The sequence below is a fragment of the Roseobacter sp. CCS2 genome (assembly GCF_000169435.1).
GTDB lineage: Bacteria > Pseudomonadota > Alphaproteobacteria > Rhodobacterales > Rhodobacteraceae > Yoonia.
The window spans coordinates 1-115,343 of record NZ_AAYB01000007.1; the positions used below are offsets into that span (position 1 = coordinate 1).

Consider the following 115,343-nt stretch of genomic DNA (forward strand, 5'->3'; position numbering starts at 1 on the left):
GGGCCGTCGTGGCCAATCATGCGTCATGGCTGGATATCTTTGCGCTGAATGCACGCAAACGGATCTATTTTGTCTCCAAATCAGAGGTTGCAGGCTGGCCCGGTATCGGTTGGCTAGCGCGGGCAACCGGGACCATTTTTATTCAACGCAACCGCAGCGAGGTTCAAAACCAGATCACGATGTTCCGCGATCGATTGGCCGTCGGTCACAAGCTGTTATTCTTTCCCGAAGGCACATCGACAGACGGGCAGCAGGTCCTGCCGTTCAAACCAGCACTTTTTGCCGCCTTCTTTGATCCCGCGCTCAAAGACAGCCTCCAGATGCAAGCGGTGTCGGTTGTCTATCAGGCACCCAAGGGACAGGATCCACGATTTTACGGCTGGTGGGGCGACATGACATTCGGGCCACATTTGCTTTCCACCTTGGCGGCAAGACGGCAAGGGGCGGTCCACGTGGTTTATCACCCACCGGTCAGGGTAACAGATTATGCAAATCGCAAGGATTTGGCGCTAGCTATGGAAGATCAGGTGCGCACAGGTTTAACCCAGCATCGCGCGCCGTAAATCACCCAGTGCCGCGGCAGGGTTATCAGCAGACCAGATTTCATCGCCAATGCCGAAAAAGTCGGTATGCGGTGTCAGCGCGCGGATCAGATCAGCATCAAGTACACCTTCGGCAACGACGGGAACTTCGATCATCATCGACCACCACTCAAACAATTCCAGCTCAGCCCGGCGCCCGTCGCCCAATGGCGTTTCGCCCACGGGCCCAAAGCTGACATAGTCGGCACCCAATTCACCCGCCGTCATCCCATCGTGGCGCGAGTTGGTGCAATAGCTGCCGACAATCGCATCATCACCAAGGTCTTTGCGGGTTTGGCGCACAGAGCGGGCACCATCGTTCAGATGCACGCCATCCAAACCCAGCCTTTCGACCAATTGAATATGACTGTCGATCACCAGTGCCACATCACGTTCATGGGTCACCTCACGCAGGGCGTCAGCCGCTTTCGCAATCCGCCCTTCATCAGTTGACCCAAGGGCAAGGCGCACGCAGCCAACCTCGGTGCTATCAAGGCAGGCGGCCAATTGCGCCGGAAAGGTCGACAGGTCGAACTCAGACGGGCTGATCAGATAGATTTGCGGGTGATCCTGGGCGTCCGACATGGGGGCGTTCCGATTTCTTTCAACTGTCACGCGGTTTTAGCGGGGAAACTATGGAATGGCTATGGGTGTTCTTGTCTTGGCAATCGCAGCGGCGTATCAGACGGCACGCTTTAAAAAGGAAGCCGCATGCCCCGCGCCGAACACCAGCCCGCGTTTGTCCTGATCCGCCCCCAGATGGGTGAAAACATCGGGGCGGCCGCCCGTGGCATGTGGAACTTTGGCCTTGATCGGATGCGGATCATCGCGCCGCGCGATGGCTGGCCAAACCAAAAGGCAGTCGCGATGGCCAGCGGGGCCGGGCGGCTGTTGGATGAAGCGCAGATATTCGACGACACAGCAGGCGCGATTGCCGATTGCGACTATGTCTATGCAACCACGGCCCGTCCGCGCGGGCTGACAAAGCTGGTGCTGACACCAGAGGCCGCAATGCAGGATGCACGCGCGCGCGCGGCACAAGGGCAAAAGGTTGCGGTGATGTTTGGCCCCGAACGGTCCGGCATGGAGAATGATGACATCGCCCGGGCAAATGCCATCATCTCGGTCCCGGTGAACCCTGATTTTCCATCGCTTAATCTGGCGCAATGTGTGTTGCTGACAGGCTATGAATGGCAGCGAGAGGCGGTGGAGGTTGACGCGTCGCGGGTGGATGCGGCGGGCGATTGGGCCGAACAGATCGAGATTGAGAAATTAAGCGAGCACTATGAAGAACGGCTTGAGGCGGCTGGGTTCTTTTATCCTGAACACAAGGCGGAGAATATGAAGCTGAACCTGCGTAATATGTGGTCGCGGATGCCGATGACACGGGCTGATGTGCAGATGTTGCATGGCATGATGCGCCAGATGGTGCGCTGGAAAGAGCGGGGGTAAGGTGGATCATGATCAACCTTACATGTCCGGGCTGTGGCAACCTGACGCTTGCGGATCACTGCGCTGAGTTCTAGGTAATCACCAAGATCAACCGGAGGCCAAAGATGGCGACCAAACGCAGTATTTTCGAAGACGTGGGCGACACACCAAAACAAGTTGCAGCCCCCGGCGGCATTGACCGCGCAGGCCAGGGTGCGCGCGGATTGATCCGGGGCTGGCTAATGGTGCTATTCGGGCTGGTGGTTGTCATGATCGTCGTCGGTGGGCTGACGCGCCTGACAGACAGTGGCCTGTCAATTACTGAATGGAAGCCCGTCACAGGTGCGATGCCACCAATGTCAGAGGCTGCCTGGACCGAAGAGTTCGACAAATATCGCGCGATCCCCGAATACCAGTTGCAGAATCGCGGTATGACCATGGCCGAATTCAAGGTGATTTACTGGTGGGAATGGGGGCATCGTCAGTTGGGCCGGTTCATTGGCTTGGTGTGGGCCGCTGGTTTTGTGTTCTTCGCCGCGACCCGCAAAATTCCGACCGGATGGACCCCAAAACTGGTGTTCATCGGTGCCTTGGGTGGGCTGCAAGCATTTATCGGCTGGTGGATGGTATCATCCGGACTGGAAGAAGGGATGCTTGATGTTGCATCGTATCGTTTGGCGACCCACCTTGGGCTGGCTTTTGTGATCTTTGGCTTTATCGCTTGGTACATCTATCAACTGGGCCGCAGTCAGGCTGACCTGTTACAGGCACGGCGGGGCGGGGATGCTGGGCTTGCACGATTTGGCAGCATCCTTATCGGGTTCGCCTTCCTGCAAATTATCCTCGGTGCTTTGGTGGCTGGTATTGACGCCGGACGGGCCTTCCCGGATTGGCCGCTGATGGCTGGCGGGTTCCTACCACCCGAGCCTTTGTCGCTCAGCCCGATTTGGCGAAATTTCTTTGAAGATGCCGGACTGGTCCAATTTATGCACCGGATGGCAGGTTATGCGCTTTTTGCCTTTACGATCTTCGTTTGGTTGCGCGCCCGCCGGTCGGCCAATGAAAACACACGCTTTATCTTTAATGCTGTGATGGCCGTGATGGTCTTGCAGGTTGTCATTGGCATTGTCACGGTGATTTATTCCGCGCCATGGCAAATCGCGATTGTGCATCAGCTGATTGCCGTGATCCTTTGGGCGTTGATTTTGCGGGCGCGTTTTGTGGCGCAATACCCGCTTGCACAAACAATCAAAGGGGCCTGATGCCATGACTGCATACGCTGAGTTGATGCAATACCAACGCGAAACCGAAGCGTTGGGTCAGATTGCAGGCCGTTTAGGCTGGGATCAGGAAACGATGATGCCGCAGGGGGCCACCCCGCAACGCGCAGAAGAACATGGGGCGATGGCCAATATCCTGCATGCCCGCCGGATTGATCCGCGCGTGGGCGATTGGCTGGCCGCGGCAAAGCCTGCTGATGACGTGGCAGCGGCCAACCTGCGCCATATCAAGCGCGATTTTGAACGAACCGCGAAAGTGCCTGCGACGCTGGCTGCTGAACTGGCCAAAACCACGTCGCTGGCCCATCGTGTCTGGGCACAGGCGCGCGCGGATGAGGATGTCGCGGCCTTTCTGCCCATGCTGCAAAAGGTGGTTAATCTGCGCCGTGAAGAAGCGGCGGCGATCGCAGGCAATGCGGATCCCTATGACGCGCTGCTGGACGATTATGAACCGGGTGCGACGGGCGAAAGCCTGAGTGCGATGTTTGCCGCGCTGCGTCCGCGTTTGGTTGCCCTGCGCGCGGCGATCCTGGATCAACCGGCACCGCAATCTTTGTCAGGCACGTTTGATGAGGCGGCACAGCTGGCTATTTCGGAAAAGCTGGCGCTGGCCTTTGGGTATAACGTCGATCACGGGCGCATTGACAAGGCCGTGCATCCGTTTTCTTCAGGGTCCGGCCTTGATGTGCGGATCACGACACGGACGAACCCGGTTGATCCGTTCAACTGCTTTTATTCGACCATTCATGAGGTGGGCCATGCCGCCTATGAACAGGGCATCGATGACGCCCACCTTTTAACGCCATTGGGGCGCGGTGTGTCGATGGGTGTGCACGAAAGCCAAAGCCGGATTTATGAAAACCAACTGGGCCGAAGCCGCGCCTTTACCGGCTGGCTTTACGGTCAAATGCGTGATCAGTTTGGTGACTTCGGGATTGCAGATGAAGATGCATTCTATGCCACGGTAAACCGTGTACATGATGGCTTTATCCGGACAGAGGCTGACGAGGTGCAGTATAACCTGCATGTTCTTTTGCGTTTCGATCTGGAACGCGCGTTGATGTCCGGCGATCTGGCGGTGACTGATCTTGAAGCCGCGTGGAACGACCGCTTTGCCGCTGATTTTGGCTATGCCGTGGACAAGCCCTCGAACGGGGTCTTGCAGGACGTGCACTGGTCCGAAGGGCTGTTTGGATATTTCCCGACCTATACGCTGGGCAACGTCTATGCTGGATGTCTGCATGTGGCGCTGCGCAAGGCGGTGCCGGGGCTGGATGATGATCTGGCGCGCGGTGATACGTCGCGGGCTACGGGCTGGCTGCGTGAAAACGTGCAGCAATTTGGTGGGTTGCGGACGCCGGTTGAGACGATTGTACATGCAACGGGCGCGACCCCTGATGAAGGGCCGTTGTTGGATTATCTAGAAAGGAAATTTGGCGGTATCTACGGGTTGTGAAGTGAAACTCGTCCAACGGACGCTTTAAAACCTAGGACCAATTCGGGTCGCGTTTTTCCAGAAACGCATTAATGCCTTCGTTTGTATCGGCGACCAGCATGTTTTGGACCATGACATCGCCAGCATAGGCATAAGCCTCTGCCGTTGTCATCTGGGCTTGCGTATAGAACGCCTGCTTGCCGGTCTTGACGGCCGAAGCCAGCTTAGCTGCGATGCTTTGTGCGATTTCTGCCGTTTCCCGGGAAAGCGCATCGGAATGAACACTACGGTTGATCAACCCAAGGTCCTGTGCCTCGCGCGCGCTGATAAAACGACCGGTTGTAAGCATCTCAAAGGCGGCTTTCCGGTGGATGTTGCGGGTAAGCGCCACCATAGGGGTCGAACAAAACAGGCCGATATTGACGCCGTTTACCCCAAACCGCGTTTCATCATCAGCGATGGCCAGGTCGCACGTGGCCACCAACTGGCACCCGGCAGCGGTTGCGATTCCGTGCACTTGGGCGATGACAGGCTGTGGCATGGATTGAATGCGCTGCATCATGGCGGCACAGCGATCAAAGAGGTCTTTGAAATAGGCCGCACCGCCATCCTGCGATTGCCGCCCAGCCTGCATTTCTTTCAAATCATGACCCGCGCAAAAGGCTTTGCCAGTACCGCGCAAGACAACTGCGCGGACGCTTTCATTTTCGGCGATATCATCAAAGGCACCATGCAGCGCCGCTAACATGGCGTCGGATAAGGCGTTCAGCCGTTCTGGCGCGTTCATTGTCAGGGTGGCAACAGACGCTGCGTCTTCTCGGATAAGGATTGTCATGACCGGGCTCTCATGTTGATCTGTCAGCAGACTATGCCGGGGAGCGTAAAGATGGAACCAAAGATGGATATTCCTGCCATTCAAGCCTTTGTCGCCCGCGAATTCCCGCAGTTAGGCGATGATTTCGTGATCGAGAGCCTGAACGAACAAGGTGTCACCGTTCGTCTGCAGGTGGGGACGCGTCATTTGCGCCCCGGCGGCACAGTATCTGGGCCATCTATGTTTGCTTTGGCTGACGTGGGGATGTATCTGGCGATCCTTGCGCGGATCGGACCTGTGGCCTTGGCGGTGACGACCAGTTGCAGCATTGATTTCATGCGCAAACCTGCCGCCGGTGCGGATTTGATTTGCGAAACGCGGCTGCACAAGTTGGGGCGCGTTCTGGCTGTGGGGGATGCGATGATCCATAGCGCAGGTCAGGCGGCCCCGGTCGCGCGTGCATCACTGACGTATTCTATTCCACCCAAATAAAAAGGGGCCGGAACAGGTCCGGCCCAGTCAGGAAGAGGCAGGAGGGGATTAATCCTGCCAGAACGGTTTGGCCGCCTCTGCTTGGGCAGAAAGACGGTCCAAACCGATGTCGTTAAGCAGATGTGGCTCTAGCCCCATCAACGCACGGCGGGTTTTACGGCGCGTATCCCAAGACGTGACCGCCACCGCGAATTTGACTGCAAGACCAGCGACCAAAGGCAGCTTGGCTTGGGCGTTCAAAACATTGATCTGCGCGGTGTGGAGCGCGTGTGACATGGGACAACTCCTTAAATTGTATTGACACAATATAGCGAAATGCTATGTAATATTGATACAAAGTGTTTCGTAATGGGTCTACAAAATGATTGTATCGGATACAATTTGGCAGCCGAACCTCTCAAACGTCGGTAAATCAAAATACAAAGCCCTTGCTCAGGCAATACGTGATGGCATCGCATCGGGTGATCTGGCCGAAGGGTCCAAACTGCCCACAGTTCGCGATCTGGCATACCGTGTTGGCGTGACGCCGGGGACAGTGGCGCGGGCATACAGCCTGCTGACAGACGAGGGGCGTCTGCGCGCCGAGGTGGGGCGTGGGACATATGTGGCGGGTGCGACCCGTACAGAGCGGGCGCTTGAGGAGCCATCCTTGGTGCATCTTGTCGATGAAAGCACCGCTGACTTTCGCAGCAGCCGCGTGCCGGATGTGGGGCAGGGGTTGTTGATAGATGACGCATTGATCCGGCTGGGGCAATCGCACCGCCGGCGGCATATCAATTATCCCACACCAAACACAGATATTGAGGCCCGCGAAGCTGTGGTGGATTGGATCGGTCCAGTGCGCGCCGGTCATATTGATGCACAGCATGTGGTGCTGGGAAATGGGGCGCAGAACTGCGTGATCCTGACGTTGCAAGCTGAATTGCACGGCGCGCATCCAGTGATCTTGACCGATGAGCTGGCTTATCCCGGTGTTCGTCATGCAGCGCGTCTGGTGCGTGCGCAGCTGATCGGCGTTGCGATGGATGAAGACGGGATCATCCCCGCGGCGCTGGCCGACGCATACCGGACACATGGCGGGCAGGTGCTGTTAACCTCGGCAGAGGTGCATAGCCCAACGACGACCCAAACCAGTTATGCGCGCAAAAAGGAAATCGCGGCGCTTGCCGAACGCTTCGGCCTGACGATAATCGAAGACGACTGCCATAGCATCGCACCGACAGAGGTTCCCGCATATCGGGCCATCTTGCCCAAACAGTCTTACTTCATCTCGTCTTTAACAAAGGGCGTGAGTGGCGCGTTGCGCTTTGGCTATGCTGTCACACCAGTCAATCGGTTCAAGGATTTGCAGGTGGTGGCGCAAAGCTCTTTCCATGGGATCGCGCAGCCGATGTTGGATGTTTGCGCAGATCTGCTCACATCTGGGGATGCAGGGCGGATTAAGGACAAGGTGATCGCCCATACAGCTGAACGGGTGCGATTGGCGGTCAACCGTTTGGGTGGGTGGGATGTGCGCTGGCGCGAGGATGCCCCGTTTTTGTGGCTGCAATTGCCGCAAGGCTGGCGGGCCTCCAGCTTTGCTTTGGCTTGTGAGCGTAAGGGCATATCGGTGCGTCCAGCGGATGAGTTTGTGTTGTCTGACCAACGTGCGCCCAATGCTGTACGGCTGGCGGCGACCACATGCGTATCAGAGCCGCGTTATTTACAGGCGCTGGATGATATGAACACATTGCTGGCAAATCCTGCCGGAACGATGGAAAGTTAATGGGGTAAAATAATACCTAATTTATAACATACTGTTTTTGCTTATATTATACCCGTCTACAACGCTTGACTGCGATTGCGCCCCCTATATAACGCCCCAATCGAATGACACGTGGTGCAAACCACCCCAGATTTTTGGTGTAATATGAAAACCTTTACCGCAACTCCTGCGGATATTGACAAGAAATGGATCCTGATCGACGCTGAAGGCGTTGTTTTGGGTCGTCTTGCGTCGATTATCGCAACACGCTTGCGCGGCAAGCATAAACCTTCTTTCACGCCGCACATGGATATGGGCGACAACGTGATTGTCATCAACTGCGAAAAAATCCAGATGACCGGCAACAAGCGTGATGAAAAGTACTATTGGCACACAGGCCATCCCGGTGGCATCAAAGAAAAAACCAAGGCTGAGATCCTTGAGGGCAAAAACCCAGAGCGTGTCGTCATGAAAGCCGTTCAGCGCATGCTGCCCGGTGGCAAGCTGTCCCGCCAGCAAATGACCCACCTGCGCGTTTTCGCAGGCACAGAGCATGGCATGGACGCCCAAAAGCCCGAGGTTCTGGATGTTGCATCCATGAACAAAAAGAACACACGTACACAGCATAAAGCCGATACAACCGGCACACCGGGGAGTGCATAATGGCTGATCAAGTAAACTCGCTCGAAGAGCTGGGCCAGGTCGCTGAAGGTGTGGAAGCTACACCCGAAGCTGCGGTTGAAACGGCGATTACACGCGAACCTGTGCGCGACGATCTTGGTCGTTCTTACGCAACTGGTAAGCGAAAAGATGCGGTTGCCCGCGTTTGGATCAAGCCGGGTTCCGGTAAGGTCACAGTGAACGGCAAGGATATGGATACATATTTTGCACGTCCTGTTCTGCAAATGATCCTGCGCCAGCCGTTTCAGGTGGCCGGTGTTGTCGATCAGTTCGACGTCATGGCAACTGTTGCTGGTGGTGGCCTGTCTGGTCAGGCCGGTGCGGTCAAGCATGGTGTGTCAAAGGCACTGCAACTTTATGATCCAACACTGCGCGCAGCATTGAAAGCTGCTGGCTTCCTGACGCGCGACAGCCGTGTTGTTGAACGCAAGAAGTACGGTAAGCGCAAGGCGCGTCGTAGCTTCCAGTTCTCCAAGCGTTAATCGCTGGGTTCAGTCAGGTATTTGGAAAAGCGCAGTTTTTACTGCGCTTTTTCGTTTCTTGGATACGCGACGAAACACCCGCCAAGATAGACAAGTCTCCGGGCTGAAGTTGGCCTTGGAAATGGTTCGCGTGGATGGAATGGCGTCGCATGACAATCAAGCTTAGCAAGTATACGTCCTTAGCGGTTTTCCTCGCGATCTCGGTCGCCTTGGGCGTCGGCCTGACAAGTGCCCGGACATCACAAAGCACGGACACCCAAGCGCGCTTTTCACCCCACCATGTTGAGGAACGACGTACGCGGCTGCAATTGTTTGAACAGTTTGCAACGCAATCAGAATTCGTAATGATCGGCGATAGCATTACACATCGCGGTCTGTGGACCGAATTCCTGCCCAACTACAGCGTGGCCAACAGGGGCATCGGCGGTGACACAACGGATGATGTGCTTCGTCGCATGGACTCAGTTTTGAACCTACAACCAAAATTTGCTTTCACGATGATTGGGATCAATGACCTTAGCTACGGTGTCGAAACCCAAGAGGTTTTCGAAAACTACACCGCCGTTTTGGACATATTAATGGCAAACGATATCACGCCGATCATTCAAAGCACTCTGGCGTGTCGTGCGGCGACATGTGGCGATCGGATTAAGGATGTGGCGGAACTTAATCTTCTGCTTGCGCAGTATGCAGCGCAAAACGGTATCATTTTCGTCGATCTCAACGCCGTATTGGCCGACGCCGAAGGCAGTTTGCGTGCGGAGGTGACACAGGATGGATTGCACTTGAACGGGCTTGGCTACAAGCGTTGGGTGGATGTGATTGAACCTATATTTCGCGAATTGACGGTCTAAGCCTGAGCGCAAATAACCAATATCATCTCGCGACTGGCAATGCTGTCGCGTATTTATTGTAGTTGATAAGATAATCTGATGCTGACCGTCTCGATCCCCGGATTGACCTCTGTCGCATTGGCATTGGATCGATGGTCAAAAAATACCGATATACTGCCAGTATCACCAAAGTTAACCCCAGCACCAAGCGAGCCGCGCCACTGCAATGGAAAACCAAGGTCCGGACCGTCGCCATTAAAATAGACGCCTGGCATCAATGAAAGCTCAATAAAGATGGGGCTGTCGCTGATCCGTTCCGTTGACCATTTCCCACCAGCACCAACCCAGAAATCGTCATCGGTTGTCAGGCTGGCCCCAAATGTCGGTTGCACGGCGCCATAGCGTTTCGGCAGATCGTAGCTGACAAAAATCTCTTCGCCGATGTCGTCTTCCTGAAAATAGGTATCACCATATTGGATGTGAAACCGTTCGGGCGCTTGCGATTGCTGAAGGCAGTCGCTCGGGCAATCATTCAGGTAAGTATCGGTCCCACCAAGGATGAAAAAGAATACGGCAAATCGGCTATCCATTTGTTATCTTTCAGCTATCCGGTGCGATCAAACCAAGCCCACGCAGATAGATACCTATCCCTGATTCAAGCAAATCCTCTGGCGGGAACGGGCTTTGTGTGCCGGGGTTGGACCTGGCGAAAAGTTCAACAACACCATGTGACATGGCCCAAATATGCGCGCTGAACATCTGCGGCGGTGGACGTTTTTCGGCAGGAATATGTCGGGACAATTCTTCGGCCGCTTTTTCCAGAACACCCATGGCGCGGGTGGCGACAGCGTTCAGTTCAGGTGTGCGGTTGATCGAGATGCCGGATTCAAACATGGCGATGTAATAGCCGGGGTATTTACGCGCAAAGGCAAGGTAGGCACGCCCGGTTGCCTCAAATGCAGCCAGTGCCGACGGCTGGCCGTCGCCGTAGGCATGCTCCATCAGATCGCCAAACATCTCGTAGCCTTGGTGCGCCGCGGCAGCGATCAGGTCTTCACGCCCTTCGAAATGGCGATAAACAGCGGCGGGGGTCACACCTGCCTCGCGCGCGGCCTCTGATAGGGTAAAACCAGTCGGCCCGCGCTTTTCAATCAGCCTCAGACAGCCGTTAATCAGCGCCTCGCGCAAATTGCCATGATGATAACCACGTTTAGGCATGCCAGAGGTCGGGACCTCCTACGACTTTGTCGTCTATTGGGGTAAGCGCGTCGGGATCGTGGCGCGCGTAATCCAGTTGACGCAGCACATGGCGGATCACCTGCACCCGCGCGCGGCGTTTGTCATCGGACCGCACAATCGTCCACGGGGCCACATCGGTATGCGTCCGCTCCAGCGTTTCGCCAATCGCGGCAGTGTAGTCATCCCATTTGGCAAGGCCTGCAACGTCGATCCAGCTGAGTTTCCATTGCTTTAACGGATCCTTTTCACGATCCAGAAAGCGTTTCAGCTGTGTGGCGCGCCCAACATTCAGCCAGATCTTCACCAGCTTGATGCCTTCGTTGACCAACATATCCTCAAATTCAGGTGTCTGGGAAAACCAGCGTTCGCGCTGTTCGGGTGTGCAAAAGCCGAAAACATGTTCAACCACGCCGCGATTGTACCAACTGCGATCAAAAATCGTGATTTCACCCTTTGCAGGCAAATGCGCGATGTAGCGTTGAAAATACCATTGGTCCGCTTCAACGTCAGTAGGTTTAGACAGGGCGACAAGTTTCGCACCGCGTGGATTAAGGTTTTCCCGCAACCGCTTGATTGTTCCACCTTTTCCTGCTGCATCGCGGCCTTCAAAGACAATCGCGATACGCTGCCCGGTTTCGCGTGCCCAAGCCTGCATACGGACCAGTTCAATTTGCAATGCCGCCAATGCGTCATCATATTCGCGGCGCTTCCAGCGGCTGTCGTAGGGATAGTCGGGATTGATGATATCACCTTTGCTGGCCGCTTTCACCGCGGCGCGCACATCAACAGGAGCCTCTTCTTTGTAATAGCGGCTGATCCCGCCATCAAATGGTAAATCCATGAAAACTCTCCCGAACGTCTTGCACAACATATGGGGGCTATTGGCGAAAAGCGCAATTCATATGCGTGGTTGCTAAAGACCGGCCTTTTGCGCTGCGCGGTCAATGGCAGCCACTGCTGCGTCAGGATCGGCGTGATGGGGCATGTGGCCCACACCGGGCAGCCGAACGGTGTTCACCTGCGGTACGATCTTTTCGATTTCTTCGGCATGGATGTGAATAGGGACGGTTTTATCTTCTTCACCATGCACAATCTCGATCGGCAGGGTCAGTTCCGGGTAGCGTTGTGAAAGTTCTACAACATGCGGTCGCGATGTATTCACCTGACGCGCGTTCGCGCGCATGCTGTCCGGCCGCAGGGTCAAGCCCGCGCCGATATAGTCAGCATAGCCATCTGGTGGGCTTTGCGGGGCAAAGGTCGCGGCAATGCTGCTATCCACAACGGAGGGTGGCACAAAAGCAGAGATCGCCGGAATTGTGACAACACCCCCAAAAGCACTGCCGTTGACCTGATAGTATCGATCCAGATCGCCGGGCCATGGCATGGTCACGCCTGCAAATGAAACGACGGCTTTGGCATTCACAGGGCTGTCTTCATCCAGACCGGCGACCGCCCAAGCATAAGATACGATCCCACCAAAGCTGTGTCCGGCCACAATCGGGTCGGTGATCCCGATTTTCGCGGCGGCTTCGCGCAGCATTGCCGCTTGCGCTTGCGGGCTGTCGCCTTCGGTCGCGGTCAACCCTTTGGCAACACCGGGCACGCGGTCAGTATATCCCAGACCGGGGCGGTCAAAGGCGGTCACGGTGTAGCGATCAGACAAGCGCCCCATCAGATCAAAGGTGAACTCGCGCAGGTTTCCACCAGCGCCATGCAACAGGATCAGATGCGGTCCGCTACCTTGCTGCACATAATGCACTTGGCCGCCGGTCACGTCGACAAATTGACCAAGCGGAGGAAAGGCGGTTTCGGCCTGCGACGCGCGATACTGCGCGGTCAACCCAGTGGCCAAAGCGCCAAGCCCAATAACAACGGTGAGTGTTTTAAGTGCCAATTTTATCCAACTCAAAATGCGTGGTCTGATAAATCTCGTTTATCCAATTGCCATATAGGAGATGCGCATGACTTCGCCACCTATTCTGTGGTTGTTCCGCCGGGTCATTCCCCGGATAATAGTTCATTGGCACGTTAATCGGCGTCCCATTGCCGATATCGCGGTCATATTCCTGCTTGAGCGTGCCGCTGTCATATTCAAAGTGATTAAAGATATAGAGCGCGCGATGCGCCTTATCTTCCACCAGCGCGGGGCCTGCGTCATCACTCGTGATCAGTGTGGTTAGCCCGCCTGCTGCATCAATCTCGTCCTGCCGCATTTCGGTCCAGCGGCTCACGGGGATCACGCAATCGTCAGAGAATCCACGCAAATAGGGTGAGGCAGGGGCCGCATTATGGTGCCGGAAACAGCCGAAGGCCTTGTGATCCAGTATGTGTTTTTTGACGCCATGGAAGTAATTGATCATCGCCATGCCCCCCCAGCAGACGCCAAAGGTGGAATGCACATGGGTTTGCGTCCACGCGAAAACCTCTGTCAGTTCTTCCCAATAGGTCACATCCTTAAACGGCAGATGCTCAATCGGGGCGCCGGTGATGATAAGCCCATCAAATTTCTGGTCCTTCATGTCAGAGAATGGGCGATAGAATTCTTCCATATGCGCGGCGGCGGTATTCTTGGTCTGATGTTCGGACATCCGGATCAAGGACAGCTCGATCTGCAATGGTGTCGCCCCGATCAGACGCGCGAACTGGTTTTCGGTTTGGATTTTCTTGGGCATCAGGTTCAACAACGCAATCCGCAGCGGGCGAATATCCTGACGGGCGGCGGTATCTTCATCAAGCACCATGACGCCTTCGTCTCTTAGAACGTCATAGGCGGGCAGGGCAGAGGGCAGTTTAATGGGCATCGGTTGTATCCTGATAGGAGGGCAGAGATAGGCGGCTTAGCTGCACATCTCAAGGGCGTCGGCGATCATGCCAACAAAGCCCTCCGTATCTTTGACCTGTTCAACAGCGGATTGTTGCACAGTGATGCCCCACTTATCGGCCATCGCCTTATAACGCGGCTGGCGGTGCGCCAGCGCCTTGGCAAAGGCCCAGCGGATGAAATCATCAGGGTTCACCTTGTCCGGGGCCACACTGAATTCAGCCAGATAAGCGTGCCACGTTGCCAGCAGGAAGGCCGGATCGTACGACATGGGCTTTGGTTCTTTATCAAACCGCCGGATCAGTTCGGCGGTATGTGCATCCGTGCCTTCGATCCAGACCAGCAGGTTCTTTGACGCCAGATCGGTCAGAATGGGATCATGCGGATCGTCCGCATCTACCCATTCACAGATGGACCCGCCGGTGTCGCATACGAAATGCGGATATTGATAAAGCCGGCTGGACCGTTCAATGAAATGGCTTGTATCGTGCAGTGCTGCAATCTCGGCCTGCTGAAACTGGTCCTGACGGCGGGTATATTCATCCCATGGCAGCCCACCCAGATGAGGATCGCCGGGCTTGCCCAGATAAGACGACATCGGGCGCAGATCGTTGAACGAGATGTTTGAGCCGATATAGATGCTGTCAGAGCGCAGAAGATCACGCAGAAATGGCACTTTCATCGCTTCGCGCTTGGCGTTATCGGCGATCAGTTCACCCATATACCGCGTGCCGATCCGGTAATCGATGGAATAGTGAAACCAATCGCCAGTGCCGCGCAGCATATTCGACAGATAGGTCTTGCCCAGACCGGACATGGCAAACAGCAAAACACGTTTCTGCGGGGCGTTGCGCCAGTCTGATGCGGATGCGTAAATCATACTGCGTGGGTAGCCGCACAATTCTGCGTTTTCCAGTGGTTTTTGCGCAACTTACCCGATCAACCAGCGGAAGGTGCGTTTCAGCACCGCGTGCCCATCTTGGATGACAGGCGCACCGTGTTGGGCAGTAACCCCGACAACAGGTCTGCTAACGGACAAATCTTAGCTCAAAACGCTGGGCCAGTTGGCATTTGCTGCCATGATATGGCCGGGAATATCACGCTCCCACCGGCGGCGGACGCTGGTTGAAAAGTTTAGATACAGCTTGTCTTCCACAATTGTCCAAGCCTCTGGCACGGTGGAGGCGGTGTAGCCTTGGCTGACGGCATAGGCACAATACCCACCGTATTGCGGGGCGTAGGCGGCTGGGTCGGCGGCAAAAAGGTCGCGGTTTTCTTCAGACGAGAAACGCCATGTGACGCCAAGGTATTCATGGGTGATGGCCGCATCACCCGCAACAGGTTTGCTTTCGGTAAAGTAGGCAACAACATCAGACCCATCAACAGCTACGCCATCTTCGTTGTAAACCTCGGGGGATGCAGCCATTGCGCGCGGGGCGAGTGCCGCTGTTGCGGGAATGGCAAGGGCAAGGGTGAAAAGGCTACGGCGTGTCAGATGCATGGCGGTGGTCTCCGGGATTGAGTATTTGGGGTTGCGTTGATCCCAAATGAGGCAATCTTGCCTGCAAAAGCTAGAGCCCACACAGACATGTGACCTTTCGTTGCAAACAGGCTTACGCCCCGCGCCAGATCCACCCACCGCCCAAAACGCGTGTGCTGTCAGGGTCATAAAAGACACAAGCCTGCCCTGGTGACACTCCTTGTTCGGCAACCAGCAACTCGACTTCGGCTTCGGTTTCCGAGATCGGGCGCAGCACGGCATCCGTCGGCGGCCGGGTTGATCGAACCCGCACGGCGATCTGCCGCTCGCCCATATCCATTAAATTGCCGTCACCGATCCAATTAATTTCACGAATTGGCACGCGGCGGGTGGCAAGCAGGTCTTTGGGCCCCACAATGACCTCTTTACGATCGACATCCAATTTCACCACATAAAGCGGATCAGCCAAACCGCCGATGCCTAAACCCCGCCGTTGTCCGATAGTGTAGTGGATCACACCCTTGTGCGTGCCTAACACTTTCCCATCGGTATCGACGATATTGCCTGGCTCTGCGGCGCCGGGACGCAGTTTTTCGATCACTGCCGCATAGTCCCCGTTGGGCACAAAGCAGATATCTTGGCTATCAGGCTTGTCCGCCACGCTGAGCCCGTATTTGGCCGCCAGCGCGCGTGTTTCCTCTTTGGATGCATGGTGGCCCAATGGAAAACGCAGGTAATCCAGCTGATCTTGTGTGGTTGAGAACAGAAAATAACTTTGGTCTTTGGTCGGATCGGCTGCGGAATGCAGTTCAGCGCCGTTCGCCCCCATCATACGTTGGATATAGTGGCCGGTTGCCATGCAATCGGCATCAAGGTCTTTGGCGGTTTCCAGCAGGTCCTTGAATTTCACGCGTTCATTGCAGCGGATGCAGGGCACAGGTGTGGCGCCGCCCAGATAACTATCGGCGAATTCATCCATCACCGCTTCGCGGAAGGTGTTTTCGTAATCCAGCACATAGTGAGGAAAGCCCATTTCCTCGGCCACGCGGCGGGCGTCGTGAATATCACGCCCCGCACAGCAGGCCCCTTTTTTGGCCAAGGCCGCGCCATGATCATAAAGCTGCAACGTCACACCCACCACATCATAACCTTCTTCGGCCAGCTTTGCAGCCACGACAGAGCTATCGACGCCGCCAGACATGGCGACGACAACGCGCGTTTGCGCAGGTGATTTAGCAAAGCCGAGAGAATTCAGCGGCGAATCAAGTGACATTGGTTTTTCCCGGAAACGACGGTTTCGCCATGAAATATAGGAAAATGCGACATACTCTCAAGGGGCAGTTATACCACTCATTAAGTCCTTCACCCGATATTTACCGGCGGAGTGAAACAAAGGGGTGCAAATATGTACTTACGTAAAGTCGAAGGACCAAGATCGGTGACCTTGCAAGATGGAACAATTATGACACGGGCGGACCTGCCCAGCGAAAAAACAAGGCGCTGGGTGGCGTCGCGTAAAGCGGCGGTCGTGCGCGCGGTGACAGCAGGGCTGATTCTGCGCAAAGAAGCTTTGGAACGCTATGCGCTGTCGGATGAAGAGTTTTCTGAATGGGAAACAGCCGTTGATCAGCACGGTGAAGCAGCGCTGAAAGCGACATCATTGCAACGCTATAGACAACCATAGGTTGCTGCGTGCATAAGTACGTTGGGGGTAACGGCTAATTAACCTTTCATGTTTTAGGTTAATGCACCGAACTCAGAGCGGAGCACTGTAATGCGAGTCCTACTTGTTGAAGACGACCCAACGACATCTAAAAGCATCGAACTGATGCTGACCCATGCCAACCTGAACGTCTATGCAACGGATATGGGGGAAGAAGGGATCGATCTTGCGAAACTGTATGACTACGATCTCATTCTGCTCGACATTAACTTGCCCGACATGAACGGGCACGAGGTGCTGCGCCAGCTGCGCCTCAGCCGAATTGATACGCCTATATTGATCCTCTCAGGGGATGATGGGACAGAAAGCAAGCTAAAAGGCTTTGGTTTTGGCGCAGATGATTATCTGACAAAACCTTTCCACCGCGAAGAACTCGTGGCGCGTATCCATGCCATTATCCGCAGATCCAAAGGGCATGCACAATCGATCATCAAGACCGGTCAGATTGCCGTGAACCTTGACGCCAAAACGGTCGAGGTTGAAGGCAGCACGGTGCATTTAACAGGCAAAGAGTATCAAATGCTGGAATTGCTTAGCCTGCGCAAGGGAACAACTTTAACGAAAGAGATGTTCCTCAACCATCTTTATGGTGGGATGGATGAACCAGAGCTGAAAATCATCGACGTGTTTATCTGTAAACTACGCAAAAAACTCAGCGAGGCGACGATGGGTGAAAACTACATCGAAACGGTCTGGGGGCGTGGCTATGTGCTGCGTGATCCTGAGCCGAGTACCGCGCATGAACCTATCGCGATTGGTGCCTGATTAGCGCTGGCTCTGGGAAAGCGAAAGATAAACTCCACGCTGGACGCCGTAAGGCAGCCCGCCTAATTATGACGTGAATTTCCCCGAACGGGGCGTCAGAGGGCGGGGTGCCAACATGGTTCAAAACAGCGAAACACAGCATCCGCAAACCGGTGACGTTCCTGTGGCAAGCTTGTCGCCAGAGCAGGCAACCAAGGAACTGTCATGGTTGGCCACGCAACTGAATGCGGCCAACACTGCCTATCACCGTGATGATGCGCCGGATATCAGCGATGCGACCTATGATGCGCTGAAACGGCGCAATGCCGCGATTGAAGCGCAGTTTCCTGATCTCAAGCGGCAAGACAGCCCGAGTGAGACGGTCGGCGGCCAAATTGCTGAAGGTTTCGGTAAGGTTAAGCATGTCGTGCGCATGCTGTCATTGGGCAATGCCTTTGACGATGATGACGTGCACGAATTTGACCAGCGCATCCGCAAATACCTTGGATTGGCAGCGGATGCCCTGCTGACCTATACCGCAGAACCAAAGATCGACGGTCTGTCGCTGTCGTTGCGCTATGAAGATGGCAAACTGATTCAGGCGGCAACCCGTGGCGACGGTGAAACCGGCGAAAACGTGACCAACAATGCACGCACAATTGCCGATATTCCTGCTAAGGTGAACGGTGCGCCAGATGTGCTTGAGGTGCGTGGTGAGGTTTATATGAGCCACGATGATTTCACCGCGCTGAACGCACGGCAGGCCGAAGTTGGCGGTAAAACCTTTGCAAACCCGCGCAATGCGGCTGCCGGATCTTTGCGCCAACTGGATGCAGAGATTACCAAATCACGCCCCCTGCGTTTCTTTGCTTACGCGTGGGGTGATCTGAGCGCGCGCTTGGCCCAAACGCAATCGGGCGCAATCGCCAAATTAAAGACGCTTGGATTTTCAACCAACCCGTTGACCGAAGCCTGTGATGGCCCCGCGGCAATGATTGCACATTACAAAGGAATAGAGGCGCAACGCGCGAACCTTGGCTACGACATTGACGGTGTTGTCTACAAAGTGGACGATCTGACGCTGCAGCGCAGGCTTGGCTTTCGGTCTACCACACCGCGTTGGGCGATCGCGCATAAATTCCCGGCCGAACTTGCCTGGACGGTATTGGAGGCCATCGACATTCAGGTCGGGCGCACAGGGGCGCTATCGCCCGTGGCGCGGCTGCGGCCTGTCACTGTCGGTGGTGTGGTGGTGTCAAATGCAACGCTGCACAACGAAGATTACATCGCGGGCCGCGATGGCAATGGTGACCCAATTCGTGAAGGGCGCGATATCCGTGTGGGTGATTGGGTGCAGGTGTACCGCGCAGGCGATGTGATCCCGAAAGTCAAGGATATTGATCTGGCGCGGCGGCCAAAGGATGCAATGCCTTACCAAATGCCCGCGCGATGTCCTGAATGCGGGTCCGATGCGATCCGCGAGGAAGGGGATGCGGTGCGCCGCTGCACGGGCGGCATCATTTGCCCCGCGCAAGCCGTTGAAAAGCTAAAGCATTTCATCTCGCGCACAGCCTTTGATATTGAGGGGCTTGGTGCCAAGCAGGTTGAACAGTTTTACGCGGATGGCTGGATCGCGACGCCTGCGGATATTTTCACGCTGCGCGTGCGCTTTAGCGAAGGCCTGCAACAGCTTAAGAACCGTGAAGGATGGGGTGACAAGAGCGCGGCGAACCTCTTTGATGCGATTGATGAGAAACGCGAAATCTCGCTCGCGCGCGTGATTTATTCGCTGGGCATCCGGCATGTGGGCGAAAACAGTGCCGCCCTTTTGGCCAATCACTATACGTCCTGGACTGCCTTTGAGCAGGCCATGACCGCCGCACAAATTGGCGAAGGCCACGCCTGGGATGAACTAAACAATATTGATGGTGTCGGGGCCGTCATGGCGACGTCACTGATAACGACGATGCAGCAAGAGGCAGAGCGCGCTTCAATTGATCAATTGATCAAAGAGCTTGACGTACAAGACGCCGAGGCGCGCGCGACCGACAGCCCGGTTGCAGGCAAAACCGTGGTCTTCACCGGAACCTTGGAACGCATGACGCGCGCTGAGGCCAAAGCGCGGGCCGAAACCCTTGGGGCAAAGGTATCAGGATCGGTAAGCGCCAAGACAGATATCCTGATCGCTGGCCCCGGTGCCGGTTCGAAAGCAAAGAAAGCTGCGGATTTGGGCATTGAAACCATGGACGAAGACGCCTGGCTGTCCCTGATCGGCGACGCATGAGTGGACGCCCCGAAACCCTATTTCCGCTTTTTGGGGCGGTGACCAAGCTGGACGGCATCGGGCCTAAATCTGCCCAAACCCTGGACGGTGTCGGGGTGGTCAAACCACTGGATATCCTGATGACTTTGCCACTTTCGGGGGTGGACCGGCACAGGCGCGCCAGTATTCGCGAGGTGGTCGCACCCAGCGTTGCAACGGTTGAGGTGACGGTGGGTGATCATTATCCACCCAGCACACGTGGCCATCCTTACCGGGTGCATGTTGAAGACGCCGAGACATCTTTCCAGTTGGTATTCTTTCATGCACGCGGCGATTATTTGCAAAAACTGCTGCCCACCGGGCAAAGACGCGTTGTGTCGGGCAAGGTGGAAATCTTTGATGGCATCGCACAGATCGTGCATCCTGATCATGTGCTGCCCGTGGCCGAGGCAGAAGATATTCCCGCGTTTGAACCCGTTTATCCGCTACATGCCGGGATCACGCAAAAGGCGATGTGGAAAGCAACGCGATCGGCCTTGGGTCTGATGCCGAAACTTCCTGAATGGATTGATCCGGCTTTGAAAGCACGAGAGGATTGGCCCGATTGGGCCGATGCGATGCATAAGGCGCACGGCCCGCAGGCGACCTCTGATCTTTCGCCGCATTCGCCAGCGCGTGCACGTCTAGCTTATGATGAGTTGTTGGCGCATCAACTGACATTGGCCTTGGCGCGGGCTGCGACGCGCAAAGCCAAAGGGATTGCATCACAAGCGACAGGTGACTTGTCGGGCAGGGTGTTGGCGTCATTGCCGTATAAACCCACAGGCGCACAGCAACGCGCCTTTGCCGAGATTGCGGCAGATCTTGCCACGCCCTTGCGCATGAACCGGCTGTTACAGGGCGATGTTGGATCGGGCAAAACCTTGGTGGCGCTCATGGCGCTGTTGGATGTGGTCGAAGCGGGCGGGCAGGGCGTCATGATGGCCCCGACCGAGATTTTGGCGCGACAGCATCTGGACGGTTTGCGCCCCTTGGCGGAAAGCGCGGGCGTTGTTCTGGAAATCCTGACTGGCCGCGATAAGGGATCAGGGCGTGCGGCCAAGTTAAAGGCGCTGGCAGACGGCGAAATCAATATTCTTGTCGGCACCCATGCTGTTTTCCAAAAAGATATTGTGTTCAAAGACTTGCGGTTGGCCATCATTGATGAGCAGCACCGTTTTGGTGTGTCCCAACGCATGGAATTGGGCGCAAAGGGTCAGGCGGTGGATGTGTTGGTTATGACGGCCACACCTATTCCACGCTCACTTGCTCTTGCGCAATATGGCGACATGGATGTTTCGGTGCTTGATGAAAAACCGCCCGGTCGCACGCCGGTGCAGACCGCCTTGGTGTCAGCGGCGCGAATGGACGAGGTTATTGAAAAGCTGCGCCATGCGGTGGCCGAAGGGCGACAGGCCTATTGGGTCTGCCCATTGGTTGAAGAAAGCGAAATTGTTGACATGACGGCGGCGGAAGAGCGGTTCAAGCGGTTGCGTGCCACTTTGGGTGAAGGCGTGGTTGGTCTGGTCCACGGGCAAATGCCGCCCGCTGAAAAAGATGCGGCGATGGCGCGGTTTGTGGCGGGTGAAACCAAAGTGTTGGTCGCAACAACCGTGATTGAAGTCGGGGTCAATGTGCCCAATGCCTCGATCATGATGATTGAACATGCGGACCGGTTTGGTTTGGCCCAACTGCACCAACTACGGGGGCGGGTCGGGCGCGGTTCTGCGGCGTCATCTTGTTTGCTGATCTATCAGCCACCGCTTGGCGAAAGCGGGCGGCGGCGGTTGGAAATTTTGCGCGAGACAGAAGATGGTTTTCGGATTTCGGAAGAAGATCTTGCGATGCGTGGCGCGGGCGACGTGATTGGCACCGCCCAATCGGGCATTCCGCGGTTTCGCATCGCTGATCTGGAACGGCAGGCCGGGCAGATGGCTGTCGCGCAATCTGACGCACGTGCGCTGCTGAATGCCGACCCAAAACTGGAAACTGCACGCGGTAAAGCCGCCAGAACGCTGCTTTGGTTAATGGAGCAGGATAAAGCGATTCGTTTAATATCAGTGGGTTAAACCGTCTTGATCTGAAATGTTCGCAAATGTTCTATAAAAGTTCTTTACATAGCGTTAACGATGTGAGAACAAAGTGGCAACAGAACATTAAAGGAACATAAGCCATGGCAGAAGAGATCAAATCCGTAATCGCGCGTTCACGCGACACGATTATCGCTGATGCGTTGGGTGTGGTTGCTTTGATGGTCATGCTGATTGTTGGATTGGCTTTGCCCGGGCTGATCTAACGTGCCGGACGATCCTAGGTCCGGTCCATCACATTGCCCTGTCCCAAGAATGCAATGATTGATGACCTGCCTGTCTGACGTACCCTAGTGGGGGTTTTGCCTCTCCCCAAGGAACACTGGACCGGGCCTTGATCGTTTCAAACCTGCCGCCGCCATCTTTCCGGATGTGCGGCGGTTTTTTATGCGCTGGCCTGTTGTGTTTGCAGGGCGTCCAATGTGGCATCAAAGGCCAGCATGATAGATGCATGACGGTTTTTATAGTCTTTGGCAGGTTGCAGAACTTCCAGATCACTGAACGGGGCAGGCGGCACCGGACCATCAGATTTCAGCATCGCGTAAAGTGCGTCACGCGCCGCCTGCACCTGTTCCACGGTCAGCCCAACACTATTCGCACCTACAACAGCTGCCGCTGCTTGACCCAAGGCGCAGGCTTTTACGTCTTGCCCATAATCGGTGATCACGCCATCCACGACAGTCACATCAACCGTTACAGTTGATCCGCAAAGTGGCGCGCGCTTCTTGGCTGTCGCAGTTGGGTTTTGCAGCCTTGCGGTGCGCGGCATATCAGCGGCCAGCGCCAGAATGCGCCCCGAGTAGAGTTTGATCAGATCGTTTTCCGCCGACATCGCGTTGCCCTTTTGCTTACCACTTATTAGATAGTCCTGACCGCACCGCTTGCAAAGGTTTTTGATATGTCCTTCGACCCCGCGACACTTCGCTACAACGACGCAGGGCTGATCCCCGCAATTGCGCAGGATGCCGACAGCGGTGAGGTCCTGATGATGGCGTGGATGAATGCAGCAGCTGTGGCGCAGACGTTGGAGACAGGTCGCGTGACCTACTGGTCGCGCTCACGGCAAGCATTCTGGATCAAAGGGGAAACCAGCGGCAACACGCAAGAACTGGTTCATTTCCGTGTGGATTGCGACCGGGATTGCTTACTTGTGACTGTCAATCAAACAGGCCCCGCCTGTCATACGGGGCGCCGCAGCTGCTTTTATACGGAAGTGCAGAACGGCGAAGAGATCGAAATTCTCACCCCGATGGATGGTACTTAATCCTTAAACCCAATCATGTTCTTGATGTCCGCTGATGACAGGCCTTCAGCGCGAAATTTTGAAATTGCCTTCGCTTTGCTGATCTTTGCCAGTCGTTTTCCACTGTCATCTGTTATCAGGCGATGGTGGTCATAGATAGGCGTGGCGTAACCCAACAGCCGTTGGATCAAGACATGGATTGGTGTCAGATCACGCAGGTCCGCCCCGCGAACCACATGCGTGATGCCTTGCACTGCATCATCATGCACGCAGGCCAGATGATACGCCGGATCGCCGGTATCTTTACGTTTGAGAATGGGATCGCCGATATCGTCAAGCAACGTCTTATCGTTGATCTCAATGGTCTGCGGCTGACCTGACCTAATCTCAATATAAGACAGCTTGCCACTGACACGGTCCAGTGCCTTGCGGATGTTCAGCCTGATCCCATCACCTGCATTTGCATCAGACATTGCACGATGGCGACACGTGCCGGGATAAACCATGCCGTCCGCACCTGGCCGTGCGCCTGCATCAACAATATTACGACGCGTACATCCGCAAGGATAAATTAAACCATCCGCTGCCAATCGTTCAAGCACAGCATCATATTCGCCGTAATGCGCGGATTGACGACGTGCGGGGGTGGGCCATTCTAATCCTAACCATTTCAGATCTTCATAGATCCCAGCCTCATACGCAGGCCGCACCCGTGTGCTGTCGGTATCTTCGATCCGCAAAAGGGCTGTACCCCGCAAGTTCTGTGCAACTTTCCATACGGTCAATGCGGCATAGGCATGCCCCAGATGCAGCGGCCCTGTGGGCGATGGCGCGAACCGTGTGATCACAGGCGGCGCAGGATAATAACGTCAGAGCCCATGCCGACGTCTTCCAAATGTGGGCCATGGTCGCGGAATATGATTTCTACACGGCCTTTGCTAACCTCTGCATCAAGCGCGTCAATGTATGACTGATCGTTCAATGTCGGATCGTTGAATGACAGCGCCAGCAATCCATCGGTGTTCAGTTGGGCGACAAGGGGGGCCAGTGTTTGCGGCGGGGCCGCACCCAGACTGACCACGCCAACCGCAATGATCACAGGGTAGGCGCCAACATCGAACCCCATATTATCCGGGCTGCTGTGCCAGGTTTTGCGATAGATGCCGCGCTTTGTCGCTTTATCCAGCATCTCGACAGTTACGTCTGTCCCGTCGATGGTCTTGAATCCCGCACGCCGCAAGGCAGCCCCACCGATACCTGTACCGCATCCGAAATCCAGAATAGCCACATCCGGTGTCGTGTGGGCCTTTAGCGCAGTCGCAAGCCGATCTGGTGTTTTATATCCGCGCGCCGATACGTCGGCATCGTAATTGTCAGCCCAATCTGCATAAACCGCGATCGTTTCGTCAACCGGGCGCGGGGTCCAGAGGGATGGGCGCAGGACGTCTTTCTTATTTGTCATATGGGATAGTCTAAAAGCAGCGTTCAGGCCGCGTCCAGTGCGGTGTGACCAAGCCATGCTTGCCAATCCACCTTGGCGCGGTCGGTGTAGCCTTTGTAGCGATCTTTGCGGTTCCGGCGGCCACTTTTGACGCCTTCAAGCGGGGGAAATAAACCAAAGTTCACATTCATCGGTTGGAATGTCTTTGCTTCCGCGCCACCCGTGATATGCGTAACAAGGGCGCCCATCGCTGTTGTATTTGGCACCGGCGCAAGAGTTTGACCGGTCATTTCGGCCACAGCCATCCGGCCTGCAAGCAAACCCATGGCAGCACTTTCGACATAGCCTTCGACACCGGTGATCTGCCCGGCAAAGCGAATATTTGGGCGGCTGCGCAAGCGCATTTCATCATCAAGCAATGTTGGTGCGTTGATAAATGTATTGCGATGAATGCCGCCAAGACGTGCGAACTCTGCTTCTTCCAAACCGGGAATTGTTTTGAAAACAGCCTTTTGTGCTGCGTACTTCATCTTTGTCTGAAAGCCGACAATGTTATAAAGTGTCCCAAGTGCGTTGTCGCGCCGCAGCTGTACCACGGCATATGCTTTATTTTCAGGATCATGCGCATTCGTCAGGCCAACCGGTTTCATTGGGCCAAACCGCAGTGTTTCGCGACCGCGTTCGGCCATAACCTCAATTGGCAGACACCCATCAAAATAACCTGCGGTCTCACCCTCTTTAAAAGCGGTTTTATCCGCATCCAACAGCGCGTCGATGAACGCCTCATATTGGTCCTTGCCCATCGGGCAATTCAGATATGCTGTCCGCTCTGCCTCTGTGTCGCCCTTGTCATAGCGCGACTGCATCCATGCAACATCCATGTTGATGCTGTCGTGATAGACGATGGGGGCGATGGCATCAAAGAATGCAAGGGCCTCGGCTCCGGTCTCTTTTTGAATGGCCTCTGCCAAGCTGCCAGAGGTCAGGGGGCCGGTCGCAATAATCCAATTGCCGTCTTCAGGAAGGGTCGTAATCTCTTCATATGAAACGGAAATATTGGGGTGCGCGATCAAAGCGGCCGTGACGCTTTCGGCAAATGGGTCGCGGTCAACGGCCAACGCGCCACCAGCAGGCAGCCGATGTTTGTAAGCGGTTTGCATGATCAAACCATTGGCCTGCATCATTTCCCAATGCAGAAGGCCCACGGCGTTTTGTTCATGATCATCTGATCGGAAAGAGTTGGAACAGACCATTTCGCCCAGATTACCGGTGCGATGGGCGAAGGTTTCGACCTTGGGCCGCATTTCATGGATCACAACCTGCAAACCTGCGTTTGCGGCCTGCCAAGCGGCCTCTGATCCGGCCATGCCACCGCCGATAATATTGAGTGTTTGTACCATGGCGCTGATTTAATGCGGGCCGCGGCAAAAGAAAAGGCCCGCAGAAATCTGCGGGCCTATATCGTTTTGTGCTGAGGCTGCGTTAGCCGCCAAAGTTGAACAGTGACCGTGAACCGAATGTTGTTCCGGCACCAAAATCAAACTCAGCGCCAACTGTGACGTATTCTGTCGAATTGACACCCACCAAACGAAGATTGTCGTCCCGATCAGAACCAAAAAGCCGCTCACGCCCAGCCTTTGCATAGACTGACGCACCCTGCGCAAAGCTATATCTGGCAAACAATGCGGTGTCTGTCAGGCTCGCGTCTTCCCGCTCGCCTGTGTCTACGACGACACCGCCGTCTTCCAATCTAAAGGATTCATATTCAATCCCCAATGACACACCGCTGCCGACACCAAATTCAAGGCTGAGCCCTAACATCCGCAAAACATCTTGGTCACCAAAATAGTCACTGTCGACGGCACCAAGGTAGCCTTCAAACGTGCTATTGGCTGTGGTGAAAGCGCCCTCAATACCCAATATGTCGGTATCGAAATCGTCGAATGTCTCTGACGCGTAGAATACGCCGAAAGTGGTCCCGGGTGCTGCAGTGTACATGCCATGGACGGTCCCGATGAAGAAATCATCCTCAAAATCGTCGCTGCTAATGATTTCGGCATTTGCACCAATAGCAAAATCAGTTGATATTCCAAACTCTACGCCACCGGCAAAGCTGGTCACCTCATATTCGCCAACGGATTCATCATCCAAGCTTTGAAAGGCTCCGGATACGGTGGCGCCATTGAATTGCTGGGCCATAGCGGGTCCGGCTGCGATTGTCGAAGCGGCGAGGACTGCAAAAATTTGCGTTTTCATAGGTTCAATTCCTGTAAGATACTATTGGACATGCGATAATTGTCATTCGGCAGCGCAGCAATGCGTTACACACCAAATAGTTGCGCTGTCGCACATCGGACACACCGTATGTAGCAAAATCATCTGCGCCGGCACTTGCCACGCCGTTTACGCGATGTCGGCGTCTTCTTCAGCATCACCCTGATCAGCAATCCAAGCCACACTGACCACGGTTTCGCCTTTGCCGGTGTCAAACACCTTTACACCACCTGCACCGCGTGACCGGAAAGAAATCCCTTCAATCGGTACGCGGATGGATTGACCTGTCGATGTGACCAACATGATCTGATCAGAAATTTCCACAGGGAAGGACGTCACCAAAGCGCCACCGCGCATCGCTTTATCCATCGCCGCGACGCCCATGCCACCGCGACCCCGCACAGGATAGTCATGGCTAGAGGACAGTTTACCGGACCCTTGCGCCGTAATCGTCAGGATCAGATTTTCCGCCGCTGACATTTCGGCATACCGTTCTTGGCTGATCGCACCGGCGACAGCCTCTTCTTCGTCATCGGTTTCCGCATCATCAGCAAGCCCAGCCATTGCACGGCGCATTTTCAGATAAGCCGCGCGCTCTTCAGCTTCGGCTTTGAAGTGACGGATGATCGACATCGATACGACCTTATCGTCGCCCTGCAGCTTGATCCCGCGGACCCCAACAGAACTACGTGAATTGAACACACGCACGTCAGTCGCAGGGAAGCGGATCGCGCGGCCGCTATCTGTCACCAGCATCACATCGTCATCGTTGGATGCGATGCGTGCGTTGATCAGCGTGGTTTCTGCGTGATCATCCTCGAACTTCATTGCGATCTTGCCGTTGCGCATAACGTTGGTGAAATCCGATAGCTTGTTGCGGCGCACCGTACCAGCCGAGGTCGCAAAAACCACTTGCAGGTCGTCCCATTCTTCCTCTGGCCGGTCCACGGGCATGATGGCGGCGATGGACACACCCGGCGGGATTGGCAGGATATTCACGATAGCTTTGCCTTTGGCTGTCCGGCTGCCCAGCGGCAGACGCCACGTTTTCAGCTTGTAGACCATGCCATCGGTCGTAAAGAACAGCAGTTGTGTATGGGTATTGGCCACGAAAAGGGTGGTGACCACGTCCTCTTCCTTGGTCGCCATCGACGACAGCCCCTTACCACCGCGCCGCTGCGCGCGGAAATCGGCAAGGGCGGTGCGTTTGATGTACCCACCCGAGGTCACGGTCACGACCATGTCTTCTTTTTCGATCAGGTCTTCGTCTTCCATGTCGCCGGACCAGTCGACGATTTCTGTGCGACGGGGCACAGCGAACAGATCGCGAACTTCGGTCAACTCATCACGGATGATCTGCATGATGCGTTCACGCGAGCCGAGAATTTCAAGGTATTCACGTATCTTACCGGCCAGTTCTTGTAATTCATCGGTGACTTCTTTGACGCCGATCTGGGTCAAACGCTGCAAGCGCAACTCAAGGATCGCGCGGGCCTGTGTTTCAGACAGGTTATAGGTGCCGTCTTCGTTGGCCGTATGGGTCGGGTCATCAATCAGCTTGATGTATTCAAGGATATCTTGCGCAGGCCACTTGCGCGTCATCAGTTTTTCACGCGCTGTTGTCGCATCTGCAGATGACCGGATTGTTGCAACGATTTCGTCAATATTGGTGACGGCCACAGCCAAACCGCACAGCACATGGGCGCGTTCGCGGGCCTTGCGCAATTCAAATGCGGTTCGGCGGGCGACGACATCTTCGCGGAAATCAATGAAGTACGCCAAGAAAGCACGCAGTGTCAGTTGCTCGGGCTTGCCGCCGTTCAAGGCAAGCATATTGCAGCCAAAATAGGTTTGCATCGGCGTAAAGCGGAACAATTGGTTCAGCACGACCTCAGCCGTTGCATCGCGCTTAAGTTCGATCACGACACGCACACCGTTCCGGTCGGATTCGTCCTGGACGTGGGCGATGCCTTCGATTTTCTTTTCGCGCGCCGCCTCGGCGATCTTGTCGATCATCACCGCCTTGTTCACCTGATAGGGAATTTCGTTGATCACAATGGCATAGCGATCCTTTCGGATCTCTTCGACGTTTGTTTTCGCGCGTACAATCACCGATCCGCGGCCTTCGATATACGCTTTGCGCGCACCGGTGCGGCCCAGAATAATCCCGCCTGTCGGAAAGTCTGGGGCAGGGATGTATTCGATCATTTCCTCGATCGACATATCGGGGCTGTCGATCAAGGCAAGCGTTGCATCAATAACTTCGCCCAGATTATGCGGCGGGATGTTCGTGGCCATACCAACCGCGATACCACCGGCCCCATTGACCAGCATATTGGGATACCGTGCAGGCAGAACGCTGGGTTCGCGTTCTTTGCCGTCGTAGTTATCCATGAAATCGACGGTATCTTTCAGCAGATCATCCGTCAGGTATTTTGCAACCTTATCAAGGCGCGATTCAGTATAGCGCATCGCGGCAGCACCATCGCCGTCCATCGACCCAAAGTTACCCTGACCATCCACCAAAGGCAGCGACATGGAAAAGTCCTGCGCCATACGCACAAGTGCGTCGTAAATCGCGCTATCACCATGCGGGTGATATGACCCCATCACATCACCAACGGATTTCGCCGACTTACGATAGGATTTGTCAGCCGTGATCCCTTTTTCATACATCGAATAGATAATGCGGCGGTGCACCGGTTTCAGACCATCACGCAGGTCTGGAATAGCGCGCGACACGATCACGCTCATCGCGTAATCAAGGTAGCTGGTTTTCAGCTCGTGTTCGATTGTCACAGAAGGGCCATCATACGCAGGGCGCATGGGCGGCATTTCGTCTTCGTTTTCAGGTGTTTCTGGGGTGTCGTTCACGTGATCCGCCTGTTGGATTCTATACTGCTATATTTGGTTGTAATTACCCTATCAGACACTTGATATAGCGCGCAACGGCGGATGCCATGCAATATGCATTGCAGGCTTAGGAATAAGCTAACCTATTGATACTAAGTCACAAACATTTCACGGGACTATGCCGAAAAATACAGATCACATGATGTGATTAAAATTGCCCCGCAGCAGGCTGGGGGATCAAGGGAATATCACGCGGTGGCGGATTACAGGCCGCCAGCGTCATTAGGGCGAGGATAACGATCAGTCGTTTGTGCATTGGTGTCCCTTTATCTTCTGCAAATCAGATTAGCCTGACCCACAGAGTTGGCCAATAGGTTACCATCGCATTCGCTAGTTTCCGCTTAACGGGCGCGCTTGATCATCCCAAACAGGTCGCGCGGGTCATCGGGGTCGGCGATCAGGTCCAGATCAATATAAAATGGGGTTTCCTTGATCTTTTGATGCACGTATCGCAGCGCGCTGAAATCCTCGATGGCAAAACCAACACCATCAAACAGCGTCACTTCACTTGCAGATTGGCGCCCCGTTTGTGCGCCGGTGATGACCTGCCACAGCTCTTTCACTGGGTGATCGTCGGGCATCTGCTGAATTTCACCTTCAATCCGGGTTTGTGGCGGGTATTCAACGAAAACCGATGAACGGGCCACGATATCGCGGTGCAATTCTGTCTTGCCGGGGCAGTCGCCGCCGATGGCATTGATATGAACGCCTGCGCCAACCATGTTGTCGGTCAGAATCGTTTGCATATCCTTGTCTGCGGTCGCCACAGTGATGACATCAGCGCCTTCGATTGCCACTTCTGGTGTGGCGCAGGGTGTAATGTGAAAACCAAGACCAGCAAGGTTGTTCATGCATTTCTCGGTCGCGGCATCGTCGATGTCGTAAAGCCGGATGTTTTCGATCCCGCAGACAGCTTTGATTGCCAGACACTGGAATTCTGACTGTGCGCCATTGCCGATCATTGCCATGGTTTTCGCATCTGGGGCAGCGAGGTGTTTGGTCGCCACGGCAGACATTGCACCTGTGCGTAGGGCGGTCAGAATGGTCATTTCAGAAAACAACACGGGATAGCCACTATCCACGTCAGACAGCACACCAAAGGCCGTTACCGTTTGCAGACCTTCTTTCATGTTCTTGGGGTGGCCGTTGACGTATTTGAACCCATAAAGTTCACCATCCGATGTCGGCATCAATTCGATGACGCCCACATCCGAATGGCTGCCGACACGCGGGGTTTTGTCGAACAGCTCCCACCGGGTGAAATCTGCCTCAATCTCGCGTGCAAGATCGGCCAAAAACGTCTCGATCCCGATATTATGCACCAGACGCATCATGTTATCGACGCTCACGAATGGCACCATGGCCAGTTTGGATGCTTTCAAGCTCATTGTTTGTCCCTTGTTGGGCGGTCAAATACACGACGACCGAAGAGTGAGGCGGTCAAATCGACCATCAGGTTCGCGGTTTTGCCGCGGTCATCAAGGAAGGGGTTCAGCTCAACCAGATCAAGCGAGGTCACAAGATCACTGTCCGACAGGATCTCCATCACCAGATGCCCTTCGCGCACCGTGGCGCCACCAGGGACGGTTGTGCCGACGGCAGGCGCGATCGACGGATCAAGAAAATCCACATCAAGCGAGACGTGCAACATACCGTTCTCGGCCGCGACACGCTCAAGAAAGGTTTTCAAGGGCGCGCTGATCCCTTCTTCGTCAATGCGGCGCATATCGACCAGCATAACGTCTGCTTCTGCCAAAATGGCCTTTTCCGGCGCATCAACCGACCGCAGCCCGATCATACAGATGTTTTGTGTTTCAACCTTGGCAGGCAGGTCAGGGTAGGCATCAAACCCGTCGCGCCCGGTGACGTAACCAACAGGGGTGCCATGTAGATTGCCGCTGTCTGTGGTGATGGGGGTGTTGATATCACTGTGCGCGTCCAGCCACAGGACAAAGAATGGGCGGTCTTCCTTTTTGGCATGTGCCGCCATCCCGGCGACTGTGCCTGCAGCAAGCGCATGATCGCCACCCAAAAAGATGGGAAGGCCGCGCTGCGCCGTGTCTTGTGCGGCATCCATTAATGTATGTGTCCAGCCGACATTCTCGGCCAGTTTGTGCACCAGCGGGTTGGATGGGTCCGCTACGGTGATATCTTTGGGCGTCAGATTGCCAATATCCTCGACCGTGTGTCCCAGTTTGGTGATCGCCGCGGCGATCCCCGCGGTACGGTAGGCATCAGGCCCCATCAGGCAGCCTTGGCGGCGCTTACCGCAGTCGACAGGCGCGCCGACCAATATGCAGTGTTTTTGTGTCATGGACAAAGTGTTGTGCAAAACAAGGGGTGGGTTAAGCCCTCAAATTGTGCAAAATGGCATCGGATTGCACAAAACGGACAGTTGAAATGGACGAAATGGATGGACACCTGATTGCAGCGCTGAAAGGCAATGGGCGTGCATCACTTTCAGAACTTGCAGATCGCCTTGGTGTGACCCGCAGCACGATACGCGTGCGTCTTGATCGGTTGGTACAGGGTGGCGAAATTGCAGGGTTTACGGTGCTGACACGCTCTGACGTGCGGCCTGATCCGGTACGTGGCCTGATGATGCTGGAAATCGCAGGGCGCGGCGCTGAGAAATCCATGAAACAGTTGCAACGGATACCAGAGGTCCAGGCGGTGCATTCCACCAACGGCACATGGGATCTGATCGCAGAGATCGGGACCGATACGCTGGAACACTTCGATCAAGTGCTTTTTGCAATCCGCCGCCTGGATGGCGTCACACGGTCCGAGACGAACCTGTTGTTGTCGACCCGGCGCTAAGACGGACCGCGATGATCCAGCCGATCATCAGCGCAAAAGACGCAACCGCGTTCCAGCTTGCCATGGACAGCGAAAACAGCTCCCAACTGACCTGATCGCACATGACAAGGCGGGGCCCCTCAACAGCAAGCAGATCAGTACCGCTAAGCCCGTTCAGACTGCCGCCGCCAGTGCAGCTGCTGGGGCCTTCCCACCACCCGCGTTCGACGCCGGTGTGGAACACACCAATGCCAGCCGTGGTTGCAGCGGCCAATGCGCCAAGTATCGGGAATACCCGTCCGGGCATCTTTAGCTCGATCAATCCAATGACAATGGCCGCCGCATGCGGCCAACGTTGCCACAGGCACATCGCACAAGGGGGATACCCCAACGCTTGAAACAAAAAGGCCCCCGCCAAAAGTGCGGCAGAACCACCCGCAGACAATGTGATCATCAAGTTTCGGGTCATAGCAAACCAACCATAGCAAATCCGCCAATCAGCAGCACGCAAAACAGGATAAACATCAAGCCAAGGCGCTTTTCAATGAAATCGCGGATCGGCGCGCCGAATTTCCACAACAGGGCGGCAACCAGAAAAAACCGCAACGCACGGGCGAAGATGGACGACACGATAAACACACCCAACGGCAGGCCTGTCACACCCGATGCAATTGTGATCACTTTGAACGGCAGGAACGTTACACCCGCCACGACCACGGCCCAGGCACCATATTCGTTGAACACCGCTGACATTTCTTCGAAACTGTCGGCCTTGCCGTAAATCTCAAGAATTGGCTGGCCGACTGTCTCCATCAAGGCGGCGCCGATGTAATATCCCAAAAGCGCACCAGCGACTGATGCAACTGTTGCCACAGCCGCAATCAGAAAAGCGCGCGACGGCCGTGCGATGATCATCGGGATCATGAGCACATCAGGGGGGATCGGAAAAAACGACGATTCAATAAATGACACGATCGCCAACGCCCATAAGGCGTGCGGTGATTGTGCCAGCGAAATTGTCCAGTCGTATAGCCTGCGTAACATGCTTTGCTCTTTTGTTTGATCTGCTTAGGCCATGTGCGGCGGCATGCGTCAAGCTTGTGTCACGCCTGAATGCGCCTAAACTGGCCGTCAACCAAGGGGGGTTCGTCAAATGAAGTGGCAAGGACGGCGCGGCAGCAGCAATATTGAGGACCGCAGGCGGCGTGGTGGTGTGCGCCGGGCAGGGGGCATTGGCGGGATTGCAGGTGTGCTGGTCTTGCTTGCAGGCCTTTACTTTGGCGTGGACACAAGCGAATTCGTCGACCTTGGCGGCACAGGTGTGCAATCAAGCAGTCCGGCCGAGATTACACCTGCTGATGAACGCGCGGCACAGTTCGTCTCAGTCACGTTGGCCGACACAGAAGAGGTTTGGGCCGATATCTTTGTCCGCCAGGTCGGGCAGCCTTATGACGCCCCGACGCTTGTTTTATTCAAAGGGGAAACCCGATCGGCCTGTGGTGGTGCCAGTGCGGCAACGGGGCCATTTTACTGTCCGCCTGAAAGAAAGGCCTACTTGGATACGGCATTTTTTACAACGCTCGAAGACCGTCTTGGCGCGGGCGGTGATTTTGCGGCGGCCTATGTCGTCGCACATGAGGTCGCGCACCATGTGCAGAACGAATTGGGGATTTTGGATCAGGTCAATCAGCTACGCGCGCAGATGAGCGAAACGGATTCGAACGCGATGTCCGTGCGGGTCGAACTTCAAGCAGATTGCTTTTCAGGGATTTGGGCGCGCAGGGCCCAACAAAAATTTGGGAGCCTTGAGGAAGGTGATATCGCAGAGGCAATGAATGCCGCCGCCCAGATCGGTGATGACATGATACAGCGCAACGCAGGACAGCGCGTACAGCCACACACGTTCACCCATGGCACAAGCGCACAAAGACAGCGCTGGTTCCGCCGCGGACTGGAAAGCGGCAACCTGACGGCATGCGATACGTTTTCAACCAATCGTTTGTAGCAAAACCCGATTGACGCGCCCGTGCTGGCGGATTAGGACGACGGCGGTTGCCGATGTGGCGGAATGGTAGACGCAGGGGATTCAAAATCCCCCGATAGCAATATCGTGAGAGTTCGAGTCTCTCCATCGGCACCAACTACCCTTTAATAAGTAAATCCATCGCCCACTAATTGTGGTGGCGGTGTTTGATCTCGCTACAAAATAAGCGTAATTCGGCCATCTTTATCACAAAATAGGAAACTAGCCTTTCCTTTGGGAAATGCAGCGTAGGTTTCTGCTTGCAATGCCGACGATCAATTGACAGGCAGATGGGCAATATGTCGATCTGTCGTGTGATTGGGTAAACTGCGAGGGGGCTTTGGCCCAATCAAGAAACCTAAGATCAGCTGGGTGATCGATATGACCTGTTAAGGGGTCTGGTGTACAAGTGATAAAGCGACGGCCCGCAAAGGTCGGCGCGTGGATAAGACAGAGTAGTGAAGATGCCCCAGAAATCCCGGAACGGACAGGCAATGACACGTATTGCAGGTGGTCAGTTGATCGCCAGCATGAATGGTCATGCGTCTGCGGGCCTTCATGCTGATGATGCCGGTCTCGACATTCTTAAATTGATCGGGGCCGACGTCGATTTCATCACGTTTGATGCAGCACACCCTGATGCCGGGGTGGTCACCTTTACCAATGGCAACACAATGACGTTTGCCGAAATTGACCGCGTTGTCCCATGTTTTACGCCCGGCACCGCCATTGCAACGCCTAATGGTGAGGTTCTTGTCGAAAAGCTTAGATCAGGTGATCGTATCCTGACGCGCGACAACGGCATCCAAACCATCAGCTGGGTTGGGACAAAACGCCTTGATTTCGCTGACCTAAAGACCGCACCTCAACTACGCCCGATCAAGATATTGGCCGGTGCGCTGGGTGACAACATGCCCGAACGTGACATGCTGGTATCACCCAGTCACCGCATGTTGATCGTGTCGCACCAAGCCGAATTTTATTTCGGCCAGTCAGAAATTCTGGTCGCCGCCCGCCATATGCTTGGGATGGAGGGGGTGGATGTCTGCGACCAACCCTACATCACCTACATCCATATCATGTGCCAAAATCACGAGATCGTGCTGTCCGATGGCGCGTGGAGCGAAAGCTTTCAACCCGCTGATTTTACGCTCAAGGGTTTTGATACAGAGCAGCGGGAAGAGCTTTTTGCTTTGTTTCCAGAGCTTGAAACCTCGGACGGTATTGCCGCCTATGGTGCCGCGCGACGCACACTCAGCCGGCGCGAATCCAAACTGTTGTTCAAGGTTTAGACGCGCGCCAGGCCGCCCATTCCGCTGGCGTGTCGAGGTCAAAGCGCGCGCGGTTGCCCGGCAGTTTCACCAGATAGGTTTTGTCGCGTATCAATTTGACGATACTTTCGCCACCATTGTCGCCTTGCAGATCAGCAAAATCAGAACGCAAGGATGCATCGAGCACTATCGGATGCCCTGGTTTGCCATCTGCCGTCGCACCACGCCAAACCACAAAATCGGGATGCGTCGTGCGCGCCGCCATCACTGCGGTCAGATCGGATGTTTCCAAAGCGATCAGATCAGCCAGTGTGATCATAAAAGCCGACACCTCTGGCAGGGCTGCGACCGCGTCACGCATGGTCGCCGACATGCCGTCATTCGCTGATGGCGCAGTTATGATAGACACGTCGATATCGGCAATCGTCCGTTGCCTTTCTTCCGCATCCGGCGGCAAGGCAACATATACTGGCTGGCTGGTATTATGCGCCATCAGAACCTGTCGGCGCAGCAACGGTATGCCACCCACATCCTCAAGCAGTTTGTCGCGGCCTGCCATCCGCGCTGACTGCCCAGCGGCAAGGATCAGGATCGGGATCATCCGCGCATTGCCGTACAGTCAGGATCAAACAATGGTGTTGTGATCCGGCAGGCCGGGCGCAACTGGCCCATAATCTCAATCTCGACTTTCAGATCATCTGTGGCCAAGGCACGAGGCACCAAAGCCAGCGCAATGGATTTACCAGCATGATGCGAATACCCGCCTGATGTGCAAAAGCCCTGCACGGTACCGTCGATGAACACCGGTTCATAAGCCACGACATCGGCATCATCAGCGTCAACCTCAAAGGCGACAGATATGCGGGCAGGGGGATTGGCGCGCTCGGCCTCTGCCGCGGCACGACCAATGAAATTCACGTTCTTTTTGAAGCTGATAAAGCGGTCCATACCTGTTTCAGCCGCGGTGTAGTCGGGCGAGAATTCTGCCAACCAAGAGCCAAAGAACCGGTCCAGCCGCAGTGACATCATGGCGCGCATACCAAAGTGCGTGATCCCCATCGGTTGACCCGCTTGCCACAAAGCCCACCACAACTGGCGCTGGTCCATCGCGTCGCAGTAAATCTCATACCCCAGATCACCGGTATAGCTGACGCGCTGCACGATGCAGTCCACCTGGCCAACGGTCATGCGGCGCACATCCATGAATTTTATCGCTGATACATCATCGCGGGTACAGGCGGCCAGCAGATCACGCGCCTTTGGCCCTGCAATCTGAAACCCGGTGCGACGGTCAGAGATATTTTCGACATGTGCGTCTGAACTGGCATTTTGCATAAACCAGCGATGGTGGATATTTTGCGCGCCATAGCTAGCAGTGATTTGAAACGCTGTCTCGCTCAGACAAGACACTGTGAAATCACCCCAAAGCCTGCCTTTGGGTGACAGCATCGGCGTCAGTGACATCCGGCCCGGCTGTGGGATGCGGCCCGCCATGATCCGGTCTAGCCAAGCACGTGCGCCGCTGCCTGTGATCGCAAACTTTCCAAAGTTTTGCACTTCGTTGATGCCCACGCCACTGCGCACCGCCTTCACCTCTCGCTCGGTCGCGGCGAATGCATCCGAGCGGCGGAAAGTGGGCGTTTCATAACTGGGCTCACCATCTTGGGCAAAGTAATTGGCCACCTCCAGCCCAAACTGATGCCCCCAAACGGCACCCAGATCACTGAAGATATCGTACATCGGCGTCGTGCGGTGGGGGCGGGCGGCAGGCAGTTCTTCGTTCGGATAGCTGACAGAGAACCGGTTCTGGTAATTCTCAATCACCTTTGGTCGCGTGTATCCCGGTGTGATCCATTTACCGTAACGCCCCACGTCCATCGCGGTCACATCACGTTCGCATTCGCCCATCGTAATCCACTGCGCCAGCATCAATCCGACACCGCCGCCTTGACTGAACCCCGCCATGACACCGCAGGCGGACCAGTAGTTACGCAAACCGGGAACCGGCCCGACAAGTGGATTGCCATCCGGGGCAAAGGTGAAGGGGCCGTGGATCACTGATTTCACGCCAGCGCGTTCCAGCACAGGGAAGCGCTTGTAGGCAAAATCAATCGAATCCGCGATCTTATCTAGGTTATCGGGCAGCAATTCATGCCCAAAATCCCATGGCGTGCCATCCACAGCCCAAGGCACACACGTCTGCTCATAGAACCCGATACACAGCCCGCGCCCTTCCTGGCGTAGATAGCTTTCGCCGGCAGGGTCCATCACATGGGGGTGTTCGGCGTCTCGTTCGTAAATTTCTGGCAGATCATCGGTGACGATATACTGGTGTTCCATCGGGTGCAGCGGCACATACGATCCTGCCATCGCCGCGACCTCGCGCGCCCAAAGACCTGCGGCATTCACCACATGTTCTGCATGGATCGTCCCCTTGTCGGTCACCACGTCCCATGTGCCGTCTGCACGCTGGTTGGTGTCAATTACCTTGGTGTGCAGTTCAATGGTGGCCCCGCCCATGCGTGCCGCCTTGGCGTAGGCATGGGTGGTTCCCGAAGGGTCCAGATGCCCATCAAGCGGATCATATAAGCCGCCGACGATACCATCGAGGTTCGTGATCGGCGCAATCTTGGCAATTTCAGCGGGGCCAATAATCTCGGTCTCCAACCCCATATAACGGTGCTTGGCGCGCTCTGCGACCAGCATATCAAAACGGTCTTGGTTGTCGGCCAAGGTCACGCCACCGACGTGGTGCAAGCCGCAGGACATACCTGTGATTTCTTCCAGTTCACGATAAAGCTTGATGGTATAGCCCTGCAAAGCCGCCATGTTCGTGTCGCCATTGAGCGTATGAAACCCACCAGCGGCGTGCCATGTAGACCCTGACGTTAACTCCGATCGCTCCACCAGCATCACATCCGACCAGCCCAGTTTTGTCAGGTGATAAAGCACCGATGCACCTACCACGCCGCCTCCGATAATCACGGCTCTGCTTGTGGTTTTCATGATGCACACTCCTCTTCTTTGTCTCAGACAATATGCCGTTGAAAAAACCACAAGCGGTTCAGAAAGCGACATGAGGTGTCGGTGAATGGCTATCGCTTGCGCGCACCATTGCAGACGGTGAAGATGTCATCAAACGAAAGGTTTCTCCGATGCGCACACATGCCCAAGCCGTTGTCATCGGGGGCGGCGTGATCGGTTGTTCCATCCTCTACCATCTGGCAAAATTAGGCTGGACCGACGTTGTCTTGCTGGAACGCGATGAATTGACATCCGGGTCCACGTGGCACGCCGCCGCCAACATTCACGGGCTGCATGACAGCACAAATATCAGCCGCATTCAGCACTATACGATGAACCTGTACAACGCGCTGGAAGAGGAAACGGGACAGTCCTGCGGTGTCTTCCAGCCCGGATCGCTGTATCTGGCGCAAACAGAAGCGCGCGAACATCAGCTGCGTCTACAGGCAGCGAAAGCCAAATTTTATGGCATGAACTTTTATGAGGTCGACCGGGCCGAAGCTGAACGCCTGCACCCGCTGGTCGATTACGATGGTATTCGCTGCATTATGTTTGAACCTGATGGAGGCAATGTTGATCCGTCCGGCGTGACCAACGCCTACGCGATTGGCGCGCGGCAAAAAGGGGCAGAGATTTATCGCTTTACGCCCGTGACAGCGACTGTGCCGCAGCCGGATGGGTCTTGGGTGGTTGAAACACCCAAAGGCAATATCAAGACCGAATGGGTCATCAATTCAGCAGGCCTTTGGGGGCGCGAGGTCGCCAAGCTTGCAGGCATTGACCTGCCGCTGCTGCCGACGGAACACCAGTATTTTGTGACAGAAACCATTGCGGAAATCGCAGCGATGGACCGCCGTCTGCCGTCTGTTGCCGACCGTGACGGCGAATACTACCTGCGCCAAGAGGGGCAGGGGTTGCTGGTTGGCGCATATGAACAGGACGTGCGGTTCTGGGCTGAGGATGGCACCCCCCAAGGGTTCGGTCATGAGCTGTTCGCAGACGATCTGGAACGGATCGAAGACAACATGATGCGCGCGATTGACCGTGTGCCTGCGGTAGGTGAGGCCGGGATTAAGCGGGTGATCAATGGCCCCATGATCTGGTCGCCCGATAGCAACGTGCTTTACGGCCCGCATCCCGATTTGCGCAATTATTTCTGTTGTAACGGAATCATTCCGGGGTTCAGTCAATCTGGCGGTATGGGCCTGATGGCCGCGCAATGGATCATCAACGGCGAAAGCGACTATGATATGTTCGCTTGGGATGTCGCGCGGTTCGGGCCTTGGGCCGATGCGGCATTCACTAAGGCGCGTGTAGGCGACCAATATGCCAAACGCTTTGCCATTCATTTTCCCAACGAAGAACGCACGGCCGGCCGGCCTGTGCGCACGCGTCCGGCCTATGAGACGCAACAGGCGATGGGCGCTGTTTTTGGCCTGAACTATGGATGGGAGCATCCGTTGTGGTTTGCTGACACGCCCGGAACCGAAGACACCAATGGGTTCACACGCCAAAACTGGTTCGAACCTGTTGGCAATGAGGCACGCATGCTGCGCCAGGCGGCTGGTATCATTGATATTTCGAACTTTGCCAAATACATCGCCAAAGGGTCTGATGCCGAAAGTTGGTTGAACGCCGTCTTTGCCAACATCATGCCAAAAACGGTTGGGCGATCCTGTTTGACGCCCCTGATCGGGAAAAACGGCGGCATTGCGGGCGATTTTACTGTCACCCGACTTGCGGACGACGAATTTATGATCATCGGCGGTGGTGCCGCAGAACGCTATCATCAGCGGTTCTGGAAAGACGTGCCGCTACCGAAAGGTACACGTTTTGAAAGCCTCACAGATGGCATGTGCGGTTTCAATGTTGCTGGCCCGCTATCGCGCGCTTTGCTGTCGCCCATGACCGATGCAGACCTAAGCACCGATGCTTTTCCTTTCATGCGCTCGCAAAGAATGACTGTTGGGGGCATTGATGTGATCGCCTTGCGTGTCTCATTTACTGGCGATCTGGGATGGGAGTTGCATTGCGCCCAAAGCGATCAATTGCAGCTTTATCAGGCGTTGCTTGACGCGGGCAAAAATCTTAGCGCTGGCCCGGTCGGGTCGCGCGCGCTGATGTCGTTGCGTATTGAAAAGGGGTACGGCAGTTGGGGGCGCGAATATTCACCAGAGTACTGGCCACAAGAGGTTGGACTGGATCGTTTGATAAAGCTGGATAAAAATTTCCTCAATAAAGACAGCTATCTGAAGATCAAAGATAACGTACCGCGCGAAATGTTATCCTTGATCGAGGTGCAGGATATCACCAACGCTGACGCAACAGGAGGCGAGCCGATCTTTCTGCCCGATGGCACGCCGGTCGGGCGCGTCACCTCGGGGACCTATGGCTACAGCGTGAAAAAATCACTGGCGCTTGGATACCTCAAAGACGTCGCTGCGGGTACGGCCGTTGATGTGATGATCCTTGGCAAACCGCATCGCGGTGTGGTTCTGGCGGAGCCACCGTTTGACCCCGCCGGGAAACGATTGCGCGGTTAAGGAATGATGCGCGTGTACTTCGTACCTTCCAGCGTTGCACCAATGCGCAGGCCGGTCTGCGCAAATACAACGGCGATGACAGGGGCCAGCGATGTGGTCGTTTCTGCGCGCAGCATCTCGCTTTGATCGCGGAACGCGTATTCGATATCCGCACCCGCCGCCCAACCGGGACCACGGCGGAATTCCAGCAATGCTTCTGGTGTCATAAAGAATAACACATGGCTGAACTGCTGCGCGCCGATTTGCAGACCAGCGCTGCCAGACGTGGCTGAATAGTAGTCCACTGTCGATGATCCGACACGCAACGCACCACGCCCGAAGGATCCACCCAGTCCAAGGCCGATTTCGGTCACAAGTGGCATCACCAAGATGCCCGCTGCTTGCGAGGCTAAGTTTCGTGTTCCCGGGAATTCTGCAAACATGCCATTCAATGTGGTGTCGACACGTGCATCAATTGTCGCCGCACCGGGGCTGCCGATGCCATTGCTGCATGCTGCCAGCGTTGATGCCGCCAGAGTCCCCAACGCAAAACTGCGCCTTGATATATTTTTCATGATAGATCCGCCTATTTGCCTGTGATGAGGACGTTTTTCGCCCCTTATGCAAAGACTATAAGCCAGGCGCGTCGCGCTGTCACGCAAGAAGCCAAAAGGCGATACAACAGTGTAAGCCCCTGTCGGTTATGTTTTGCAAGCATCATCCAAGTGCGTTTGCCAGCCGTCTGGTTTCCGCGATCGCGTCATTGATGGTTTCAGAGCGCTCATCGTTCATGATCCCTTGGTCCGCGGCCCGTTGAAAGATGGCATGAATTGGCAAAGCATTGATTTCATTGATGACGGGGCCTTGGTCTGAAAGAACGATATCAAAGCCAAGCACGCCATGCTGCGGCATCAACGCGTGCACTGATTGGCATATATCGACGGCTGCCGGTACATCAGGCAAGCTATAGTCGTTTAATGGCAGATCGCCATGGGGTGACGTGTCCAGCGCATTAATGTTCATCCGTCCCATATTCTGGGCGCGCCTGATTGTGCCTGTGGTATGGTCGACCCAGCACATCGCGTTGGCCCCGTGGCTTGCAAAACCATCGGTCATTGCCCCCACGGGTGGCAGTTTTTGTACCGTATAAAGGCATGATATATCGGTGCTGGTTCTAAGGGTCACGACACGCAAAGTTGCCGCCGTTGGTCCGGTGATAGCGCGGAGTCGCTGATGCGGCTGCAAGCACTGCTGAAAAAGATAGCCGTCGGGAAACTGCGTGGCGATTTCAGTTGCAAGTTCATCCAATGGCACAACGCGGCCATCGGCAATTTCGACAGCATTATCGGACACATCCAACAAACTGACGGCCCCGATGCTTCGCGATAGATTAAGCGGTTTGCCAAAACACGGATAATTCTGTGCGTCGCCTAGAAATCTTTGAATGTCTTGCTTGCAAGATAGGCCAGTCGCATGCGGAAATGCTCTGGTTGGGTGATAAATCGCCAGATCAACCGACGTGGGAAAACCCAGACTGCGCAACAGTACTCCGGTCAACGCCTTGTCGTTAAACAAGCCATGTTGACCGTTAATCCCGAATGGGGACAGCGTTAGGGACAATCGCCGGGACGATCGGGTCGAAACATAGTTTTTGGCAGCTTCAACAGGCCTTTCTTTGGCAAAGAATGCATAAAGAAAATACTCATTGGCTCCGAAACCACGACGGCGGCCCAGTCGCACCAGATCAATCAGTTGCTTGACGCGGTCGCGATACCCGTGCTGCTGAACCCATGTCATGTATTTCGCGACATTCAAGTCTCGCTTGGGAAGTGTTAGTACTAAGATCGCCATTACGCTGTGTATCGCACCTGCAAGATAGATAAAGTGAAACTGGCGAAACCAAAAAGGGAAGCGACAATCCACTTCCCCTTCGGTAAAATAAAGTCGCTATATTCCGTTAGGAATTAGCATTCGGATCCACGTCCGCATAAAGGTTCCTCAGGTTCGTCGGATCCGCCTGAGTCATTATCGCTGGACACTGCCGCGCCGATTAGCAGCGCAGCGAGGATACCAACAACAATATACGCCGGATTGACAGATGATGCAGCGGCGGCTGGCGCGGGATCAACCGGTGACGACTCCACGATTTCAGGGGAAAGACCGCCTGCATGTGCAGTTGTAACACCACAGGTTGCAGCAATCATCGCGACGATATTATTGAATTTCATGTTTCATTTCCTTTTAACATAGAAGAGCACTGGCCTCATCACACAACTTTAAGACAATATTTTGCAGCCTTTGTGTCAATATGAAAAATTTGATTTAAATTATTATTCAGTGGTTTTTGCTGATCTGTCGCAATTTTGCATAAGGCGTGAACCCTGTGAAACAGACAGCGTGATTTGGAGCTGAAATATGAACCAACAGTACTTGAATGCATGTTTCCAGCAGCACGGTGGTAGGTTCCGTTTTGCGCGTTGGGGGCAGACCATTGTTCCTGAACTTTTGGGTGCCGGACCAGAAATGAAGTCTGCTTTTGATGCGGCTTATGAAACCATCACCGGGATAACGGATCACGCTTTTTCACAGCCAACCAAGCAGAACCATGCAAACAGTATCTTTGTTTTCATTGATGGCTGGGATGCGCTGTTAAATATGCCTTTTGGCGTCGATCACATATTCGATCTAGTAAAGTTGACTGAACATATGAAGGCAACGAAAGCGACGCAGTTTCGCAGGTTCATTTATGATGATGACGGCCGTATCCTGTATGCGCTTGGTGTCTATGATATGCGCAGCCGTCTAAAGGACTATGCCCCGTCGCGCATTGGCATGGCGCAAGTTTTGCTAACACATTTGAATTTTTCACTGGGTGTTTTGCAAAAGCCTGTTGTTGAGCAAACAGATGATGTCTGGGCGCCAAGTCAGGACATGCGCAAACTTCTGAAGGCCGCGTATGATCGCAACCTTCCACCGGCATCGCGCGATCCCGATATGACGAAACAACTGATTGCGTTGCTCTAACCTCGCATTAGCTTTGCGGCGGCAGGTGCAAAATAGGTCAGGATGCCGTCGCAACCTGCGCGTTTGAACGCCAGCAAGCTTTCCATCATGACCTTGTCACCATCAAGCCAGCCGTTTTGCGCGGCCGCCTGTATCATCGCGTATTCCCCACTGACCTGATAAGCATAGGTTGGCACGCCGAAACTGTCTTTTACACGGCGGCAGATATCCAGATACGGCATGCCGGGTTTAACCATGATCATATCGGCACCTTCGGACAAATCACGCTCTACCAGACGTAATGCCTCGTCGCTATTGCCGGGGTCCATCTGATAGGTGTTCTTGTCGCCGGTCAGCGCGGATGAGGCCCCAACCGCATCACGGAACGGGCCATAAAAACTGGATGCGTATTTCGCCGTATAGCTCAGGATCGCGACGTTCTGGTGACCATCTGCTTCAAGCGCTGTACGGATTGCCCCGATCCGCCCGTCCATCATATCCGACGGTCCCAGAATATCCGCCCCGGCCTCTGCTTGCGCAAGTGCCATTTTGACCAAGGCCGCAACCGAGCGGTCATTGACGATCTCACCGTTTTCAACAAATCCGTCGTGGCCGTTGATGTTGTAGGTGTCCAGCGCGATATCGGTCATCACGGCGATATCGGGGGCGGCATCCTTGATCGCGCGGATGGCCTGATTTGCCGGATTGTTCGGATCCCACGCCATTGCGCAATCTTCGGTACGGGCGTCCATTCCGGTATAGGGAAAGACACAAATAGCGGGGATACCAAGGGCTTGCGCCTCTTTCGCAGCTGATGCGACGCGGTCTACCGTGCGGCGGACCACGCCAGGCATAGAGGCGACTGGCGTTTCATCATCCTTGCCGTCCATCACAAAGATGGGCCAGATCAGGTCGTCCACAGTCAGCGTGTTCTGCCGGGCCAAAGCGCGGAGCGCGGGGCTTTGCCGCATCCGGCGCAGCCGTGTCGCAGGGTAGGGGGCAATCGTCGGTTTCATGGGTCAGCAGCCTCTTTTAGTGGTAATTTCTTGGTGGCATGGATTTTGCCGCATCACAAGGCTGGGCAAGTCGGGAACAGGGCGCTAGGTTCCGCGCAAGACACGCATTATGACTGGATAAGACGCTTGGACTGGACGCTCGCACTGGCGCGATTGATTGACCTACAGACATTTACCAGCTTTTGGTATTGGCTCGTTGTGATTGTCACATGGTCGATTGCCGGAAACTGGTTGATCGGTGTGCCATTCGACATGCTGTTTCGGGCGCGCAAATGCGCCGAACAGGAATTGGCCGACCTGGAGGCGCTGATAGATATCAACGCCCGCCGGATTGTTCGGACTGATCATGTGTTCGGGATATCAGCGGCAGGTCTGATTGGCTTTTTTCTATGCTCACTGGGTGTCGCTGGCTTTGTTTACGGGTTCGAATTGGCGCAGGGGCTGTTTGTCTTGGCGGCACCATTGACCATTGTTGTGGCCATCAACGTGCGGCTGGCGCATCAATTGCACCATACGCCTTTGCATGGACGTGCCCTTGTCAAACGTCTGTTTCTTGTGCGGCTTTGGACCCAGGTCGTTGCAATGCTGGCACTGTTCTTTTCAGCGATGTACGGAATGTATGTTGTCATTTCCGCGCAGCAGTTCTTCTAATCGGTTGACACCACAAGCGCGCGGGGTAGGTCAGCGGCATGTCTGATCCCAAACACATCACCGTCAGCGGCGCGCCCGAAGGGTATGATGCGCAACTGATCTTGGCCGAACTTGGCAAAGGCACGCCTGTTTTGCATGTGGCGCGTGATGATAAACGGCTGGCGGCGATGCAGTCGGCGCTAGCATTCTTTGCGCCGCAAACACCGATTTTTGTGTTCCCCGCATGGGATTGCCTGCCTTACGATCGGGTTTCCCCAAACACCGATATTTCAGCCGCCCGTATGGCGACACTTGCTGCTTTGGTACATGGGATGCCAGAGCAATTTATCATCCTGACAACCCTGTCAGCGGCCACCCAACGCGTGCCCGCACGCAGCCTGCTGCGCGAGGCAGCGTTTCAGGCAACAGTCGGTAAGCGGATGGATGAAGAGGCGTTGCGCCAGTTTCTTGTCCGCATGGGCTTTACCCAAAGCCCCACCGTGATGGAGGCAGGTGATTATGCGATCCGGGGCGGTATCATCGACATCTATCCGCCGGGCCAATCTGGCCCTGTCAGGTTAGACCTTTTCGGCGATGTCCTTGATGGTGCCCGCCGCTTTGATCCCGCGACACAACGCACCACCGAAAAGCTTGCAGAGGTTGAACTGGCCCCTGTGTCCGAGGTTATTCTGGATGAGGCCGCAATCACCCGCTTTCGTCAGAATTACAGGTTGGAATTTGGGGCGGCAGGCACCGATGATCCTTTGTACGAAGCAGTTTCAGCCGGGCGCAAACATGCGGGCGTTGAACACTGGCTAGGGTTCTTTCAAGATGATCTGGAAACGCTTTTCGATTACCTGCCCAAGGCCACAGTGACCCTTGATGACCAGATGACGCCAATGCGCGTTGCGCGCTGGGATAGCATCGCCAATCAATATGGCACGCGGATGCATGCGCTCAGCCAAAAAGGCCGTATGGACAGCGTTTATAAACCCGCACCTCCTGAGCTTTTGTATCTTGATGATGCCGCATGGGAAGCTGCTGTCGCGGACCGCCGTGTTATGCAGTTTTCGCCCCTCAAACAGGCCACCGGCCCCGGTGTAATTGATGCAGGCGGGCGGATTGGGCGGAATTTTTCGCCAGAACGGCAGCAAGAACAAATCAGTCTTTTCAGTGCTTTGGCCGATCATGTGAAGACAAAACTGAACGATGGACCGGTCGTGATCGCCTCATACTCGGAAGGTGCGCGCGAACGTCTGGAAGGGTTGATTGAGGACGAAGGCGTGGTTGAGGCCATCAGCGTCACAGATTTCAGCCGGATCGGCAAAAGGGGCGTGCATCTGGCCGTCTGGGCGCTGGACCATGGGTTCGAAGCACCGGGCCTGACTGTGATTTCAGAACAGGACGTGCTGGGCGACCGTTTGATCCGGCAAACCAAACGCAAACGCCGGGCCGAAAACTTCCTGAGCGAGGCCAACAGCCTGAGCCCCGGCGACCTGGTGGTCCATGTGGACCACGGTGTCGGTCGGTATACGGGCATGGAGGTTGTAACCGCCCTTGGTGCAGCACATGAATGCCTGCTGCTGGAATATGCCGAAGATTCAAAACTTTATCTACCGGTTGAGAACATCGAACTGCTGTCGAAGTATGGGCACGAAACCGGGCTGCTGGACAAACTGGGCGGTGGCGCGTGGCAGGCCAAAAAGGCGAAGCTAAAAGAACGTATCCGCCAGATTGCCGAACGGCTGATCCGGGTTGCGGCAGAGCGGGAATTACGGACGGCACCGGCACTTGATCCGCCAGACGGGCTTTGGGATCAGTTTTTGGCGCGCTTTCCATACGTTGAAACCGATGATCAATTGGCGGCTATTGAAGATGTGCTGACCGATTTGGGATCGGGCAAACCGATGGACCGGCTGATCTGCGGCGACGTTGGCTTTGGCAAGACCGAAGTTGCCATCCGCGCGGCCTTTATCGCAGCGCTGTCCGGTGTGCAGGTGGCGATCATCGCGCCGACAACATTGCTGGCGCGTCAGCACTATCAGAATTTTGCAGAACGGTTCCGGGGCTTTCCCGTTACCGTGCGCCCGCTATCGCGTTTTGTGTCGACGAAAGATGCAAACCTAACTCGTGATGGCCTGACCAAAGGGACTGTCGATATCGTTGTTGGCACCCATGCCTTGCTGGCCAAAGGCGTGCGGTTCAAGAACCTTGGCTTGCTTGTCATTGATGAAGAACAGAAATTTGGGGTACAGCATAAAGAGCGGCTTAAGCAGTTGCGCACCGATGTGCATGTCTTAACGCTGACCGCGACCCCCATTCCACGCACGCTGCAATTGTCACTGTCAGGCGTTCGCGATCTGTCGATCATCGGCACACCACCCATCGACCGTTTGGCGATCCGTACCTACGTCAGTGAATTCGACACGATCACTGTGCGCGAGGCGCTTTTGCGCGAACATTACCGTGGCGGGCAATCCTTTGTGGTTGTGCCCCGGATCAGCGACATGGCCGAGATGGAGGATTTCCTTAAACGCGAGGTGCCTGAAGTCACCTATATTTCGGCAACAGGTCAAATGGCGGCAGGTGAGCTTGATGACCGGATGAACGCCTTCTACGACGGTAAATATGATGTACTGCTGGCGACAACTATCGTTGAAAGCGGCCTCGATATCCCAACGGCGAACACAATGATCGTGTGGCGGTCTGATATGTTCGGCCTTAGCCAACTGTACCAGATCAGGGGCAGGGTGGGTCGGTCCAAGACCCGCGCCTATGCGTATCTGACGACGAAACCGCGCCAGAAACTGACCGATACAGCACAGAAACGGCTGCGTGTGCTGGGGTCGATTGATACGCTGGGTGCGGGCTTTACGCTGGCGTCCCAAGACCTTGATATTCGCGGCGCAGGTAACCTGCTGGGTGAAGAACAATCAGGGCAAATGCGCGAAGTGGGGTATGAACTTTACCAGCAAATGCTGGAAGATCAGATCGCCGCCATCCGGTCAGGTCAGGCCGAAGGCATTATTGATGATGGGCAATGGGCGCCGCAGATCAATCTTGGCGTGCCTGTATTGATCCCGGACGATTATGTGCCTGATCTGGATGTGCGACTGGGGCTTTATCGGCGCCTGTCGGAACTGACGACCAAGGTCGAACTGGAAGGTTTCGCAGCCGAACTGATTGACCGGTTTGGCAAGCTGCCACGCGAGGTGAACACCCTGATGCTGGTGGTGCGGATCAAGGCGATGTGTAAACGCGCCGGGATTGCGAAACTGGATGCCGGGCCAAAAGGGGCGACAATCCAGTTTCACAATGACAAATTCGCCTCACCGCAAGGGTTGGTTGAATTTATCGGCGCGCAAAACGGCATGGCCAAGGTCAAAGACAACAAGATCGTTGTGCGCCGCGATTGGGCCAAAGAACGCGACAAGATCCAAGGTGCGTTCAATATTGCGCGTGATCTGGCGCAAAAGCTGGCCGAAGAAAAGAAAAAGGCTGGCTAACTTGCGTTTGCCGCTTTCGGTCAGACCAGCGATATTGGGCTAAGGTCAGATTTCACCCGGGCGCCGGATCATCGTTGTCAGCCACAGCGCAAGGACCGCGGCGATCAGCGTACCAACGGCCATTGGCATCGGGGTGCCGTCAAATAACAATGCGACGGGGGCCGCGATCACGACAGCGCCGACCGTTGCAACCGCAGCGATGATGGTTGCAGCCATGCCAGCCATATGTCCCATCTCCTCCATCGCGAGCGCGTTGAGGTTGCCGATTGTCAGGCCCGCTTGGAAAAAAATTGAAGTCACCCAGAAAACATACGTCCCAAAGGCGAGCCAATATGGCCCATCGGCGGCAGTAATCGCTATCATCACAAGTGTGATTGCAATCTGCACCGTAAACATGGCCTTGATGATCGCCCGCATGCCCAGTCGCACCACAATGCGCGCATTCAGCAAGCTTGCAGAAGCTGCAATGATAGCGATCCCGCCGAACCAGTAATGAAACTGTGCACCCTGCCCAAAGGTGACATCAAAGACCTGCTGTGTGGATGACAGCACCACAAAAAGCATACTGAACGCGAGTGTCTGCACAAAGATCGACAAGCGCGCCGTGCGGTGCGCAAACATCTCGGTCACCGCCACACCCATTGACCGGACATTGATCGCCCTGCGGTTTTCAGGGGCCAGTGTTTCCGGCTGTCGGATCAAAAGCCAAAGCGTTGTCATGATACAAAAAATCATGAACGCCGCAAAAATAGCGCGCCAGCCAAACCCCAGAATGATGAAATGCCCCAGCGTGGGTGCAAGCGCCGGAACCAGTGAGAAAACGACCATCGAAAACGATATAATGCGCGCCATATTTGGACCTGAATAGAGGTCCCTGATCATCGCCATTGCAACAACACGCGGCCCGGCAGCCCCAAGCCCTTGGACGATCCGTGCCGCCAACATGACTTCCAAACTTGCGGCGGCCCAGGCAACCGCACACGCGATGATATAAACAATCGCACCGCCAACCATCACCGGCTTGCGACCGAATGCATCCGACAAGGGCCCCGTAAAAAGCGTGCCAATCCCCATGCCCAACACAAAGCTGGTAATGATCAGTTGCGCGTTATTCAGGTTATCGGGTGAAAGTGCTGCGCCGATCTCTGGCAAAGCGGGTAACATCGCGTCAATCGAGAACGCGATTGTTGCCGCCAGCATGGCCGTAAGCGCGATAAACTCTGCCTGCGGCAAACGCTTTGGCTCTCGCAAGACAGCGCTGGTATCAGTCATTCGGCGGCTTCGATCTGCTTCATGATATCTTCGATAACACCCACCCACATTTCGGGCGGTTGTGCACCCGGCACGGCATGTTGCTGGGCCACGATGAATGTCGGAACAGAGCTGACACCCATCTCGCGGCTATGCGCATCACGCTTGCGAATATCGTCAGCGTCAGAGTCCGAGGCTAGCAGCTTGGTCACCATCGCGGCATCCATTTCGGCTGTGTCGGCGATATCGGCCAGCACTTCATGATCGCCGATATCGCGGCCATCAACGAAATAGGCTTTGAACAACAGATCAACCACAAAAGACTGGCGCTGTTCGATCCCGGCCCAATGGATCAGGCGATGCGCGTCGATGGTGTTCGGTGTCTTCTTTATCGCATCAAAGTTGATATGCGCGCCAGAGCGTTCGGCATGTTCGACCACAGGCGCATAGGCTTTGACGGCGCCATCCTTGCCACCAAATTTGCCTTCAAGATAGGCGCGGCGGTCCATGCCTTCGGCGGGCATGTCGGGGTTTAGCTGGAATGGATGCCATTCGATGGTGAACGGGTGATCAGGGAACTGTTCCAACGCCTTATCAAGGTTCGCCTTACCGATATAGCACCACGGGCAGATCGGGTCGGAAATGATATCAAGCTTGACCATGCGTGGTCTCCCATTCGGCGCGCAGATGTTTGCGCAAAAGTTTGTTGTTGGCCCCGCGGGGAAGCGCATCACGGGCGATCAAAAGGCGGGGCATTTTATAGTCGGCCAATCGCGCGGCAAGACATGCACGAAGATCCCCTTCATCTATCACGTCTGCGGCCACGTAAAACCCCGCAATCACGTGAACACCTGTGCGCACCTGCACAGCGCATGCTGCGGCCTCAACGATCAGGGGATGCGCGGTAAGCGCATCTTCGACCTCGATAGGTCTAACCCTGTGTCCGCCTGCGTTCATCATGTCATCGGCACGCCCGGCATAGGTTATGGCACCACGCCCGTCCATACTGGCCAGATCACCGGTCATAAACCAGTCGTTCTGATACCTTGCTGCCGTTTCCACTGGTTGATCAAGATAGCCAAGCATGAGGCCGGGGTCGCTTTTATGTACGGCAATTGTGCCGACCCTGCCCCGCGGAACAGGCCCATCATCCCCCATCAAGGCAACCGTGCGCCCCGGTTGGACAAAACCCGCCGTACCATCAGGTGCAGGATTGTCCGGCGCGGCAGAGATGAAGGTTGAACATTCAGACATGCCGAACGCCTCATACATCATCGTTCCGGTCTTTTGTTCCCAATCGGCACGCACTGACGCGGCCATTTTTTCGCCTGCTGAAAGGCCGTGACGCAAACGCGGCATATCGGGCATGTCTGCGCGCAAAAGCCTGCGAAACACACCCGGCGCCGCAGCAAACAGAGTGGCGTTGTGATCTTTCATCAAATCCGGCAATTGATTGGGGTGTATATCCGGGCCGGGGATCAGGGCGGTCGCGCCAATGGACCACGGGTCCATCAACCCGGTGCCTAACGTATAGGTCCAGTTGAACGCACCGGCGTGCATCATCCGGTCATCTTCGCGCAAGCCATACCACCCATCCCACATCATGCGGCGTGCCCAGATGGCGCGATGGGCATGAACCACAGGGGTTGGGTGGCCGCCTGTACCCGAGGTGTAGATAATATACGCGGGGCGATTTGCGTCGCCATAGGCGAAGCTGGCTTGGGGCAACGTCCAAAACCGGCGCAACGCCGCAAAGGGTAACGCACTGCGTAACGTTTGCGGCGCACCTGCGGATCGGATTTCCAACGCAGGTTGGATCGTTTTCACGACCTCTGCATATTCATGTCCTGATAGGGCGCTCGACAATGAAACCGGGATGATGCCTGCGGCAATCGCACCCAAGAATGCAATTGGAAACTCTGGTGTGTTGCCAAGCTGCAAGATGACCCTCTGATTTGGTTTTACCAAGGAAAGCAGTCCGGTGGCCGTTCCCAGAACTGCACGTTTCACGAACCGATAGTCAAAGCTGTCGCTGCCGTCCCTGCCCATGATCCGCAACGCAGTCTTGTCACTCAACCGGTCGGCATGCGCCAACACATAAGCCGCCATATTGAAAGGCTGCGGGGCAGGGGAAAATCCGTCTGATTGCACAAGCGACAGCATATTTCATGGGCTAGCGATGTGGGGCCTAGGTTGCAAGACACCCGATGCCTGCTTATGACGTGCCTATGGCAGATAGCGACCCAGATAACCTGATCCGTATTGCGCGCGAAAGCGGTGAAAGCAGCGTGGCGCAACCGCTCGACCTTGGGGCGCGGGTGCGCGAGTTACGCAAGGCAAGCAACTGGACCTTGGAACAAGCGGCACAGCAGGCGGGTCTTGCGCGTTCGACCTTGTCCAAAATCGAAAACGGGCAGATGTCGCCCACATATGATGCGCTGAAAAAGCTGGCCATTGGTTTGGAAATCTCTGTGCCGCAGCTATTCACGCCGCCTTCAAAAGGTCAGGTGAATGGCCGTATGTCTGTTACCCGGAATGGCGAAGAAGCAGAGAAGGTCACGACAACCTACGAACACGCGTTATTGGCGGAAACACTGACCACAAAGAAAATGCTGCCGTATCGCACCCGCGTGCGCGCGCGCAATGTCGCAGATTTTGATGGCTGGGTCCGTCATGACGGTGAGGAATTTCTGTATGTGCTGACAGGGCAGGTTCGGCTTTACACCGAATTCTATGAACCTGTTGAACTCAAACGCGGTGACAGCGCCTATTATGATGCGGCGATGGGCCATAATGTGGTGTCGATCAGCGCTGAGGATGCGACGATCCTTTGGGTGACATCGCTGAGCTAGTCCTTTGGGAAAAGCCGCGGCAAAACCAACGCCGCAATGGCCACACCCACAATCTGCATGGCAATGAACATCGGGATATGGGCCGGGTTGATGCCTGCGAATGTGTCACTGAACCCGCGCGCAATCGTCACCGCAGGGTTAGCAAAGCTGGTTGATGATGTGAACCAATATGCCCCGGTGATATACAGCGCCACCAGCGTCGGCACCGCGTCGGGGCGGCTTTTTAGCCCACCGAAAATTATAAAGAGCAGACCAAAGGTCGCGAGGATTTCCGAGAACCACTGCGCGACGCCCGTGCGATCCGTGGTCGAGGCTTGCAAAATGCTCAGATCAAACATGATGTGAGCCGCCCATACGCCAAGAATGCCACCGATGATCTGCACGACAACATAAGCGATTGCGTCACCAGTGCTAATCTCGCCCCGCAACAGAAACGCAAGCGTTACAGCCGGGTTGAAATGCGCACCAGAAATGGGGCCAAGGGTCGTGATAATCACATAAAGGATGCAGCCTGTTGCAATCGCATTGGCAAGCAGGGCAATCGCCACATTCCCATCAGCAAGTGCAGCCCCCATGATGCCAGAACCCACAACACCAATCAGCAGAAATGCCGTTCCCAGCCCCTCGGCCAACAATCTGTGCATCTTAGGCCCCAATTCGGTCGAATACCGCTTGCAAATCCTCTTGTGTCATCTCCTCGAAGGGCAAGGCAAGCAAAGCGTCAGCTTTCGCAGACAAGATGGCATAGGTTTCGGCAAAAGCGGCAGGCTGATCATCAGGGGCGGCTGCGGCAGGGTCTTCAACGCCCCAATGGGCGCGCAACGGCGTGCCGGGCCAATAAGGGCAGGTTTCGCCAGCTGCTGAACCACAAACAGTGATAACGGCGTACATCGCCGGCGCATCGGGTTTGGCAAAGTCATCCCAGCTTTGGGATGTCAAACCACTGGTCGGAAACCCTTTGTCGGCCAACAGGCGCAGCGATTGCACATGCACTTGGCCAGCTGGCTTTGATCCTGCCGACCAGGCTTTGATGCGCCCGTCAGAGCGGTGGTTGAGGATTGTTTCAAGCAGGATAGACCGGGCAGAATTGCCGGTGCACAGAACAAGGATATTCATCTTGGGCCTTCATGTCATGTCAGGCCCGCCTAGCCGCCAAATGTAACAATTAAACGACAAGGCAGGCCATAGGCACTTATTCCTCGTACCACCAGACATCAGGCTGCCAACCGGGCCAATCCCCAAAAATCGGGATATAGTCTGGATGTTTCAGTTCTTTGGCTTGGGCAATGCGGCTGATGTTCCACTGATAAATCGGAATGACATAGCGACCTGCGGTCAACACACGGTCCAGCGCTTTGACGGCCGCGACAAAATCATCTTGGCTTTCCGACGTGAGCAAGCGGCCAATCATGGCGTCCGCGGCAGGTGATTGCACACCCATCAGGTTGCGGCCGCCAACCTCGTTTGCGTTTTCAGACCCGTAATAATTGTACTGCTCATTGCCGGGCGACAAAGAAAGCCCGCGACGGTAGTAAACCATGTCAAAATCAAAAGCGTCCGTGCGTTCTTTGAATTGCGCGCTATCGGCGACCGTCATGACTGACGTAATGCCGATCCGGGCAAGGGATTCCATATACAGATCAATGATCGACTGCATTTCTGTGGCGCCCTGATCCAGCAATATCTCTAATTCAAAGTCATTGCCGTCCGCATCGCGCATGACACCATCCTGCACGGTCCAACCTGCGGCCTCGAACATCTCAAACGCTTTGCCGGTGCCAGCACGGTTGCGTTCTGATCCGTCACTGACGGGCAGGGCGTACCCTTCGATCGTTTCGGGCACCAGTTCATTTGCAAAAGGGGTCAGGAATTCAGCGACACGCCCGGTTGCGGGGCCGCTGTCCATGCCCAAAGGGGAGTTTGACCAATACGACGTGATGCGCGGTTGGGCAGAGCCCGTCATCGTTTCATTAATGAATTCAAAGTTGAAAGCATGGATCAACCCATCGCGCACGCGCCAGTCGGCCAGATGATCGCGGCGGGTATTCATTGCAAAGCCCGTCATGCCAGAGGGCCGCTGATGTGCGATTTCTTCTTTTACGATGTCGCCACTTTGGACGGCAGGAAAATCATAGCGTGTATCCCAACGGACGACGTTGAATTCGCGTGTGGCGTTGACTTCGCCCACTTTGAACGCTTCAAACGCGGCCGTTTCATCACCGAAAAACTCCAAACGCACCTCATCAAGGTTGTGGGTGCCGACACGGAACGGCACATCGGCGCCCCAATAATCAGGATTGCGGCGCAGCGACACAAAGCGACCTGGATCAAAATCATCAATCACATAGGGGGACGATGTGATCGGCACAATTGCTGTGGTGCTTTCGGCAAAATCAACGCCATCCCACTGATCCTTTTTCAAGATCGGACGAAGACCGGCCAGCAAGGCCAATTCGCGGTCTTCGGTATTGAAGGTAAAGCGGACCGTCCGGTCGCCCACTTGTTCAAGACTTTCAACCTTGGACCAGAACCCCAGATAGCGGGGGTGACCGACAGTGCCCAAAGTCTCGTAGGACCACATCACATCTTCGATGGTCACAGGGCTGCCATCCGAAAACGCGGCCTCTTCGCGCAGGGTGAATTCGACCCATTCGCGGTTCGGTCCTGTCTCAACCGATTCGGCCAGAACACCGTAAAGCGAGAAGGGTTCGTCCAATGACCGGCCCATAAAGCTTTCGCCAAGGAAAAATCTAAGCTGCCATGGAACCGACCCTTTGCGGATGAACGGGTTCAGGCTGTCAAAGCTGCCGACCTCTGCCGTGACGATCCGCCCACCTTTGGGCGCATCTGCGTTTGCGTAGGGCAGGGACACAAAATCCGGTGGTAGGGCAGGATCACCATACATAGCTATGCCATGCTGCGGCTCTGCGCTGGTGACACCACCAGCAAACACCAAGGCGAATGCGGCTGCGATTGCGCGTGTTCTACTGCCAAATGGACGTGTCATTTTAAGGCCTCTTTCACTGCTCGGATCATTATTATGACCAAACCGTAAAGAGGGTTATCAACCTTTTCAAACTTTTAGCTTGGAGGCGGGCAAGGGATTGCTTATAACAAGGGCACTGCTCGATAGGTTTCTTGCCTGTATGAAACCTGCCTCAATAACTTTACGCCCGCCTTGTGCGGGCGTTTTTTTTATGGCTCACGGAAGCGTATCGTGGCTTTCGCAGTTGCAGCATATAAGGTGAGTCGCAACACAGCAGAATCGGAGAAAAACCATGTCCCTGTCAGGAAAAACCGCCGTCATCACCGGATCAAACTCTGGCATTGGCCTTGGGGTCGCACGTGAACTGGCCAAAGCAGGGGCGAATGTGGTCATCAACTCATTCACCGACCGCGACGAAGATCACGCTTTGGCTGCCGAAATCGCCGATGTGACAGGGGTTAAGGCGAAATATGTGGCTGCCGATATGTCGAAAGCCGATGATTGTCGCCGCTTGGTCGTTGAAGCGGGCGGTTGCGATATATTGGTGAATAACGCGGGCATTCAATATGTGGCCCCTGTGCAGGATTTCCCGACGGCGAAGTGGGATGCGATCATCGCAATCAACCTCAGTTCCGCGTTTCATACGACCGCCGCTGCCGTCACCGGCATGCGTGAACGCGGCTATGGCCGGATCGTGAATATCGCCTCGGCCCATGGTTTGACGGCGTCACCTTACAAATCCGCCTATGTCGCCGCCAAGCATGGCATCGTTGGCCTGACCAAGACTATTGGCCTTGAAACAGCCCAAGATCCGATCACCTGCAACGCCGTTTGCCCCGGTTACGTACTGACGCCATTGGTCGAGGCACAGATCCCCGACACCATGAAAGAATACAACATGTCCCGCGAGGATGTGATCAAGAACGTGATGCTGGAACGCCAACCGTCCAAAGAATTTGCCACCACCGAACAGTTGGGCGGCACGGTTGCTTTCCTGTGCTCGGACGCTGCGGCGCAGATCACCGGCACGACGATCAGCGTTGATGGCGGCTGGACCGCGCTGTGAAGAAGATTAACCTCGCATTGCAGGGGGGTGGGGCGCATGGCGCGTTCACCTGGGGCGTTCTGTGTCGATTGCTGCAAGAGGAAGATATCGAGATCGCTGCAATCTCTGGCACCTCAGCGGGTGCTTTGAACGCGGCTGCGTTAAAGTCGGGCTGGGTGGCGAAAGGGCGTGAAGGGGCGATTGAAAACCTCGAATGGCTTTGGGGGCAGATCGGCGCCATTACTGACCCGATGTTTGCGCCTTGGATCGGGGCTGCGTTGCCAACGGCCGAGATTTGGGCGAAGGCGATGAAATACTCACCCGCCTATACGGCCTTTGATATGACAACACGCATGTTGTCGCCTTATGTCTACGGACCGGCGATGCAGAACCCCTTGGCGAATATCGTTGCAAAGTTCCATTACGATTCTGTCTGCGCCACAGACGGGCCCGATCTGCATATCTGTGCGACGAACGTGCGATCCGGAAAAATCCGCGTCTTTACCGGGGATGAGATTATGCCAGAGGTGATTATGGCCTCGGCCTGTCTTCCCAGTCTGTTCCAGGCGGTCGAATTTGAAGACCCGACAACAGGTAAGGTAGAGGCTTTCTGGGACGGTGGATACACCGGAAACCCCGCGCTTTATCCGTTGTTTGTGAGTGACTTACCGGATGATATTCTGATCGTGAATATCAACCCATTGCACCGTGAAGAACTGCCTGTTGACAGCCAATCCATTGAAAACCGGGTCAATGAGATCAGCTTTAACACCTCTTTGTTGCGCGAATTGCGTGCGATTGATTTTGTCAAACGCCTGCTTGCTGACGGGTCGATCAAGCGTGGTACGATGAAAAATGTGCTGGTGCATATGATCGCGGACGATGCGCTGATGAACGACTTGAATGTGGCCACCAAAACAATTCCAACCGCTGTGATCCTATCGCGCCTGAAATCAGCCGGTGAAGCTGCAGCGGATACTTTCCTCAAGTCCCACAAAAAAGACCTTGGCAAACGCAGTTCTGTCAACCTGACCGAGATGTTCAGCTGATCAGTTTGATCGCCAACGCCCACATCAACAGACCAATCAACACATCAAGGATACGCCACGCCCGCGCCGACTGCATGACAGGTGCCAAAAGCCGGGCGCCATAGCCAAGGCCGAAAAAGAACAGAAATGACGGTAACATCGCACCAATGGCGAAGGCGACTTTCTGTGAAACCTGTGTAAATTCGGTTGAGATCGCGCCAAGCAATACGATGGTATCAAGATAGACATGCGGGTTAAGCCAGGTGAAAGCCGCACATGCGGCAAGCGCGGCCCATAGACCAACAGGTTTTCCTTCTATTTCGACGGTATATTCATTGATCCAGACCGCCCAGAACCGCAGCGCGCCGTAGGCGAACAAAAAAGCAGCCCCACCCCAGGTCATGATGACAGGAAGCGACGGAAACATCTCGACGATCACGCCAAAACCAGCAACGCCTGCGGTGATCAAGATCGCATCAGACAGCGCGCAAAACAGCACCAACGGAAAGACGTGCGACCTAGCAAGACCTTGGCGCAATATGAATGTGTTTTGCGGACCGATTGCCAAAATAAAGGCGGCAGAGGCCGAAAAGCCAGTCAGTGCAGGAACAATCATACGTTACGCCGACGGATTGCTGACCTCAACGGCGTCCTTGCCGTTGGGATAGACAAGCCCCGCTGAAATCACCAGTTTCGCGGCATCTTCCACCGTCATATCCAGCGGTTTCACATCACGTTGCGGCAAAAACAGCAAAAACCCGGACGTGGGGTTTGGTGTTGTAGGCAAAAAGACTGTCACAAAGGGTTCGCCATCACTGAGTTTTGCATCAATTTCGCCTTTGGCATTGATCGAGATAAAGGCGATGGCCCAAATGCCCTTGCGCGGATATTCCACCAGACATGCCTTATCAAAGGATGTTTCGCGTTGGGAAAACACTGTCTCGGCGATCTGTTTGGCCGCGTTGTAGATTGAACGCACAACAGGGGTCCGGTCCACCAGACGTTCGCCAATACCCAAAAAGGATCGCCCGATCAGGCCCTTACCAACCCAACCGACGAGCATGGTAAAGATCAGAAAGATAACAACGCCGACACCGCGCACGTTCACTTCAATCTCGTTACCGGGTTCGCGCCCCAGCAAATCATTCAGCAACGCGGCAGGCTGATAGGCATCGGGAATAAACGGCCAGACCCAGCTATCGACCCAGCCGACAACCGTCCAGATCAGCCAGATCGTCAGGCCGATCGGGGCCACGATAATCAAACCTGCCAGAAAGTTGCTGCGCAGGCGCGAGATGATACCGGGCTTGCCCCGTCGCTTGCCGTCTTCAGTTTTTGGATCAACCATGGTCTTCGCTTTACCCATTGCTTGCTGCACACTTATGGTCTGATACCGACCACAGCAAGCTATCTCACCAAAATCGCGCGCTAATTTGCCATTGCGATGGCAATTTGTGCAGCCAGACGTGCGTTATTGCGGATAAGGGCGATGTTGGCGGCCAATGACCGGCCATCGGTCAGTTCAAATATCCGCCCCAGCAGAAACGGCGTGACAGCCTTGGCGCTGATCCCTTGGGTTTCGGCCTCTTGCAGCGCTTGATCAATGACGGGTTTCAGCGCCTCGGCCGGAATTTCAGCGTCTTTGGGAATGGGGTTCGCAATCAACTGTCCACCTCGCAGACCCATGGCTGTTCGAACCTGCTGCGCCTTGGCAATGTCGGTGGCATGGTCCATCCGCAAGGGGGCAGGCAGGTCAGATGTGGCAGACCAGAACGCTGGCAACACATCCTGCCCATAGGCAATTACGGGAACGCCCAATGTTTCAAGCACTTCAAACGTCTTTGGCAGATCAAGGATCGCCTTTGCCCCGGCACCCACAACCGTCACAGGGGTCTGCGCCAATTCCTGCAAATCAGCCGAGATGTCAAAACTGGTTTCCGCACCGCGATGTACACCACCGATGCCACCTGTCGCAAAGACATGAATACCCGCCAGATGTGCGGCAATCATTGTCGCAGCAACCGTCGTGGCCCCGGTGCCACCTGTCGCAATGCATGCGGCCATATCGGCGCGCGACAGCTTGGCCACGTTTTGCGCCTGGCCCAATGTATCCAGTTGATTAGGCTCAAGCCCTACGTGCAATGCGCCCGCCAAGACCGCAATCGTGGCAGGCACAGCACCAGCGTCACGGACATCCGCTTCGACCTGTTGCGCTGTCTCAACATTCTGGGGGAAGGGCATACCATGCGTGATGATGGTGCTTTCAAGCGCTACAATTGGCGCACCGGCATCGCGGGCCTGCGTGACCTCTGCACTGTATTGGATGGGGATCATAAGGGGGTCTCTCCTGAAACATAGGTCGCGGCAGCGTTAAGCGCGCGTGTCAAAGCAGCGTCACGCCCCATGCCTTGCGCCTCTGAGGCGATGTGCGCGGCCATGAATGTGTCACCTGCACCTGTCACGCGGGTCACCATAACCGCAGGTGGAATTTGCGTGATGATATCGGCGGCTGTGCCTTCGGATGCCGCATTGCCACCATCAGTGACCAGAACGCGATGTGCGCCGCGCGCGATCAAGGCGCTGGCGGCGGTCATGGAATCAGGAAATGTTGTTTGACACAGCAACCCCGCCTCTTCGAGGTTGACATAAAGCGTGGCGGATGGATGACCCAGCAGCGCCAAAAGACGTTCTGCCTTGCCAGGCGATGCAGGGGCCACGCGCAAATCGGCCGCTGCGAAAAGCGGTGAATGCGCAATGACTTGTAGCAGTTCTTCGGTCAGGTTGCCATCCAGTGCGACCGGCCCCGCAAAAGGTGCGGCCTCTGACCCCAGATCGCCATTGTCCAGCGCGCGCAGGATCTTTTCACCGGCAGCTTCAAGCGAATGCGCGTCTGCGATTGCGGCAACCAACCCGTTCGCCCCTTCAACCGCCATATAAACATCGGTCGGCAAGTCTTCGGACCGGTAGACATGATCACAGATCATACCCATGCGCGCCGCTTCACCGATCAGCTCTTCACCCTCGGCATCACGTCCGATGGCTGTCAGCAGGGCAGGGGTCATGCCAAAGCGGCGCAGTGTCATCGCGATGTTCATCGCCACACCACCGGGCAGCCGCGTAATACGGCCCGGCACGTCTGACCCCACACGCATATGGCTCGCGGATCGTCCGATGACGTCCCACAAGACAGAACCGATGCATAAAATATCAGGGGTCTTGGTCATGCGCGCGTTCTGACCCAGCAAAAACCGAAGGGCAAGCCTTACTCAGGCACACCGAACGTCAAATTCGCCCAAAGCGTTTCCCAAACGGCACCTGAACGTTCTACCAAGGTATCATCAGGCACGCGCAGCACCACCGCATCAACCATGTAAGCATGACCCGGCTTTACGGGAAAGGTCGCGATCCCATCTGCGTTGGTGCGATAAAGTGCGATGGAAACGCGGCTGTCAGGGGCCTTTTCAAACACTTCAACCTGGGTATCGGGGCGCAGGTTGTTGCGATAATATACCTGAACACGAAAGCCGTTGCTTAGGTCGCCAGTATAGGGATTGGTCAAGGCGACAATTTCGGTCTCCAATCCAACCCGGCGATCGCTGCCTTCGGCATGCCCAACACCAATCAACGTCTTGGCGTGGCGGGAATAAACCTCGGTAAAATCATCCAGCGGCAGACCGCGGGCTTCATGCTGGCGCAGCACATCGCCGAAATCCTTGTGATCCACAAACCTTTGAAATTTCTCCCACTCTTCGTAACTTACGATCTGGTTTTTGGCTTGATAGACCGCAACATTCAGCCCTTCACCGACTGGCGCTTGTTGCAATGCGGGCAAATCACCGGGGCGACCTTCGACGCGGGCAGACTCCGTGCCTAAAAACAGGGCGAAATTAACAAAACGCTGCGGCAAGAACGACAGATTGGCACCTGCAAACGCCTCTCCATTGACAATATTTGCCTCCAAGTTAGTGTCCGCGTTAATTTGATAATCCGTCGGTTCAATCCAGAATTCATGGGCCGCGACCGGCGCTGAAAACAAGCTAAGAATGAGGGCGAGAACGCGCATGAAAACTTCCTTTTTTGTTGATGTAAGGGTGGCCTTTCTACGGGTCTTGTCAAGCGCGATACTGCTTTGGGTCACGACCCTGTCAACAGCCCAAGCCCATGAGGTGATCCCCTCAATCGGTGATATGCGCGTCATTGATGGCGAGGTGACCTTTGATGTCCGCGCAAACCTTGAAAGCTTTGTGGCCGGGATCAACCTGACCGAAACAGCGGATACAAACGAAAGCGCCCAAGCCGCGACTTATGATGAATTGCGCGCACTGCCGCCCGAAGCGCTTGCTGCACAGTTTGAGGCATTTTGGCCGCAGATGGCACAGGGTATCACGCTGACTGCAGATGGCGCACCGCTGACGCCTGCGCTGACGTCGGTCAGTGTTGACCCGGTTGGCGATGTAGAAATTGTACGCGCTTCGACCTTTACCTTCTCTGCGGCTTTGCCGGATGGTGCCGAAAATGTTCAGATTGGCTGGAATCCAGAGTTTGGTGTTTTGGTCCTGCGGCAAATGGATGTGCCAGCGCCTTATGACGGGTATCTTGAGGCGGGCGCGCTGTCTGATCCGATCCCGCTGGCCGGTGGCGGGCAGGCGACAGGTTGGGAAACCTTCATCGACTATATTCCCGTCGGGTTTGATCACATCGTACCCAAGGGGCTTGATCACATTCTTTTCGTGCTTGGCCTGTTCTTTCTGGCAGCGCGGTTGCGTCCGCTGATCTTGCAAGTGTCGCTGTTTACGGTGGCCCATACAATCACGCTGGCATTGGCAGCACTTGGCTACACGCAATTCATGGATACGTTCACGCAAGATCAGTTTGGCATCGCGTTCATTGATATCGTGGAACCATTGATCGCGCTTTCGATCGCCTATGTCGCGATTGAGAATATCTTTATGAAAGGGATCAGCCCGTGGCGGCCCTTTGTGATCTTTATCTTTGGTTTGCTGCATGGCTTGGGCTTTGCATCGGTATTGGCAGAATTCGGTCTTCCGGATGAGACATTTGTCGCTGCCCTCATCGGCTTTAATGTGGGTGTAGAGGTCGGGCAACTGGCAGTTATTGCCGTGATGTTCTTGATTGTCTGGCAGGCGCTGCGGATTGACCGCGGCGAAAACGAGGTCGGGCGCGGGTTTGTGCTGTATGGTGTCCTGTTCCTTGTCGGGATTGGCTTGTTGGCGACAAACGCTGATGGGGTGTCCAGCTTGCTCAGCGCGCCGCTTGGCGTACTTGAAAATCCGGGCCTTCTGCTGGCGATTACGTTGCCTGCGATGGCTGTTTTGTGCATCGCATCCATCCAAATGCGCTACAACGTGGACGCATACCGCCGCATCGTTGCGGTGCCTGCCTCCGTCTTTATCGCAACCATCGGTGTTTACTGGTTCATTGAACGGGCATTTTTGTAAACAAGCCTCAGCTGGGCTGGATTACACAATGTGGTCCGGCCCAGACATTTAGCGCACGATGACGTCTTCGGCATCAATGCCGTCGTCAATATCAGATGTTGTGACCGTCAGGCCGCCTGTACCGCCGTTTTCTTGCACAACTTTGATGCCCACATCGTTGCCAAGGGCCGTGGCTGCATTGACGGCCACGTTCAGATTCCCGCTGTCTTCTTCTTCGAAAACAAAACCTGTTCCGCCGTTGTCAGTCGCAAAAGCCATATCAACCCTGCCAATCACGTCGCCTGCGCCTTCCTCGGATACTTTATAGCCATCATCGGCATTGAAACGCGCTTGTGTGGCGGCGTAACTGACGTTGATCCCGCCTGACCCTTCTTCATCAAAGTCCACACCCTGATCCAGGTTGCTTGCGATGACAGAGGCAAACATCGTGGCGTAGATTGATCCGTCATCAGCTTCATCCAGATCAATGCCATCTTCAAGGTCGATGACAAATGCATACGATTTGACAAAACCGCTGCTATACAGCTCAACCTCGCGTTCAATGCAGGTATTGTCGGGGGATTGGATGACAGGGCCGGGCACTGCATCTTCGGCCATTTGATTGTTTCTGAATTCGCCCTTTGATGCGGCTGGCATGAAAGCGTCGAAAATCTGTGGCTGGCAATAGCTGCCATTGTCAGTAAAGGTTGAACGCACAACATCGGCATAAATATCGCCTGCGCCGCTTTCGTCCAGTTCAACGCCATCTCCTCCCGCACCCAAGAAAGAGGTCCCGATTGCTGTAAACCTGATACTGCCATCGCCGCGTTCATCAACACGCAGACCATCAGCATCAATGCGGCCATGCCCCGCGTTTTCAACCACGACATTCGTGAGCATAATGTTCAGCCCCGCAGCCGACCCATAGCGCCCCTGACTGCAGTCATGCGCCAACGAACAATCCGATATATGAACACCGTGACCTGCAACATCTGAAACCGTCACGTCAGTCAGCTTTAGCGTGACGTTTCCGCTGGCGTCGGCTGGCACATCCACCGCGATGCCTTTTCCAGCGGTTCCATTCAGATCACCACGGTTTTCCGCGCTAAACCCGCCCGGACCGCGAAACGATAAATCCGTGACAGTCAGATCAGCCCCATTGGGCACCAAAAGCAACGTTACATTCTCTTCCGTCCGGATCAGATTTCCCCGACCTGCAATTTCGATTGGGGCGGTTCCGTCATACGTCAGGCCGGACGCGATCACGATATCGCCCTCCACCGCGATCAAAACGCGTGTGGGTGTATTCACGGCACTTGCGGCATTCAAAGCCGTGCGCAGACTGCCTGCGCCGCTATCTGCCGTCGTTGTGACAATCAGTGTTTGAAAAGGCTGCGTATTTGCCTGACCAGCGGTAAGTGCAAAGCAGACCGCCAAGCCGGATAGATATCGTTGTTTCATCCCATTTTTTCACATAGATTTTGTGAACTGGCTAGGGCCGTGGCGCCGTATTGGTCGTCTTGATCAACTGACGCGGTCGAAAAACGATAAAAGTGCAATCAGACCGCTTGCGCAGATGCAAAACCTCTCATATACGGCGCGCACTTAATCCCGCAGGCGGGGGCGGGTGTGTTGGGGAGAAATCCCAAGGCATCCACCGGTTGGCAAAACGCTGATCCCCCGCTGAGGCTTGAAACCGGAAAAGGAAATACGACATGGGCTTACCCGAGTTCTCCATGCGTCAGCTGCTTGAAGCAGGCGTACACTTTGGCCACCAGACAGCGCGCTGGAACCCAAAGATGGATCAATACATCTACGGATCACGCAACGGCATCCACATCATGGATCTGACGCAGACTGTTCCAATGCTGGACCAGGCGCTGCAAGTTGTGCGTGACACAGTGGCCAAAGGCGGCCGCGTTCTGTTCGTTGGCACCAAACGTCAGGCAGCAAAACCCATCATGGAAGCGGCTGAAAAATCAGCGCAGTTCTACATGAACCACCGCTGGTTGGGCGGCACACTGACAAACTGGCAGACAGTATCGCAGTCCATCAACCGCCTGAAAGCGATTGATGAAGCATCCGCAAACGGTTTCGCTGGCCTGACCAAGAAAGAACGCCTTGGCATGGAACGCGAGCAGGGCAAACTGCAAGCGTCTTTGGGCGGCATCCGCGAAATGGGCGGCGTGCCTGATCTGTTGTTCGTCATCGACTGCAACAAAGAAGACCTGGCCATCGCCGAAGCCAACAAGCTGGGCATCCCGGTTGTGGCCATCGTCGATACCAACTGTTCCCCGGCTGGCGTTGATTATGTCATCCCCGGCAACGACGACGCCGCACGCGCCATAGCACTTTATACTGATCTGGCTGCACGCGCAGCACTTGACGGTATGACAGCACAGATGGGTGCCGCTGGCATCGACATGGGCGAGATGGAAGATCTGGCAGAAGAAGTTGTTGCTGAAGAAGCGCCAGCCGAAGCTGCACCTGCTGAATAAGCCGCATACGTTCTAGGGCAGGGGCCACGCGCCCCGCCCATACCCCCTGAAATACCTCCAAAGGAGAAGTAACATGGCAATCACCGCTGCAATGGTGAAAGAGCTGCGCGACAGCACAGGCGCAGGCATGATGGACGCCAAAAAGGCGCTAACAGAAAACAACGGCGACATGGAAGCGGCTGTTGACTGGCTACGCACCAAGGGCCTTGCAAAGGCTGCAAAGAAATCCGGTCGCACCGCAGCCGAGGGCCTTGTGGCTGTTGCTGTGAAAGACGGCAAAGGCGTTGCGGTTGAAGTGAATTCCGAAACTGACTTTGTTGCGAAAAACGCCGACTTTCAGAAAATGGTTGCTGGCATCGCAGATGTCGCCTTGGGCACATCCGACATCGACGGTCTGAAAGCCGCTGATATGGGCGGCAAGACGGTTGAGCAAACCGTAACTGACGCGGTTGCCGTGATTGGCGAAAACATGTCCGTGCGCCGCATGGTCGCGCTGGAAGGTGCATCCGTGGTGAACTACGTGCACAACGCAGCCGCACCCGGCATGGGTAACATCGGCGTTCTGGTCGCAATGACCGGCGATAATGAGGCCTTTGGCCGTCAGGTGGCCATGCACATCGCGGCTGCGAACCCTGCGTCTTTGTCCGAAGCCGACCTCGACCCGGCTGTTGTTGAAAAAGAAAAGCAGGTCCAGATGGACATCGCCCGCGAAAGCGGCAAGCCAGAAGCGGTGATCGAAAAGATGATCGTCGGCCGTATGAAGAAATACATGGCCGAAGTCACATTGCTGAACCAACAGTTCGTTGTGAACCCCGATCTGACAGTGGCCAAAGCGGCCGAAGAAGCAGGTGTTGAAATTACAGGCTACACCCGTCTGGCAGTCGGCGAAGGCATCGAGAAAGTCGAAGAAGATTTCGCTGCCGAAGTGGCCAAGCTGAACGGCTGATACGGCCTGAAAATTACCAAGACAGCCCATCGGTTCCGCCGGTGGGCTGTTTCGTTTTAAGCACCAAACTATTTCGAATAAGGTGGTTAATGGGTGTGTAAAAATGTTAAATAAACATTAATAGCATTCAACCAGAGGATTATTATGTCACTTCAGCAATCTACCATATTTGACACCAACAATGAATTTCCATGGGTTAGCATCCAAACCACAATTGACACCAATACTGGGCTAGTCGTGTCAACGCGCACTCTTTTTGACATTGGCAATGAGGTGATCGCCACATTCGAAAACGGTATTCTTGTACGTGATATTAATCTTGGAACCATCGAAACTGTAGGATTTACAAGTCGTGTCACTGAATATGATGTGAATGGTCAACCCACCTCAATCGGAACGGTTTATGCCGATGATCTGCGCGTGACCGAGAGCTTTGAAAACGGTATTCGCACGCAGACCCTCTTGCGGGATGGTTTCTTTGGTGATGGCGCCAAGGCGTGGGCGGAAATTACCCTTACCCATGATGCAGAAGGGAACATCGCCACACGCATGACCAAATTAGATAATGGTCTCATTTCGCTTGATATCTTCCTGCCAGGGGTGAGCGAGACACGCTATGATTATTCTCAGACCCGGAATTGGGAATTCATCGACACAAAATTCGACGGAAACGGCACACGCCTTTCGGAAAATGTTATTTTCGACAATGGCGTCGTGCAGATGACCGACTTTGAGGATGGTGTCCGTATCTCATCCGAGCGCAGTGACATAGCTGACGTATTCAACTGGGAAACCATCACCACTTCATTCGACTTCGACGGTGTGATCACCGAACGCGAGACGACCTTCGACAATGGCACACAGCGGTTTGAGTTGTTCGACAACGGGACACGGTCAGAGACGGTACAGTTGGACAACGTCGATCTGTTCGGCAATCCGCCGCTCGATGGTGGGGCAAAGCCGTGGGAAGAGATCATCACGCGCTATGACTTCGACGGTGTGATCTCTGAGCGCGAGACGACCTTCGACGACGGCACACAGCGGTTTGAGTTGTTCGACAACGGGACGCGGTCAGAGACGGTACAGTTGGACAACGTCGATCTGTTCGGCAATCCGCCGCTCGATGGTGGGGCAAAGCCGTGGGAAGAGATCATCACGCGCTATGATTTCGACGGTGTGATCACCGAACGCGAGACGACCTTCGACAATGGCACACAGCGGTTTGAGTTGTTCGACAACGGGACACGGTCAGAGACGGTACAGTTGGACAACGTCGATCTGTTCGGCAATCCGCCGCTCGATGGTGGGGCAAAGCCGTGGGAAGAGATCATCACGCGCTATGACTTCGACGGTGTGATCTCTGAGCGCGAGACGACCTTCGACGACGGCACACAGCGGTTTGAGTTGTTCGACAACGGGACGCGGTCAGAGACGGTACAGTTGGACAACGTCGATCTGTTCGGCAATCCGCCGCTCGATGGTGGGGCAAAGCCGTGGGAAGAGATCATCACGCGCTATGATTTCGACGGTGTGATCTCTGAGCGCGAGACGACCTTCGACGATGGCACACAGCGGTTTGAGTTGTTCGACAACGGGACGCGGTCAGAGACGGTACAGTTGGACAACGTCGATCTGTTCGGCAATCCGCCGCTCGATGGTGGGGCAAAGCCGTGGGAAGAGATCATCACGCGCTATGATTTCGACGGTGTGATCTCTGAGCGCGAGACGACCTTCGACGATGGTGTAGAAAAAGTCGAACAATTTGAGGCCGGGCTGTTAATCGCGACAACCGAAGAGGATGTATTCGATTTCAAAGTTTGGGATACCAAGTCAACGACATTCGATGAAGACGGAAACGTAAGCGTCAAAGCTGTGGTCTTCGATGATGATGATGTCACCTATGAAGTCTTCGAAACTGGTGTGCTTTCCGCGTTTCTTGAGATTGATGCCGATGGTCTTGATGATCAAGGCAACCCAAGTTGGGGTGTGCGGCTGACTGAGTATGGCTCTGATGGCCCGATGACAACCACCTATGTCAATCCGCTTGACCTGACTGCGGAGTATCTTGATTTTCTCTCGATGGACTTTGTCTAAACCACGCATGAAAACGAAAAACGGCCCGCAAACAGTACATACGCGCGGGCCGCTTTCCCTTTTCAGGGGAGAAAAGAACAACACCGAACCGGGAAGACGGTCGATGCTGCCACGATAAAATGCCGGTCCAGTTTCGGGACGAGGATTCGACATCTATCGTGTGTGCTGACGTGACAAGCAAACCCGCCACGCCAACGTCCGGTTTCCCGGAGTAAGGTTACAGAGCCTTGAAATCACAAGGAATATCAACCCCACGTTCCCAGGCCTAAGGCCACCACTCACGGAACATCTGTATCGTGTCATTTTACCTGACGTCACGAAAGTATGGGAAACCTGACCATTTGGAAAAATTTTCGAAAATTTGACCTAACGTCGTGCGCAATAAGATTGCTCAGATAGCGTCTTGGTCCATCACAAACATCTGATTGTAGAACGCCGCTTTCAGCACCGCCTGGGCGGTTGTTTCAACATCCAATGCTTCGCGGGCCAGCCGCAGATGCTTTTCAACGGTGGCAGGGGTCAGGCCCAATAAAAGCGCGATATCTTGTGTGGTTTTGCCATCGCCGACCCATTGCAACACCTCGCGCTGGCGTTTGGTCAGGTTGCGTTCGCCAGAATAGGGCAGGGTCAACAGTTTGAGGTGCATGACATTGTTCAACACAATGATCTCCTCACCGTGTTTGGTCCATGTCTGTTCGACGGCGTCCTGCGTCATGCCAGCCTTTGCTGTTAATGCAATCGCCCCCTTTGTCCGCTCAGAAATGGAACGGAAACTGACAGTGTATCCGGCGGTGACATCCATCGATTTGTTGAATTCCATAACCCGCCGTTCGCTTGCGGTCAGGTTATCAACACGGTTCATGTCCATCATCCAGCGCCAGCTACACGCCCCGTTATTGGCCAGCGCCCATCGCAGCATCGGCGCGTGATAATAAAGACCTTCATCAAAGAAAACCTTCATATATTCAGGGCTTTGCGTGGACAAAAGCACCCAATCCTGCGGATCCCCAAGACCGGTAGAGGTGCGATATCGCGTGAACCCATACATCAACCGATCAAAACCATAGGTTTCCATCTGGCGGCTATGGACATCCCACAACTCCTCGACGGTGCGGGCGTTGGTCAGCTTTTCAAGGTGGGAGACAAGCGATGTCATGTCGCTTCTCCGATGTAGGACAGGATCGCATCAATCGCCAATGGGTATCCCGCCGCACCAAAGCCGCAGATTTGGCCCACGGCCACGGGGGCGATATAGGATTTCTGGCGAAACGCCTCACGGGCGTGAATATTGGACAAATGCAGTTCGATGACCGGCACCATAATGCTGGAAATCGCATCCATCAGCGCGACTGATGTGTGGGTATAAGCACCTGCGTTCAGGATAATCCCCGCATGTGTCCCGCGTGCTGCATGCAACAGATCAACCAGTTCGCCCTCATGATTGCTTTGCGTAAAGGTAATATCGACCCCAAGATCAGTGGCCTTTGCCTGGCAAAGCGCCTCAATGTCGGCAAGGGTCGTTGGGCCGTAAACCTCGGGTTGGCGTGTGCCAAGCAGATTAAGGTTGGGACCATTCAGAATGAGGATCGAACACGTCATGAACTGTCTCTAACAGCTTTAACCAGTTGATCAAAATAGATTATGGGACAGATAAGACTCCAAGCGTTGCAGGGTCCAACAGGGTGACATGTTTATTGGTCTGCAGCCGCGCGATATCATCTGCATAAAGCCGGTTCAGATGTGCGCGCTCCCACGGCAACCATGGGTCAAAGCGGCCATTCTGTGCATTGCGGGGATAGCGGCTTTGGATATCCTGCCGTTGCGCGACAAGGGCGGGCAGACCTTCGGTCAGTGCAAGCAATTCCAGCTCTGCCATTGCGCGGGCCGACGCTGACTGCCTTTTGCTGTTGCCGCGCGGGGCGTTAAACTTGTGCACATCGACCATTTCACCCACCAAGCGCTGCAGGATGGCAGGCGCCATGCTGTCGTTGTTGACGAAATCCTCGAACCGCCAAAGATAAATATGTGCATGCGGGAAGTGTCGTGTGACGATATTGATTACGCCATTCCAACCATGCATATGATGAAAAACACGCGTACACATTTTACGAGACGAAACATAGGGCGGCCCGACTTCCTGAAGGGACCTGCAATATTCCACATATGCTGCAGCAAAGAAGTCCGCATAGTTTCGGACCGCAAAGTAAATTTCATGCACCGGAAAAGGGAGTTCTTTGGCGAAGGCCCCAATAAATTGATGACGGAACTGGTAAAGTTTGCCCACCTTCACGCAGTTTCCACAGTGCCCGGCAAGGTTTTCATCCGACAGGATCAACCGATCGGGGGGATCGTCGACCAAAGGCGCAAAGTAGGTTGTTGCCATATCGTGTAATGTATTGTTGTCAATCAAGGTCTTACGGGGCAGCCCCATTTCCCACATTGCATTCTGTTGGCAAGGAACGGTGTACTTTTTGCGAATTTCCCGGTGGGGGACATAATGCACGCCTGCTTTCTTCAGTTTCCCCTTATTGCGCTGTAATGACTTTTGCAGAAACGTCGTTGCCGTTTTGTGAAAGCCACCATGCAAAACTGTGTAGGGTTCAGTCATCAGCGTGCGTTTCACGCCACGCCGCGCCTTGATCAATCGCTGCGATCTGTTCGCGGAACGCAGGCCAGCCGTCGCGGGCTTTCAGCTCTTTGATCTTGGCGATATGCCAGTCGCAAGCCGTTTGATGCAGTTCAGATAAGATGGGATCACCAATCAGGCGATCATACTCTTCCCGCGCGGCAGGCAACCGGGCCAGAATTGAATCGTCATACTCATAATTGGCATTCATTGACTGCCAGTAATCAACCCCCTGATCACCGTTCACGTGGTTCGTGCGCCCACGGTCGCGTTTGACCAAAAAGCTATCGACAGACCGCACAGCATAGTGGTGCAAGCGGGCGTATTTATGCGAAAACTTGCGATGCGCTGACCATTTTGAACGTATGTACTGTTCCGGCATCGGTTGCCCGCCCGCATCGACCCATTTCAGGTCCTTGGGATCGTCAGCCACCAGCGGGCGGTGGATTTTCAACCGCACAAATTTTTCGTTATTGCGCATCATCGTCTTCATGCCCGACGCGCGCTGATTGGGATAGCTGTCTTCGGGGGCGGACCAAAGGAATTGTTCCGTTACAAAGCCCGGCTCAAATTCTTCGATCTGCCCGTGGCCGAATAACTTCCAACAAAACGATATTGCATCAACATCGCCTACTGCTGTCATCAAATCGGTCAGGTGCCCGTCACCTGTCCGGATCATCAGGAATTCATCCACATCGGCACACATCAGCCAGTCGGCCTCTTGCGTTTTATCATGCCATTGGGTGCGGCGCAGCGCCTTGCGTTGCGGGCTTTGACCGGGCTTGAGCTTGTTGACCACATGGGTTGCGACCCCCAGCTCCTCCAGACGGAGGATCATCTTGTCGGTGCCGTCGTCACAGTTGTTTGTGAACACCGTAAAGTCAGTGAACCCAATGGACCGGTGATATGCGATCCATTCCAGAATGAAGGGGCCCTCATTCTTCATCGTGGTGACAATGGTATAGTTCAGATCAGTCATTCTGGGTCTCTGCCTCGGCGGCGCGGGCGCGTTTTAGTTGGCGAAAAGTCTTCATCGTGCGGCGCGCCATGTCATCGCGTCCGTGTTTCGTATAATATTCGGCCAATGCCCCGGCATACCAGCGCAATTCGCGGCGACGGCGATAGTGCTGATAGAACATGGGTTGTGTGACCTCGCCCAGCAAACCGGCTGTCATGATGGGTTTCAGCGCATCAATTTTGCGCAGAAAAACGGCTGATTTATGACTTGAATACCAGCATTTATAGCCCGTCACATTGGGGCCTGCGATACGTTCGAAATGCTGACGATCCGGGGCAAAGTAGGGGTCATAGAACACACTCACCCGTCCAGCCTGCGCCAACGCACCTTGCGCATCACTTAACGGCAAGGTCCAATCCTGGCGACGCCCCGTCCAATACCGTTCTTCCCAAGGCACCAATGCAGGATCAAGCGTGGATTGCGGGTTGAACGCCAGCACATGCGCGCCCGGCACTAGCGAAGCGAACACGAGGGCCGCAAAAGCACCCATGGATGATCCCGCAAAAACCACACGGTCGTAGCCGTCAAAGAACCCTTCATCACGCAGCTTGTGCATGCGCGCGATCAGGTCCGCATCGCGATACCACATCTTGCCGTAAGCCATGACACCCAGGTGCGACACGGATAAATCACGCGCAAACTTAAACGCCCACGGTTCACGCGTGGGGCTGCTGTCACCAATGTTTGACAGGTTGTCGAAGGACACAAACAATACCGGGCGCACACGCCGCACAAACATCAGCGCATGCCGGGACGTCTTTTCAAAAAACCCTTCCCCGGTGCCCCCCGGGGACAGTTCCGCAAACCACAATGGTTGCGCAATGGCAGACAAGACCGACGCATCCGGCGTTTCGATTGTGGCGTCATCATCTTCCATTGTAATCGTCATTCCCTCAAGACCAGCCAAGATTGGCGTTGCTTGGCTTCTGTGATGGCTTGATTGTCCATATCATTCAAGGGCGCTTACAACACAGATCGGTACTTGGGCCGCCGCCCATCGCATGCTAGAAGCTAGCAAATCATAGTCCGGGACCTTGCGTGTGGCGATAGATAGTGCATTCGGAATTCAGTTGATCAAAGCGCGATCCTTTGTTGCCGACAAATCCTCGGCTGTCATGTTGGGACGGCAATCGCTGAAAGTCCGGCGCGGCGAACGCCGTTATTTCAAGCAGGCATTGCGGGCCGCTGACCTGCCGCTCAGATATAGCCACTACCAACAAGAGGACGGCTATTCCGAAACGTTTTTTGATCGCATCGGCTTTCCACCTGTAATCTCTATGGATGCATCCCCTTACGAGGGGTGCGATATCGCGCATGACCTGAACGACCCGTTGCCTGATGACCTTCATAGCCGTTTCGATGTGGTTATTGATGGTGGCACGATCGAGCATATTTTCAACACGCCACAATCGCTCGATAATGTGTTTCACATGCTTAAGGACGATGGCATCTTTATTTCAATCAACGGTATGACGGGTTGGGCGGGACACGGGTTTTACCAATTTAGTCCAGAACTGGTCTGGCGCTATTGGCAAGACACCCGGCGGTGCGCTGTGGAAACCTGTGCTGCAGTATGCATTGATCCCGCACAGCCGACCATACATGTGGCTGATACCGGCAAAGGCGGCGTGCGCTTTCGATCCAAGGGGCTGGGAGGGCGATGGTATCTTTATTACGTGATCCGGAAACTGCCGACAGCCAACGCAGCGACGCAGATCACCAAGACGCATCAGGGCGACTATACCGCCATATGGAACAAATCAGATAAGGCGCAAACGCAAGGGGCCGACCATTGACCAATCTTACCGATCTTGCTGACAAATACGGGTCAGATAAAGGTTCCAAAAAGCATCGCTATACGGAACTCTACCATATGCTGTTCCAGCCTTTTGCGGACCAACAGATCAACTTTATGGAAATGGGGCTGCTGATCGGCGGGCCAGAGCATGGGATCGACGCAGATCGCAAGACCACTGACCTGCCATCTATCCGCATGTGGTTGGAGTATTTTTCAAAGGCCCAGATTACCGGCCTTGATATCTCTGATTTCTCGTGGTTTTCGCACGAACGGTTTTCATTTGTGCGCTGCGACATGGACACAAGGGACGGGATTGCGCAAGCGACAGCCGATTTGCCGCAGATGGACATCATCATTGATGACGCATCACATGCCTCGCATCACCAGCAAAACGCCTTTCTGACGCTGTTTCCAAAGCTGCGTTCAGGCGGGCTTTATATCATTGAAGATCTGCGTTGGCAGCCGCCAGCCTATGAAAAAGACGGAATCACCAAGACCGCTGCCTTGTTCCAGTCGTATCAGCAAAACAGAGAGTTTGCGCATGTCGATACAGACGTGGCCGACGAATTCAACGGGCTGCGCAAAGACATGTCAGGCTGTTTTGTTTTTCAGGTCAAATACCAAAAGCAAAGGCGCGATCAGGTTATTGTTGTGCATAAGCGTTGATCTGTAACCCTATCTAATCACGATTGAAAAACCAGTTTGGGTCTTCATTACGCATAGCCCGTAAATGTACCGTAACTGGTTTGCGGCCGTATTTCATGTCACGCAGCTCTGGCGCACGCGTCGCGATGATCGCCTCTGTATAGCGCAATTCTGCACGGTGATCCGGGGGCAGGGAGGTGATAAGCGACAGAACCTTTCGGTCGCAATAGGGGTAAAGATAAAAGTTGTGGGTGAATGCATAGAAATGGTTGCCCTGACCGTGTGACAGGAAATGCTCGATAAAAAGCAAATCAAAGACGCGCTTGGCTGGTGTGCCTGAAAAATCTGCATACCATGCATTATAGTCCTGCATCAGCTTATCGCGGTCTGTCGGGTTAAGGTCTTTCAGCATCTCATTGTCGGTCAGCATCATCATCCGCAGCCCGGTTTGTACGTCATGGGTGGTGTTATTCTTGTACTCGACAATCGCGCGGCGCCACAGCATGGCGCGCATCAGCTCTCCGGCGTTGCCGCGCATCACGATGCCGCCGCGGGGCGGGGCTTGCAGAACCTCCAGACGGACCTGTGATATCTGCGTGCCAAGCACACCTTCGCCATTTGCGATCTGGCTGGCATTGCTTAACGTCATAAGCCGCACTGCATCGTCGATGGCGTAGTCAGGATCGCGTCCCGGATCATACACCGCCATGGGCTGGTCAAGAATTTGCGCCAGACGGCCAGCAATGCGGGTATCCCGCCGGCCCATCATGTTTTCGGCGTGCGAGTAAAGAAACAGCTTATCAACAAAGGGTTCGGCGCAGGACAAAAGGACACGGCTATCCAACCCACCTGTGATCGGCAATTTCGTATCAGGAAAATAGGTGGCCAGACCTGCCATGACTTGGGTCAGGCGATCAGCAATCTGATCAATCACAGCGGGCGTATCCGACGGGGCGATATCCGTGATGTCACCTTGACCGTCCCAGAACCGGTGCTGTGTCAGCGCCTCCATGTCCAGATAGTGATTTGGCAACAGCCGTTTGACGTATTTGTCTGCGGTATGCCCAAAGGCAAAACGGGCTTTGGCATGAGATGCAAGCGCGGCAAGCGGATAATCGTCATTTTCAACCACCTCACGGGTAAGAACCAGGTTTATCGTTGACGCGATACATCCGTCTTGCGGATCATACACAGCGCCAAGACTGCCAACCGCGTCACCATAAAGCCTGCTAAACTGCGATGTCACAACGATAAAAACGAAACGACCCGCACAAGCGTTCAGATAGGTAATAAGGTCGTCAGCAGACGTTTGACGGGACAAATGCTGCTTGGTAACAACGTCGCCATTGGCGTCTACAGCGACACCCAACAACGCCACATGGGTTCCTTGCTGTGTCTCAGCCACAGCAGACGGCAGACCAGCCGCGACTTGCACGTGCCAATGGCCCAAGCGGTGAAGGGCAAAGCCGGGTAGGGGCCGCGCATCCCCTTTTTCAACCCGAAACTGCTGTGAAAATACCTCTGCAAAATCCAGTTCATATTGCGCGCAAAGATGCTCTGCGCGCGTCATCTGGTGGGTGTGAACAGTCATAACGCTCCTTACCGTCGCAACCTGCGACGTCTTGATCATACTTTACCCGAGCAAAGGTAAAACAACCAGTGTTTGACCGCGTACAACACCGTGTCGCACGCTTGACAAGTCGGTGCCGCTAAAACACAAAGTGCCGCAATCAGCGACAGGTCAAAACATGTCAACGCTTCCCACAATTGGCGCACTATGGATCGGCGGGTCGTTGACCTGGCTTGAACAGCTTTGCCTGAAATCCTTTGCAAAGCATGGGCATGAAGTGCTGCTGTTCACCTATGGCGACGTCAAAAACGTGCCAGACGGCATCAAAATACGCAACGGCCGCGAGATCTTGGAAACCGACAATTTCGTCCTGCACAGCCGGTCACAAAGCGTGGCACTTTTTTCCGATCTGTTCCGGTTTCACATGATCAAGGCCATCCCAGAGATTATCTATATCGACACCGATGTGTTCTGCCTCAAGCCGCTGGATTTTGCAGATCCGTATATTTTCGGCTACGAGAAATACCGCAATCCACAGGCATGGCGGATCAACGGCGCGATCCTGCGGCTGCCGCCAGAATCGTTGCTGCTGCAAAAGATGCTCGATTTCATGACTGATGAGTATCCGCAGCCCACATGGATCCCCAAGCGTTTTCACGCCGAGATGCAAGCCCGCGCCGCAGCCGGTGATCCGATGCATGTTGGTGAACTGCCTTGGGGTGTTTGGGGTCCAATCGGGATCAGCGCCTTTGCCCGCGAGACCGGTGAATACACACACGCCAAAAGCCTCGACGTACTTTACCCTGTGCCGTTCAGTGAACGAAACATCTTGTTCAAGCGTCCGGCAAAGACGCTGCACTATCTGACCGACGACAGCCACACGATCCACATGTGGGCACCAATCAAGAAAGTCTCTGCCGCGCGCATGGATGGGCTGTGTCCGCCGTACAGCTACATTGGCCATCAACTCACCAAATATGGAATAGACCCAACACTGGCACCGGTACCAAACACCAAGAAACGTGAAGTGACGTTCGATTGAGATGTTTGTGTTCTAATATATTACATAATACTGATTATGCGACTTTTTCTTCTTTTAGTTGAAAGGTGTCGGAATCCTTAAATAATAGGACTGAATTAATGAGACTCCTTCCCCTTTGGTATCAACCACATAAGAATTCCCGCCATTTTGACCATCTAAACATCTCAAAAGCTTAAAACCTCACTCTACAGCTTCTGCTGGCAAGTCTAGCGTCTCAAAGGCAGCACAGAATTGACACGCCGGAGTTTCGTGAGCATTGGTGCTGGCGTACTCAGCGCTGCGAGTTGGCTTATCAAAGCTAGAACCACCGTGACATCCTGTTGTTGCCAGCCATAGTAGTTGTCGGCACCTACCCCACTCCTCGGGCTATCCGCCGGGTTATGCTCTCTCGGCCCATTGCCGACCTTGCGCACGGTCTCCGGATGCTGCAGTCGCAGCCCGCATTCCCGTCATTCGCTGCAAGCGCAAACTTCGGTCTTCACCCAACTCATACATCGCAGACAAATTGGGTTTTAGCTACCCACCAGTCGATGCGTGTCATAAATTGATTGCAACTATTTCCGACTTTCGGCGAGGTGTGCCGCAATTCTTGAGAAAATAGCATGAGAAACAATCGGACAAACGCTGTTACCTATCATTCTATGACTATGCCATTTCGTGCGGTGAAAATCGAACCAGTCAGGAAAACCTTGAATTCTGGCCGCCTCTCGGATGCTAATAACTCTGGCTTCATCCGGATGTATTGGTCTAGCAGCTTGAAAAGAGCCTCGGTCAGATCCTGTACCCGCACGTAAAGTAGGAGCGGGGCGATCCCATGCCAAGCGAGGATACCTGCTCTTTGCATCAACCCCTCCTTGGATGACGGAACCAAAGCGAGCCTGAACGTCCTCACTATGCGTAGTTCCCTGGAAACCGGTCACACCTTTTTTTCTGTAATTTGGGGTCTTGGCTGCAAACAACTCATCCAGACGCGACCCAAAGTCGTCAGTTTTCAACTTCAATCTGTCAACATTTCCGGGGGATGGTAAGCTGGCGATAGCATCTTTGGCAGAATCCTAGGGTAGCTTTGTCCGCATCTTACCAGTTCGTGCACCGTGCAGCGAACGACGCGGTTTCCTGAAGCCGCCACTCGTGGCCGGTGCAGCGAATGCTATTGAAGAGCCCAGAGGCACCGATGCTGCGCAACGCGCCAATGTCAGCTTTTGCGATGACGTCAACTCCCGAAAAAGGAGAGGCACGTTCTCTTTATAAATAGCCCCGAAAACATCCACGCGATGACCGCGCGCCTGCCCTCGATCAAGCCCAAGGTCACGTTGAAGCCGCAGTGCGGCGCGCATTCCTTTCAGAACTGCATTGCGTGCGGGACCTCTAGCCATCCTTGCTGACCTTTGATCGAGAACGCAGAAATTCAGCAAAATTTGCCAACTCGCCACGATCGTTCTCCGACAAATCACTGACGGTACGGGCTAGAAATGTGACGTCCTCAGGCACAGGCGTATCTGTTTCGCCAGTAAACCAAGCAGTTGGGCGCTCATATAGGGATGCGAGACTTTTCATCTCCAAAGCACCCACACCACGTTTGCCAGCCTCCATTTCTGAAATTGCTGAGCGGCGTACTTTAAGGTGCGTCGCTGCTTCTTCTTGCGTGACGCCAATATATTCACGCGCCTGCTTCAAGCGTTTGCCAAGCTGTAAAGCCTCAGGGTCCAGTCCTGCAAATCCAGCGGGAGTTCGTGCCATATCAAACTTTCTCCGTGACAGGTTGTTTTGCAGCCCAAAGATCGCGACATACTGCGACAACCGCTGCTACACAGTCATCCACACCGTCGAAACCACCTTGCGGCATAACATCATCCGGAAGGTCGAGAGCTATCTCTTCTTCCACACGTAAAACCACCCGCACCATAATTAAAGAATCGACTTCTGGCTCCCACGCTCCGCGCTCGGTGGGCCGGTCGTTAATTGCAGATGTGATTTCATCTCGAATAGCGGCTTCGAGCGTAGCTAGTGGGAACATAAGGACCCCCTTCTCGTTCGTATTTCAGTCATTGGTATATCGTATGTCTGAATATCAGACAAGAAAAAATCTCATGGTGTTGCTTGCCCTAAGCCATCACTGTGGAATTTAGGTGCGATTACTAAAGCTTATGATCTATTTTTCAGTCTTAGGGGTTTACAAGCTGTAAGCTATAACAAGATCAAAGGACCACGGCGCATAACGTCCGCTAACCAAGTTTCAGAACCACTTTGCAGGAAACCTCAGCAACAATCGGTCAAGTTCAGCATTCTGTTCGGGCTCAAGATCTGCACGCAGTTCCTGAAAAGTAGGGTCCCTGCCCCATCTAGCTTGCTCCAGCCCTTTGATTGAAAACAGGTTCACGCGGCATTTCAAAAGTGCGGCCATGAGGCCATGCGTTTTTCGTTGCACCGCCATGGACGACGCTCGATATGGCCTGTCCATTGCAGTGATATTGCGTGGGTTACGCCGTGCAGGGAACGCAGCGCTTGCAAATAGATCGATCGGCGCGCGTCCATCATGACGTGATTTCATCAAGATATTTGCAAAGGCGAACGCAAAATCATGAAACTCGCTCTTATTTTTCTTTTTTGACCGATCTGACAAACTCGCTTCGAGCGCCTTTTCAAACTGTATCGTATTGTTCCATGCCGCTTGAGCCCGATTGTTCCTGCCAACTTCTTTTGCCGTGTGAGCCGACATATCGGGAAGACCCAGCTGGTTGGCGTAGAATGAACCACAGTGGGCACACGCCAGAGCAATAATCCCATTTTCAATTATGAACGACATCCCAGCCTGTCTGTCATTGCACTCCAGGCAATGGCTTGTGAGAGGTCGTCTGTGGGTCACACAAAATGTTCGCGTGATCATCCTCCACGACAATCTGAGAAATTGATGGTCGCCTTCGAGCCGGTCAGTCAGGAGGCAGCGCGGACACCACGCCAAGGCAGGTTGTTGGCTGAAGCTATCTCCAACAGCGCAGTTGCCGCCTGCCCGCCTTAGCCATTTTGTATGGATGCCGTGTTTTGTTCTCGGCAGAGTAAGCAAAGACAATCTCCGCTTTATGGGATCAAGGGCGTCATTTAGCCCAGCCAAAAATTCGCCCGGTTCGAGCGCGTCGAGATCCTCTGGAATGTTGATAGGGCGCTGATATGATTCAGTCGGAAACAACTGGCGTAGATAAGTTTGCGCATCCATCGACTTTGTTGCCGCCGACCGATTTAGCCGCCGTGGGTGCCAATGCGGGCCAAAGGGAAAGGCAGAATGTTTAGCGCGAAGGCGCATGCGAGCCACATTGATATTAATGGGCGAATGAATATCAGGGGTTTAGCAGCCAACACCTGTATTTAGTGGCTTCCTAATAACAACATTAAGATTAATACCAAAAAACTTATAAGAAACCACGATTAATGTGCCTCATCTTTGACAACTTGGGCCGCCAACTCTCAGCAAAGTGATACCCGCATGGTCGAATGCAAATGACTATGCCCGGAATCTTTTGAAATGGTTGACGAGGACAAAGACAATGAATTTGAAGAAACACCTTTATACGTCCACTTTCCTGTTGATGGCGACGACGCTATCAACCTCTGCCCAAGACGTGACTTTAACGGCCTTGAATGGCGATGTGACGATTGAGGGTGAGTTGCTGTCGTTTGATGGCGCGGTTTATACGTTGGGCACTGTGCTGGGCACTTTGACGCTGGATGCGGATATGGTGCGCTGCGATGGTGCGGGCTGTCCTGTCACAACCTCTCAGGCGTCAGAGTTTCGGATTTCCGGGTCACGCACGCTGAGCAAGGATTTGATCCCAAGCCTGCTGCGCACTTATGGCAGCGACAAGATTGACGCATTTGGCCAGATTAACCGCACAGCGGCACAAGCTGGCGCGGCCAATTATGAGGTGGTTTCAACCTCTGGTGACATGATCGCCGCTGTGGATATCGCGCCCTCAAACACGACCGATGGTCTGTCAGATCTGCTGCGCGGTGAGGCGACGATCGCTCTGGCGTCCCGCCCGGCCCGCAACCGCGAGGCCCGCGCCTTTGAAGAGGCCGGTCTGGGCGATATCCGCGCGACCCAAAACGAACATATCGTGGCACTGGACGGGCTGTTGCTGGTGACCTCACCTGACAATCCGGTGCGCGCGATCACCGAGCAGAACGCGGCCCTGGCCTTTGCCGGGCGGATCACCAACTGGGCCGAACTGGGTGGTCCCGATGCGCCGATCAACATCTACGTGCGCGACACCAATTCCGGCATCCGCGAAGTGTTTGACAACCTGCTGATGCGCCCCAACGGCCTGCAAATTGCCAATAACGTCATTCTGGTGCAAAGCGATGAGGCCCTGTCCCAGATCGTGGCCGTGGATCCCAACGGGCTGGGTTTTACCAACTTTGCCGATGGGGATGGCGCCAAGGCGCTGGCCATCGAAGGGGTCTGCGGGCTGCAAACACCGCCCAACGCCTTTACCATCAAAACCGAAGAATACCCGCTGACCCGCCTGCTTTACATGTACACAGCCAGCAACAGGCTGCCAGAGCATGCGAAGGGTATGTTGGATTTTGCGCTGTCCGAAGAGGCGCAAGGCCTGATCTCTGAGGCCGGGTTCATTGACCAGACGATCCGCGAAGCCTCGGTTGACAGTCAGGGCCTGCGTGTGGCCTCGGCGGTGGTGGCCAACCGCGACTTTTCCACCTTCCCGCAATTGCAGCAGATGATGGAACAGCTGATCAGCTCTGACCGGTTGTCGACAACCTTCCGGTTTGAGACAGGGTCAAGCAATCTGGATGCGCGCGCCCAAGACGATATCGTGCGTCTGGCCCGGCTGCTGAGCAGTGATGCCTACCGCAACAAAGAAGCCGTATTCGTGGGCTTCACGGACTCGGTCGGTGATCCTGAACTAAACCGGCAATTGTCCGAACGCCGTGCCGGGCAGGTTGTGCAGGAACTGCTGGATGAAAATCCAGACCTGCAATCCAATGTGGCCCTGCAAACCATCGGCTACGGCGAGATTTCCCCACTGGGCTGCAACGAGACCAACACCGGCCGCCGGATCAACCGCCGGGTCGAGGTCTGGGTCCGCGATGTGGTGGCGCGCAACTGATGCGCCGCCTGCCCCACCGCACACAAAACACCACGGATTTGACACACAGCTGTCCCGATATCCGCGTAGCAGACCTCCAGATGAGGACAAAACGATGAAATTCCTACAAACACTCACACTGGCCGCCCTGGCCGTCATCCCAGCACAACTGACTGCACAATGCGATCCAGGGGAAGAAGTGCTTATCTTCAGCATTATCACGTCGCTGCAAGGCCATCCAAAGGGCGAATCCGCCCTCGCCTATGCTGATGCGATCAACACCCAGCTTGACGGGCGCTATTGCATCGAGGTGATCGGCAATAGCGAGATGCACGCCGACGACGAAGACCTGTGGCAGGCGATGCTGGATGGTGAGGTCCACTTTGCGGCACCCAGCCCGACAAAGATGACGCAGTTCGCCAACAAACTGGCACTTTTTGATCTTCCATTCCTGTTTGACGGCCCACTTCACGCGCTTGAATTCCTGACGTCCGATGCGACAGAGGAGATATATGAACAGCTTGAAGATGATGGCTTTTATGGCATGACATTCTGGTCAAATGGCATGCGCCATTTCTCAGCCACACGCCCGATGCGCCTGCCACGCGATGCTGATGGTCTGACCTTCCGCGTTCAATCGTCATCGCCGATCATGGCGGCCATGCTGGATACGATGGGTGTCACACCGCAAAAGATGGCCTTTGCCGATGTGCTTGGTGGTCTCCAATCCGGTGAGGTCCAAGGCCAGGAAAACACCTTCTCAAACATTGACTCCAAAGCTTTCTACACAGCGCAGGCCGCCACCACCGAGACAAGCCACCACTATCTGGGATATCTGGTGTTCACGACCTCATCGTTTCTTGACGGCCTTGACGCCGAAACGCGCGACATCTTTATCGACACCATGAAACTTGTCTCGCACGAGCGGAACCGCTTCGCGTTTGAGCTAAATCAGATCAGCCGTCAGAACATTATTGAGGACGATGGTATCGTCATCAGATTGACGGATCAGGAACGGCAGGCATGGCGCGACGCGTTCGAACCAATCTTTGACGAGTTCAAGCCAGCGATTGGTGCAAGCTTTGTTGACCGCGCGCTTGAGATAAACGCAAACGCCAATCCCTTTGACTAATCCACCTTTGCGCTAACGCAATTATCACAGACGACCACTCCACTCACTCCACTCACTCACAACGAAAGCAGCCCCGCTATCGGCAGTCGGCAAAATGTCTCCAACGCACTGAACCTCTAGGCTCTTTATAAAGATACTAAATTTCAGTGTTTTGACGATATCAAAGCGTCCGAAAGTAGCACTGCTGTTCAAAAACTCCGCGCTCAATGAAGCACTAATCAGGTTACTTGCGACTTGAGCGCGGAATTTTACCACGGTTGGCACACTGTCAAATTGATAGACTGCAAAAAGCGGCTCAGGTCATCAGCTTGTCAATCTAGATGACCCATGATGGTTGAGGCGTTTTGTTTCCATTTCCACGCAGGAAATCCGCGAAATAACGAAATATGTCCTGTTTGATCGTCAATTTTGACGAAAGCCTGACGGACCACTGATCCGGGCCTGACGATGGTTGGCGCATGGTCATTGGAGGCGTTCGGGGGCATTGGTAAATTGCCTTTTAGTACCTAATAATTCGTAGAACCGGCATCCCCGGGCGCTCATTTCGCGGGTCACTTATTAGACCCAAATCATATTTTTAGGAGGTATTATCAATGGCTACCAAACGCACCCCAAGACTGGTCCTGATGGAGGACGACCTGAACGTTGCAGATGCTGGGATGGAACAGGTTTCATCCGTGCGCAAAGGGCTCAATGCGGTGGATTCCGTTTCAACTCTCATCGGAGTAAGCGAAATCGCATCTGACAGCGCACTGATCAGCGACGAAATCAACACGTTGACAGTTGATTTGACTGATAAAGAAGTCAAAGAGCTTGCTGACAAACCCGGTGTGACGACTATTGAAGATGATGTCTGGAACGAGGCGTACACGGATGACTCGCTTGGCGATATTGTTGATGAAGACCCTGAAGCAAGCGCCGAGATCGATGATGCACAAGCGGAAATCGAAGAGGCTGACGGACAAATGTCAGACGAAGACATATCAGCCCGTGCTGCCGACGCTATCACCACAGAGTTCACTGGACCAGAGATCGATTTCGATGAGGAAGGTCAGGCTTTCGCCCTGTCCGCGTCGACTGATCCGATTGTGATGGATACGGCAGATGCCGCAGGAATTGACCGCGACAAACTGTTCAAGTTCATCCGCTGCGTCGTAAAATGTGCGATGTCCGAATTGGGTGGCGACAAAGCCAACGCCGAGGCCGTAGATGACGCTATGGTGTCTCGCATAATGGCCGAACAAGGTGTGGCATCTGACAATGTGTCTGCTCAGGCAATCCGCGACTACATTACCTGCGGTCTGAAGATCATTTATGCACGGTATGCATGGCGGTACTCAACAGGCGCAGGCGTTCGTGTCGCGATCGTGGATACCGGTATTGCACCGCGTCACCCAGATCTGCGTGTTTATGGCGGTGCGAGCTTTGTGCCCGGCGTCCGTTCTTGGGCAGACGATCAAGGTCACGGCACACACGTCGCCGGAACCGTTGCCGGTCTTGCAAACAACCGCGGTGTGGTGGGTGTTGCGCCACATGCACGGCTTTATGCCGTCAAAGTACTCAACTCCCGGGGTTCTGGACGGCTAAGCTGGATCATAAATGGTCTGATCTGGTGCTACCGCACCAATATGCATGTGGCCAACCTTAGCCTTGGCAGCCGTGCGAATACGCATAACCCGCGTGTTTACAGTGCAGCCTACGAACGGGCCGGGCGTCTTTTGCGCCGCAAGGGGATCTTGGCTGTCGCCGCGGCTGGGAACTCAAACGGACCGGTCGGTAACCCAGCGCGTTGCCCGTCCTTCATGGCGGTCTCTGCCGTTGACTGCAATCGCCGGCGCGCGGGCTTTTCGTGCTACGGACCGCAAGTGGAAATGGCCGCACCCGGTGTTGGTGTCGTCTCGACATACCCCCAGAGCGGCTATCGCTCACTCAACGGGACGTCCATGGCGAGCCCACACGTGGCCGGGGTTGCGGCACTCATCAAACGGCGTCATCCATCTTGGAGCGGTGACCGTATCCGGGTCCACATGTGGCGCACGGCCACTGACATCGGCGCGCGCGGTCGTGACATCGCCTATGGCTACGGTCTGGTAAACGCCTATCGCGCTGTCCGCTAGACGCAAACAACACGGGACATGGCAGTTGATTTTGCCATGTCCTATATTTCTAATGTATATTTATTCCACTCAAACAAAGACTATCGCACCCATGCCACACCCAGCATTTATCCCCGCGGTTCTTCTTTGTTTGGCCCAGACAGAAGGGACCGAACTCATGACAAAACTTGATCACAGTCTAGAACAGGCCGTAGCAGCCGCCCAAACACCTGAACAGCAGTTTCCGGTTTTAATCATGTGCAACGATAATTGCGCACCTGTCGTTGCGGTGCTGAAGGAGCAGGAAAACAATGGTTTTACCGTAATCGACGAACTGAACTTGGTCACAACAAATGTTAACGCCAAGACGCTTGTCAAGATTGCCGCCATGGATGCGGTGACATCAATCGAACTGGATGTCGAAGCAAGTATTGACTAAAGCGAGGCCGCATCCATCCATGCGCCATGGATTTGACGTATGTTATCTTTTGACAAAGAATATCTGCGCAGACCAACAGTGCACCATCCGACACTGGCGATATACATTGACCTGATGCTATCGTCAGAAATTTGTCAAAATCTATTTTTTTGAAAGCCGTGCAGTTCAAAAATCGTAAACTGAAGCAACTTGGCTGCAAGGGGATCGATTGAATGAATAAATACGACGATAAGCGCGACAATGGCCCCAACAGACCAACGGGTAACCCTTATGTCGATTGGCCTTTGCGCCTGTTTCGCCAAGATCCGAGCCGGTTAAGGCTACAAAACGCGGTGCCGCCTATCAGCGATAAACAATTGGCCGAGCTGCCCCTGTGGCTTCCAATATCCATTCGCATCGCGGGCTCAGCATTGGGCGCATTCCAAGAGGCTTACGCCAGCAAAGACGTTAGGGACGATAATCGCCAGCCTGATCTTGTCGTCGAAAACTGGCAGTTTGAAGTTCTGGCCTTCGCAGAGCCCGAGTTTTGGGATGTCGTCGTCTATGTCAAAATCGACGCCCAAGATATTCCTGTGGTCTCATTCCCAGATTATGTTGGAATTTTGCGCTTTGATCCACCGATCACGCAGTTTCAACTGCCGCAGGTCACGAATGATCGCGCCACTGCGGGTATGCTTTTCTCCAAGCGTTCCCCTTTTTCGGACGCTCCAGCTAAGGCCACTGCCAAGACGATGGTTGGCATCATCGATGATGGTATCGGGTTTTTGAACGCACGGTTCATGCGCGACACCACATCGCGTTTTGCAGCGCATTGGATCATGTCAGACCCGGCGAATGCGGCCGTTTTTTCGCCTATTCAAAGTCTCGCGGCGGACTTGAACACCAAGACCGAAGCCGAAGTCTACAATCAGCTCGCCAAACAGGCATATCTGCCCGGCACGCGCCACAGGATGTTGAGCATGCGGACCCACGGTACCCATATGCTTGATCTTGCTGCGGGGGCGGATCCCGCGGACCCGACTGATCCGGTTCGAAACATTGATCTTCTTGGCGTACAGATTAGGCCGCAATCCTATGACGATACCAGTGGTGCGGGGATCACGCCGGACCTGCAACGTGGTCTTTTCTTTTTGTGGCTGACGGCCTGGTTTCAGGGCAGTCGGCATCTCATGGTTAATATTAGCCTTGGCATCACTGCCGGCCCGAAAGACGGGACATCGCAGGTCGAGGTTATCATCCGCGATGCCATCAGGATGGCAGCGATGTTGGGTCTGAAAATAGACGTCTTCCTACCATACGGCAATGCATATCACGATCAACTTGCAGCCGAGCTTTGCGTGACACCAGAAGAACCAAAGCCCATTCATTGGCAAATTCAACCCAATGATCTGACACCAGGTTATTTTGAAATTCAACAGTTGGACGGCGGCTCTTACGATCTGAACGAACTGGAACTGACCTTTACTTCCCCGGCGGGCACGACCCAGACCGTGACCGCCAACGCATCGGGCACCATCAATAGCGATATTGTCATGAACGGGGTGACCTGCGGTACTGTCAGTCATGTACCCGCACGTGGCCGAAGGCAGCATTTGATTGTGGCATTTGCCCCCTCTCGCAGCAATCCTGAAATGACCCTTCCCGGCGCGCGCCCCTGCCCCGCAGGACGTTGGACGCTCACCATTGCGGCCCCCAAAGGCGCGGTTGCACTAACGTTGCAAATGCAGCGCGATGATCGCCCCGAAGGCGTTTTGCCAGGCGCGTATCAGGCGTATTTTGAAGGACCGAATACACGTGATCATGACCAAGACGCGCGCCAGTTCACCGCCTTGGGCGATGAAGGGCCTGTCGTGTATCTTGGCACAAATTCTGCCTATACAGAGGTCAATCATACCAATGTCACGAGCGTCGGCGGCGCTATGGTTCGCGCGCATGAAGATCCGGGTCAAACACCACAGATCAAACCAGCGCACTACACCGCCAAGGGCACTGGTTGGTCAGGCAGTGAACCCGACTTAGGCGCTGCGACCGAAAAGAGCGCGGTTCTGCCAGGACTTCTTGCTGCGGGGACGTTTTCCAATGGAACGGCCCGAATGAGCGGCACAAGCACGGCATCAGCGTCTGCTTTACGCCATGCGTTGGAAGCTATCCTCGGCGTGGGTTTTGCCGATATTAGACCGATCTTTGGTCTGGATCGGGCGCGCATCGGATCACAAGTGATTTTAGACAATAGGGCCGTACGTCGCCGGACGTGATGTGTGTGCCTTTGGTCCAGCGATTCCGACTGGACCAAGCGCGTTCTGCTTATGCCTGACGCGGCAACTCGGCTATTACGGCTTTCCACATGGCAAGCAACAGATCATCTGGATCAGCTTGGTTCAGGTTTTCGGTTGTTGCCGGAATTGCGGCTTGCAGGTGTGCCAAGGAAAAATCCTGCGATGTTGCTTCGACGGGTGCATAATCGATCACCGTCGTGCAACGCGCCTTACGCATGTGGTTGACCAAGGCTTCGCCGATCCCGATACCACAAAACGCACCGGCATAACTATCCGTCGGAAAGTGCAACCCGCCAATTGTGCGATTGTCAGCAATGCGTGTAGCAATACGGAATAGCAGATTAGCCACTGTGGTTGACCCTGCAATCGCATCCTTCACTCTGAACGGTGCGTTGCCCGGATTGGTGATCTCAAATACCAGTCCGGACAGAACCGTTGCAATGGCAAAGGCTTCTGTCGCATGGCCACTTGGCCAAGTGCCGTGTTTGGGTGTTTCAACAACAGGATAGACCCGTGAGGAATAATCAGCAGGACGTGGAATATTATGGGTAAATTTCAACGGAAATTCGACATAACCACATAAACGCACAACTGCTTCGAGCCATTCCAACGTCCATTCAGATCGGTCTGCATCCAGCCTGAGGGCGGCCGCAAAAAAAGACGTTATATCGTCAATCTGATAGGTGATTTCGTTTAACCGGTCATTGCGAAGATCAGCGGCATCTCGAACATGCCGCAGCTCGGCCTTGCGCCAGAAATCAACGACGGGATCAGGTGGCGTGAGTTTAACCAGCGGTGGCGCCACATTCGTCTTAAGCGGAGTTTGAACGTTGCCATCCACCGCCTGAAACAAGGGAAATAACCGCGTGTCGATAACAACTTCCCGCGGTATCTTAGCCAATTGGTCCAGTTGTCGAAAGGGATCCAACTCGATCCTAGGTTTCAGCGCAGGATCGGCCTCACCGTTCCAGACCGGCAACTCGCCCTCGCGGGTCGTTAATAACGCATCCGCAGAACTGCCACCTATATCGTCAAAAAGATCCTCCCCGGACCGCCCTGCCCGACCGGCGCGTCCTGCTCGACCCGCACGCCCGGCTCGTCCCGCGCGTCCAGCGCGCCCCGCTAAAGTGACCATGACACATCCCCTTTGTTCAATTGTTTGACAAATTTGGCGCATTGATCGGAACCCAGTCAATTATGAACTGCAATGCGCATCGGATTTGACGAAAACTTGACGTTTCAACCGACAACAGGCAAAATTGATTACCGTAATTAAGGTATCGGCGTCTTTCATGACCGGAGAGCTGTATGACCTACACGATCCACTTATTTGGAAATTTTCGGATATTGTCGCCAGATGGCGACGAACTAACCCCCTCTCAGCCCCGCCACAGGGCACTGCTGGCATTGATTGCATCATCAGAGGATTTGCGCCGCTCACGGCGTTGGATCGAAGACCGTTTATGGAGTACACGCGGTCAGAAACAAGCAAGTGGCAGCTTTCGCGAAGCGTTGCGAATGTTGCGCAAAGATTTGGGAAAACACGCGCATATTCTGGGTGCCAATCGCAGCGATATCTGGTTGGATTCTACTTTGGTTTCGACACGTAATAATCCGTCGAACGGTCTAACGCATCGAGAGTTTCTTGAGGGCCTTGATGTCCCTGATCCAGAGTTCGAAGATTGGCTACGAAATACGCGGGCGCAATTTGATAACAGCGGTTTGCCGCAGCAACAATCACTAGCCACACCACAACCTATTTTGGCGCGTCCGCCCAAAGGTATTTTGGTGCGCAGCAAGGCCGGCCATGCGACGACCCGCGCGGAAAGCATGGCCTCGCAACTTGTGGCTGATTACATCGCCACTAATTTTGAGGAATGGTTTGGCTCCTGGCTGCTCTCTAACGACGTTTCACACGCAGCCGGTGCCGCTGATTTGGAAGTATCATGTAACGTCATGCAAGATGATGGTATGTGCGCGCTTGAAGTTAAAATATCTCATATCGGAACAGGCCGCATTCTGTACGCCAGCCAAGGCGGCTTTTCTGGATCCCCGCTTGAAGCACTTAATCAAGAACTGGTGGGCGGTATCGTTCACGTAGCCGCATCCAAGGTATCATCCAAACTCCCACATTTGCTGGGTGTAGACCGCTCTGAAGGGGTTGCCGCTGGCTTTGCGCATCTGGGCAAACAGCGACTGATGACCTTTGACCCCGAGAACTTGGAGGAGGCATATAGCTTTATGTCTCATGCCCGACAGGCCCACGAACAAGGCGTCTTTGTTGCGTGGCAGGCGTTTATACGCATGGCCCAATTGGTTGATAACGTTGCCGAAGACCCCGAAGGCAAAGCGGACGATCTGCGTGCCCTTTCAAACGAGGCACTCGCCTTATCGGGCGACAATTCTCTTGCGGTAGCATTGGTCGCCATCGCACGCAGTATGGCCCAGCTTGATCCGGCTGAAAGCACGCAACTGGCAAAGCGGGCCATGAAAATGAACCCCATGAACCTCTTTGCGCGACAGGCCATGGCCTTGGCACTCAGTAACGCGGGCCAACTGGAACGTGCCTATCTGCTGTCTAAATCGTGTCAAAAATTCCTGCCCGAGGATGACAGCAGCCACCTTTGGGATCTATATCACGCATTAGTTTGCATCGCGGTCGGCAAAACCGGCGAAGCGCTCGTATCCGCTGAACGCGCATCTGCGGGATGCTCAGAGTTTATTGCGCCACGCCGGCAACTCTTGGGTCTTTACCTGCACGAAAACCGGATCGATGACGCCAAGGTGCAGTTCGATCTGTTGCGTCAAAAAGAACACGATTTTTCACTCGATCGGTTTTTGAATGATCCCGAATATCCTGTCGACACCTTGCGGAACCGAGGCCTCATAAATGGATCATTTGAGGATATTTTCTCGTAAGGAGGCCGATATAAACGGGGTTGCCGTCTTAATGCAGTAAAATCAAATTTGATATCGCGGGAAGACGCCAATTGTCACTGCTGGTAAAAGCACTCCGCAACGCTCTAAAGCGATGCACCGCAGCGGCGTTGACCTACTTACCGCTGTGGCGACTAACATAAACCACGGGCGAAGGTTTGATCTGTCGGCACTACCAACACATTCCGGCAACATTCCAAAGGTCAACTTTTCGAACAAGACCCGGGAAACCTGCAAAGCTCAAAGTTTCATATTCATAAATTAATCTAAATCTTCCGCAGTATTGAAAGCCGGTTGGTTTCTTTTGTTGCGTCCATGCATAAATCTAAACGCATGGTCTCAGAAACCCTAAGATAATCATAAAAATAACTGATCTGATCAATCTGAGAAGCGACATCATGAGGACAACTATGTTGAAATCGGATTTCCCGGCGTCATATTTCATCCTCTGGGTCGTCAACCGCATCCAGCACCAGAACAAGGCGTGTTTCGCCCGTTCCTGCAATTGGTGGCGACCGATGAAGCAGGCCGGATGCCGGTTTCGCTGGCCAAAGCGTTCCGCGCAATAGGATCGGCGCACCCGTAACAACTGAGAAGACCCGCGCGGGATCCCGACCGTTGCGCGAAACCCCATACTGCGTGCCTTGACCGCGATAGGTGCAGACAAGCCGTGCTGTGATTGCGTCGATATGAAACTTTCGGCACGCGTTTGTGGTGACAGCCTGCAGGCGCAGACGCAGGTATGGCGTGCGCATCAAACCGGTGAAAATTTTGGCCAAGGCGCTGATATCGCCAACCAGTTGGTCACGTTAAGCGCACGCTGGTGTTTGCGCAGTGTCACAAAGTGCGTTTACTGCCAATGGAACAGCCTCTGGGCGCAGAATGATGCGCCCTTGCGGGAGCAGCAAAGGGTCAAGCGTATCAATCCGGGTCTGAAACGCTGGCGCGGGCTGCCTGCGCCAGATCGCTGCTGCACAGGCAGGTTGCAGAAAGGTATTCAGATCTTCTGACTTGTCCGCGATCGCAACACCGGCGACCGCATCTTTTACCATAGTATGAGCAAACATTAGGCGGCTTCCTCGGCGCGGCGCCAGACGGGAAACGGATCAGGGTAATCTGGTAGGCCGTCAGGCCCGGTGGCTGCCATCGCTGGTACAAGACAGGCATCAAGGCGGTCTTTCAACGCGGGCCAATCGATGCCTGCGCCGATGAACACAATCTCTTGTCGCCGATCGCCCCAAGGCTCTTGCCAATGTTCCTGCATATACGCGCGCGCGCTTTCGTGGTCAGGCCAGTTTTCCTTTGGGACCGAAGCCCACCAAGTGCCCAGCGGCTTAACGCTGGACAGGGCACCAGCAAGCGAAAATTCGGCCACCCAACCGGGGCGCGTCGAAATCCAGAAATGGCCCTTGGCGCGGATCACGCCGGGCAGATCACCGTTCAAAACGCTGAGGATTTTTTCAGGAATGAAAGGCAGCCGCGCGCGATAGACAAACGATGCCACCCCATATTCTTCTGTTTCCGGTGTGTGATCGGCAAAGCCATACAATTCCTTCGCCCACATCGGATGCTCATGCGCCTTTTCAAAGTCAAACATGCCAGTATTCAGATCGCGTCTGCGGCAACATCCGAATGATCGGCCTCGATAATCTTTGCATCCGCATTGAGGCTGCGAATGATCTTGCGCGCGGCGTCCGTGCGTTCCGGTCCTGCATCTGTGACCTTGTTCAGAATGACCACATCGGCAAATTCGATCTGTTCCACCAGCAGGTTGACCAGTGTGCGATCATCCTCTTCCCCCAGCGTCTCACCACGGTCGCGCAGGAAATCATGGCTGGAATAATCGTTCAGCAGGTTCACGGCATCAACAACTGTCACCATTGTGTCCAGCCGCGACACATCAGATAAGCTATCACCAAATTCATCTCGGAAATCAAAGGTGGCAGCAACTGGCAAAGGCTCGGAAATACCAGTCGATTCAATCAGCAGATAATCAAACCGACTTTCAGCGGCGAGTTTGCGGATCTCATCCAACAAATCATCGCGCAAGGTGCAGCAAATGCAGCCATTTGACATTTCGACCAGAGTTTCATCTGTCCGGCTCAGTTCCGTATCTGCCCGCACCAAATCGGCGTCGATGTTCACTTCGGACATATCGTTGACAATCACTGCAACCCGCCGCCCCTCGCGGTTGTTCAGAACCCGGTTTAAAAGCGTCGTTTTACCTGCGCCAAGGAAACCGGAAAGCACCGTGACGGGAAGTCGATTGTCTGACATATCTTGCTCCAAATCTAATCCATTCAGTCACGCAACTTACGTAGTTACTTTACTAATGCAACCACAAAAGTTACGAGTGCTGACCGTGTAGAGGAAAACCGCAGATGAAACGAAATTCGCGCCTGTCTCTTGCGCTTCATACCCTTGGCCACATGGCCGCAGATTCAAAGCATATGCGGACCTCGGCCGATATAGCGGATCATGCGGGCACAAATCCTGTGGTTGTGCGGCGCGTTTTGGGAAAGCTGAGAGAGGCTGGGCTGCTGACATCCGAAAAAGGCCACGCCGGTGGTTGGCGGTTGGCCCGCGCGGCACAAGACATTACGCTAGCGGATGTTTACCTTGCATTGGATGAGCGCCTGGTCGCGTCCAGCCCGAATGATGACGTGCCAACCTGCGTCGTCGAACACCGCCTGCAGAACAAGATCACCGCGGTGATGGAAGAGATTGAACGCAGCCTGATTGAGCGTCTTTCAAAAACGAATATTGCTGAAGTGCAGGATATACCTGAACCTAGCCATGGATAAGCCTATGGCTGGTCATCAAGCGGGTCGCCCGGCAAACGGTATCGGCTGGATAAGATCAGACTGCTGACAGCGCTTTGACCAATCCATCTCGTGCTGCGGCGTCTGCTGCGTCTGCAAGCATCTGTGCCTTCAGGCCGTCTTCTGCAGTTGGCGTCACGGGTGTTCCAGTCTCAAGCGCTGATACAAAATGCGCCATTTCCGCGCGATAGGCCGCGGCGTAACGCTCAAGAAAGAATGGCTGCGTTGCCGCCTTGCGCATGCCGTCGCCATTCGACAGCTCAACCGTATTTTCAAACACGTTGTCTGCGCGCAGCATCCCGGCGCTGCCATGCACCTCAATCCGCTGATCATAGCCATAAGTCGCGCGCCGCGAATTTGAAATCTGGCAAAGTTTCCCGCTCGCCGTTTTCAGCGTCACGGCTGCTGTATCAAAATCACCCGCCTGCCCAATCTGCGGGTCGACAAGGCAGGACGCGGTCGCGGTAAGTTCGACGGGATCTTCGCCCAGCAAGAACCGCGCCATATCCAGATCGTGGATCATCATATCGCGAAATATACCGCCAGAGGTCTTGATGTATCCAATGGGCGGTGGCGCTGGATCACGCGATAGGATCGTCACAATCTCAACCTTGCCGATGACGTGATCCGCAATCTGGCGCTGCAGATGCGCGAAACTGGGGTCAAACCTGCGGTTAAAGGCGGTCATGAACGGAACGCCTGCCCCCTTGATCACCGCAAGGCAGTCTTTGATCCGGTCAACGGACAGATCAATGGGTTTTTCGCAGAAGATCGCTTTTCCGGCGTGTGCGGCGGCATGGATCAAATCATAATGCGTCGTGGTCGGGGTGCCGATGATGACCGCATCAATGCCCGGATCATTGATCAACGCCTCTGTATCCATGAAGTTCGCACCTGTCGCGACCGCCAGTGCATCAGCCGCTTCGGGCATGGCATCAGCAACTGCTGCGACACGCGCGTTGGTCATGCCGCGCAAAGTCGCGCCATGCACTTGCCCGATGCGTCCGCAGCCCAAAATACCAATATTAATCAAACTCCTAACCTTTCAGGTTGCGCAGCACCGTGCGGGCTGCGGCCATCACGGGATCATGCGTTTCCTTCAGGATGCTGACCCGATCAAACCTCTCAGGATCGCTGTTCACAGCGTCCCGCATCGCAGCCCCAAAGGCCATCCGCAGCTCTGTTCCGATATTGAATTTGCAGATATTTGTGTTCTTCGCCAGATGGTTACGCTGCGCAATTGGCACCCCTGATCCACCGTGAATAACCAAAGGGACCGATGTCATCGCCTGAATAGCCGCAATCCGCGGCTCATCCAGCCCGCCTTCTTTATCTTGTTGCAAATGAACGTTCCCGACCGAGATCGCCATTGCATCAACACCTGTCTCAGCGGCAAATTGCGCGGCCTCGCCCGGATCCGTTCCCGCGGACTCTTCGCCGCCAGAGTACCCTACAAACCCAATTTCACCCTCGCAGGAAATTCCTGAACGATGCGCCATTTCAACAATTTGCAGCGTTTCTTTAATGTTATCTACCAGCGGCTTGCGCGACCCATCGAACATCAGTGATGTAAAGCCCGCATCAAGCGCCTCAGAACATTCATCATAGGTATAGCCATGATCCAAATGCGCCACGACCGGCACTGTCGCCTCTTCGGCCAAATGCCGAAACATCTTACCCAACACAGGCAAAGGCGTGTGCGCCCGACACCCCGGCCCCGCTTGCAGGATCACCGGGCAATTCTCAGCCTCCGCCGCCGCAACATAGGCGCGCATGTCTTCCCAGCCCAGGCAGACCAAACCGCCAACGGCATAACCATCCCGCAACGCAGGCTGCAACACATCTTTCAGCGTCACGAGCGTCATTTAAACTTGGCGATCATATCTTTGATGCCCGGGATCGTTTCGATCTGATAGGCATGGCTTGGCTGGAAATACTGGATCAGTGAACGCTGCGACAGCCCGCCCAGAATGGTGAAATAATACATTTGATACCCCGGCAGCACAGCACAAGGGTGATAGCCACTATCCAGACAAATCGTGGACCCATCAACGATGTGATAGGCATCACCTGCTTTCCCATCCTCACGCTGCAACATCTGCACGCCTGAACCGTGGTTCGGCTTGAAGCGGAAGTTATAGGTTTCGTCATGCCGCGTCTCGTCCGGCAGACGATCGGTGTCGTGCTTGTGTGAAGGAAAACCAGACCAACCGCCCTCGCCCACGGTGAACAGTTCAGACACCAGCAATCGACCAACCTTACCGTGGTATTTCGTGCCAAGGATGTGCTTGATCTTGCGGTGGGTTTTCGTGTCGTCCGATCCATATTGCACCAAATCCAGCTCATCCGCGCGGACAGCAAATGGATCCAGCACCTTGTCGTAACGCGCACCGCACACGAACACTTCAGCTTCGTCCGACGTGCACACCATCACAGCCTTGGCGCCTACAGGCACATAAACGCCCTCTGGCTCGCCATCCCAAACGTCTTCAACACGGTTGCCGATGCCGTCCGCCTTGAACCCTTCAATCTCAACATCAACCGTCCCGGTTGCAGGCGCGATGCAGGTTTCATAGCCCGGCACGGCGTATTCAAACGCCTGGCCCTTCGTCAGCTTGACGATGTTGAAATAGTTCAGTGGCACGGTCGGGTCATCCACATCCACAATCGGTTTGTTTTGGTTATCAAATGGGGCGATGTGCATGTTTCTGGTTCCTTATGCGGCGTCAGTCGGACCGGGATGATCGGTCATAAATTTCGTCAATGTTGGCGTATCGGCCATCGCAGGTGCGCAGCCAGGACGGGACACTGTGATCGAGGCACAGGCAGAGCCGCGCAAGATCGCATCGTGCAAGCTTTGCCCTTCGGCCAGTCCAGTCACCATGCCGGCCATAAAGCTATCCCCTGCCCCTGTTGGTTTCAGCGCTTCTACCGGCCAAATGCCAGTGTGGATTTCCGCGTCACCGGCAAAGGTCACAGCCCCTTTTTCGCCCATCTTATAGACGACAATAGTCGCGGTGTCTTGGGCAAGCGCTTTGGCCTTCGCAAGACCTTTGTCAATGCCACCGGCCATAAACCCGAACTCTTCGTCATTGCCCACAATCATGTCTGATTGCGCCGCCGCACGGCTGAGGACATCTGCGGCAACGTCCGGCGACGGCCAGGAATATGGGCGGTAATCCACATCAAAGATAATCGGCAGACCTGCGGCCTTGGCCCGTGCAAACGCATCAAACGTGGCTGACCGCGATGGTTCTGCGGCAAAAACCGTACCAGCCGTGATCAGCGCGCCGAACTTGGCATAGTCAACCGCCGCCACATCGCCTGCATCCATTTGAAAATCAGCCGCCCCATTGCGGTATAGCACATTGCGGTGCCCCTCGACCCGACTTTCGTAGAACGCTAGCGAATTGCGATATTCACCCCCCACTGGCGTCACATATTCCGTGCCCACGCCGTAACGCTTCAACTGCTGCACGCAATAACTGCCGATACTGTCATCAGACACACGCGTGACCAGCGACGCCTGCCCGCCCAGCTTGCAAATGCCAGCCGCGATATTGGCGGATGATCCGCCAAGGCCTACTGTCACAGTCTCTGCATTTTCGGTTGCGACACCGGGATCAGTATACAGATCAATCCCGGCCCGCCCCACGACGACAAAGGTGTTCGCTTTAATCCCGTCCAATAACTTGGTCATTTCCGGCCAATCGTATTTTGCGCTTCCGCCTCATCAAAGGCCTGCGGATGTGGGTAATTCAGCCCCAACAACTGGCGCAGATCATCCGATGCGGTGTCCAAGAACCCGTCTGGCAAGGCGTTATGCATTTCTTCAATCGGGGTCAGCCATTTCGGGGCGTAGTTAATCAAAACCGCACTGCGATCGATCTGCGATGTATTGGGCATCGCACAATGCCAAGCCGCCCCAAAGAACAGCGCCACGTCACCGGGTTCACCCAACATGCGTTCGCATTTCCCATAGAAATCATCAGCTTCCGTGGGATAGCGCAGTTCTTTTTGCGACCCCGGCATATAAGCCGTGGCACCGGTTTCTTCCGTAAATGGATCCAGCAAGATCGACACCTGCGCGTTCATCGGGAACGACGCATTAAGCCCAATAGGGTGCGTTTCCGCCTTATACATATCCCAGTAAGGATAATCGATATGGGGCTCCTGACCCGGCCCGCCCGGTAAGATACGGTTTGCGGCAATGGATCCCATGATAAATTCCGTACCAAGGAATTTACGCAAAACCTGCATAATCACCGGATGGGCGGCCATATTTGCAAATACATCACCCTTGGCCAGCAGGTTCCAGACACGGCGCTGCAAGTGAAGCGCGCCGTCCTCTTCAGCCTGCCCTTGGAAATGGGTCACCTTATCAACCTCAGCCGAATGATGGTGGATAATCTGGCGCGCCTCGGCAATCTGCGCATCCGAAAACAAACCGGACAGCAACACAGCGCCTTTGCCGTGCATCAGCTCATGCGCGATCTTGTCAGGATCAACCGTATCAGGTGTAAACCGTAGCATCAGACGCCCTTCCGCTGTTTGGAACGGCTGCTTTCCCAATCAATATGGGCGTCGCGGACTTTGTCGGATTTGGTGATATGCGGCGTGCCAACTTCCCACCACGCATGGCCTTCGGTGGTCCAGCCCTCGTAAGGGTCAACCTTCATGCAGATGACATAGGTATTCGTGGCGTCCTTGGCCCGCATGAAAGCCGCCTCAAGCTCTGCCGGTGAACTGACCGTTTCCGCGTCAGCACCCATTGCGCATGCATGCGCTTCAAAATCAACACCGACATTCGCTGTCGCCGTTGGTGTATCGGCGATCAGATTGTTAAAGCTTTCGTTGCCAGTGTTATTTTGCAGCTTGTTGATGACGGCAAAACCGCCGTTATCCAACACCAGAATAATCAGCTTTTTCTCAGTCAATACAGCAGAGTATATGTCAGAGTTCATGAGCATATACGATCCGTCCCCGGTAAAGACAATCGTATCCTGCTCAGGCTCCATCTGCGCTTGCGCAATGCGCGCGCCCCAACCGCCTGCTATCTCGTAGCCCATGCAAGAGAACCCAAACTCCACGTCCACCGTGCCAATATCAAGTGTTTTCCAGTTTGCTGTCACCTCTGCGGGCAAACCACCTGCCGCCGCGACAACACGATCACGCGGATCACAAAGGCGGTTCACCTCGCCAATCGCTTGCGCATAGGACGCCGGGCCATTGCCGACGCGGGTATTTTCAGCCACGTATTCGTTCCACTTGGCGCGTTCTGCCTTGGCCGTCGCAGTCCAATCCTTTGGTGCGTGATGCCCCGCCAAATCAGCCGTCAAAGCCACCAACCCGAGGCGGGCATCACCGACAACAGTGGTCGACAAATGCTTGGCCGCATCATGGCGCGCGGCATTCAGGCCAATGATCCGAGCGTCATGGGCAAAGGCCGTCCAAGATCCTGTCGTAAAATCCTGCAAACGTGTACCAACGGCAAGGATCACATCGGCCTGTTCTGCGATCATATTCGCTGAGTCCGACCCAGTCACACCAATCGGCCCAATATTAAGCGGATGGTCATGCAGCATATTGGCACGGCCCGCGATGGTTTCGACCACAGGCATGCCCGTCGCTTCAGCAAAAGCAGTCAATTCTGCCACAGCGCCAGAGTATTGCACGCCGCCACCTGCGATGATCATGGGCCGTTGCGCAGATTTCAGTAACGCAACAGCCTGCGCAACCTCATATTCATCTGGTGCCTGACGCCGCACACGGTGCACGCGCTTATCAAAGAAGTTGACAGGGTAATCATAGGTCCACCCCTGCACATCCTGCGGCAAGCCAATGAAGGCAGGGCCACAATCAGCCGGGTCCAGCATCGTTGCCAATGCGGCTGGCAAAGATTGCAAAATCTGCGCCGGATGCGTGATCCGGTCCCAATAACGGCTGACCGCCTTGAACGCATCATTCACACCAAAGGTCGGATTTCCAAAATGCTCCAACTGCTGCAACACTGGATCAGGCAGACGGGTCAGGAAGGCATCACCACACAACATCAACATCGGCAAACGGTTCGCATGGGCCAGTGCTGCGGCCGTCAGCAGGTTCGCGGTACCGGGGCCCGCAGAGGCCGTGCAGAACATGAACCGCTGGCGTTTATACGCCTTGGCGTATCCCGCCGCCGCAAATCCCATTCCCTGCTCGTTCTGCCCACGATAAAGCGGCAGTTCGGCGCGATGATCATAAAGTGCCTCGCCCAGACAGGTCACATTGCCATGCCCGAAAATGCCAAAACCACCACTGCACACCCGCGTTTCGACACCATTGGCAATGATCCATTGGTTGGATAGATATCGGACAATCGCCTGTGCTGTTGTCAGCGTCACAGTTTCAGTGGCTTGACCCATGATAATTCCCCCGGCAAGGCGCACGAAGTGTGCTTTGGCCACGATTGCATATTGACCTGCGACCTAAAAGAACGATACCAAAATTGCAACCGGTTGCAACTGGTTTTTAAAGGGGATCATCGTGACTGAGATTGGCATTGGCATCGTTGGCGGCGGCTACATGGGCAAAGCGCATGCTGTCGCGCATTCCGCCGTTGGCGCCATCTTTGATACAGCGCTCCGTCCGCGGCTGGAAATGGTCTGCGCCAGCAACCCCACCTCTGCCGAAAAATACCGCGCGGCCTATGGATTTGCCCGCGGCACTGCGGATTGGCAGGCATTGGTCAACGACCCACGGGTCGAGGCCGTTGTTATCGCTTCTCCTCAGTCGACCCACCGCGCCATTGCCGAAGCTGCCTTTGCGCGGAACAAACCTGTGTTCTGCGAAAAACCCTTGGGTGTTGATGTTGCTGACAGCCGCGCAATGGTCGCAGCGGCAGAAAGCTCTGGCCAGATCAACATGTCCGGTTTTAACTACATCCGCACACCCGCGTCCCAATTCGTGCGTCAGATGCTGGACGCAGGCGAAATCGGCGATATCACAGGGTTTCGTGGCGAACACACCGAAGATTTCATGGCCGACCCGGCCGAGCCTGCCACATGGCGCAGCCAAGGTCAGGCCAACGGCTGCATGGGCGATCTGGCCCCCCACCCGATCAACTGCGCCCTGCGGCTGATAGGGCCCATGACCGAGCTGATTGCAGAGGTCGAAACCGTGATCCCCGAACGCCCCGGCGGGACGGTCACCAACGATGATCATGCGCAAATCATGTGCCGCTTTGCCTCTGGCGTGTTGGGCAACATCTATGTCAGTCGCGTCGCCACCGGGCGCAAGATGGGCTATAAATACGAGATTACGGGCACGAAAGGTGCCATCTATTTCGACGGCGAAGACCAGAACGCCGTGCATCTTTATAAAATCACTGGACCAGAGGCGCAGCGCGGTTTCACCAAAATCCTGACTGGCCCTGCACACCCTGATTATCAACCCTTCTGCCTCGGGCCCGGTCACGGCACTGGTTATCAGGATCAGATCATCATCGAGGCCAAGGATTTTCTGACCGCCATCCATACCGGCCAAAACCTCTGGCCCACATTCCGCGACGGGATGGAGGTGAACCAGATCGTCGCCGCCTGTCACGCCTCATCCACCGCGCGCAGCTGGCGCAATATTTCTGACTTTTAATGAAAGCCCTGCCATGACCATCAAAATCGGCAACGCGCCCTGTTCATGGGGTATCGAATTCGCATCCGACCCCGCCTACCCCACATGGCAATCTGTGCTCAGCCAATGTGCTGGCGCAGGCTACAAAGGGATCGAGTTGGGGCCGATTGGCTACATGCCAGAGGACCCTGCGATTTTGCGTGATGAACTGGCCAAGAACGACCTAAACATCATTGGCGGCGTGGTCTTCCGCCCGTTCCATGATCCGGCAAAATGGGACGAAGTCGTCGATGCCTCAAAGCGCACCTGCGAAGCGCTTGTGGCCCACGGCGCACAGCACCTTGTGCTGATCGACAGTATTTCGCCCCGCCGCGCCCCGACCGCAGGCCGCGCCGATGAAGCCGAACAAATGGACACTGCCGAATGGGCCGCCTTTCGTGATCGCATCGCGACCATCGCAAAGATGGGAAGTGAGGAATATGGGCTGACCGTGGGCATGCACGCCCATGCCGCAGGCTTCATCGACTTTGAACCAGAGCTGGAACGGCTGTTGGATGAAGTTGATGAAAGCATCCTGAAAATCTGCTTCGATACAGGCCACCATTCCTATGCGGGCTACGATCCGGTCGCGTTTATGAAGCGGCACATCGACCGGATCAGCTATATGCATTTCAAGGATATCGATCCTGTGGTGAAGGCGGACGTCGTCGCCAAACGCACTGATTTCTACAAAGCCTGCGGTCAGGGCATCTTCTGCAACCTCGGCCAAGGCGATGTGGATTTCCCCGCTGTGCGGCAAGTGCTGCTGGACGCGGGCTTTAAAGGCTGGTGCACGGTCGAGCAAGACTGCGACCCATCCATGCCCGGCACGCCACTGGAAGACGCCGAAAGCAACCGCAAATACCTCGAATCCATCGGATTTTGATGCAGACCCCCCGTATGCACAGCTTGTGTACGGGATGTGTACGCACTGTGTACCAACAAAATAGACCTCTGAAAGAAAGACTACTGCGATGACCAAACTCAAATGGGGCATGATCGGCGGCGGCGAAGGCAGCCAAATCGGACCGGCACACAGGCTAGGTGCAGGGCTGGATAGCCTCTTTGAATTCACTGCCGGCGCGTTGGATCACCGCCCTGAATACGGCATCGATTATGGCCAGCGTCTGGGCCTTGGCGACCGCGCCTATGGCGGCTGGGAAGAGATGCTTGAGGGTGAGAAAAAGCGCGACGATCGCGTTGATCTGGTCACCGTCGCGACACCTAACTCGACCCACTTTGCAATCACCAAAGCGTTCCTCGAAAACGGCTTTCACGTCCTGTGCGAAAAGCCCATGACGATGACGGTCGCAGAAGGCGAAGAGATTGTCGAAATCGCCAAGAAAACTGGCAATATCTGTGCGGTAAACTATGGCTATTCCGGCTATTCCCTGGTCCGTCACATGAAAGCGATGATTGCGCGTGGCGACATCGGCAAGGTCCGTTTGGTGAATGCTGAATTCGCGCATGGACACCACGCCGATGCAACCGATGCCGATAACCCGCGCGTGCGCTGGCGGTATGATCCGGCACAAGCGGGCGTGTCGGCGCAATTCGCTGATTGCGGTATTCACGCGATGCATATGGCCAGCTTTGTGACAGGTCAGGAAGTGACGAAATTATCAGCAGATACAGTGTCTTGCATTGATGTGCGCACGTTGGAAGACGACGCGATGGTGAACTTCCGTATGGATGGTGGGGCTGTTGGCAGGCTCTGGACAAGTTCGGTTGCGATTGGACGACAGCACGGTCTGGGCATTCAGGTTTTTGGCGAAACCGGTGGTCTGCGCTGGTCGCAAGAGCAGCCAAATCAACTCTACTACATGCCGCTGGGCGAACGCTTGCAGATCATCGAACGTGGCGAAGCGAACCTGTCACCAGAGGCCGACCGCACCACCCGCGTGACCATCGGCCATGCCGAAGGGATGCCACTGGCCTTTGCCAACATCTATACCGATTTGGCCGAGGCGATCAGCGCGCGCAAGGAAGGCCGCACGATGGATCCAGCGGCGAACCTTTATCCACGCGCGGAAGATGGGTTGCGGTCGATGGCTGCGGTTTACGCGGTGGCTGAATCCGGCAAAGCAGCGGGTCAATGGCTGGATGCGCGTCCACCGATGTTCAGGTAGGCAAAGCCCGCAAAGTGCCCCGTTCCACAATCGTACAGGCAAACAGCCGCGCCTCTGGGTAGCGGCTGTCGTCTTTCAGGGATGCTTCAATCAACTCAATCGAAGACGCGATAATCTGTTCAACCGGATTTCGGATCGTGGTCAGGTTGATATTTGCCCACCCCGCCATCTCCATATCGTTTAGCCCAATGATCCCAATATCTTGCGGGACGCTCAGACCTGCATCCTCAATGGCCGATAGCGCCCCGATGGACAGCACATCATCGCCGCAGAAATACGCCTCTGCGGGCGCTGATTGCAGCAGGCGCTGCATCTCTTCGCGGCCCGCATCGAAAGAATAGTTGCTGGCGTAGCTCACAGTCATCTCAACACCGGACGTCTTCAATACCTCGGCAAACCCGGCGAAACGGTCCTGCGTTGAAGTCGCCGATTTCGGCCCCCCCAGAAACGCGACACGCTTGTAACCCCGATCAATCAGCGTTTGTGCGGCCATGCGCCCCGCTTCAATATTATCGATCCCCAACACGTTCACCTTGGGGCTGGGCGATTGCCGCCCAAAGGAATGGACCACCGGCACGCCAGCATCCCTGAACGCTTCGGCAAAGGTTGCGGGCAATGTGGATGAGGCGACAATCACGCCATCAACCGAATAGGCACGCAGCATGCGGATTGAATTTTCAGGGTCCACCTCATCCGTTAAATTCACCAGCAATGGGCGCAAGCCACGGGCCTGCAACCCTTTGGTAAACAGATCAAAAACCTCTAGAAAGATCGGGTTGTGAAAGTTGTTGGACACCAATCCAATCAACTTGGTCCGCCCGGTTGTCATCGCTGAAGCCAGCGCATTGGGGCTATACCCCAGTGCTGTTGCGGCTTTTTCAACCTTGGCCCGCGTCTTTTCAGAGACGGAAGCGCCTTCGGTATAGGTGCGTGACACAGCAGAGCGGGACACACCCGCGCGCATCGCGACATCTTTTAGCGTCACCGCCACTTATCTGCCTCCCCTTGCGTCCTTTTCAGCTTGTGCGGCCACTGCCGCCCAATCTGCCGTATAAAACTTCCAGATTGCCGTGACGCCTAAGGCAAAAAATATCAAGGCCCAGAAGGCCTGACCATTCGCCAATTCGACCATTGCCCAAAGAATGGGCACAACGGCCGTCAGCACCCTGCGCCATACGGGCAGAAAGAACGGAACCGCAAGGTCAAAGAATTTCGGTTTCGGGCGGTCAGGCGGCGCCTTCATATTCTGCTCCGGTTTTTGCGCCGGTGATATAGGCCACGACATCCTGCCCGTCAGTATCCTCTTTATTGAGGTTGGCGACAATACGGCCCCGGCGGAACACGATAATCCGGTCGACCAGATCAAACACCTGCCGCATATTGTGCGACACAAGGATCAGGCTTTCGCCCTGATCCTTCAGCGTGCGGACAATATTTTCAACCTGCGCAGTTTCCTGCACGCCAAGGGCGGCTGTGGGTTCATCCATGATGGTCAGTTTGCTGGCGAAGGTCGCGGTGCGTGCGATGGCGACACATTGACGTTGACCGCCCGACATATTGGCGATGGTGTTTTTGATATTTGGGATTTTCACACCCGTCTTTACCAAGCCCTTTAACGTGTCGTCGCGCATCGCTTTGTAGTCAAGAAACCGGAACGGCCCCAGCCAATCAAACTTGGTTTTTTCACGCCCCAGAAACAGGTTATCGGGTACGTTTAAATCATCGGCCAAGGCCAGCGTTTGAAACACCGTCTCAATCCCCGCTTCACGCGCATCCAAAGGTCCGCCAAAATTGACCTCTTTACCGTCAAAAACCACGGTCCCGCGTGTGCGTTGTTCCACCCCGGTGATCTGGCGCACAAAGGTGGATTTCCCTGCCCCGTTGTCGCCCATGATCGCCACGTGCTCTCCGTGTTTCAGGACAAAATCAGCGTCTTCAAGGGCATGTACACCGCCATAGTGTTTGGTCAGGCCTTTGGTTTCCAGAATAGTGTCTGACATATCTTAGCCCCCTTAAGCCCGCGCTGCCGCACGTTGTTGTTGCCATTGATCCAATGCCACCGCACCCACGATGATCATCCCCAGCACCATTTCCTGATAGAATGCGCCAAGGCGCAAAAAGGTGAAACCAGAGGTGATCACGCCGATGATCAGCGCCCCGATGACCGTGCCAATGATCGAACCCCGCCCCCCAAACAGTGACACACCGCCGATCACAGCCATTGCAATCGCCTCCAACTCATAGGTCAGACCCATACCGGATTGCGCGGTCAGGTTCTTGGAGGTCAGGATCACCGCCGCCAGACCCGCCAGCATACCGGCGATGACATAGACCAGCACCAGATGGCGCGGCACGTTGATGCCGGACATGCGGGCGGCCTGTTCGTTTGAGCCGATGGCGTAGGTGTGTTTGCCGTAAACGGTATAGTTCATGATGATGTGAAACAGCACGGCCAGCGATAAAAAGATGATCACAGGCATCATACCCGCACCGATCTTTGCATAGCTTTCTGTGGGGAAAGACACCGGGTTACCCAGCGACCACCACTGTGCCACGCCGCGCGCAAACAGCATCATACCAAGGGTCGCAATAAAGGGTGGGATGCGGGAATAGGCCACCAGTATGCCGTTGATCAGACCGGCGGCGAAACCCACTGCAAGACCCACGAACACCGGCACGATCACGGGTAAATCAAGCGCCCATTCGCCAAAGATAGCTTTGGGGTTTGGTGCGCCGTTCACGGTTGCCACTTGGGCAAAGCTCATGGCAATCATGGCTGCGGCACCCACGACAGAACCAGAAGACAGGTCAATCCCCGCAGTGATAATCACTTGCGTGACACCAATGGCGATAATCCCGATAATGGCGACCTGAATGATGATGATGCGCAAACGCGCCTCGTTAAAGATACTGTCAAAACGGTCGTTCGTATCGAAAAGCAGGCTTTGTCCGACAAAGATCGCGCCCAGCACCTCAAAGATAATGATGATCAGGATCAGGGCACCAAACACGTTCAATTCGTTGGGCCACTGGCGCTTTGATTTATCGAACGTCAGTCCGCCGACGCTGTCACTGTTGTCTGACATCAGTCAGATCCCTCCCCTGTCATCATTTGCTTATTGGCCGCGCGAGGGCAGTGTCTCGCCCTCGCACAGGTGTTTTGCTTACTGAATAAACTCAGACACGTTGTCTGGTGTGACCAGCTTGAACGGGATGAAGACGGTTTTATCGACTTCTTCACCGTTGATCAGCGCAATCGCCGTATCAATGGACCCCGCACCCTGACCGGCAAGGTCCTGAAACACGGTGACGTCCATATCGCCCGCCTGCATGGACAAAAGCGCATCAGACGTCGCATCAACGCCACCCACCTGCACGCTATCCATATCAATTCCGGATGATTTCATCGCCTGAATCGCACCGATTGCCATTTCGTCGTTGTTGGCGAAAACAGCGTCGAAAGGCTCGCCCGAGGACAACCAGTTCGTCATCAGGTCAGAGGCTTCGTCACGTGACCAGTTCGCTGTCTGACGGTCGATGATGGTGATGAAGTTACACATATCCATGCCGATCACATCATCGACATCCTTGGTCCGCTGCACAGCCGCCTGGTTGGACAGCTGCCCCATCAGGATGTACGCCGTCGCACCGCCGGATTTACCTTCGGCCCGCAGGTTCTTGCAAATCTCGAACGCTTTTAGCGTACCAGACTCGATCTCGTTGGACGCAACAAACGCCTGACCATCGGGCAAGGTATCCATGTTGATCGGCTGACGGTTGACGTAAACCAGCGGCACACCGGCAGAGGCGGCCGCATTGGACATGGCTTCGGTTGCATTTGTATCCACCGCATTCACGATGATCGCATCAACGCCGGACGCGATAAAGTTATTGATCTGGTCCAACTGCTTGGCCACATCATCAGTCGCGTCTTCGATTTGCAGGCTAACGCCATCCAGCGTGGCCTCATGTGCCGTCATGCCGTTGCGCATCACGGTCAGACCGTTGTCATCAAAACGCGCGACCGACACACCAATTTGCTGCGCCATCGCAGTTGTGCCCAGCATGAGCGTTGAAAGGCCAGCGGCCAGTAGAATCTTCTTCATGGTTTCCTCCCAAGGTTCGCGCCCGGCGCACGAGATACTAAAACCGGGACCTCTGTTTGAGGCGATTGGTTCATTGAACGGGGCGCTGCTGCGCAGATTTAGGGGTTGCCGCAGTTCATTGATTTTGCAGCCCATCGTCCCCTGATCTGGTTCAGCCAAGACAGCAGTTTTGAACAAACGCCCCCCGATACTGTCAGTTATCTTAACGCCGATTCATTTTTTTGCAACCGGTTGCATTTTGTGTGGCAAGGATCAGAATACGGTGCCTATAGGTGTTTTGTCGGTGTACCTGCGTCGCGGTCTGCCGCATAATCGGGCGTATGACGCTTGCCCGCCGCCGCATTTTTGGATTGGTCGCAGCCATCGCCCTGATCACGGCGTTGGTGGGTGCGCTGTCATTTCCAGCGCTTGAGCGGCAGTACATGCGCCAGCAGGCGGCCCAGGATGCCGTCCCGCTCAACCTTGCTGCTGAGGGTCTGCGCGCGGCCCTTGAACGTTACGCCCCCCTGCCCGCACTGATTGCCGAACGATCTGAACTGACGCGGTTGTTGAACAACCCAAATGACCCTGCACTGATCAACGCCGTGAACGAAGACTTGCGCCAGACAGCAGCCACCGTGAAAGCGTCTGACGTTTATCTGATGGATATCTCGGGGCGCACGATCGCCGCTGCATCCTACCGCGAAGCGGGCAGTTATCTGGGCCGTAACTTTGACTATCAAAGCTATTTTACCCAAGCACTGAACGGTGATTTATCCAGTTTCTCTGTCTACGGCACAACAACGGGTGAACGCGGCTATTTCTATGCAGCCCCCGTTGAAGATGGCGAACGTATTGTTGGTGTGCTTGCGATCAAATTTAACATCTCGGCCTTTGAGAGCATCTGGCGTGGTGCCGACAGTGAATTCATGGTCGCGGACCGCAACGATTTTGTATTCATGTCTTCGCGCCCTGATTGGCACTTTCGCGCCATGCGCCCGCTAAGCGACGCAACGCTTCGGTTGATCGCGCAGAACTTACAATATCCTATCGACCGGATTGACCTTTTGCCGATCACATCGACCCCGCTGAACGACGACGCCCAACAAGTCTATATCGAAGGCGAACCGCGCGAGAGTTATGTGCTGACGTCCCTGCATCTAACCGATCTGGATTGGACCATGTCTGCGCTATCGCCACGCAGGCCCGCTACTTTGCGTGCGCTCAATACCCTCCTCATCGTGGGGCTGACGGCCCTGCTGGCCCTGACGGCACTTCTTGCGTATCTTCTGAAACAGGCGCGACAGGCCGAAGCCTTGGCAAAAGAACAAGAGGCCAAACGCGTGTTGGAAGCCGCTGTTGCGGAACGCACGGCAGACTTACAGACCGCCTTGGGGGATCTCGAGCGCACCCAAACCGACCTTATCCAAGCTGGAAAGCTATCCGCGCTGGGGCAAATGTCAGCAGCGCTTAGCCATGAATTCAACCAACCGCTGGCAGCGGTAAAATCCTATGCCGATAACGCCGCAGAGTTTCTTGAACGCGACCGTTTACCAGAGGCGCAGGACAACATTTCTCGCATCTCAAAGATGGCGGATCGCATGGCGACAATTTCCGCCCATCTGCGCAACTTTGCAAGGCGACCACAGCAAGCGACGGGGCCGCTTTTGTTCAATGCCGTTATTCAAGACGCGCTTGCCGTGATTGAGATGCGGTTGACGTCAGAAGGCGGCCAAGTTGCCTACACGCCACCAGAGGCTGAAATTTGGGTTGTAGGTGGCCATGTACGTTTGCAGCAGGTGATTGTGAACCTGATCAACAATGCACTCGACGCAATGGAGGATCAATCGCAACCTGTGGTCACGCTTACGCTTGCGGACACCACATTGCTTGTGCGCGATACCGGGCCGGGCATTGAGCCGACAAAAGTCCGCAACATATTTGATCCGTTCTTTACAACAAAAGCGCCGGGCAAGGGTCTTGGGCTTGGTTTGTCGATCTCGTACAACATCGTCAGCGACTTCGGCGGCACGCTTTCTGCGGCGAACCATCCTGATGGCGGTGCCGTGTTTTCTGTCACGTTGCAGCCCGCAACGGTGGTTGAGGTCGCGGCCCAATGAAGCAAACCGTTCTGTTCGTTGACGATGAAGAAGAGCTGCGGCACGCAACCCGCCAAACCTTGATGCTGGCTGATATCCCCGCGACCATTCTTGATAAAGCCGAACTTGCCCTTGCCCAAATCAGCCGCGGGTTCCCCGGTGTGCTGGTCACCGATATCCGGATGCCCGGAAACGATGGTCTGTGGCTGATGCGCAAAGCGCTGGAGGTCGATCCAGAGTTTCCGGTGATCCTTGTGACAGGTCATGGTGACGTCAACCTTGCCGTCAGTTCCATGCGTGAAGGGGCCTACGACTTTGTCGAAAAACCATTTGCCCCGTCGCGTCTGGTATCCACCATCCAGCGCGCCCTTGATAAGCGCAGGCTCACGATCGAAAACCGCGCGCTGAAGCGCGAGGTTGGAGGCCGTGATAAACTAGAGGCGCGGCTGATTGGCCGATCCGATGCCATGGTCGCCTTGCGCAAGCAGGTACGGACCATTGCCGCGACCGATGCCGATGTGCTGATCACGGGCGATACAGGCGTTGGCAAAGACGTGACAGCGCATGCGCTGCACGATCTTTCTGCGCGTGGTCCACACCCATTCGTGCATATCAATTGCGCCGCCCTGCCCGTTGATCTGGTCGAAAGTGAGCTATTCGGCCACGAAGCAGGCGCTTTCCCGGGTGCCATGCGCGCGCGCTTTGGCAAGTTCGAATTCGCCCGCCAAGGCACTGTTTTCTTGGATGAGATCGACAGCCTGTCGGTGGGCGTGCAAGCCAAGCTGTTGCATGCGATACAAGAACGCCAGATTACTCGGTTGGGTGCCAATGATCCGGTCGCCCTTGATATTCGCATTATCGCGGCGGCGAAAACTGATCTTGCTGCGGCTGTAGAGGCAGGCACGTTCCGCGCGGACCTGCTGTATCGTCTCAATGTTGTTACCCTGCATGTGCCACCTCTTGGTGAACGGCGTGACGATATCCCGTCACTGTTCCTGAACCTCGCGGCACAGGCGGCAGCACGCTATTCCAAGCAGCTTGAAGATGTACCCGCAGATGTTCTGTCTGCGATGGCAACCCAAGACTGGCCCGGCAATGTGCGCGAATTACGCAATGCCGCTGATCGCTTTGTTTTGGGCCTTAGTCCCACGCCCCACGTAGCACAGGGCAATACGCCGGAAACCCTTGCCCAAAGAATGGCGGCCCATGAAAAATCGTTGATTCTGGCGGCACTGACAGCACAAAACGGCAGTCTGAAACAGACCTACGATGCGTTGGGTCTGTCCCGCAAAGCGCTTTATGAAAAGATGCAAAAGCATGGCATTTCCAAAGCAGATGCGGATAGCGATACCTGATCTGTCCCCTTTTCGACCCACACATCGGGCGGTTTGCCCCCTAAGCGACCCATTGAATGGTCCATTTTCCGCCTGTTACCGCAAACATCGGTTAACCCTTCTTGTCATGCCCGGTGTGGTCAGTGGAAACCTCGTCCATCCGGCTTAACTGCGTTTATGTGCAGTAAGTCACGACCTGATCCCGGAGAGATCAGCAATTTTTAGTGGAGGACGACCCTTATGAAATTCGCAGCGCTTATCGCGACAACGGCCCTGACGGCCACAACAGCATTCGCCGACGGTCACACAGCCGATTGGCCCGAAAGCTTTACCGTGGGCACCGCATCCCAAGGCGGGACATATTTCGCCTATGGGTCCGGTTGGGCGAACCTTGTAGCAGAAGAGCTGGGCCTGACAGGCGGTGGCGAAGTCACCGGTGGCCCCATGCAGAACATGGCGCTGGTGCACACAGGTGACGCGCAGTTCGGCATGACAACCATGGGTCCAGCGGCTGAATCCATTGCCGGCACAAACCCAATCGCACCCGGTCTGCAAATGACCAATGCGTGCGCAATGTTCCCGATGTACCAGACACCGTTTTCGGTCACAGCATTGTCGTCATCCGGCATCACAACCATTGCGGATATCCCTGATGGCGCGCGCATCGGCTTTGGCCCTGCTGGATCCACATCCGACACATATTTTCCACGCATGATGGAAGAACTGGGCGTGAACTTTGAACGTCGCAACGGCGGCTGGACTGACCTTGGTGGTCAGTTGCAGGATGGCCTGCTGGACGTGATCGCGTTTGCGGCTGGTGTTCCTGTGCCTGCTGTATCGCAGCTGGAAGTGCAAACAGACGTGAACATCATCGAGTTCACAGAAGAAGAGCAGACCCAAATTCAGGCGGCCTTCCCTGTAGCTGCATTTGATATCGCGGCTGACACATACACAACGCTGACCGAAGATGCGCGTTCGGTGTCCATGTGGAACTTTGCAATCGCAAACTGCGACCTGCCAGCATCCTTTGTCAAAGCAGCTGTGGATGTGGTCATGTCTGATAACGAGCGTATGGTGAACATCCACCGTGCCGCCCGTTCGACCCTGCCAGAGAACTACACAAAGAACGCAGGCGTGCTGCCATGGCACCCCGGTGCAGCCGAGTGGTTCATTGAGAACGCAGACGCTGACATCCCAGCAGATCAGATCTTTGGCAACTAAGCCTTGATCACCCCGAGGTCGCGTCACGCACGCGGCCTCGATACTCTTGATTTTTTCGACACGATTGATGCACGCTTGAGGTCCGTCAGGGCATTCTTGACGCATGCGAGGACCACACCATGACAACCGACAAGACATTAGACGACCAAACCGAAGGCCCTGTGATCGCCGAAGGTGTGGACGAAGAACCGGTTGAACATAACCGTCGCATCTTTACCGGGCGGGCCTATTTGGTCATCGCGGCAATGTCGGCGTTTTACGCGCTGTTCCATATGGCTGCATTGAATGGTTGGTCGATCCGTGGCTGGACAGGTGTTGATATTCCGTTCCTGCCGGTTTTCCCGATGGAAACCTGGAATTTCCGCATCATTCACATTGCTGGCGCGCTGATCCTCGGTTTCACGTTGTATTCGGCGCGCGCCTTTCCGGATAAAGATGCAGATAAGAATAGTGTGCTCGACTACCTTGCTTATGCCGCGCTCCTTCCTGCCATTTATGCTTGCTACACCGCCTTTGGCTTTGCCGCGCAAATCCGCGACGGGGTGATGTGGAACGGCATGGACGCCGGCATCCGCAATGCCGAGATTTACCACTACGGCTATCCGCTGATAATTGCGACGATCGCTGGTATTGTGCTTGGTTGGATGCGCCCGCGCGTGCGCGGCACAATTGCCCCGGCTGATCTGGTGCTTAGCGTCTGTGGTATCGCTGTTGCCGCGTACCTGATCACGATCTTCGGCACATTGATGCGAAACTCGACAGGGACGCAATTTGCCCCCATCGGCATGAGTATCGCTGCGGTCGCCGGGTCTGCCCTGATTATGGAGCTGACCCGCCGCGTTGCTGGTTTGGCGCTTATCATTATCGCAGGTGTTTTCCTGACCTACGTTTTTGTGGGTGATCTGCTGCCTGGGTTCCTGAACGCGCCCGACATCACCTGGCAGCGCTTTTTCAGCCAAGTTTACACTGATGCGGGCATCCTTGGGCCAACAACGGCTGTGTCATCAACCTATATCATTCTGTTCATCATCTTTGCGGCTTTCTTGCAGGCCTCCAAGGTTGGGGACTATTTCGTGAACTTCGCCTTCGCTTGCGCAGGGCGCGCACGCGGTGGCCCGGCCAAGGTCGCGATCTTCGCCTCTGGTCTCATGGGCATGATCAACGGCACATCCGCAGGTAACGTGGTGGCGACAGGTTCACTCACCATCCCCTTGATGAAAAAAGTAGGCTACAAGCCAACGACAGCAGGCGCTGTCGAAGCCGCAGCCTCAACCGGTGGTCAGATCATGCCACCGATTATGGGCGCCGGTGCGTTCATCATGGCCGAGATTACAGGCATTCCATACGAAG

General features: G+C 54.9%; 107 protein-coding genes, 1 tRNA gene and 2 pseudogenes (1 of these 110 running past the window's edge). 47 read left to right on the plus strand and 63 right to left on the minus strand.

Translation table 11 applies throughout. The features are described from left to right. Positions 1–563 (plus strand): lysophospholipid acyltransferase family protein (locus tag RCCS2_RS15910; protein ID WP_008236133.1); only part of this gene is annotated, 563 nt, incomplete at its 5' end. Here the strand turns inward: RCCS2_RS15910 and RCCS2_RS15915 are convergent. Then, the gene (locus tag RCCS2_RS15915; RefSeq protein WP_008236134.1) at positions 540–1,166 is read right to left on the minus strand and encodes a thiamine phosphate synthase; all 627 of its coding nucleotides are present in this window, start codon (positions 1,164–1,166) and stop codon (positions 540–542) included. The two genes, RCCS2_RS15910 and RCCS2_RS15915, sit on opposite strands and share 24 nt — an antisense overlap. 126 nt (positions 1,167–1,292) lie before the next feature. Between RCCS2_RS15915 and RCCS2_RS15920 the strand changes: the two genes are divergently transcribed. The 3 genes from RCCS2_RS15920 to RCCS2_RS15930 all read left to right on the plus strand — a co-directional run bounded on the left by RCCS2_RS15920 (position 1,293) and on the right by RCCS2_RS15930 (position 4,748). Further along, on the plus strand, positions 1,293–2,033 hold the full coding sequence (locus RCCS2_RS15920; protein ID WP_008236135.1) for an RNA methyltransferase: 741 nt from the start codon (positions 1,293–1,295) through the stop codon (positions 2,031–2,033). 104 nt (positions 2,034–2,137) lie between these two features. Beyond that, a complete protein-coding gene (gene ctaA / locus RCCS2_RS15925) occupies positions 2,138–3,274 on the plus strand; it encodes a heme A synthase (protein WP_008236136.1) in 1,137 nt (378 codons plus the stop codon). Between the two features lie 4 nt (positions 3,275–3,278). Further along, a complete protein-coding gene (locus RCCS2_RS15930; protein WP_008236138.1) occupies positions 3,279–4,748 on the plus strand; it encodes a carboxypeptidase M32 in 1,470 nt (489 codons plus the stop codon). Between the two features lie 31 nt (positions 4,749–4,779). Here RCCS2_RS15930 and RCCS2_RS15935 read toward each other — a convergent pair whose 3' ends face one another. Further along, on the minus strand, positions 4,780–5,562 hold the full coding sequence (locus RCCS2_RS15935) for an enoyl-CoA hydratase (RefSeq protein ID WP_008236140.1): 783 nt from the start codon (positions 5,560–5,562) through the stop codon (positions 4,780–4,782). A gap of 51 nt (positions 5,563–5,613) precedes the next feature. Between RCCS2_RS15935 and RCCS2_RS15940 the strand changes: the two genes are divergently transcribed. Beyond that, positions 5,614–6,033: a PaaI family thioesterase gene (locus tag RCCS2_RS15940; RefSeq protein WP_008236143.1), complete on the plus strand. Its 420-nt coding sequence runs from the start codon at positions 5,614–5,616 to the stop codon at positions 6,031–6,033. Positions 6,034–6,081: 48 nt separating this feature from the next. Here RCCS2_RS15940 and RCCS2_RS15945 read toward each other — a convergent pair whose 3' ends face one another. Then, entirely contained in the window at positions 6,082–6,309 is a 228-nt protein-coding gene (locus tag RCCS2_RS15945; protein WP_008236145.1) for a DUF1127 domain-containing protein, read from the minus strand. Positions 6,310–6,394: 85 nt separating this feature from the next. On the opposite strand from RCCS2_RS15945, the gene RCCS2_RS15950 reads away from it, so the two are divergent. The 4 genes from RCCS2_RS15950 to RCCS2_RS15965 all read left to right on the plus strand — a co-directional run bounded on the left by RCCS2_RS15950 (position 6,395) and on the right by RCCS2_RS15965 (position 9,794). Further along, a complete protein-coding gene (locus RCCS2_RS15950) occupies positions 6,395–7,798 on the plus strand; it encodes an aminotransferase-like domain-containing protein (protein WP_008236147.1) in 1,404 nt (467 codons plus the stop codon). A gap of 144 nt (positions 7,799–7,942) precedes the next feature. After that, positions 7,943–8,440, plus strand: coding sequence for a 50S ribosomal protein L13 (rplM, locus tag RCCS2_RS15955; RefSeq protein WP_008236148.1), 498 nt, complete (start codon positions 7,943–7,945; stop codon positions 8,438–8,440). Next, a complete protein-coding gene (gene rpsI / locus RCCS2_RS15960; RefSeq protein ID WP_008236150.1) occupies positions 8,440–8,940 on the plus strand; it encodes a 30S ribosomal protein S9 in 501 nt (166 codons plus the stop codon). The genes rplM and rpsI overlap by 1 nt, the downstream gene beginning before the upstream one ends. Positions 8,941–9,089: 149 nt before the next feature. Continuing rightward, the gene (locus tag RCCS2_RS15965; RefSeq protein WP_198007058.1) at positions 9,090–9,794 is read left to right on the plus strand and encodes a GDSL-type esterase/lipase family protein; all 705 of its coding nucleotides are present in this window, start codon (positions 9,090–9,092) and stop codon (positions 9,792–9,794) included. A 53-nt stretch (positions 9,795–9,847) separates the two neighbouring features. Here RCCS2_RS15965 and RCCS2_RS15970 read toward each other — a convergent pair whose 3' ends face one another. From RCCS2_RS15970 to mnmA, 8 genes are all read right to left on the minus strand, one after another. Then, positions 9,848–10,363 (minus strand): acyloxyacyl hydrolase, encoded by a 516-nt coding sequence (locus RCCS2_RS15970; protein WP_008236155.1) that lies wholly within the window; start codon positions 10,361–10,363, stop codon positions 9,848–9,850. Positions 10,364–10,373: 10 nt separating this feature from the next. Next, positions 10,374–10,991, minus strand: coding sequence for a TetR/AcrR family transcriptional regulator (locus RCCS2_RS15975; RefSeq protein ID WP_008236157.1), 618 nt, complete (start codon positions 10,989–10,991; stop codon positions 10,374–10,376). After that, entirely contained in the window at positions 10,984–11,853 is an 870-nt protein-coding gene (ppk2, locus tag RCCS2_RS15980; RefSeq protein ID WP_008236159.1) for a polyphosphate kinase 2, read from the minus strand. Before ppk2 ends, RCCS2_RS15975 begins: the two co-directional genes overlap by 8 nt. 72 nt (positions 11,854–11,925) lie before the next feature. Beyond that, positions 11,926–12,921, minus strand: coding sequence for an alpha/beta fold hydrolase (locus tag RCCS2_RS15985; protein ID WP_232204295.1), 996 nt, complete (start codon positions 12,919–12,921; stop codon positions 11,926–11,928). After that, entirely contained in the window at positions 12,896–13,813 is a 918-nt protein-coding gene (gene metA / locus RCCS2_RS15990; protein ID WP_008236163.1) for a homoserine O-acetyltransferase MetA, read from the minus strand. Before metA ends, RCCS2_RS15985 begins: the two co-directional genes overlap by 26 nt. 36 nt (positions 13,814–13,849) lie before the next feature. Continuing rightward, positions 13,850–14,713 carry a hypothetical protein gene (locus tag RCCS2_RS15995; protein WP_008236165.1) on the minus strand — a complete coding sequence of 288 codons (864 nt, stop codon included), beginning with the start codon at positions 14,711–14,713 and terminating at the stop codon, positions 13,850–13,852. Between the two features lie 162 nt (positions 14,714–14,875). Continuing rightward, the gene (locus RCCS2_RS16000; RefSeq protein WP_008236167.1) at positions 14,876–15,334 is read right to left on the minus strand and encodes a YHS domain-containing (seleno)protein; all 459 of its coding nucleotides are present in this window, start codon (positions 15,332–15,334) and stop codon (positions 14,876–14,878) included. A gap of 112 nt (positions 15,335–15,446) precedes the next feature. Continuing rightward, positions 15,447–16,586, minus strand: a complete 1,140-nt coding sequence (gene mnmA, locus RCCS2_RS16005) for a tRNA 2-thiouridine(34) synthase MnmA (RefSeq protein WP_008236169.1) — start codon at positions 16,584–16,586, stop codon at positions 15,447–15,449. A gap of 132 nt (positions 16,587–16,718) precedes the next feature. Here mnmA and sciP point away from each other — a divergent pair, with 132 nt between their 5' ends. From sciP to RCCS2_RS18805, 5 genes are all read left to right on the plus strand, one after another. After that, on the plus strand, positions 16,719–16,997 hold the full coding sequence (gene sciP, locus RCCS2_RS16010; RefSeq protein ID WP_008236171.1) for a CtrA inhibitor SciP: 279 nt from the start codon (positions 16,719–16,721) through the stop codon (positions 16,995–16,997). 90 nt (positions 16,998–17,087) lie between these two features. Continuing rightward, positions 17,088–17,801, plus strand: coding sequence for a response regulator transcription factor CtrA (gene ctrA, locus RCCS2_RS16015; RefSeq protein WP_008236174.1), 714 nt, complete (start codon positions 17,088–17,090; stop codon positions 17,799–17,801). 115 nt (positions 17,802–17,916) lie between these two features. Then, on the plus strand, positions 17,917–20,064 hold the full coding sequence (ligA, locus tag RCCS2_RS16020; RefSeq protein WP_008236177.1) for an NAD-dependent DNA ligase LigA: 2,148 nt from the start codon (positions 17,917–17,919) through the stop codon (positions 20,062–20,064). Further along, positions 20,061–22,151, plus strand: a complete 2,091-nt coding sequence (recG, locus tag RCCS2_RS16025) for an ATP-dependent DNA helicase RecG (RefSeq protein ID WP_008236178.1) — start codon at positions 20,061–20,063, stop codon at positions 22,149–22,151. Before ligA ends, recG begins: the two co-directional genes overlap by 4 nt. Positions 22,152–22,255: 104 nt before the next feature. After that, positions 22,256–22,378, plus strand: coding sequence for a hypothetical protein (locus RCCS2_RS18805; RefSeq protein WP_008236179.1), 123 nt, complete (start codon positions 22,256–22,258; stop codon positions 22,376–22,378). Between the two features lie 179 nt (positions 22,379–22,557). Here RCCS2_RS18805 and RCCS2_RS16030 read toward each other — a convergent pair whose 3' ends face one another. After that, complete coding sequence (locus RCCS2_RS16030) at positions 22,558–23,004, minus strand: iron-sulfur cluster scaffold-like protein (protein WP_008236180.1); 447 nt, start codon at positions 23,002–23,004, stop codon at positions 22,558–22,560. A 66-nt stretch (positions 23,005–23,070) separates the two neighbouring features. On the opposite strand from RCCS2_RS16030, the gene hisI reads away from it, so the two are divergent. Next, positions 23,071–23,436: a phosphoribosyl-AMP cyclohydrolase gene (hisI, locus tag RCCS2_RS16035; protein ID WP_008236181.1), complete on the plus strand. Its 366-nt coding sequence runs from the start codon at positions 23,071–23,073 to the stop codon at positions 23,434–23,436. Here hisI and gluQRS read toward each other — a convergent pair. The 7 genes from gluQRS to rocF all read right to left on the minus strand — a co-directional run bounded on the left by gluQRS (position 23,433) and on the right by rocF (position 32,357). Next, positions 23,433–24,263: a tRNA glutamyl-Q(34) synthetase GluQRS gene (gene gluQRS, locus RCCS2_RS16040; RefSeq protein ID WP_008236182.1), complete on the minus strand. Its 831-nt coding sequence runs from the start codon at positions 24,261–24,263 to the stop codon at positions 23,433–23,435. The two genes, hisI and gluQRS, sit on opposite strands and share 4 nt — an antisense overlap. Further along, positions 24,260–24,877 carry a class I SAM-dependent DNA methyltransferase gene (locus RCCS2_RS16045; RefSeq protein ID WP_008236183.1) on the minus strand — a complete coding sequence of 206 codons (618 nt, stop codon included), beginning with the start codon at positions 24,875–24,877 and terminating at the stop codon, positions 24,260–24,262. Before RCCS2_RS16045 ends, gluQRS begins: the two co-directional genes overlap by 4 nt. A gap of 23 nt (positions 24,878–24,900) precedes the next feature. Further along, positions 24,901–26,256, minus strand: coding sequence for a methylenetetrahydrofolate--tRNA-(uracil(54)-C(5))-methyltransferase (FADH(2)-oxidizing) TrmFO (gene trmFO / locus RCCS2_RS16050; protein ID WP_008236184.1), 1,356 nt, complete (start codon positions 26,254–26,256; stop codon positions 24,901–24,903). Positions 26,257–26,338: 82 nt separating this feature from the next. After that, complete coding sequence (locus RCCS2_RS16055; protein WP_037294369.1) at positions 26,339–27,112, minus strand: hypothetical protein; 774 nt, start codon at positions 27,110–27,112, stop codon at positions 26,339–26,341. Positions 27,113–27,259: 147 nt separating this feature from the next. Further along, complete coding sequence (gene gyrA / locus RCCS2_RS16060; protein ID WP_008236186.1) at positions 27,260–30,004, minus strand: DNA gyrase subunit A; 2,745 nt, start codon at positions 30,002–30,004, stop codon at positions 27,260–27,262. A gap of 380 nt (positions 30,005–30,384) precedes the next feature. Further along, positions 30,385–31,431, minus strand: coding sequence for an ornithine cyclodeaminase (locus RCCS2_RS16065; RefSeq protein WP_008236188.1), 1,047 nt, complete (start codon positions 31,429–31,431; stop codon positions 30,385–30,387). Beyond that, positions 31,428–32,357, minus strand: a complete 930-nt coding sequence (gene rocF, locus RCCS2_RS16070; RefSeq protein WP_008236189.1) for an arginase — start codon at positions 32,355–32,357, stop codon at positions 31,428–31,430. Before rocF ends, RCCS2_RS16065 begins: the two co-directional genes overlap by 4 nt. 86 nt (positions 32,358–32,443) lie before the next feature. Between rocF and RCCS2_RS16075 the strand changes: the two genes are divergently transcribed. Next, entirely contained in the window at positions 32,444–32,863 is a 420-nt protein-coding gene (locus RCCS2_RS16075; protein WP_037294412.1) for an Lrp/AsnC family transcriptional regulator, read from the plus strand. On the opposite strand, the gene RCCS2_RS16080 is transcribed toward RCCS2_RS16075, so the two are convergent. Together RCCS2_RS16080 and RCCS2_RS16085 are read right to left on the minus strand one after the other, a co-directional pair. After that, positions 32,820–33,311 (minus strand): disulfide bond formation protein B, encoded by a 492-nt coding sequence (locus tag RCCS2_RS16080; protein ID WP_008236192.1) that lies wholly within the window; start codon positions 33,309–33,311, stop codon positions 32,820–32,822. The genes RCCS2_RS16075 and RCCS2_RS16080 overlap by 44 nt on opposite strands. After that, complete coding sequence (locus tag RCCS2_RS16085) at positions 33,308–33,886, minus strand: YqaA family protein (RefSeq protein ID WP_037294371.1); 579 nt, start codon at positions 33,884–33,886, stop codon at positions 33,308–33,310. Before RCCS2_RS16085 ends, RCCS2_RS16080 begins: the two co-directional genes overlap by 4 nt. A 109-nt stretch (positions 33,887–33,995) precedes the next feature. Here RCCS2_RS16085 and ypfJ point away from each other — a divergent pair, with 109 nt between their 5' ends. The 3 genes from ypfJ to RCCS2_RS16100 all read left to right on the plus strand — a co-directional run bounded on the left by ypfJ (position 33,996) and on the right by RCCS2_RS16100 (position 36,157). Continuing rightward, positions 33,996–34,847: a KPN_02809 family neutral zinc metallopeptidase gene (gene ypfJ, locus RCCS2_RS16090; RefSeq protein WP_008236195.1), complete on the plus strand. Its 852-nt coding sequence runs from the start codon at positions 33,996–33,998 to the stop codon at positions 34,845–34,847. Positions 34,848–34,896: 49 nt separating this feature from the next. Then, positions 34,897–34,982 (plus strand) — tRNA-Leu (locus RCCS2_RS16095). Between the two features lie 377 nt (positions 34,983–35,359). Then, positions 35,360–36,157, plus strand: a complete 798-nt coding sequence (locus RCCS2_RS16100) for a Hint domain-containing protein (protein ID WP_008236196.1) — start codon at positions 35,360–35,362, stop codon at positions 36,155–36,157. On the opposite strand, the gene RCCS2_RS16105 is transcribed toward RCCS2_RS16100, so the two are convergent. Next, entirely contained in the window at positions 36,147–36,737 is a 591-nt protein-coding gene (locus tag RCCS2_RS16105; protein ID WP_008236197.1) for a nucleotidyltransferase family protein, read from the minus strand. The two genes, RCCS2_RS16100 and RCCS2_RS16105, sit on opposite strands and share 11 nt — an antisense overlap. Further along, positions 36,734–39,142, minus strand: coding sequence for a GcvT family protein (locus tag RCCS2_RS16110; RefSeq protein ID WP_008236198.1), 2,409 nt, complete (start codon positions 39,140–39,142; stop codon positions 36,734–36,736). Before RCCS2_RS16110 ends, RCCS2_RS16105 begins: the two co-directional genes overlap by 4 nt. 149 nt (positions 39,143–39,291) lie before the next feature. Between RCCS2_RS16110 and RCCS2_RS16115 the strand changes: the two genes are divergently transcribed. After that, the gene (locus RCCS2_RS16115) at positions 39,292–41,703 is read left to right on the plus strand and encodes a GcvT family protein (protein WP_008236199.1); all 2,412 of its coding nucleotides are present in this window, start codon (positions 39,292–39,294) and stop codon (positions 41,701–41,703) included. Here RCCS2_RS16115 and RCCS2_RS16120 read toward each other — a convergent pair. From RCCS2_RS16120 to RCCS2_RS16130, 3 genes are all read right to left on the minus strand, one after another. After that, positions 41,700–42,257: a YSC84-related protein gene (locus RCCS2_RS16120; RefSeq protein WP_037294373.1), complete on the minus strand. Its 558-nt coding sequence runs from the start codon at positions 42,255–42,257 to the stop codon at positions 41,700–41,702. The two genes, RCCS2_RS16115 and RCCS2_RS16120, sit on opposite strands and share 4 nt — an antisense overlap. A gap of 142 nt (positions 42,258–42,399) precedes the next feature. Continuing rightward, positions 42,400–43,533 carry a sugar-transfer associated ATP-grasp domain-containing protein gene (locus RCCS2_RS16125; RefSeq protein ID WP_083791209.1) on the minus strand — a complete coding sequence of 378 codons (1,134 nt, stop codon included), beginning with the start codon at positions 43,531–43,533 and terminating at the stop codon, positions 42,400–42,402. 113 nt (positions 43,534–43,646) lie between these two features. Then, positions 43,647–43,910 carry a hypothetical protein gene (locus RCCS2_RS16130; RefSeq protein WP_008236203.1) on the minus strand — a complete coding sequence of 88 codons (264 nt, stop codon included), beginning with the start codon at positions 43,908–43,910 and terminating at the stop codon, positions 43,647–43,649. A 187-nt stretch (positions 43,911–44,097) separates the two neighbouring features. On the opposite strand from RCCS2_RS16130, the gene RCCS2_RS16135 reads away from it, so the two are divergent. After that, positions 44,098–44,706, plus strand: coding sequence for a hypothetical protein (locus RCCS2_RS16135; RefSeq protein WP_037294375.1), 609 nt, complete (start codon positions 44,098–44,100; stop codon positions 44,704–44,706). On the opposite strand, the gene hemB is transcribed toward RCCS2_RS16135, so the two are convergent. After that, positions 44,703–45,701: a porphobilinogen synthase gene (hemB, locus tag RCCS2_RS16140; RefSeq protein ID WP_008236211.1), complete on the minus strand. Its 999-nt coding sequence runs from the start codon at positions 45,699–45,701 to the stop codon at positions 44,703–44,705. The two genes, RCCS2_RS16135 and hemB, sit on opposite strands and share 4 nt — an antisense overlap. Positions 45,702–45,827: 126 nt before the next feature. On the opposite strand from hemB, the gene RCCS2_RS16145 reads away from it, so the two are divergent. Together RCCS2_RS16145 and mfd are read left to right on the plus strand one after the other, a co-directional pair. Next, positions 45,828–46,352: a hypothetical protein gene (locus tag RCCS2_RS16145; RefSeq protein WP_037294377.1), complete on the plus strand. Its 525-nt coding sequence runs from the start codon at positions 45,828–45,830 to the stop codon at positions 46,350–46,352. Positions 46,353–46,390: 38 nt separating this feature from the next. Further along, a complete protein-coding gene (gene mfd / locus RCCS2_RS16150) occupies positions 46,391–49,837 on the plus strand; it encodes a transcription-repair coupling factor (RefSeq protein ID WP_008236213.1) in 3,447 nt (1,148 codons plus the stop codon). Positions 49,838–49,882: 45 nt separating this feature from the next. Here the strand turns inward: mfd and RCCS2_RS16155 are convergent, their stop codons facing one another. Genes RCCS2_RS16155 through RCCS2_RS16165 form a run of 3 tightly spaced genes read right to left on the minus strand, consistent with a single transcriptional unit; the run spans position 49,883 to position 53,251 of the window. Then, positions 49,883–51,109 carry a multidrug effflux MFS transporter gene (locus RCCS2_RS16155; RefSeq protein WP_008236215.1) on the minus strand — a complete coding sequence of 409 codons (1,227 nt, stop codon included), beginning with the start codon at positions 51,107–51,109 and terminating at the stop codon, positions 49,883–49,885. Next, positions 51,106–51,750, minus strand: a complete 645-nt coding sequence (locus RCCS2_RS16160) for a DsbA family oxidoreductase (protein ID WP_008236217.1) — start codon at positions 51,748–51,750, stop codon at positions 51,106–51,108. The genes RCCS2_RS16155 and RCCS2_RS16160 overlap by 4 nt, the downstream gene beginning before the upstream one ends. After that, positions 51,737–53,251, minus strand: coding sequence for a class I adenylate-forming enzyme family protein (locus RCCS2_RS16165; protein ID WP_008236218.1), 1,515 nt, complete (start codon positions 53,249–53,251; stop codon positions 51,737–51,739). Before RCCS2_RS16165 ends, RCCS2_RS16160 begins: the two co-directional genes overlap by 14 nt. A gap of 65 nt (positions 53,252–53,316) precedes the next feature. On the opposite strand from RCCS2_RS16165, the gene RCCS2_RS16170 reads away from it, so the two are divergent. Continuing rightward, positions 53,317–53,940, plus strand: coding sequence for a helix-turn-helix domain-containing protein (locus RCCS2_RS16170; RefSeq protein WP_037294414.1), 624 nt, complete (start codon positions 53,317–53,319; stop codon positions 53,938–53,940). Here the strand turns inward: RCCS2_RS16170 and RCCS2_RS16175 are convergent. The 3 genes from RCCS2_RS16175 to RCCS2_RS16185 form a co-directional block, all read right to left on the minus strand. Continuing rightward, complete coding sequence (locus tag RCCS2_RS16175) at positions 53,937–54,584, minus strand: aquaporin (RefSeq protein ID WP_008236222.1); 648 nt, start codon at positions 54,582–54,584, stop codon at positions 53,937–53,939. The two genes, RCCS2_RS16170 and RCCS2_RS16175, sit on opposite strands and share 4 nt — an antisense overlap. A gap of 1 nt (position 54,585) precedes the next feature. Further along, complete coding sequence (locus RCCS2_RS16180) at positions 54,586–55,056, minus strand: arsenate reductase ArsC (protein ID WP_008236224.1); 471 nt, start codon at positions 55,054–55,056, stop codon at positions 54,586–54,588. Positions 55,057–55,132: 76 nt separating this feature from the next. Continuing rightward, on the minus strand, positions 55,133–56,947 hold the full coding sequence (locus tag RCCS2_RS16185) for an extracellular solute-binding protein (RefSeq protein ID WP_008236226.1): 1,815 nt from the start codon (positions 56,945–56,947) through the stop codon (positions 55,133–55,135). Between the two features lie 271 nt (positions 56,948–57,218). Between RCCS2_RS16185 and RCCS2_RS16190 the strand changes: the two genes are divergently transcribed. Beyond that, on the plus strand, positions 57,219–57,992 hold the full coding sequence (locus tag RCCS2_RS16190) for a 3-hydroxybutyrate dehydrogenase (RefSeq protein WP_008236228.1): 774 nt from the start codon (positions 57,219–57,221) through the stop codon (positions 57,990–57,992). Continuing rightward, entirely contained in the window at positions 57,989–59,020 is a 1,032-nt protein-coding gene (locus tag RCCS2_RS16195) for a patatin-like phospholipase family protein (RefSeq protein WP_008236230.1), read from the plus strand. The genes RCCS2_RS16190 and RCCS2_RS16195 overlap by 4 nt, the downstream gene beginning before the upstream one ends. On the opposite strand, the gene RCCS2_RS16200 is transcribed toward RCCS2_RS16195, so the two are convergent. The 5 genes from RCCS2_RS16200 to RCCS2_RS16220 all read right to left on the minus strand — a co-directional run bounded on the left by RCCS2_RS16200 (position 59,013) and on the right by RCCS2_RS16220 (position 63,062). After that, complete coding sequence (locus tag RCCS2_RS16200) at positions 59,013–59,615, minus strand: LysE/ArgO family amino acid transporter (RefSeq protein ID WP_008236231.1); 603 nt, start codon at positions 59,613–59,615, stop codon at positions 59,013–59,015. The two genes, RCCS2_RS16195 and RCCS2_RS16200, sit on opposite strands and share 8 nt — an antisense overlap. A gap of 3 nt (positions 59,616–59,618) precedes the next feature. Beyond that, positions 59,619–60,347 (minus strand): DUF502 domain-containing protein, encoded by a 729-nt coding sequence (locus RCCS2_RS16205; RefSeq protein ID WP_037294415.1) that lies wholly within the window; start codon positions 60,345–60,347, stop codon positions 59,619–59,621. A gap of 80 nt (positions 60,348–60,427) precedes the next feature. Next, the gene (locus tag RCCS2_RS16210; RefSeq protein WP_008236237.1) at positions 60,428–61,333 is read right to left on the minus strand and encodes a pseudouridine-5'-phosphate glycosidase; all 906 of its coding nucleotides are present in this window, start codon (positions 61,331–61,333) and stop codon (positions 60,428–60,430) included. Next, positions 61,330–62,223, minus strand: a complete 894-nt coding sequence (locus RCCS2_RS16215) for a PfkB family carbohydrate kinase (RefSeq protein ID WP_008236239.1) — start codon at positions 62,221–62,223, stop codon at positions 61,330–61,332. The genes RCCS2_RS16210 and RCCS2_RS16215 overlap by 4 nt, the downstream gene beginning before the upstream one ends. A 38-nt stretch (positions 62,224–62,261) precedes the next feature. Continuing rightward, entirely contained in the window at positions 62,262–63,062 is an 801-nt protein-coding gene (locus RCCS2_RS16220) for a DUF4198 domain-containing protein (RefSeq protein ID WP_037294379.1), read from the minus strand. Here RCCS2_RS16220 and RCCS2_RS16225 point away from each other — a divergent pair. Further along, on the plus strand, positions 63,061–64,458 hold the full coding sequence (locus tag RCCS2_RS16225; protein ID WP_037294381.1) for a HupE/UreJ family protein: 1,398 nt from the start codon (positions 63,061–63,063) through the stop codon (positions 64,456–64,458). The two genes, RCCS2_RS16220 and RCCS2_RS16225, sit on opposite strands and share 2 nt — an antisense overlap. 48 nt (positions 64,459–64,506) lie before the next feature. Here RCCS2_RS16225 and RCCS2_RS16230 read toward each other — a convergent pair whose 3' ends face one another. Then, positions 64,507–65,898 carry a hypothetical protein gene (locus RCCS2_RS16230; RefSeq protein WP_008236245.1) on the minus strand — a complete coding sequence of 464 codons (1,392 nt, stop codon included), beginning with the start codon at positions 65,896–65,898 and terminating at the stop codon, positions 64,507–64,509. A gap of 254 nt (positions 65,899–66,152) precedes the next feature. Here RCCS2_RS16230 and rpsB point away from each other — a divergent pair, with 254 nt between their 5' ends. From rpsB to RCCS2_RS16245, 3 genes are all read left to right on the plus strand, one after another. Beyond that, positions 66,153–66,935: a 30S ribosomal protein S2 gene (rpsB, locus tag RCCS2_RS16235; protein ID WP_037294385.1), complete on the plus strand. Its 783-nt coding sequence runs from the start codon at positions 66,153–66,155 to the stop codon at positions 66,933–66,935. 73 nt (positions 66,936–67,008) lie between these two features. Beyond that, positions 67,009–67,881 (plus strand): translation elongation factor Ts, encoded by an 873-nt coding sequence (gene tsf / locus RCCS2_RS16240; protein WP_008236249.1) that lies wholly within the window; start codon positions 67,009–67,011, stop codon positions 67,879–67,881. Between the two features lie 237 nt (positions 67,882–68,118). Further along, complete coding sequence (locus RCCS2_RS16245; RefSeq protein WP_156788590.1) at positions 68,119–69,975, plus strand: hypothetical protein; 1,857 nt, start codon at positions 68,119–68,121, stop codon at positions 69,973–69,975. Positions 69,976–70,366: 391 nt separating this feature from the next. Here the strand turns inward: RCCS2_RS16245 and RCCS2_RS16250 are convergent, their stop codons facing one another. From RCCS2_RS16250 to RCCS2_RS16270, 5 genes are read right to left on the minus strand one after another with little or no spacing between them, the layout of a single operon-like run. Next, a complete protein-coding gene (locus tag RCCS2_RS16250; RefSeq protein WP_008236254.1) occupies positions 70,367–71,131 on the minus strand; it encodes a LuxR family transcriptional regulator in 765 nt (254 codons plus the stop codon). Beyond that, positions 71,128–71,574 (minus strand): type II 3-dehydroquinate dehydratase, encoded by a 447-nt coding sequence (gene aroQ, locus RCCS2_RS16255; RefSeq protein ID WP_008236256.1) that lies wholly within the window; start codon positions 71,572–71,574, stop codon positions 71,128–71,130. The genes RCCS2_RS16250 and aroQ overlap by 4 nt, the downstream gene beginning before the upstream one ends. A 40-nt stretch (positions 71,575–71,614) precedes the next feature. Beyond that, positions 71,615–72,583, minus strand: a complete 969-nt coding sequence (locus RCCS2_RS16260) for a hypothetical protein (RefSeq protein WP_037294387.1) — start codon at positions 72,581–72,583, stop codon at positions 71,615–71,617. Continuing rightward, complete coding sequence (locus RCCS2_RS16265; protein ID WP_008236260.1) at positions 72,576–73,580, minus strand: glycosyltransferase family 2 protein; 1,005 nt, start codon at positions 73,578–73,580, stop codon at positions 72,576–72,578. Before RCCS2_RS16265 ends, RCCS2_RS16260 begins: the two co-directional genes overlap by 8 nt. Then, positions 73,573–74,496, minus strand: coding sequence for a hypothetical protein (locus RCCS2_RS16270; protein WP_008236262.1), 924 nt, complete (start codon positions 74,494–74,496; stop codon positions 73,573–73,575). Before RCCS2_RS16270 ends, RCCS2_RS16265 begins: the two co-directional genes overlap by 8 nt. Before the next feature lie 163 nt (positions 74,497–74,659). Between RCCS2_RS16270 and RCCS2_RS18015 the strand changes: the two genes are divergently transcribed. Together RCCS2_RS18015 and RCCS2_RS16280 are read left to right on the plus strand one after the other, a co-directional pair. Next, positions 74,660–75,415, plus strand: coding sequence for a class I SAM-dependent methyltransferase (locus tag RCCS2_RS18015; RefSeq protein WP_156788591.1), 756 nt, complete (start codon positions 74,660–74,662; stop codon positions 75,413–75,415). Further along, positions 75,412–76,083 carry a hypothetical protein gene (locus tag RCCS2_RS16280; RefSeq protein ID WP_008236265.1) on the plus strand — a complete coding sequence of 224 codons (672 nt, stop codon included), beginning with the start codon at positions 75,412–75,414 and terminating at the stop codon, positions 76,081–76,083. Before RCCS2_RS18015 ends, RCCS2_RS16280 begins: the two co-directional genes overlap by 4 nt. Positions 76,084–76,096: 13 nt before the next feature. Here the strand turns inward: RCCS2_RS16280 and RCCS2_RS16285 are convergent, their stop codons facing one another. Beyond that, positions 76,097–77,653: a hypothetical protein gene (locus RCCS2_RS16285; protein ID WP_156788592.1), complete on the minus strand. Its 1,557-nt coding sequence runs from the start codon at positions 77,651–77,653 to the stop codon at positions 76,097–76,099. A 157-nt stretch (positions 77,654–77,810) separates the two neighbouring features. Here RCCS2_RS16285 and RCCS2_RS16290 point away from each other — a divergent pair, with 157 nt between their 5' ends. After that, positions 77,811–78,674 (plus strand): hypothetical protein, encoded by an 864-nt coding sequence (locus RCCS2_RS16290; protein ID WP_037294389.1) that lies wholly within the window; start codon positions 77,811–77,813, stop codon positions 78,672–78,674. A 554-nt stretch (positions 78,675–79,228) separates the two neighbouring features. On the opposite strand, the gene RCCS2_RS18860 is transcribed toward RCCS2_RS16290, so the two are convergent. From RCCS2_RS18860 to RCCS2_RS16310, 4 genes are all read right to left on the minus strand, one after another. Then, the gene (locus tag RCCS2_RS18860) at positions 79,229–79,594 is read right to left on the minus strand and encodes a DNA cytosine methyltransferase (RefSeq protein WP_442852267.1); all 366 of its coding nucleotides are present in this window, start codon (positions 79,592–79,594) and stop codon (positions 79,229–79,231) included. 448 nt (positions 79,595–80,042) lie between these two features. Next, complete coding sequence (locus RCCS2_RS16300; protein ID WP_037294390.1) at positions 80,043–80,414, minus strand: helix-turn-helix domain-containing protein; 372 nt, start codon at positions 80,412–80,414, stop codon at positions 80,043–80,045. 1 nt (position 80,415) lies between these two features. After that, the gene (locus tag RCCS2_RS16305) at positions 80,416–80,691 is read right to left on the minus strand and encodes a hypothetical protein (protein WP_037294391.1); all 276 of its coding nucleotides are present in this window, start codon (positions 80,689–80,691) and stop codon (positions 80,416–80,418) included. Positions 80,692–80,910: 219 nt separating this feature from the next. After that, positions 80,911–81,975 (minus strand): TniQ family protein, encoded by a 1,065-nt coding sequence (locus tag RCCS2_RS16310; RefSeq protein ID WP_156788593.1) that lies wholly within the window; start codon positions 81,973–81,975, stop codon positions 80,911–80,913. 241 nt (positions 81,976–82,216) lie between these two features. On the opposite strand from RCCS2_RS16310, the gene RCCS2_RS16315 reads away from it, so the two are divergent. From RCCS2_RS16315 to RCCS2_RS16335, 5 genes are all read left to right on the plus strand, one after another. Then, entirely contained in the window at positions 82,217–83,797 is a 1,581-nt protein-coding gene (locus tag RCCS2_RS16315; RefSeq protein WP_008236277.1) for a phosphate ABC transporter substrate-binding/OmpA family protein, read from the plus strand. 94 nt (positions 83,798–83,891) lie between these two features. Next, positions 83,892–84,908: a TRAP transporter substrate-binding protein DctP gene (gene dctP, locus RCCS2_RS16320; RefSeq protein ID WP_037294392.1), complete on the plus strand. Its 1,017-nt coding sequence runs from the start codon at positions 83,892–83,894 to the stop codon at positions 84,906–84,908. Between the two features lie 593 nt (positions 84,909–85,501). After that, positions 85,502–87,025 (plus strand): S8 family peptidase, encoded by a 1,524-nt coding sequence (locus RCCS2_RS16325; RefSeq protein ID WP_008236283.1) that lies wholly within the window; start codon positions 85,502–85,504, stop codon positions 87,023–87,025. A 157-nt stretch (positions 87,026–87,182) separates the two neighbouring features. Next, on the plus strand, positions 87,183–87,443 hold the full coding sequence (locus tag RCCS2_RS16330; RefSeq protein ID WP_156788595.1) for a hypothetical protein: 261 nt from the start codon (positions 87,183–87,185) through the stop codon (positions 87,441–87,443). A 212-nt stretch (positions 87,444–87,655) separates the two neighbouring features. Continuing rightward, positions 87,656–89,698, plus strand: coding sequence for a hypothetical protein (locus tag RCCS2_RS16335; RefSeq protein WP_008236291.1), 2,043 nt, complete (start codon positions 87,656–87,658; stop codon positions 89,696–89,698). A 49-nt stretch (positions 89,699–89,747) separates the two neighbouring features. On the opposite strand, the gene RCCS2_RS18020 is transcribed toward RCCS2_RS16335, so the two are convergent. Beyond that, complete coding sequence (locus RCCS2_RS18020) at positions 89,748–90,854, minus strand: phosphatase PAP2 family protein (RefSeq protein ID WP_050770841.1); 1,107 nt, start codon at positions 90,852–90,854, stop codon at positions 89,748–89,750. Positions 90,855–91,027: 173 nt separating this feature from the next. Between RCCS2_RS18020 and RCCS2_RS16345 the strand changes: the two genes are divergently transcribed. Beyond that, positions 91,028–92,638 (plus strand): hypothetical protein, encoded by a 1,611-nt coding sequence (locus RCCS2_RS16345; RefSeq protein ID WP_156788597.1) that lies wholly within the window; start codon positions 91,028–91,030, stop codon positions 92,636–92,638. 452 nt (positions 92,639–93,090) lie between these two features. On the opposite strand, the pseudogene RCCS2_RS18235 reads toward RCCS2_RS16345, so the two are convergent. Both RCCS2_RS18235 and RCCS2_RS16360 read right to left on the minus strand, forming a co-directional pair. Continuing rightward, positions 93,091–93,723, minus strand: a pseudogene (locus RCCS2_RS18235) (DUF1826 domain-containing protein). Then, positions 93,723–94,933: pseudogene (locus tag RCCS2_RS16360) on the minus strand (GTP-binding protein). The pseudogenes RCCS2_RS18235 and RCCS2_RS16360 overlap by 1 nt, the downstream one beginning before the upstream one ends. Positions 94,934–95,037: 104 nt before the next feature. Between RCCS2_RS16360 and RCCS2_RS16365 the strand changes: the two are divergent. Continuing rightward, positions 95,038–95,460 carry an RrF2 family transcriptional regulator gene (locus tag RCCS2_RS16365; protein ID WP_037294399.1) on the plus strand — a complete coding sequence of 141 codons (423 nt, stop codon included), beginning with the start codon at positions 95,038–95,040 and terminating at the stop codon, positions 95,458–95,460. A gap of 55 nt (positions 95,461–95,515) precedes the next feature. Here RCCS2_RS16365 and iolG read toward each other — a convergent pair whose 3' ends face one another. Genes iolG through iolD form a run of 6 tightly spaced genes read right to left on the minus strand, consistent with a single transcriptional unit; the run spans position 95,516 to position 101,882 of the window. Then, positions 95,516–96,511: an inositol 2-dehydrogenase gene (gene iolG, locus RCCS2_RS16370; protein WP_037294401.1), complete on the minus strand. Its 996-nt coding sequence runs from the start codon at positions 96,509–96,511 to the stop codon at positions 95,516–95,518. A gap of 4 nt (positions 96,512–96,515) precedes the next feature. Further along, entirely contained in the window at positions 96,516–97,343 is an 828-nt protein-coding gene (locus RCCS2_RS16375; protein ID WP_008236310.1) for a class II fructose-bisphosphate aldolase, read from the minus strand. After that, positions 97,340–98,182, minus strand: coding sequence for a 5-deoxy-glucuronate isomerase (locus tag RCCS2_RS16380; RefSeq protein ID WP_008236312.1), 843 nt, complete (start codon positions 98,180–98,182; stop codon positions 97,340–97,342). Before RCCS2_RS16380 ends, RCCS2_RS16375 begins: the two co-directional genes overlap by 4 nt. A gap of 12 nt (positions 98,183–98,194) precedes the next feature. Further along, positions 98,195–99,178, minus strand: coding sequence for a PfkB family carbohydrate kinase (locus tag RCCS2_RS16385; RefSeq protein WP_008236314.1), 984 nt, complete (start codon positions 99,176–99,178; stop codon positions 98,195–98,197). Beyond that, positions 99,175–100,011, minus strand: coding sequence for a phytanoyl-CoA dioxygenase family protein (locus RCCS2_RS16390; RefSeq protein WP_008236316.1), 837 nt, complete (start codon positions 100,009–100,011; stop codon positions 99,175–99,177). The genes RCCS2_RS16385 and RCCS2_RS16390 overlap by 4 nt, the downstream gene beginning before the upstream one ends. Continuing rightward, positions 100,011–101,882 carry a 3D-(3,5/4)-trihydroxycyclohexane-1,2-dione acylhydrolase (decyclizing) gene (gene iolD / locus RCCS2_RS16395; protein ID WP_037294403.1) on the minus strand — a complete coding sequence of 624 codons (1,872 nt, stop codon included), beginning with the start codon at positions 101,880–101,882 and terminating at the stop codon, positions 100,011–100,013. The genes RCCS2_RS16390 and iolD overlap by 1 nt, the downstream gene beginning before the upstream one ends. 121 nt (positions 101,883–102,003) lie before the next feature. Here iolD and RCCS2_RS16400 point away from each other — a divergent pair, with 121 nt between their 5' ends. The 3 genes from RCCS2_RS16400 to RCCS2_RS16410 all read left to right on the plus strand — a co-directional run bounded on the left by RCCS2_RS16400 (position 102,004) and on the right by RCCS2_RS16410 (position 105,254). After that, on the plus strand, positions 102,004–103,107 hold the full coding sequence (locus RCCS2_RS16400) for a Gfo/Idh/MocA family protein (RefSeq protein ID WP_008236319.1): 1,104 nt from the start codon (positions 102,004–102,006) through the stop codon (positions 103,105–103,107). A 13-nt stretch (positions 103,108–103,120) separates the two neighbouring features. Then, entirely contained in the window at positions 103,121–104,011 is an 891-nt protein-coding gene (locus RCCS2_RS16405; protein WP_008236321.1) for a sugar phosphate isomerase/epimerase family protein, read from the plus strand. 88 nt (positions 104,012–104,099) lie between these two features. After that, positions 104,100–105,254 (plus strand): Gfo/Idh/MocA family protein, encoded by a 1,155-nt coding sequence (locus RCCS2_RS16410; protein WP_008236324.1) that lies wholly within the window; start codon positions 104,100–104,102, stop codon positions 105,252–105,254. Here RCCS2_RS16410 and RCCS2_RS16415 read toward each other — a convergent pair. The 5 genes from RCCS2_RS16415 to RCCS2_RS16435 all read right to left on the minus strand — a co-directional run bounded on the left by RCCS2_RS16415 (position 105,247) and on the right by RCCS2_RS16435 (position 109,360). Next, positions 105,247–106,245: a LacI family DNA-binding transcriptional regulator gene (locus RCCS2_RS16415; protein WP_008236325.1), complete on the minus strand. Its 999-nt coding sequence runs from the start codon at positions 106,243–106,245 to the stop codon at positions 105,247–105,249. The genes RCCS2_RS16410 and RCCS2_RS16415 overlap by 8 nt on opposite strands. After that, the gene (locus RCCS2_RS16420; protein ID WP_008236326.1) at positions 106,246–106,497 is read right to left on the minus strand and encodes a hypothetical protein; all 252 of its coding nucleotides are present in this window, start codon (positions 106,495–106,497) and stop codon (positions 106,246–106,248) included. After that, a complete protein-coding gene (locus tag RCCS2_RS16425; protein WP_008236328.1) occupies positions 106,481–107,254 on the minus strand; it encodes an ATP-binding cassette domain-containing protein in 774 nt (257 codons plus the stop codon). The genes RCCS2_RS16420 and RCCS2_RS16425 overlap by 17 nt, the downstream gene beginning before the upstream one ends. Positions 107,255–107,266: 12 nt before the next feature. Next, the gene (locus RCCS2_RS16430) at positions 107,267–108,340 is read right to left on the minus strand and encodes an ABC transporter permease (RefSeq protein ID WP_008236329.1); all 1,074 of its coding nucleotides are present in this window, start codon (positions 108,338–108,340) and stop codon (positions 107,267–107,269) included. Between the two features lie 78 nt (positions 108,341–108,418). Next, positions 108,419–109,360, minus strand: coding sequence for a sugar ABC transporter substrate-binding protein (locus tag RCCS2_RS16435; RefSeq protein ID WP_008236330.1), 942 nt, complete (start codon positions 109,358–109,360; stop codon positions 108,419–108,421). A gap of 320 nt (positions 109,361–109,680) precedes the next feature. On the opposite strand from RCCS2_RS16435, the gene RCCS2_RS16440 reads away from it, so the two are divergent. The 4 genes from RCCS2_RS16440 to RCCS2_RS16455 all read left to right on the plus strand — a co-directional run. Continuing rightward, positions 109,681–111,459 carry a sensor histidine kinase gene (locus RCCS2_RS16440; RefSeq protein ID WP_008236332.1) on the plus strand — a complete coding sequence of 593 codons (1,779 nt, stop codon included), beginning with the start codon at positions 109,681–109,683 and terminating at the stop codon, positions 111,457–111,459. Further along, complete coding sequence (locus RCCS2_RS16445; RefSeq protein ID WP_008236333.1) at positions 111,456–112,793, plus strand: sigma-54-dependent transcriptional regulator; 1,338 nt, start codon at positions 111,456–111,458, stop codon at positions 112,791–112,793. The genes RCCS2_RS16440 and RCCS2_RS16445 overlap by 4 nt, the downstream gene beginning before the upstream one ends. 219 nt (positions 112,794–113,012) lie before the next feature. Continuing rightward, positions 113,013–113,993 carry a TAXI family TRAP transporter solute-binding subunit gene (locus RCCS2_RS16450; RefSeq protein ID WP_008236335.1) on the plus strand — a complete coding sequence of 327 codons (981 nt, stop codon included), beginning with the start codon at positions 113,013–113,015 and terminating at the stop codon, positions 113,991–113,993. Positions 113,994–114,112: 119 nt separating this feature from the next. Next, positions 114,113–115,343, plus strand: partial view of a TRAP transporter permease gene (locus RCCS2_RS16455; RefSeq protein ID WP_008236337.1) — the 5' portion only. It continues 992 nt past the right edge of the window; the window shows 1,231 of its 2,223 coding nt (coding positions 1–1,231); its start codon is at positions 114,113–114,115; the stop codon falls past the right edge of the window.

Coding starts and splice junctions, on each gene's coding strand:
- RCCS2_RS15915 (WP_008236134.1), bottom strand. CDS start 1,166: ATGTCGGACGCCCAGGATCACCCGCAAATCTATCTGATCAGCCCGTCT.
- RCCS2_RS15920 (WP_008236135.1), top strand. CDS start 1,293: ATGCCCCGCGCCGAACACCAGCCCGCGTTTGTCCTGATCCGCCCCCAG.
- ctaA (WP_008236136.1), top strand. CDS start 2,138: ATGGCGACCAAACGCAGTATTTTCGAAGACGTGGGCGACACACCAAAA.
- RCCS2_RS15930 (WP_008236138.1), top strand. CDS start 3,279: ATGACTGCATACGCTGAGTTGATGCAATACCAACGCGAAACCGAAGCG.
- RCCS2_RS15935 (WP_008236140.1), bottom strand. CDS start 5,562: ATGACAATCCTTATCCGAGAAGACGCAGCGTCTGTTGCCACCCTGACA.
- RCCS2_RS15940 (WP_008236143.1), top strand. CDS start 5,614: ATGGAACCAAAGATGGATATTCCTGCCATTCAAGCCTTTGTCGCCCGC.
- RCCS2_RS15945 (WP_008236145.1), bottom strand. CDS start 6,309: ATGTCACACGCGCTCCACACCGCGCAGATCAATGTTTTGAACGCCCAA.
- RCCS2_RS15950 (WP_008236147.1), top strand. CDS start 6,395: ATGATTGTATCGGATACAATTTGGCAGCCGAACCTCTCAAACGTCGGT.
- rplM (WP_008236148.1), top strand. CDS start 7,943: ATGAAAACCTTTACCGCAACTCCTGCGGATATTGACAAGAAATGGATC.
- rpsI (WP_008236150.1), top strand. CDS start 8,440: ATGGCTGATCAAGTAAACTCGCTCGAAGAGCTGGGCCAGGTCGCTGAA.
- RCCS2_RS15965 (WP_198007058.1), top strand. CDS start 9,090: ATGACAATCAAGCTTAGCAAGTATACGTCCTTAGCGGTTTTCCTCGCG.
- RCCS2_RS15970 (WP_008236155.1), bottom strand. CDS start 10,363: ATGGATAGCCGATTTGCCGTATTCTTTTTCATCCTTGGTGGGACCGAT.
- RCCS2_RS15975 (WP_008236157.1), bottom strand. CDS start 10,991: ATGCCTAAACGTGGTTATCATCATGGCAATTTGCGCGAGGCGCTGATT.
- ppk2 (WP_008236159.1), bottom strand. CDS start 11,853: ATGGATTTACCATTTGATGGCGGGATCAGCCGCTATTACAAAGAAGAG.
- metA (WP_008236163.1), bottom strand. CDS start 13,813: ATGCCCATTAAACTGCCCTCTGCCCTGCCCGCCTATGACGTTCTAAGA.
- RCCS2_RS15995 (WP_008236165.1), bottom strand. CDS start 14,713: ATGATTTACGCATCCGCATCAGACTGGCGCAACGCCCCGCAGAAACGT.
- RCCS2_RS16000 (WP_008236167.1), bottom strand. CDS start 15,334: ATGCATCTGACACGCCGTAGCCTTTTCACCCTTGCCCTTGCCATTCCC.
- mnmA (WP_008236169.1), bottom strand. CDS start 16,586: ATGTCACTTGATTCGCCGCTGAATTCTCTCGGCTTTGCTAAATCACCT.
- sciP (WP_008236171.1), top strand. CDS start 16,719: ATGTACTTACGTAAAGTCGAAGGACCAAGATCGGTGACCTTGCAAGAT.
- ctrA (WP_008236174.1), top strand. CDS start 17,088: ATGCGAGTCCTACTTGTTGAAGACGACCCAACGACATCTAAAAGCATC.
- ligA (WP_008236177.1), top strand. CDS start 17,917: ATGGTTCAAAACAGCGAAACACAGCATCCGCAAACCGGTGACGTTCCT.
- recG (WP_008236178.1), top strand. CDS start 20,061: ATGAGTGGACGCCCCGAAACCCTATTTCCGCTTTTTGGGGCGGTGACC.
- RCCS2_RS18805 (WP_008236179.1), top strand. CDS start 22,256: ATGGCAGAAGAGATCAAATCCGTAATCGCGCGTTCACGCGACACGATT.
- RCCS2_RS16030 (WP_008236180.1), bottom strand. CDS start 23,004: ATGTCGGCGGAAAACGATCTGATCAAACTCTACTCGGGGCGCATTCTG.
- hisI (WP_008236181.1), top strand. CDS start 23,071: ATGTCCTTCGACCCCGCGACACTTCGCTACAACGACGCAGGGCTGATC.
- RCCS2_RS16045 (WP_008236183.1), bottom strand. CDS start 24,877: ATGACAAATAAGAAAGACGTCCTGCGCCCATCCCTCTGGACCCCGCGC.
- trmFO (WP_008236184.1), bottom strand. CDS start 26,256: ATGGTACAAACACTCAATATTATCGGCGGTGGCATGGCCGGATCAGAG.
- RCCS2_RS16055 (WP_037294369.1), bottom strand. CDS start 27,112: ATGAAAACGCAAATTTTTGCAGTCCTCGCCGCTTCGACAATCGCAGCC.
- RCCS2_RS16065 (WP_008236188.1), bottom strand. CDS start 31,431: ATGAGCTTGAAAGCATCCAAACTGGCCATGGTGCCATTCGTGAGCGTC.
- rocF (WP_008236189.1), bottom strand. CDS start 32,357: ATGACACAAAAACACTGCATATTGGTCGGCGCGCCTGTCGACTGCGGT.
- RCCS2_RS16075 (WP_037294412.1), top strand. CDS start 32,444: ATGGACGAAATGGATGGACACCTGATTGCAGCGCTGAAAGGCAATGGG.
- RCCS2_RS16080 (WP_008236192.1), bottom strand. CDS start 33,311: ATGACCCGAAACTTGATGATCACATTGTCTGCGGGTGGTTCTGCCGCA.
- RCCS2_RS16085 (WP_037294371.1), bottom strand. CDS start 33,886: ATGTTACGCAGGCTATACGACTGGACAATTTCGCTGGCACAATCACCG.
- ypfJ (WP_008236195.1), top strand. CDS start 33,996: ATGAAGTGGCAAGGACGGCGCGGCAGCAGCAATATTGAGGACCGCAGG.
- RCCS2_RS16100 (WP_008236196.1), top strand. CDS start 35,360: ATGACACGTATTGCAGGTGGTCAGTTGATCGCCAGCATGAATGGTCAT.
- RCCS2_RS16105 (WP_008236197.1), bottom strand. CDS start 36,737: ATGATCCCGATCCTGATCCTTGCCGCTGGGCAGTCAGCGCGGATGGCA.
- RCCS2_RS16110 (WP_008236198.1), bottom strand. CDS start 39,142: ATGAAAACCACAAGCAGAGCCGTGATTATCGGAGGCGGCGTGGTAGGT.
- RCCS2_RS16115 (WP_008236199.1), top strand. CDS start 39,292: ATGCGCACACATGCCCAAGCCGTTGTCATCGGGGGCGGCGTGATCGGT.
- RCCS2_RS16120 (WP_037294373.1), bottom strand. CDS start 42,257: ATGAAAAATATATCAAGGCGCAGTTTTGCGTTGGGGACTCTGGCGGCA.
- RCCS2_RS16125 (WP_083791209.1), bottom strand. CDS start 43,533: ATGGCGATCTTAGTACTAACACTTCCCAAGCGAGACTTGAATGTCGCG.
- RCCS2_RS16130 (WP_008236203.1), bottom strand. CDS start 43,910: ATGAAATTCAATAATATCGTCGCGATGATTGCTGCAACCTGTGGTGTT.
- RCCS2_RS16135 (WP_037294375.1), top strand. CDS start 44,098: ATGAACCAACAGTACTTGAATGCATGTTTCCAGCAGCACGGTGGTAGG.
- hemB (WP_008236211.1), bottom strand. CDS start 45,701: ATGAAACCGACGATTGCCCCCTACCCTGCGACACGGCTGCGCCGGATG.
- mfd (WP_008236213.1), top strand. CDS start 46,391: ATGTCTGATCCCAAACACATCACCGTCAGCGGCGCGCCCGAAGGGTAT.
- RCCS2_RS16155 (WP_008236215.1), bottom strand. CDS start 51,109: ATGACTGATACCAGCGCTGTCTTGCGAGAGCCAAAGCGTTTGCCGCAG.
- RCCS2_RS16160 (WP_008236217.1), bottom strand. CDS start 51,750: ATGGTCAAGCTTGATATCATTTCCGACCCGATCTGCCCGTGGTGCTAT.
- RCCS2_RS16165 (WP_008236218.1), bottom strand. CDS start 53,251: ATGCTGTCGCTTGTGCAATCAGACGGATTTTCCCCTGCCCCGCAGCCT.
- RCCS2_RS16170 (WP_037294414.1), top strand. CDS start 53,317: ATGGCAGATAGCGACCCAGATAACCTGATCCGTATTGCGCGCGAAAGC.
- RCCS2_RS16175 (WP_008236222.1), bottom strand. CDS start 54,584: ATGCACAGATTGTTGGCCGAGGGGCTGGGAACGGCATTTCTGCTGATT.
- RCCS2_RS16180 (WP_008236224.1), bottom strand. CDS start 55,056: ATGAATATCCTTGTTCTGTGCACCGGCAATTCTGCCCGGTCTATCCTG.
- RCCS2_RS16185 (WP_008236226.1), bottom strand. CDS start 56,947: ATGACACGTCCATTTGGCAGTAGAACACGCGCAATCGCAGCCGCATTC.
- RCCS2_RS16190 (WP_008236228.1), top strand. CDS start 57,219: ATGTCCCTGTCAGGAAAAACCGCCGTCATCACCGGATCAAACTCTGGC.
- RCCS2_RS16200 (WP_008236231.1), bottom strand. CDS start 59,615: ATGATTGTTCCTGCACTGACTGGCTTTTCGGCCTCTGCCGCCTTTATT.
- RCCS2_RS16205 (WP_037294415.1), bottom strand. CDS start 60,347: ATGGTTGATCCAAAAACTGAAGACGGCAAGCGACGGGGCAAGCCCGGT.
- RCCS2_RS16210 (WP_008236237.1), bottom strand. CDS start 61,333: ATGATCCCCATCCAATACAGTGCAGAGGTCACGCAGGCCCGCGATGCC.
- RCCS2_RS16215 (WP_008236239.1), bottom strand. CDS start 62,223: ATGACCAAGACCCCTGATATTTTATGCATCGGTTCTGTCTTGTGGGAC.
- RCCS2_RS16225 (WP_037294381.1), top strand. CDS start 63,061: ATGAAAACTTCCTTTTTTGTTGATGTAAGGGTGGCCTTTCTACGGGTC.
- RCCS2_RS16220 (WP_037294379.1), bottom strand. CDS start 63,062: ATGCGCGTTCTCGCCCTCATTCTTAGCTTGTTTTCAGCGCCGGTCGCG.
- RCCS2_RS16230 (WP_008236245.1), bottom strand. CDS start 65,898: ATGAAACAACGATATCTATCCGGCTTGGCGGTCTGCTTTGCACTTACC.
- rpsB (WP_037294385.1), top strand. CDS start 66,153: ATGGGCTTACCCGAGTTCTCCATGCGTCAGCTGCTTGAAGCAGGCGTA.
- tsf (WP_008236249.1), top strand. CDS start 67,009: ATGGCAATCACCGCTGCAATGGTGAAAGAGCTGCGCGACAGCACAGGC.
- RCCS2_RS16250 (WP_008236254.1), bottom strand. CDS start 71,131: ATGACATCGCTTGTCTCCCACCTTGAAAAGCTGACCAACGCCCGCACC.
- aroQ (WP_008236256.1), bottom strand. CDS start 71,574: ATGACGTGTTCGATCCTCATTCTGAATGGTCCCAACCTTAATCTGCTT.
- RCCS2_RS16260 (WP_037294387.1), bottom strand. CDS start 72,583: ATGACTGAACCCTACACAGTTTTGCATGGTGGCTTTCACAAAACGGCA.
- RCCS2_RS16265 (WP_008236260.1), bottom strand. CDS start 73,580: ATGACTGATCTGAACTATACCATTGTCACCACGATGAAGAATGAGGGC.
- RCCS2_RS16270 (WP_008236262.1), bottom strand. CDS start 74,496: ATGGAAGATGATGACGCCACAATCGAAACGCCGGATGCGTCGGTCTTG.
- RCCS2_RS16285 (WP_156788592.1), bottom strand. CDS start 77,653: ATGACTGTTCACACCCACCAGATGACGCGCGCAGAGCATCTTTGCGCG.
- RCCS2_RS16290 (WP_037294389.1), top strand. CDS start 77,811: ATGTCAACGCTTCCCACAATTGGCGCACTATGGATCGGCGGGTCGTTG.
- RCCS2_RS16300 (WP_037294390.1), bottom strand. CDS start 80,414: ATGGCACGAACTCCCGCTGGATTTGCAGGACTGGACCCTGAGGCTTTA.
- RCCS2_RS16305 (WP_037294391.1), bottom strand. CDS start 80,691: ATGTTCCCACTAGCTACGCTCGAAGCCGCTATTCGAGATGAAATCACA.
- RCCS2_RS16310 (WP_156788593.1), bottom strand. CDS start 81,975: ATGCGCCTTCGCGCTAAACATTCTGCCTTTCCCTTTGGCCCGCATTGG.
- RCCS2_RS16315 (WP_008236277.1), top strand. CDS start 82,217: ATGAATTTGAAGAAACACCTTTATACGTCCACTTTCCTGTTGATGGCG.
- dctP (WP_037294392.1), top strand. CDS start 83,892: ATGAAATTCCTACAAACACTCACACTGGCCGCCCTGGCCGTCATCCCA.
- RCCS2_RS16325 (WP_008236283.1), top strand. CDS start 85,502: ATGGCTACCAAACGCACCCCAAGACTGGTCCTGATGGAGGACGACCTG.
- RCCS2_RS16330 (WP_156788595.1), top strand. CDS start 87,183: ATGACAAAACTTGATCACAGTCTAGAACAGGCCGTAGCAGCCGCCCAA.
- RCCS2_RS16335 (WP_008236291.1), top strand. CDS start 87,656: ATGAATAAATACGACGATAAGCGCGACAATGGCCCCAACAGACCAACG.
- RCCS2_RS18020 (WP_050770841.1), bottom strand. CDS start 90,854: ATGGTCACTTTAGCGGGGCGCGCTGGACGCGCGGGACGAGCCGGGCGT.
- RCCS2_RS16345 (WP_156788597.1), top strand. CDS start 91,028: ATGACCTACACGATCCACTTATTTGGAAATTTTCGGATATTGTCGCCA.
- RCCS2_RS16365 (WP_037294399.1), top strand. CDS start 95,038: ATGAAACGAAATTCGCGCCTGTCTCTTGCGCTTCATACCCTTGGCCAC.
- RCCS2_RS16375 (WP_008236310.1), bottom strand. CDS start 97,343: ATGACGCTCGTGACGCTGAAAGATGTGTTGCAGCCTGCGTTGCGGGAT.
- RCCS2_RS16380 (WP_008236312.1), bottom strand. CDS start 98,182: ATGCACATCGCCCCATTTGATAACCAAAACAAACCGATTGTGGATGTG.
- RCCS2_RS16385 (WP_008236314.1), bottom strand. CDS start 99,178: ATGACCAAGTTATTGGACGGGATTAAAGCGAACACCTTTGTCGTCGTG.
- RCCS2_RS16390 (WP_008236316.1), bottom strand. CDS start 100,011: ATGCTACGGTTTACACCTGATACGGTTGATCCTGACAAGATCGCGCAT.
- iolD (WP_037294403.1), bottom strand. CDS start 101,882: ATGGGTCAAGCCACTGAAACTGTGACGCTGACAACAGCACAGGCGATT.
- RCCS2_RS16405 (WP_008236321.1), top strand. CDS start 103,121: ATGACCATCAAAATCGGCAACGCGCCCTGTTCATGGGGTATCGAATTC.
- RCCS2_RS16410 (WP_008236324.1), top strand. CDS start 104,100: ATGACCAAACTCAAATGGGGCATGATCGGCGGCGGCGAAGGCAGCCAA.
- RCCS2_RS16420 (WP_008236326.1), bottom strand. CDS start 106,497: ATGAAGGCGCCGCCTGACCGCCCGAAACCGAAATTCTTTGACCTTGCG.
- RCCS2_RS16425 (WP_008236328.1), bottom strand. CDS start 107,254: ATGTCAGACACTATTCTGGAAACCAAAGGCCTGACCAAACACTATGGC.
- RCCS2_RS16430 (WP_008236329.1), bottom strand. CDS start 108,340: ATGTCAGACAACAGTGACAGCGTCGGCGGACTGACGTTCGATAAATCA.
- RCCS2_RS16435 (WP_008236330.1), bottom strand. CDS start 109,360: ATGAAGAAGATTCTACTGGCCGCTGGCCTTTCAACGCTCATGCTGGGC.
- RCCS2_RS16440 (WP_008236332.1), top strand. CDS start 109,681: ATGACGCTTGCCCGCCGCCGCATTTTTGGATTGGTCGCAGCCATCGCC.
- RCCS2_RS16445 (WP_008236333.1), top strand. CDS start 111,456: ATGAAGCAAACCGTTCTGTTCGTTGACGATGAAGAAGAGCTGCGGCAC.
- RCCS2_RS16450 (WP_008236335.1), top strand. CDS start 113,013: ATGAAATTCGCAGCGCTTATCGCGACAACGGCCCTGACGGCCACAACA.